Origin of the sequence: Silvibacterium bohemicum, assembly GCF_001006305.1 — a bacterium.
GTDB lineage: Bacteria > Acidobacteriota > Terriglobia > Terriglobales > Acidobacteriaceae > Silvibacterium > Silvibacterium bohemicum.
This window is the reverse complement of sequence record NZ_LBHJ01000001.1, coordinates 519,044-633,022: the sequence shown is the minus strand read 5'-3', so window position 1 is coordinate 633,022 and position 113,979 is coordinate 519,044. Positions and strand designations below refer to the sequence as shown.

General features: G+C 58.3%; 108 protein-coding genes (2 of these 108 only partly in view). 45 read left to right on the top strand and 63 right to left on the bottom strand.

All coding sequences use genetic code 11. The features are described 5' to 3' along the window. On the top strand, positions 1–204 hold the 3' end of the coding sequence (locus XX99_RS02745; protein ID WP_446444259.1) for a methyltransferase. It extends 804 nt beyond the left edge of the window; 204 of the gene's 1,008 nt are visible here — the last part of the coding sequence; its start codon lies beyond the left edge, outside the window; it ends in the stop codon at positions 202–204. Positions 205–252: 48 nt separating this feature from the next. Here XX99_RS02745 and metH read toward each other — a convergent pair whose 3' ends face one another. Continuing rightward, positions 253–3,012, bottom strand: coding sequence for a methionine synthase (metH, locus tag XX99_RS02740; protein ID WP_050057817.1), 2,760 nt, complete (start codon positions 3,010–3,012; stop codon positions 253–255). Beyond that, positions 3,009–4,124: a homocysteine S-methyltransferase family protein gene (locus XX99_RS02735; RefSeq protein ID WP_050058088.1), complete on the bottom strand. Its 1,116-nt coding sequence runs from the start codon at positions 4,122–4,124 to the stop codon at positions 3,009–3,011. Before XX99_RS02735 ends, metH begins: the two co-directional genes overlap by 4 nt. A 302-nt stretch (positions 4,125–4,426) precedes the next feature. Here XX99_RS02735 and XX99_RS02730 point away from each other — a divergent pair, with 302 nt between their 5' ends. The 4 genes from XX99_RS02730 to XX99_RS02715 are packed head-to-tail and all read left to right on the top strand — an operon-like array spanning position 4,427 to position 6,675. After that, positions 4,427–5,638, top strand: a complete 1,212-nt coding sequence (locus XX99_RS02730) for a GTP-binding protein (protein ID WP_231581119.1) — start codon at positions 4,427–4,429, stop codon at positions 5,636–5,638. Positions 5,639–5,648: 10 nt separating this feature from the next. Continuing rightward, positions 5,649–5,879, top strand: coding sequence for a 50S ribosomal protein L28 (gene rpmB / locus XX99_RS02725; RefSeq protein WP_050057815.1), 231 nt, complete (start codon positions 5,649–5,651; stop codon positions 5,877–5,879). After that, positions 5,876–6,028: a 50S ribosomal protein L33 gene (rpmG, locus tag XX99_RS02720; protein WP_050057814.1), complete on the top strand. Its 153-nt coding sequence runs from the start codon at positions 5,876–5,878 to the stop codon at positions 6,026–6,028. Before rpmB ends, rpmG begins: the two co-directional genes overlap by 4 nt. A 44-nt stretch (positions 6,029–6,072) precedes the next feature. Next, the gene (locus XX99_RS02715; RefSeq protein ID WP_050057813.1) at positions 6,073–6,675 is read left to right on the top strand and encodes a hypothetical protein; all 603 of its coding nucleotides are present in this window, start codon (positions 6,073–6,075) and stop codon (positions 6,673–6,675) included. 92 nt (positions 6,676–6,767) lie between these two features. On the opposite strand, the gene XX99_RS02710 is transcribed toward XX99_RS02715, so the two are convergent. Then, entirely contained in the window at positions 6,768–7,145 is a 378-nt protein-coding gene (locus tag XX99_RS02710) for a Fur family transcriptional regulator (RefSeq protein WP_050057812.1), read from the bottom strand. 216 nt (positions 7,146–7,361) lie between these two features. Here XX99_RS02710 and XX99_RS02705 point away from each other — a divergent pair, with 216 nt between their 5' ends. The 5 genes from XX99_RS02705 (at position 7,362) to XX99_RS02685 (ending at position 14,774) form a co-directional block, all read left to right on the top strand. After that, on the top strand, positions 7,362–9,878 hold the full coding sequence (locus XX99_RS02705) for a phosphocholine-specific phospholipase C (protein ID WP_050057811.1): 2,517 nt from the start codon (positions 7,362–7,364) through the stop codon (positions 9,876–9,878). Positions 9,879–10,167: 289 nt separating this feature from the next. Then, positions 10,168–11,463, top strand: a complete 1,296-nt coding sequence (locus XX99_RS02700; protein ID WP_050057810.1) for a selenocysteine synthase — start codon at positions 10,168–10,170, stop codon at positions 11,461–11,463. A 68-nt stretch (positions 11,464–11,531) separates the two neighbouring features. Further along, positions 11,532–12,020 (top strand): RidA family protein, encoded by a 489-nt coding sequence (locus XX99_RS02695; RefSeq protein WP_050057809.1) that lies wholly within the window; start codon positions 11,532–11,534, stop codon positions 12,018–12,020. A 40-nt stretch (positions 12,021–12,060) separates the two neighbouring features. Beyond that, on the top strand, positions 12,061–13,602 hold the full coding sequence (locus XX99_RS02690; protein ID WP_082125191.1) for an FAD-dependent oxidoreductase: 1,542 nt from the start codon (positions 12,061–12,063) through the stop codon (positions 13,600–13,602). Continuing rightward, a complete protein-coding gene (locus tag XX99_RS02685) occupies positions 13,599–14,774 on the top strand; it encodes a lactonase family protein (RefSeq protein WP_050057808.1) in 1,176 nt (391 codons plus the stop codon). The genes XX99_RS02690 and XX99_RS02685 overlap by 4 nt, the downstream gene beginning before the upstream one ends. 26 nt (positions 14,775–14,800) lie before the next feature. Here the strand turns inward: XX99_RS02685 and XX99_RS02680 are convergent, their stop codons facing one another. From XX99_RS02680 to XX99_RS02655, 6 genes are all read right to left on the bottom strand, one after another. After that, positions 14,801–16,222, bottom strand: a complete 1,422-nt coding sequence (locus tag XX99_RS02680) for an amidohydrolase/deacetylase family metallohydrolase (protein ID WP_050057807.1) — start codon at positions 16,220–16,222, stop codon at positions 14,801–14,803. A gap of 40 nt (positions 16,223–16,262) precedes the next feature. Then, positions 16,263–17,855, bottom strand: coding sequence for a PLP-dependent transferase (locus XX99_RS02675; protein WP_050057806.1), 1,593 nt, complete (start codon positions 17,853–17,855; stop codon positions 16,263–16,265). A 174-nt stretch (positions 17,856–18,029) separates the two neighbouring features. Further along, positions 18,030–18,809: an RraA family protein gene (locus tag XX99_RS02670; RefSeq protein ID WP_231581118.1), complete on the bottom strand. Its 780-nt coding sequence runs from the start codon at positions 18,807–18,809 to the stop codon at positions 18,030–18,032. Positions 18,810–18,856: 47 nt separating this feature from the next. After that, entirely contained in the window at positions 18,857–19,486 is a 630-nt protein-coding gene (locus XX99_RS02665) for a response regulator (RefSeq protein ID WP_050058086.1), read from the bottom strand. Between the two features lie 77 nt (positions 19,487–19,563). Continuing rightward, positions 19,564–20,844, bottom strand: coding sequence for an ATP-binding protein (locus XX99_RS02660; RefSeq protein WP_082125189.1), 1,281 nt, complete (start codon positions 20,842–20,844; stop codon positions 19,564–19,566). 63 nt (positions 20,845–20,907) lie between these two features. Next, positions 20,908–22,212 (bottom strand): MFS transporter, encoded by a 1,305-nt coding sequence (locus XX99_RS02655; RefSeq protein WP_050057804.1) that lies wholly within the window; start codon positions 22,210–22,212, stop codon positions 20,908–20,910. 270 nt (positions 22,213–22,482) lie between these two features. Between XX99_RS02655 and XX99_RS02650 the strand changes: the two genes are divergently transcribed. Further along, positions 22,483–23,688: a lactonase family protein gene (locus XX99_RS02650; RefSeq protein WP_197081815.1), complete on the top strand. Its 1,206-nt coding sequence runs from the start codon at positions 22,483–22,485 to the stop codon at positions 23,686–23,688. A 22-nt stretch (positions 23,689–23,710) separates the two neighbouring features. Here the strand turns inward: XX99_RS02650 and XX99_RS02645 are convergent, their stop codons facing one another. Next, positions 23,711–24,988 carry a hypothetical protein gene (locus XX99_RS02645; protein ID WP_156185756.1) on the bottom strand — a complete coding sequence of 426 codons (1,278 nt, stop codon included), beginning with the start codon at positions 24,986–24,988 and terminating at the stop codon, positions 23,711–23,713. A 456-nt stretch (positions 24,989–25,444) separates the two neighbouring features. Here XX99_RS02645 and XX99_RS02640 point away from each other — a divergent pair, with 456 nt between their 5' ends. The 3 genes from XX99_RS02640 (at position 25,445) to XX99_RS02630 (ending at position 30,948) form a co-directional block, all read left to right on the top strand. Continuing rightward, positions 25,445–28,861 (top strand): TonB-dependent receptor, encoded by a 3,417-nt coding sequence (locus tag XX99_RS02640; protein WP_050057801.1) that lies wholly within the window; start codon positions 25,445–25,447, stop codon positions 28,859–28,861. 178 nt (positions 28,862–29,039) lie between these two features. Continuing rightward, the gene (locus XX99_RS02635; protein WP_231581117.1) at positions 29,040–30,299 is read left to right on the top strand and encodes an alkaline phosphatase family protein; all 1,260 of its coding nucleotides are present in this window, start codon (positions 29,040–29,042) and stop codon (positions 30,297–30,299) included. A gap of 283 nt (positions 30,300–30,582) precedes the next feature. Next, positions 30,583–30,948, top strand: coding sequence for a hypothetical protein (locus XX99_RS02630; RefSeq protein ID WP_050057800.1), 366 nt, complete (start codon positions 30,583–30,585; stop codon positions 30,946–30,948). A 66-nt stretch (positions 30,949–31,014) separates the two neighbouring features. Here the strand turns inward: XX99_RS02630 and XX99_RS02625 are convergent, their stop codons facing one another. The 23 genes from XX99_RS02625 to XX99_RS02515 form a co-directional block, all read right to left on the bottom strand. Beyond that, positions 31,015–31,470, bottom strand: a complete 456-nt coding sequence (locus XX99_RS02625) for an FHA domain-containing protein (RefSeq protein WP_050057799.1) — start codon at positions 31,468–31,470, stop codon at positions 31,015–31,017. A gap of 38 nt (positions 31,471–31,508) precedes the next feature. Continuing rightward, positions 31,509–31,898, bottom strand: coding sequence for a tetratricopeptide repeat protein (locus tag XX99_RS02620; protein WP_184084509.1), 390 nt, complete (start codon positions 31,896–31,898; stop codon positions 31,509–31,511). Positions 31,899–31,952: 54 nt separating this feature from the next. Beyond that, positions 31,953–32,540, bottom strand: a complete 588-nt coding sequence (locus XX99_RS02615) for a hypothetical protein (protein WP_050057797.1) — start codon at positions 32,538–32,540, stop codon at positions 31,953–31,955. A gap of 11 nt (positions 32,541–32,551) precedes the next feature. Continuing rightward, on the bottom strand, positions 32,552–32,854 hold the full coding sequence (locus XX99_RS02610; RefSeq protein ID WP_050057796.1) for a hypothetical protein: 303 nt from the start codon (positions 32,852–32,854) through the stop codon (positions 32,552–32,554). A gap of 14 nt (positions 32,855–32,868) precedes the next feature. After that, complete coding sequence (gene sctV / locus XX99_RS02605; RefSeq protein ID WP_050057795.1) at positions 32,869–35,046, bottom strand: type III secretion system export apparatus subunit SctV; 2,178 nt, start codon at positions 35,044–35,046, stop codon at positions 32,869–32,871. Positions 35,047–35,148: 102 nt separating this feature from the next. Beyond that, positions 35,149–35,403 carry a hypothetical protein gene (locus tag XX99_RS02600; protein ID WP_050057794.1) on the bottom strand — a complete coding sequence of 85 codons (255 nt, stop codon included), beginning with the start codon at positions 35,401–35,403 and terminating at the stop codon, positions 35,149–35,151. A 93-nt stretch (positions 35,404–35,496) separates the two neighbouring features. After that, on the bottom strand, positions 35,497–35,889 hold the full coding sequence (locus XX99_RS02595) for a tetratricopeptide repeat protein (RefSeq protein WP_050057793.1): 393 nt from the start codon (positions 35,887–35,889) through the stop codon (positions 35,497–35,499). Continuing rightward, a complete protein-coding gene (locus tag XX99_RS02590; RefSeq protein ID WP_050057792.1) occupies positions 35,889–36,284 on the bottom strand; it encodes a hypothetical protein in 396 nt (131 codons plus the stop codon). The genes XX99_RS02595 and XX99_RS02590 overlap by 1 nt, the downstream gene beginning before the upstream one ends. Next, positions 36,271–37,335 carry an EscU/YscU/HrcU family type III secretion system export apparatus switch protein gene (locus XX99_RS02585; RefSeq protein ID WP_050057791.1) on the bottom strand — a complete coding sequence of 355 codons (1,065 nt, stop codon included), beginning with the start codon at positions 37,333–37,335 and terminating at the stop codon, positions 36,271–36,273. The genes XX99_RS02590 and XX99_RS02585 overlap by 14 nt, the downstream gene beginning before the upstream one ends. Before the next feature lie 41 nt (positions 37,336–37,376). After that, positions 37,377–38,201 carry a flagellar biosynthetic protein FliR gene (locus XX99_RS02580; protein WP_050057790.1) on the bottom strand — a complete coding sequence of 275 codons (825 nt, stop codon included), beginning with the start codon at positions 38,199–38,201 and terminating at the stop codon, positions 37,377–37,379. 5 nt (positions 38,202–38,206) lie between these two features. After that, positions 38,207–38,473 (bottom strand): flagellar biosynthesis protein FliQ, encoded by a 267-nt coding sequence (gene fliQ / locus XX99_RS02575; protein WP_050057789.1) that lies wholly within the window; start codon positions 38,471–38,473, stop codon positions 38,207–38,209. Between the two features lie 21 nt (positions 38,474–38,494). After that, positions 38,495–39,328, bottom strand: coding sequence for a flagellar type III secretion system pore protein FliP (locus tag XX99_RS28280; RefSeq protein WP_269430948.1), 834 nt, complete (start codon positions 39,326–39,328; stop codon positions 38,495–38,497). Between the two features lie 35 nt (positions 39,329–39,363). After that, on the bottom strand, positions 39,364–39,762 hold the full coding sequence (locus XX99_RS02565; protein WP_050057787.1) for a flagellar biosynthetic protein FliO: 399 nt from the start codon (positions 39,760–39,762) through the stop codon (positions 39,364–39,366). Beyond that, positions 39,763–41,064 (bottom strand): FHA domain-containing protein, encoded by a 1,302-nt coding sequence (locus XX99_RS02560; protein ID WP_184084505.1) that lies wholly within the window; start codon positions 41,062–41,064, stop codon positions 39,763–39,765. Positions 41,065–41,200: 136 nt separating this feature from the next. Then, entirely contained in the window at positions 41,201–41,824 is a 624-nt protein-coding gene (locus tag XX99_RS02555) for a flagellar hook-length control protein FliK (RefSeq protein WP_050057785.1), read from the bottom strand. Then, positions 41,821–42,300: a hypothetical protein gene (locus tag XX99_RS02550; protein WP_050057784.1), complete on the bottom strand. Its 480-nt coding sequence runs from the start codon at positions 42,298–42,300 to the stop codon at positions 41,821–41,823. The genes XX99_RS02555 and XX99_RS02550 overlap by 4 nt, the downstream gene beginning before the upstream one ends. Before the next feature lie 2 nt (positions 42,301–42,302). Then, positions 42,303–43,634, bottom strand: a complete 1,332-nt coding sequence (sctN, locus tag XX99_RS02545; RefSeq protein WP_050057783.1) for a type III secretion system ATPase SctN — start codon at positions 43,632–43,634, stop codon at positions 42,303–42,305. Continuing rightward, positions 43,618–44,247, bottom strand: a complete 630-nt coding sequence (locus XX99_RS02540; protein ID WP_082125187.1) for a FliH/SctL family protein — start codon at positions 44,245–44,247, stop codon at positions 43,618–43,620. Before XX99_RS02540 ends, sctN begins: the two co-directional genes overlap by 17 nt. 15 nt (positions 44,248–44,262) lie before the next feature. Further along, positions 44,263–44,535: a hypothetical protein gene (locus tag XX99_RS02535; RefSeq protein WP_050057781.1), complete on the bottom strand. Its 273-nt coding sequence runs from the start codon at positions 44,533–44,535 to the stop codon at positions 44,263–44,265. Between the two features lie 6 nt (positions 44,536–44,541). Next, entirely contained in the window at positions 44,542–45,360 is an 819-nt protein-coding gene (locus XX99_RS02530) for a hypothetical protein (RefSeq protein WP_184084503.1), read from the bottom strand. Between the two features lie 12 nt (positions 45,361–45,372). Then, on the bottom strand, positions 45,373–45,936 hold the full coding sequence (locus tag XX99_RS02525) for a hypothetical protein (protein ID WP_050057779.1): 564 nt from the start codon (positions 45,934–45,936) through the stop codon (positions 45,373–45,375). Positions 45,937–46,006: 70 nt separating this feature from the next. Continuing rightward, positions 46,007–46,918 (bottom strand): serine/threonine-protein kinase, encoded by a 912-nt coding sequence (locus XX99_RS02520; RefSeq protein WP_156185755.1) that lies wholly within the window; start codon positions 46,916–46,918, stop codon positions 46,007–46,009. A 149-nt stretch (positions 46,919–47,067) separates the two neighbouring features. Next, entirely contained in the window at positions 47,068–48,183 is a 1,116-nt protein-coding gene (locus XX99_RS02515) for a hypothetical protein (RefSeq protein WP_050057777.1), read from the bottom strand. Between the two features lie 238 nt (positions 48,184–48,421). On the opposite strand from XX99_RS02515, the gene XX99_RS02510 reads away from it, so the two are divergent. From XX99_RS02510 to XX99_RS02490, 5 genes are all read left to right on the top strand, one after another. After that, positions 48,422–51,247, top strand: coding sequence for a serine/threonine-protein kinase (locus XX99_RS02510; protein WP_050057776.1), 2,826 nt, complete (start codon positions 48,422–48,424; stop codon positions 51,245–51,247). Continuing rightward, positions 51,244–52,521 carry a hypothetical protein gene (locus XX99_RS02505; protein WP_050057775.1) on the top strand — a complete coding sequence of 426 codons (1,278 nt, stop codon included), beginning with the start codon at positions 51,244–51,246 and terminating at the stop codon, positions 52,519–52,521. Before XX99_RS02510 ends, XX99_RS02505 begins: the two co-directional genes overlap by 4 nt. Beyond that, on the top strand, positions 52,518–53,285 hold the full coding sequence (locus XX99_RS02500; RefSeq protein ID WP_050057774.1) for a protein phosphatase 2C domain-containing protein: 768 nt from the start codon (positions 52,518–52,520) through the stop codon (positions 53,283–53,285). The genes XX99_RS02505 and XX99_RS02500 overlap by 4 nt, the downstream gene beginning before the upstream one ends. A gap of 60 nt (positions 53,286–53,345) precedes the next feature. Then, positions 53,346–54,053: a hypothetical protein gene (locus tag XX99_RS02495; protein WP_050057773.1), complete on the top strand. Its 708-nt coding sequence runs from the start codon at positions 53,346–53,348 to the stop codon at positions 54,051–54,053. A gap of 147 nt (positions 54,054–54,200) precedes the next feature. Then, positions 54,201–55,919 (top strand): VWA domain-containing protein, encoded by a 1,719-nt coding sequence (locus XX99_RS02490; protein ID WP_197081814.1) that lies wholly within the window; start codon positions 54,201–54,203, stop codon positions 55,917–55,919. Between the two features lie 26 nt (positions 55,920–55,945). Here the strand turns inward: XX99_RS02490 and XX99_RS02485 are convergent, their stop codons facing one another. Next, entirely contained in the window at positions 55,946–57,067 is a 1,122-nt protein-coding gene (locus XX99_RS02485) for an Ig-like domain repeat protein (RefSeq protein ID WP_050057771.1), read from the bottom strand. A 207-nt stretch (positions 57,068–57,274) separates the two neighbouring features. After that, a complete protein-coding gene (locus XX99_RS02480; RefSeq protein WP_050057770.1) occupies positions 57,275–57,931 on the bottom strand; it encodes a TetR/AcrR family transcriptional regulator in 657 nt (218 codons plus the stop codon). A 142-nt stretch (positions 57,932–58,073) separates the two neighbouring features. Between XX99_RS02480 and XX99_RS02475 the strand changes: the two genes are divergently transcribed. Next, positions 58,074–58,670 (top strand): YceI family protein, encoded by a 597-nt coding sequence (locus XX99_RS02475; RefSeq protein WP_050057769.1) that lies wholly within the window; start codon positions 58,074–58,076, stop codon positions 58,668–58,670. 73 nt (positions 58,671–58,743) lie between these two features. On the opposite strand, the gene XX99_RS02470 is transcribed toward XX99_RS02475, so the two are convergent. Together XX99_RS02470 and XX99_RS02465 are read right to left on the bottom strand one after the other, a co-directional pair. Next, positions 58,744–59,247 carry a hypothetical protein gene (locus XX99_RS02470; protein ID WP_050057768.1) on the bottom strand — a complete coding sequence of 168 codons (504 nt, stop codon included), beginning with the start codon at positions 59,245–59,247 and terminating at the stop codon, positions 58,744–58,746. Between the two features lie 7 nt (positions 59,248–59,254). Continuing rightward, the gene (locus tag XX99_RS02465) at positions 59,255–59,542 is read right to left on the bottom strand and encodes a hypothetical protein (RefSeq protein ID WP_050057767.1); all 288 of its coding nucleotides are present in this window, start codon (positions 59,540–59,542) and stop codon (positions 59,255–59,257) included. Between the two features lie 315 nt (positions 59,543–59,857). On the opposite strand from XX99_RS02465, the gene XX99_RS27055 reads away from it, so the two are divergent. Continuing rightward, positions 59,858–60,154, top strand: coding sequence for a YXWGXW repeat-containing protein (locus XX99_RS27055; RefSeq protein ID WP_156185754.1), 297 nt, complete (start codon positions 59,858–59,860; stop codon positions 60,152–60,154). 267 nt (positions 60,155–60,421) lie between these two features. Next, a complete protein-coding gene (locus tag XX99_RS27050) occupies positions 60,422–61,072 on the top strand; it encodes a hypothetical protein (RefSeq protein ID WP_050057765.1) in 651 nt (216 codons plus the stop codon). A 71-nt stretch (positions 61,073–61,143) separates the two neighbouring features. Here XX99_RS27050 and murG read toward each other — a convergent pair whose 3' ends face one another. Further along, the gene (gene murG, locus XX99_RS02450) at positions 61,144–62,226 is read right to left on the bottom strand and encodes an undecaprenyldiphospho-muramoylpentapeptide beta-N-acetylglucosaminyltransferase (RefSeq protein ID WP_050057764.1); all 1,083 of its coding nucleotides are present in this window, start codon (positions 62,224–62,226) and stop codon (positions 61,144–61,146) included. A 144-nt stretch (positions 62,227–62,370) separates the two neighbouring features. Here murG and XX99_RS02445 point away from each other — a divergent pair, with 144 nt between their 5' ends. Then, on the top strand, positions 62,371–62,865 hold the full coding sequence (locus XX99_RS02445; protein WP_082125184.1) for a nuclear transport factor 2 family protein: 495 nt from the start codon (positions 62,371–62,373) through the stop codon (positions 62,863–62,865). A gap of 107 nt (positions 62,866–62,972) precedes the next feature. Here XX99_RS02445 and XX99_RS02440 read toward each other — a convergent pair whose 3' ends face one another. Further along, positions 62,973–64,028, bottom strand: coding sequence for a class I SAM-dependent methyltransferase (locus tag XX99_RS02440; RefSeq protein WP_050057763.1), 1,056 nt, complete (start codon positions 64,026–64,028; stop codon positions 62,973–62,975). Between the two features lie 303 nt (positions 64,029–64,331). Here XX99_RS02440 and XX99_RS02435 point away from each other — a divergent pair, with 303 nt between their 5' ends. Continuing rightward, positions 64,332–64,778: an SRPBCC family protein gene (locus XX99_RS02435; protein ID WP_082125183.1), complete on the top strand. Its 447-nt coding sequence runs from the start codon at positions 64,332–64,334 to the stop codon at positions 64,776–64,778. A gap of 34 nt (positions 64,779–64,812) precedes the next feature. On the opposite strand, the gene ftsW is transcribed toward XX99_RS02435, so the two are convergent. The 3 genes from ftsW to mraY all read right to left on the bottom strand — a co-directional run bounded on the left by ftsW (position 64,813) and on the right by mraY (position 68,559). Next, the gene (gene ftsW / locus XX99_RS02430) at positions 64,813–65,904 is read right to left on the bottom strand and encodes a putative lipid II flippase FtsW (protein WP_050057761.1); all 1,092 of its coding nucleotides are present in this window, start codon (positions 65,902–65,904) and stop codon (positions 64,813–64,815) included. A 19-nt stretch (positions 65,905–65,923) separates the two neighbouring features. Continuing rightward, positions 65,924–67,303 (bottom strand): UDP-N-acetylmuramoyl-L-alanine--D-glutamate ligase, encoded by a 1,380-nt coding sequence (murD, locus tag XX99_RS02425; protein WP_050057760.1) that lies wholly within the window; start codon positions 67,301–67,303, stop codon positions 65,924–65,926. A 122-nt stretch (positions 67,304–67,425) separates the two neighbouring features. Beyond that, positions 67,426–68,559, bottom strand: coding sequence for a phospho-N-acetylmuramoyl-pentapeptide-transferase (mraY, locus tag XX99_RS02420; protein ID WP_050058083.1), 1,134 nt, complete (start codon positions 68,557–68,559; stop codon positions 67,426–67,428). Positions 68,560–68,777: 218 nt separating this feature from the next. Between mraY and XX99_RS02415 the strand changes: the two genes are divergently transcribed. The 4 genes from XX99_RS02415 (at position 68,778) to XX99_RS02400 (ending at position 71,393) form a co-directional block, all read left to right on the top strand. Next, a complete protein-coding gene (locus XX99_RS02415) occupies positions 68,778–69,110 on the top strand; it encodes an STAS domain-containing protein (protein ID WP_184084501.1) in 333 nt (110 codons plus the stop codon). Positions 69,111–69,254: 144 nt separating this feature from the next. Beyond that, positions 69,255–69,737, top strand: coding sequence for a response regulator transcription factor (locus XX99_RS28275; protein WP_050057758.1), 483 nt, complete (start codon positions 69,255–69,257; stop codon positions 69,735–69,737). A gap of 135 nt (positions 69,738–69,872) precedes the next feature. After that, positions 69,873–70,430, top strand: a complete 558-nt coding sequence (locus XX99_RS02405; RefSeq protein ID WP_050057757.1) for a DUF4199 domain-containing protein — start codon at positions 69,873–69,875, stop codon at positions 70,428–70,430. A gap of 348 nt (positions 70,431–70,778) precedes the next feature. Next, positions 70,779–71,393 (top strand): class I SAM-dependent methyltransferase, encoded by a 615-nt coding sequence (locus tag XX99_RS02400; protein WP_050057756.1) that lies wholly within the window; start codon positions 70,779–70,781, stop codon positions 71,391–71,393. A gap of 187 nt (positions 71,394–71,580) precedes the next feature. Here the strand turns inward: XX99_RS02400 and XX99_RS02395 are convergent, their stop codons facing one another. Then, entirely contained in the window at positions 71,581–73,488 is a 1,908-nt protein-coding gene (locus XX99_RS02395; protein ID WP_050057755.1) for a tetratricopeptide repeat protein, read from the bottom strand. Between the two features lie 136 nt (positions 73,489–73,624). Between XX99_RS02395 and XX99_RS02390 the strand changes: the two genes are divergently transcribed. Next, positions 73,625–73,966 carry an STAS domain-containing protein gene (locus XX99_RS02390; protein ID WP_050057754.1) on the top strand — a complete coding sequence of 114 codons (342 nt, stop codon included), beginning with the start codon at positions 73,625–73,627 and terminating at the stop codon, positions 73,964–73,966. A 163-nt stretch (positions 73,967–74,129) separates the two neighbouring features. Here the strand turns inward: XX99_RS02390 and XX99_RS02385 are convergent, their stop codons facing one another. The 4 genes from XX99_RS02385 to XX99_RS02370 all read right to left on the bottom strand — a co-directional run bounded on the left by XX99_RS02385 (position 74,130) and on the right by XX99_RS02370 (position 78,384). Beyond that, positions 74,130–75,398, bottom strand: a complete 1,269-nt coding sequence (locus tag XX99_RS02385) for an EAL and HDOD domain-containing protein (RefSeq protein ID WP_050057753.1) — start codon at positions 75,396–75,398, stop codon at positions 74,130–74,132. Between the two features lie 112 nt (positions 75,399–75,510). Next, on the bottom strand, positions 75,511–76,839 hold the full coding sequence (locus XX99_RS02380; RefSeq protein ID WP_082125180.1) for an RNA polymerase sigma factor: 1,329 nt from the start codon (positions 76,837–76,839) through the stop codon (positions 75,511–75,513). Positions 76,840–76,894: 55 nt separating this feature from the next. Continuing rightward, positions 76,895–77,242, bottom strand: a complete 348-nt coding sequence (locus tag XX99_RS02375) for a YciI family protein (RefSeq protein WP_050057752.1) — start codon at positions 77,240–77,242, stop codon at positions 76,895–76,897. A 164-nt stretch (positions 77,243–77,406) separates the two neighbouring features. Beyond that, positions 77,407–78,384, bottom strand: a complete 978-nt coding sequence (locus XX99_RS02370) for a KpsF/GutQ family sugar-phosphate isomerase (RefSeq protein ID WP_050057751.1) — start codon at positions 78,382–78,384, stop codon at positions 77,407–77,409. 81 nt (positions 78,385–78,465) lie between these two features. Between XX99_RS02370 and XX99_RS02365 the strand changes: the two genes are divergently transcribed. The 6 genes from XX99_RS02365 to XX99_RS02345 all read left to right on the top strand — a co-directional run bounded on the left by XX99_RS02365 (position 78,466) and on the right by XX99_RS02345 (position 81,899). Then, positions 78,466–79,224, top strand: coding sequence for a TlpA family protein disulfide reductase (locus XX99_RS02365; RefSeq protein ID WP_050057750.1), 759 nt, complete (start codon positions 78,466–78,468; stop codon positions 79,222–79,224). Beyond that, positions 79,221–79,739 (top strand): protein-disulfide reductase DsbD domain-containing protein, encoded by a 519-nt coding sequence (locus tag XX99_RS02360; protein WP_050057749.1) that lies wholly within the window; start codon positions 79,221–79,223, stop codon positions 79,737–79,739. The genes XX99_RS02365 and XX99_RS02360 overlap by 4 nt, the downstream gene beginning before the upstream one ends. Before the next feature lie 159 nt (positions 79,740–79,898). Then, positions 79,899–80,678, top strand: a complete 780-nt coding sequence (locus tag XX99_RS02355; protein ID WP_197081813.1) for an SPFH domain-containing protein — start codon at positions 79,899–79,901, stop codon at positions 80,676–80,678. Further along, the gene (locus XX99_RS27580; protein ID WP_197081812.1) at positions 80,675–80,869 is read left to right on the top strand and encodes an SPFH domain-containing protein; all 195 of its coding nucleotides are present in this window, start codon (positions 80,675–80,677) and stop codon (positions 80,867–80,869) included. The genes XX99_RS02355 and XX99_RS27580 overlap by 4 nt, the downstream gene beginning before the upstream one ends. 9 nt (positions 80,870–80,878) lie before the next feature. Further along, on the top strand, positions 80,879–81,079 hold the full coding sequence (locus tag XX99_RS02350) for a hypothetical protein (protein WP_050057748.1): 201 nt from the start codon (positions 80,879–80,881) through the stop codon (positions 81,077–81,079). 34 nt (positions 81,080–81,113) lie between these two features. Beyond that, positions 81,114–81,899, top strand: coding sequence for a carbohydrate-binding family 9-like protein (locus XX99_RS02345; RefSeq protein ID WP_231581116.1), 786 nt, complete (start codon positions 81,114–81,116; stop codon positions 81,897–81,899). Positions 81,900–82,024: 125 nt separating this feature from the next. Here XX99_RS02345 and gltX read toward each other — a convergent pair whose 3' ends face one another. The 6 genes from gltX to ispD all read right to left on the bottom strand — a co-directional run bounded on the left by gltX (position 82,025) and on the right by ispD (position 87,866). After that, positions 82,025–83,491, bottom strand: a complete 1,467-nt coding sequence (gene gltX / locus XX99_RS02340; RefSeq protein ID WP_050057747.1) for a glutamate--tRNA ligase — start codon at positions 83,489–83,491, stop codon at positions 82,025–82,027. An 83-nt stretch (positions 83,492–83,574) separates the two neighbouring features. After that, positions 83,575–84,003 (bottom strand): type II toxin-antitoxin system VapC family toxin, encoded by a 429-nt coding sequence (locus XX99_RS02335; protein ID WP_050057746.1) that lies wholly within the window; start codon positions 84,001–84,003, stop codon positions 83,575–83,577. Beyond that, positions 84,004–84,291, bottom strand: coding sequence for a type II toxin-antitoxin system Phd/YefM family antitoxin (locus XX99_RS02330; protein ID WP_050057745.1), 288 nt, complete (start codon positions 84,289–84,291; stop codon positions 84,004–84,006). Positions 84,292–84,340: 49 nt separating this feature from the next. Continuing rightward, the gene (locus XX99_RS02325; RefSeq protein WP_050058082.1) at positions 84,341–86,176 is read right to left on the bottom strand and encodes a M14 family metallopeptidase; all 1,836 of its coding nucleotides are present in this window, start codon (positions 86,174–86,176) and stop codon (positions 84,341–84,343) included. 258 nt (positions 86,177–86,434) lie between these two features. Continuing rightward, the gene (ispF, locus tag XX99_RS02320) at positions 86,435–87,052 is read right to left on the bottom strand and encodes a 2-C-methyl-D-erythritol 2,4-cyclodiphosphate synthase (protein ID WP_050057744.1); all 618 of its coding nucleotides are present in this window, start codon (positions 87,050–87,052) and stop codon (positions 86,435–86,437) included. 106 nt (positions 87,053–87,158) lie between these two features. Continuing rightward, positions 87,159–87,866 carry a 2-C-methyl-D-erythritol 4-phosphate cytidylyltransferase gene (gene ispD, locus XX99_RS02315; RefSeq protein ID WP_050057743.1) on the bottom strand — a complete coding sequence of 236 codons (708 nt, stop codon included), beginning with the start codon at positions 87,864–87,866 and terminating at the stop codon, positions 87,159–87,161. Positions 87,867–88,361: 495 nt separating this feature from the next. On the opposite strand from ispD, the gene aceE reads away from it, so the two are divergent. After that, positions 88,362–91,061, top strand: a complete 2,700-nt coding sequence (aceE, locus tag XX99_RS02310) for a pyruvate dehydrogenase (acetyl-transferring), homodimeric type (RefSeq protein ID WP_050057742.1) — start codon at positions 88,362–88,364, stop codon at positions 91,059–91,061. 203 nt (positions 91,062–91,264) lie between these two features. Here aceE and XX99_RS02305 read toward each other — a convergent pair whose 3' ends face one another. The 4 genes from XX99_RS02305 to XX99_RS02290 are packed head-to-tail and all read right to left on the bottom strand — an operon-like array spanning position 91,265 to position 94,247. Continuing rightward, positions 91,265–91,654, bottom strand: coding sequence for a BrnA antitoxin family protein (locus XX99_RS02305; protein ID WP_050057741.1), 390 nt, complete (start codon positions 91,652–91,654; stop codon positions 91,265–91,267). After that, positions 91,638–91,925, bottom strand: a complete 288-nt coding sequence (locus XX99_RS02300) for a BrnT family toxin (RefSeq protein WP_050057740.1) — start codon at positions 91,923–91,925, stop codon at positions 91,638–91,640. The genes XX99_RS02305 and XX99_RS02300 overlap by 17 nt, the downstream gene beginning before the upstream one ends. Before the next feature lie 54 nt (positions 91,926–91,979). Then, the gene (locus tag XX99_RS02295) at positions 91,980–92,525 is read right to left on the bottom strand and encodes a KdsC family phosphatase (protein ID WP_050057739.1); all 546 of its coding nucleotides are present in this window, start codon (positions 92,523–92,525) and stop codon (positions 91,980–91,982) included. 45 nt (positions 92,526–92,570) lie between these two features. Beyond that, positions 92,571–94,247, bottom strand: a complete 1,677-nt coding sequence (locus tag XX99_RS02290; protein WP_184084498.1) for a patatin-like phospholipase family protein — start codon at positions 94,245–94,247, stop codon at positions 92,571–92,573. A gap of 483 nt (positions 94,248–94,730) precedes the next feature. Here XX99_RS02290 and XX99_RS02285 point away from each other — a divergent pair, with 483 nt between their 5' ends. The 5 genes from XX99_RS02285 (at position 94,731) to XX99_RS02265 (ending at position 100,602) form a co-directional block, all read left to right on the top strand. After that, positions 94,731–95,186, top strand: coding sequence for a MerC domain-containing protein (locus XX99_RS02285; RefSeq protein ID WP_231581115.1), 456 nt, complete (start codon positions 94,731–94,733; stop codon positions 95,184–95,186). A gap of 30 nt (positions 95,187–95,216) precedes the next feature. Continuing rightward, positions 95,217–96,566 carry a glycoside hydrolase family 27 protein gene (locus XX99_RS02280; protein WP_050057736.1) on the top strand — a complete coding sequence of 450 codons (1,350 nt, stop codon included), beginning with the start codon at positions 95,217–95,219 and terminating at the stop codon, positions 96,564–96,566. Positions 96,567–96,658: 92 nt separating this feature from the next. Further along, the gene (locus XX99_RS02275) at positions 96,659–98,098 is read left to right on the top strand and encodes a sigma-54 dependent transcriptional regulator (RefSeq protein ID WP_050057735.1); all 1,440 of its coding nucleotides are present in this window, start codon (positions 96,659–96,661) and stop codon (positions 98,096–98,098) included. Between the two features lie 389 nt (positions 98,099–98,487). Next, positions 98,488–99,507 (top strand): peptidoglycan editing factor PgeF, encoded by a 1,020-nt coding sequence (gene pgeF / locus XX99_RS02270; protein WP_082125177.1) that lies wholly within the window; start codon positions 98,488–98,490, stop codon positions 99,505–99,507. 78 nt (positions 99,508–99,585) lie between these two features. Further along, complete coding sequence (locus tag XX99_RS02265) at positions 99,586–100,602, top strand: metallophosphoesterase (RefSeq protein WP_050057734.1); 1,017 nt, start codon at positions 99,586–99,588, stop codon at positions 100,600–100,602. A 153-nt stretch (positions 100,603–100,755) separates the two neighbouring features. Here the strand turns inward: XX99_RS02265 and XX99_RS02260 are convergent, their stop codons facing one another. The 5 genes from XX99_RS02260 to leuS form a co-directional block, all read right to left on the bottom strand. After that, on the bottom strand, positions 100,756–102,036 hold the full coding sequence (locus XX99_RS02260; protein WP_050057733.1) for a ComEC/Rec2 family competence protein: 1,281 nt from the start codon (positions 102,034–102,036) through the stop codon (positions 100,756–100,758). An 88-nt stretch (positions 102,037–102,124) separates the two neighbouring features. Beyond that, on the bottom strand, positions 102,125–105,181 hold the full coding sequence (locus XX99_RS02255) for a M14 family zinc carboxypeptidase (protein ID WP_050057732.1): 3,057 nt from the start codon (positions 105,179–105,181) through the stop codon (positions 102,125–102,127). Between the two features lie 293 nt (positions 105,182–105,474). Beyond that, the gene (guaA, locus tag XX99_RS02250; protein WP_050057731.1) at positions 105,475–107,037 is read right to left on the bottom strand and encodes a glutamine-hydrolyzing GMP synthase; all 1,563 of its coding nucleotides are present in this window, start codon (positions 107,035–107,037) and stop codon (positions 105,475–105,477) included. A gap of 109 nt (positions 107,038–107,146) precedes the next feature. Next, entirely contained in the window at positions 107,147–108,043 is an 897-nt protein-coding gene (locus XX99_RS02245) for a hypothetical protein (protein ID WP_050057730.1), read from the bottom strand. Between the two features lie 10 nt (positions 108,044–108,053). Next, a complete protein-coding gene (leuS, locus tag XX99_RS02240) occupies positions 108,054–110,708 on the bottom strand; it encodes a leucine--tRNA ligase (RefSeq protein ID WP_082125176.1) in 2,655 nt (884 codons plus the stop codon). Positions 110,709–111,028: 320 nt separating this feature from the next. On the opposite strand from leuS, the gene XX99_RS02235 reads away from it, so the two are divergent. The 4 genes from XX99_RS02235 (at position 111,029) to XX99_RS02220 (ending at position 113,556) form a co-directional block, all read left to right on the top strand. Further along, on the top strand, positions 111,029–111,739 hold the full coding sequence (locus XX99_RS02235; RefSeq protein ID WP_050057729.1) for an alpha/beta fold hydrolase: 711 nt from the start codon (positions 111,029–111,031) through the stop codon (positions 111,737–111,739). A 252-nt stretch (positions 111,740–111,991) separates the two neighbouring features. Beyond that, positions 111,992–112,192 carry a hypothetical protein gene (locus tag XX99_RS02230; RefSeq protein WP_050057728.1) on the top strand — a complete coding sequence of 67 codons (201 nt, stop codon included), beginning with the start codon at positions 111,992–111,994 and terminating at the stop codon, positions 112,190–112,192. 315 nt (positions 112,193–112,507) lie between these two features. After that, a complete protein-coding gene (locus tag XX99_RS02225) occupies positions 112,508–112,876 on the top strand; it encodes a BON domain-containing protein (protein ID WP_082125175.1) in 369 nt (122 codons plus the stop codon). Positions 112,877–112,905: 29 nt separating this feature from the next. Next, positions 112,906–113,556, top strand: coding sequence for a DUF3341 domain-containing protein (locus tag XX99_RS02220; protein ID WP_082125174.1), 651 nt, complete (start codon positions 112,906–112,908; stop codon positions 113,554–113,556). A 145-nt stretch (positions 113,557–113,701) separates the two neighbouring features. Here the strand turns inward: XX99_RS02220 and XX99_RS02215 are convergent, their stop codons facing one another. Then, positions 113,702–113,979, bottom strand: partial view of a hypothetical protein gene (locus XX99_RS02215; RefSeq protein ID WP_050057727.1) — the 3' end only. 499 nt of this gene lie beyond the right edge of the window; only the last 278 of its 777 coding nucleotides appear in the window; the start codon falls outside the window, past its right edge; the stop codon is at positions 113,702–113,704.

Below are 113,979 nucleotides of genomic sequence, written 5' to 3'. Positions count from 1 at the left end.
CACGCCGACCCGCAGCTGGAAAGTCACCTGATGAGCGACCTCAACATGCTTGCCGTCACCGGCGGTCGAGAGCGCAGCGAGCGTGAATGGCGAGTGCTTCTTGAGTCAGCCGGATTCGTCCTGACCGAGGTATATCCGGTTGGAACTGACGCTCCAATGGTCCGGAACGTCGGAATACTCGAAGCGAAGCCGGCTAAGGAATAAGTCCCAGCTGATCCAGATGCCGGATCACTCCCCCGCCCATCCGAGCATTCATTTCCCAACTGCTCCTACCGGCACTGCTTCGTCTACGAGCGGAGACTCCGCGGCATCATAGTTCAGGTTTTGGCCGAGCCAGCGCTCCACCTCCGCCACGCTCATGCCCTTGCGCTTGTAATAATCGGCAACCTGATCGCGGTCGATCTTGCCCACGCTGAAGTATCGCGATTCCGGATGGGCAAAGTAGAGTCCGCTTACGCTTGATCCGGGCCACATCGCAAACGACTCCGTAAGCAGCATTCCAGTGTTCTTCTGCACATCGAGCAAGCGCCAGAGCGTGCCCTTCTCCGTGTGATCCGGGCACGCCGGATAACCCGGAGCCGGCCGGATGCCGCGATACTTCTCGTGGATAAAATCCGCGGGATTCAGCTTCTCTTCCAAACCAAAACCCCATTCATCCCGCACACGTTTGTGCAGACATTCTGCAAAAGCTTCGGCAAGGCGATCCGCAACAGCCTCTGCCATGATCGCGTTGTAGTCGTCATTGTCAGCCCTGAAGCGATCGCACAGCTCCTTCAACCCAATCCCGCTGGTGACTGCGAAACCACCGATGGAGTCCGGCAGCCCCGTTTCTTTCGGCGCGATAAAGTCGGCGAGCGACCGGCATGGCTCATTGCCTTCCCTGTTCGCCTGCTGGCGGAGGAAGTGAAACCGCTCGAGCACCTTTCCACGCGCGTCGTTCGTGTACAGCTCGATATCATCGCCCACGGCATTAGCTGGAAAGAAGCCGTAGACACCGCGCGCCGTGATCAGGTTCTTTTCAATGATCCGATCCAGAAGCGCATTGGCATCGGCGAAAATCTTCTTCGCTTCTGCGCCCTGACGCTGGTCCTCAAGAATTCGGGGATAGATGCCCTTCAATCCCCAGGTGTGGAAGAACGGCGACCAGTCGATAAACTCGCGCAACATCGCTAAGGGAAAGTTATCCAGCACGCGCACACCGTTGAAAGCGGGTACGGCCAGATCTTCGGCACGCCAGACAATCGGAGTCCGTCTCGCGCGAGCGGTCTCGAGGGATACGACACTCTGGCGCGGAGCGCTGTGAGCCTTGCGGACCGCTTCATATTCGGCGGCGTGCTTCGCCACGAACTCCGCCTTGCCGTCCTCGCTCAGGAGGCTGGTCGTGACGGGGACTGCGCGGCTGGCATCCAGCACATGGACAACCGGCTGGCTATAGTGCGGCGCGATCTTGACCGCGGTGTGCGCCCGGCTGGTGGTCGCCCCGCCGATCAGCAGCGGCAGCTTGAAACTCTGGCGCTCCATCTCGCGGGCCACATGCACCATCTCGTCGAGCGATGGCGTGATCAAGCCGCTCAGGCCAATCACGTCTGCCTTCTCAACCTTGGCGCGTTCGAGGATCTTTTCGCATGAGACCATCACGCCCATGTCGATGACCTCGTAGTTATTGCAGGCCAGCACCACGCCAACGATGTTCTTGCCAATGTCGTGAACATCGCCTTTGACGGTCGCGAGAACGATCTTTCCTTGGGCCTTCACAACCTGGCCGGATGCCTCCAGCGCCGCCTTCTCTGCCTCCATGAACGGCGTAAGGTGCGCCACAGCCTTCTTCATCACCCGCGCGGACTTCACCACCTGGGGCAGGAACATCTTGCCCGCTCCGAAAAGATCACCGACCACGCTCATGCCCGCCATCAGCGGACCTTCGATAACCAGAAGAGGACGGCCAAGGTTGACGCGGGCCTCCTCGGTATCGATCTCGATGTAGGCATCGATGCCCTTGACCAATGCATGGGAAAGGCGCTCTTCGACCGTGCCGTTGCGCCATTCCTCAGTCTTCTTTTCGCTCGTCGCTGCACCGGCGCCAGCCGCCTTCAGCGTTTCGCCATATTCCACCAGTCGCTCTGTCGCGTCGGGACGGCGATTGAGCAGAACGTCTTCAACTAGCACCTTCAGCTCAGGCTCGATCTCCTCGTACACTTCGAGCATGCCGGCATTCACGATCCCCATATCCATGCCTGCTGCGATGGCGTGATAAAGAAACGCCGAATGCATGGCTTCGCGAACCTTGTTGTTGCCGCGGAAGCTGAACGAGATGTTGGAGACGCCGCCGCTCACCTTCGCATGAGGCAGATTGGCCTTGATCCAGCGCGTGGCGTTGATGAAGTCCACCGCGTAGTTGTTGTGCTCCTCCATGCCGGTGGCAACCGTCAGGATATTCGGATCGAAGATGATGTCTTCGGGAGGAAACCCCACCTCGTCGACCAGGATTCGGTAGGCGCGCTCGCAGATGCGGATCTTCTCCTCATAAGTCGCAGCCTGGCCCTGTTCGTCAAAGGCCATGACCACTACCGCCGCGCCGTACTTGAGCACGGTAGCGGCGTGCTTACGGAATTTCTCTTCGCCTTCCTTGAGCGAAATGGAGTTGACGATGCCCTTGCCCTGCAGGCACTTCAGGCCAGCTTCGATGACCTCCCATTTCGAGGAGTCGATCATGAAGGGCGCCTTCGCGACTTCAGGCTCGCTCGCCAGCAGCTGCAGGAAGCGCGTCATCGCTGCGACGCCATCGATCATGCCCTCGTCCATGCAGATATCGATGACGTTGGCTCCGTTCTCCACCTGCTGCCGGGCCACGCTGACTGCTTCTTCGAACTTGCCTTCCTTCACCAGCTTCGCGAACTTCGGCGAACCGGCCACGTTGGTCCGCTCGCCGATCATGATGTAGACGCCGGACTGTTGTGTGAATGGTTGTGATCCCGAGAGGCGGAGCGGTTTCGTCTCCAACGTTCCGCTCATGCTGAAACCTCGATTCGGCTCAGCGGCCGCGGAGCCTTGCCTTCGAGCGCTTTCGCGATCGCAGCGATATGCTCCGGAGTGTTGCCGCAGCATCCTCCGGCAATATTGATCAGTCCACCACGCGCGAAGTCGCCCAGGTAGCCAGCCATGTCCTGCGGTCCCAGATCGAATCCGGTCTCCGCCAACGGGTTGGGCAGGCCGGCGTTTGGATAGCACGAGATGGCCACGTCCGCCTTATCCGCAAGATCTTCGAGAAACGGATACATCAGGTCGGGACCGAGAGAGCAATTAAGCCCAATTGACAGCGGCTTCACATGCGCGACCGCATTCCAGAATGCCTCCACCGTCTGCGCGGAGATCATAGTCTCGCCGCCACGTCCCACGGCAGCCGAGATCATCACCGGCAGCTCTTTGCCCTGAGCAGCAAGGCCATCCTGATCGAAGACCTCACGGATCGCAACCAGCGCCGCTTTGGCATTCAGCGAATCGAAGATCGTTTCGACCAGAAGCAGATCCGACCCGCCCGCAATGAGGGCGCGCACCTGCTGCGCATACGCGGTCTTCACCTGGTCGAAGGTGACGACCCGAAAACCTGCGTCATCGGCATCGGGCGAATTCGAAAGAGAGACGGTCAGCGGCCCGATAGCCCCCGCCACGAAGCGCTGACGCCCGGTTGCTTTGCCCACCCGGTCGGCCCACTCGCGGCATTGCTGCGCCGATCTCTCGTTGATCTCCCAGGCTAGCCCGCCCAGGAACGGATCGTCGACAATCTTCTGGTAGAACTCAGGATCCTTGCGCCCGCCGTGTTCCCGTGGGTCGTCCACAAAAAATTCGCTCTGCGTGATGCTGGTCGCGCCGAAGGTATTCGTTTCGATGATGTCCGCGCCCGCTTCCAGAAACCGGCGATGGATGTCGCAGATCATGTCTGGCTGCGTCAGAGAGAACAGATCGCCATTGTTCAGCAGATCTTTCGTCGAATCCTTGAAACGCTCTCCGCGAATGTCGGCTTCCTTCATGCCGTAGGTACGGATCGTCGTGCCCATCGCTCCATCGATGATGGCGATACGGCTCTCGAGAATCTTCTGAAGAGGATGCTGGTCGGATGTATTCATCGGTGTGCGCTCACGTTCGCTCTGCCACATTCAGCCATCCTTCCATTATAGCGAGGTGGGGAGCGTCTCCCTAGCACGCACAGTGCGAGAGCGGCAAGGTCTTCTGAAGGAACGGAAAGAGCGTGGCCTGGGACTCTTTCATCTCATCGAAATCAGCCGGCTCATACGGCCGGCCGCTCCGGCCTCGGCCAATCGCCACTCCCAGAATCAGAGAACCCTCTTTTTCGGACCGGAAAGCTTTTCCCTCATTTTTCAGCTTATTATTGCTATGGTATTCTCAATAGCAATAGATGAGGCCCTCCATGAAAAAACTTCCCGTGACCGTTCTCTCCGGCTTCCTCGGCGCAGGCAAAACCACCGTCCTGAACCATGTACTCAACAACCGCCTGGGGATGCGCGTCGCCGTCATCGTGAATGACATGAGCGAAATCAACATTGATTCCCAGCTCATCGCGCAGAACGAAACCAAGTTGAGCCGCACCGAAGAGAAGCTGGTCGAGATGACCAACGGCTGCATCTGTTGCACGCTGCGCGACGACCTGCTGCAGGAGGTCTCGCGGCTTGCTCGCGAGGGCCGGTTCGACTACCTGCTCATCGAGTCGACCGGCATCTCGGAACCCCTCCCCGTCGCTGCAACCTTCACCTTTGTCGATGAGGCGGGAGACACGCTCTCCGAGGTGGCGCAGCTCGACACCATGGTCACCGTCGTAGATGCAGCCAAGTTCTTGGAGGACTTCCAGGCCATCGACGATCTCCGCGACCGTCATCTCGCGCTCAATGACGGGGACGAGCGCACTCTCTCCGATCTACTGATCGACCAGATCGAGTTTGCCAACGTGCTGGTCATCAACAAGACAGACCGGATAAGCCTGGACGAGCTAGCGCGGCTCGAAGCAATTCTGCAGCACCTGAATCCTGGAGCAGAACAGGTTCGAGCTGTTCGTGGCGAAGTCCCGCTTCACGCCATCCTGAATACCAAGCTGTTCAATATGGAAGAGGCCGAGACCTCCGCTGGCTGGATACGTGAGCTGAATAACCTTCATACGCCCGAAACCGAGGAGTATGGCATCGCAAACTTCGTCTACCAGGCGCGACGTCCCTTCCATCCCGCACGTCTTGAGGCACTCACCAATGAAGAGTTCGCCGGCGTTCTGCGCGCCAAGGGCTTCCTCTGGCTGGCCTCCGCGAACGACGATCTCATCCTCTTTTCGATCGCCGGCAAGACCCTCTCTGTCGATCCGCAGGGCCAGTGGCTTGCCGCGGGAGAGCCGGACGAGGTGCACGACGAAGAGACGCGGGACTATATCGGCAGGGTGTGGGAGCCGAAGTACGGCGACCGTCGCCAGGAGATCGTCTTCATCGGGGTGAAGATGGATCGTGCCGCATTGGAAGCGCGCCTGAACGAAGCACTGCTTACTCCGGAAGAGATGGCGGCCGGTCCTGATGGGTGGAAACGATACAACGACCCCTTCGCCGAGATGTTCCGCGATCGACCAATAACCGCTGAGGTATAGAGGAAGCAATATGGCTAAAATTTGTCCAATCACGGGAAAGCGTCCGCTTACCGGCAACCGCGTATCGCACGCCAACAACAAAACACGGCGCCGTTGGGAGCCGAACTTGCAATGGAAGCGAATCTGGATTCCAAGTGAAGACCGCTTTGTGCGTATGCGGGTGACGGCTCGCGGTCTGCGTACCATCCAGAAGCTCGGAATCAATGCCGCTCTCACCAGAGCCTCGAAGAGGAGCAAATGAGAACAATCATCAAGATGATTTCATCCGCGGGGACGGGTCACTTCTACACCACAACCAAGAATCCAAAGCTCCAAAGCGCAAAGCTGCAGCTCAAGAAGTACGATCCGGTGATTCGCCAGCATGTGATGTATCGCGAGGCAAAGATATAAGACGATGGCTGGCAATAACCAGAGCGGCTGCGTGACTCATCGGCATGAACGGAACCGGTAAGAACCACCCGTCCGCATTTCTCCCCACTGCGATTCTGCGCAGAGGCCGGGCGCTCCTGAATCAGCAATGCTGGTTGTGGGGACAGGATGTCAAACGTGAGGAGGGGAATCTCCTCCTCGCCTACGGATTTGACCGCCTTCGACCGCCGGCCGAGGAATCCGGTTCAAGCCAGTACACGTTTTGTCTCAGCGCAGGCCTGCACATCAGGCTGTGGGGCTTTGGCATTTACTTCGGTGGAAGCCATGGCGTCTATCTCAATCGATACGACTTCACGCCGCGACTCGCCTTCTTCGAGGATTGCTGGCAGTCCCAAGCCATGACCGGTCTTCCCAGAACGCAGGATCTAACTCTTCTTCCCATGGCGCTGCGGTGGATTGGAAGCTACGAAAGCTGGGTTGCAGAAATCGTTGGCCTTAGCTACCGGGAAGCATGCCTGTGCGGCTGGAAGCGCCGTGCCGCCACGCCTGCATTCATCGCAAACGCGTGGCGCGAACTGGCGCGTGAAATTGAAGCCTGTCATACAGACGCTGAAATTATTCCCGCGAGACAGGATGAAGCCGCCCCGACGCAGATGCTGACCGGATGAAGAGGTCTTATGCCTCAGCTCGCATAGCCGTCGGCTTGGGTGCGAATGTGTTCAGAGGAGTAGCCGCGCTCGGAAGAGTGAGCCACTAAAACTCAGCGGCAGGCCGCGCATGTTCCGTACAGGAAAAACTCATGGCCGGTCATGCGGAATCCCTTCGGAAGCTTAGTCTTCACAGGAACAGCACATCCTTCGACCTCGTAGACCTTCCCGCAATCATTGCAGTGAAAGTGATGATGATGTTCCTTGCCTGCGACCTCGTAACGGGTCGACTCGCCCGGGATCTCGACGGGAATAAGCCACTGTTCGGCGACCAGCAAGTTGATATTCCGATAGACGGTGGCAATACTCACCGCCTCTACCTCGGTCTGGGCGGTCCCAAGCGCCTCTTCCGGAGACAAAGGCCGGTCGGCCTTGAGGAAAGCATTGCGAATCGCTTCTTTTTGCCGGGTTTGTCTGATCTGAATCGCCATAGTTAAGGAACCAGGACATGATTTTATGCTCTTGAAAGCGCGTTATCAATACTCAATCCCACCACACTGTCGAGCAGCAGCGTCCGATGGGCCAGACATCTCGGTAAGATGTCTGCAAAACGCCCGCAGAGATTCCGTCCGGTCAAATTTTAGCTTTGATATTGCGAGTGCTCTTTCATCAGTTCCTAACCGAATTGTTGTACCAAAGAAATAATCATGCAGACGAGACGGGATTTCCTCAAACTTGCAGCAATGTTGTCGGGTACGGCCGGCGTGTCGGGACTTGTGCCGGAATCTATCAAGCGCGCGTACGCCATCGAGCCAGCTCAAGGCTCAACCTATCTGGATGCCGAGCACATCGTGATCCTGATGCAGGAAAACAGGTCCTTCGACCACTCGCTGGGCACGCTGCAAGGGGTTCGTGGATTTAACGATCCGAGAGCGCTTCGCCTCGCCAACGGCAACTCGGTTTTCGTGCAGACAGACGCAGCCGGAGACTCCTACGCTCCCTGGCGGCTGGATATTCGCGACACCCGCATTACGTGGATGGGTTCCGTTCCACACTCGCGCAACAGCCAGGTGGACGCATGGAATGACGGCCACCATGACGGCTGGCTGGAGGCGAAGCGCTCGTACAACAAGGAGTATGCTAATCTCCCGATGACGATGGGGCACTACACGCGCGAGGATCTGCCCTTTTATTACTCGCTGGCCGACGCCTTTACCGTGTGCGACCAGAACTATTGTTCGGTGATGACCAGCACCACGCCCAACCGCAGTTTTTTCTGGACCGGCACGGTGCGCGATGAACAGCGCGCGGATTCCAAAGTCTACATGCGCAATGACGAAATCGAACGCGGTGGAATGAAGTGGAAGACTTTTCCAGAGCGTCTGCATGAGGCTGGCATCGACTGGAAGTTCTACCAAAATGAATTGACGCACGCGGGCGGTCTCACGCCGGAAGAGAATTCCTGGCTGTCGAATTACGGCTGCAACGTGCTCGAGGATTTCGCAGCCTACAACGTCGACGCATACGCTGGCAGCGTCTCCGGAATACAGGAAAGGCTGGCATCCACGACGCATCAGGTCGAGCGCCTCCAGCATAGCTTGTCGACGGAACAGGACCCGCAGGTAGCGGCAGAGCTCCGTGTCCGGCTCCAACATGCGCAAGACCAGATTCAAAGGCTTCAGGCCTCGCTTCAGAACAGCGGAGAGACGCGCTACAAGCAGATGACCGACCAGCAGCGTGCCTTGCATCACGCCGCGTTCGTCACCAATGCCGGTGATCCTCACTACCGCACTCTGGAGCCGCTCGCCTTCGAAGACCAGGGCAAGCAGCAGGAGATGATGGTTCCCAAGGGAGACATCTTTTATCAGTTCCGCAAGGACGTCAATGAAGGAAAGCTGCCCGCTGTTTCATGGCTGAGCGGCCCTCAGAAATTCTCGGATCATCCGTCTTCTCCGTGGTACGGAGCATGGTACGTCTCCGAGATTATGGACATCCTGACCAAGAACCCCGAGGTCTGGAAGAAGACGATCTTCATTCTCACCTACGACGAAAACGATGGTTACTTCGACCACGCGCCCTCGTTCGTCGCCGCCGACCCCAAACGTCCCGAGACTGGCGGAGCCTCGGAGGGCATCGATACCGCGCTCGAATACACCTATGCTCAGGACGAGCTGGATCAGGGCGTTTCAGCGAAGGAAGCGCGCTCCGGCCCCATCGGCATGGGCTTCCGCGTGCCGATGATCGTCGCTTCTCCATGGACGCGCGGAGGATGGGTCAACTCTCAGCTCTTCGACCACACCTCGACGCTGATGTTCCTCGAGCACTTCGTCCAGAACAAGCACGGCAAAGTGGTGAAGGAAGAAAATATCAGCGCGTGGCGGCGCTCCGTCTCTGGGGATCTGGCCTCTAACTTCCGGCCGTATGACACGAAGGAAAAATCCCTCGACTTTCTGGATCGCGACAAATTTGTCGTCGGTATTCAGCAGGCGCGTTATAAAGAAATTCCCTCCAACTACAAAAAGCTGAGCTCAGCCGAGATAGAAACGATCAATAAGGGTTCGATTCACTCCGAATTCATCTCTCATCAGGAGAAAGGTATCCGGCCCGCCTGCGCGCTTCCCTATGAACTTTATGTGGATGGCCTGCTGACTGAGGATGGAACCACGTTTCAGTTGCGCATGACGGCCGGTGCTCATGTCCACGGCAGCCGCTCGTCCGGAGCGCCCTTCAATGTTTACCTCCGTAAAACATCCTCCGGCGGCGAGATGACGGTTGCGTCCTATGCGGTAAAAGCCGGAGACACGCTTACCCGGGAATACCCTCTGACGTTCTTCGCCGATTCCCGTTACCTCATCGACGTGCATGGGCCAAACGGCTTTTATCGCTCCTTCGCAGGCGATCCGCATACCCAGCCGCTACAGACGCGAGTAACCTACGAGCGGAAGGGCGGACGATTGACGGGAAATGCAGAGGTGCATCTACGCAATCCCGGTACACAGCCCGCAAAAATTGCAGTGGAGGACAATTCGTACAAGGCAGCCTCCATCACAAAAACCGTGGCTGGCGGTCACGATGTCTCGATCGTGATCCCTCTTGAACAGAGCCATGGCTGGTACGATTTCACCATCAAGACCGAAGGCTCCTCCGCGGAGACGCGCTACGCCGGCCGCGTAGAAACTGGCCGCTCCAGCTTCACCGACCCCTTCATGGGAGGAGTTGTCTAGGGCAGAGCTTGTTATCACTGTTTCCTAGAATTCTGGAGCGGGCTCGAATCGAGCTCGCTCCGGCTTTCAACCCAAGATCCCTTCATCCCACCATGGACGCCACGTGCGACCGCTGCGTTGAAATCCAAACCGGCTGCGCTCTTCTGATATCCCCTCGCACAAATTGCGCTAAGCAGGACAAATGCCTTATAAGGCCGCCGCCGAACGGACGTATACTCCATTCGCCGGTTGCGTTCAATGCGCAACCGCAGCATTGAACGTCTTGTCTTGAACATTCGGGGGGTCCTCGATGTTTCGCTCCAGTGGTCCTGGTCTGCTCTCGCGCCGCCGATTCCTCACCTGGTCGCAGGCGGCGCTCGCCGTGCTCGGAGCATCGCCCGCTATTCCCCTCTTTGGAGCTTCGAGAGCCACGGAGTCCGTTCCTGCCGCCGATGATTACTACGCCAAGCTCGGCGTTGAGCCCATCATCAATGCTGCCGGAACCTATACCTATCTCACCGCAGCTGTCATGCCACCGCAGGTGCAGCGCGCTGTCGCGCAAGCGGCGCTCCATCCGGTCGTCCTCAAGGAGCTTCACACGGCAGCCGGCGAATACCTCGCCAAGCGCCTTCGTTGTGATGGCGCGCTCGTCACATCAGGCGCATCCGCGGCGCTTACTCTTGCTACCGCCGCCTGCATCGCCGATGCCAACCACGCCCGCCCTAATCAGATTCCCCAGCAGGTATGGTCTGGAGACGGCACGCTTGGCATGAAGAACGAGGTCATCGTCCAAAAAGCGCATCGCTACGAATATGACCACGCCATGCAGCTATGCGGAGTTCGCATCGTGGAAGTTGTCACCTTCGACGACTACCAGCGGGCATTTACTCCGAAGACAGTGATGACCAATTTCTTCAACTCCGCCGAAGGAGGTCTCATCGATCGCCAGGCATGGCTCGATGTCGCTCACCGGCACAACGTCCCATGCCATCTTGATGCAGCCGCCGACGTGCCGCCCGTCGAAAATCTCTGGAGATATACAGCCATGGGCTTCGATCTGGTCTGTTTCTCGGGAGGTAAAGGTATCCGCGGTCCTCAGAATGCCGGCCTGCTGCTGGGCAAAAAACATCTCATCGATCTTGCCGCCGACAATGACAGCCCCAACTCTGACGCCGTCGGCCGCGGCATGAAAGTCGCCAAGGAACAGATTGTGGGCATGGTCGCCGCCGTCGATTGGCTGCTCGAGCAAAGCGACGAGGCCAATCAGGCCGAATACATGCGGCGCGCCCACGTCATCAGCGAAGCTGTGAAGGACATCCCCACACTCACGAGCGATATCTACATTCCCGAGATCGCGAATCATGTACCGCACCTGATCCTCGCCTACGATCCCCGTATCGTTGGCATCACGCCGCTCGAAGTGCAGAAGCGGCTGAGTGCCCAACGTCCGCGCATCGAGCTCAACCCCGCCACCGGCACCACAGGGCGGCTCGGTCCACACTCGAATGAAAACACGATCGTAGTGGGCGCATGGATGATGCAGCCGGGCGAGGCTGAGATTGTCGGCCGCTCGCTGCATGCCGTGCTCAGCAATCCCCAGGCATAGTTCGAGGCCGTAGCCTCGACTGACTCAAACAACATTGCCCAAAACCAGATTCAACGGAGGAGCCAACCATGGAAAAAATAGAAAAGCTACCATCGCGCAGAGGTCTCATCAAGAACGCAGCCAAAGCAGCAGCAGCCATCACGGGGAGCGCAGTCCTTGCGAGCTCGGCTAAAGCTCAGACCGCCAAGCCGGAGAAGAAGTCCTATCCAACGAAGACCCTAGCACCCGGCGAAGCTCCGCCGCTTTTCTCGAGCGCCGTTTCCTATGGCAATCTGGTCTTTCTCGCCGGAGTTGGCTATCACGAGAATGGAACCATCGAAGAGGCGACCAAGCATGTTCTCGACGAGCTCGAAAAAAATCTCACCAACGCCGGCTCGTCAATGGAAAAGGTCCTCAAGGTCAACGTCTATCTAAATGACATCAAGGATTGGGCGCGCATGAACACTGCTTACGCCGGCCGCTGGGGGACAATTCCTCCTGTGCGGACGACCATCGCACCCGCCGGTGGAATCCCTGGCAACTCCTTGGTTGAGATCGACCTGATCGCTTACATTTGATGTTATAAGCACCGCAAAGATAGCTATCCCCGGAGATCCGATGTCCGCAAGCTTCGCGCCGAAAGGCTACGTTGCCGCTTCGTCTGTACCTGCGTCTGCCATACCTGCGAATTCGATCGTCGATCGGCATGACCCTCGCTTCGAGACGCTCAAGCGCGGACAAAACCTGCGTTTCCCCGCCACCGATGCCGAGGCGGCAGGCCAGATCATCATCTGCTCGAGTGCGGAGGAAACCGCATCTGCACTCGAGCGTGCGGTCTCGGCTGGCCTCCGCCCCACCATCCGCAGCGGCGGCCACTGCTATGAGGATTTCGTCGCCAACAATCCCAACGGAGTCATCCTCGATCTCTCTACCTTGAATTCTGTCGATGCCGATCCAGCGGGCGGATTTCATATCGCTCCGGGTGCAGTGCTCGGTGAAGCCTACCGCACTCTTTACAAACGCTACGGTGTCACCTTGCCCGCAGGCACCTGTTACATGGTCGGCGCCGGAGGCCACATCTCGGGCGGCGGTTACGGCTTGCTCTCGCGCCTCCACGGCCTCACAACGGATTGGTTAACTGGCATCGACATTCTCACCGTCGACTCCAATGGCAAAGTCACTAACCGCCATATTGACGCGCATCATGATCCCGATCTCTTCCGCGCCTGCCGTGGCGCCGGTGGAGGAAACTTCGGAGTCATCACCAACTTTCACTTTGCGAAGCTGCCAGCGGCGCCCAGCGAAGTGGCCCATGCCGGCATCTCCTTCTCCTGGGCATCGATGACAGAAGCCAAGTTCACACAGCTGCTCATCGCATTCGGAGATTACTGGGCGACGCGCGGTCTCGAACCCGACACATGGGGCCTCTTCGCATTTCTGTCTCTCAATCCGGGCGAGGGCTTCAACATCCACACCCAGTTCATCAATCCCGACGGAACAGCGAATGACCTCTCAGTCCTGCACGAGTTCTTCGATCGCTTCGCCAAGTTCGAACCCGATCCGCCTGAAACATCTGCTCATGGCGCTCCAGGAAAGCTTCCTCGTATCAATCTCCGGCCCTGGCTCAACGCCACATTGGCCGAAGGTGGCTCCGGTGGCGGCTATCGCGCAAAGTATAAGTCCGCGTACATGAAGCAGACCTTCACCCCCGCCGAGTGCGCGGCCATCTACAAATACCTGAACTCGCCCGGTATCGATGCTCACGGCTCATTTCTTTCGATCGATTCCTATGGCGGGGCGATCAATCGGCCCGAACGCATTCTCGATACAGCAACCGCGCAGCGCTCTTCGATCATGAAGCTGCAGTGGCAATGCTATTGGCGCGGCCAGGACGAAGACGCCGGACGCATCAAGTTCATGGACGAGTTCTTCACCGCCGTCTACACCGGCCCGCATGTGGGAGCCGAATATCAGGGCACTCCGCTAGGCCCTCAACATGAGGGCTGCTACATGAACTACGCCGACGTCGACATGCTCCGCTATCCCTTTTGGCCGCAGCTCTTCTACGGCACCGGGTCTCTCTATCCTTTTCTCAAGCAAGTGAAGCAACGCTACGACCCCAATAACATCTTTCACAGCTCAATGAGTGTAAGAGCATGAGTCCAGTCTGGAACAGGCGCACGTTTCTTTCGAACCTCGCTTTGAGCGTTCCGCTCTCGCGAGAGTTATTCGCTGCTCCGCGGCCAGCATCTTCTTCCTACTTGGCCTTTGTGGGCTTCGCGTCCATCGACCAGCCACAGCTTCACCGCGTTGAGGTTTTTCGGGTCGAAGGCGCGCGATGGTCTTCGTTGCAGAAGTCAATTCCCGCGGTCAATCCACAGGCTCTCGCGGTGCACCCGCATCTGCCCGTCCTCTACGCAGCTCACAGCACTGACTCGCACATGCATCTGCCCCGCGGCAGCGTCTCGGCATTGGCCTTTGACGCGCACTCGGGCGTTCTCTCACGATTAGGCGAAGAGCCCCTGGCGCTTTCCGCCACCCACCCCAGCCACATGACTGTTTCACCGGACGGCCGCTCTCTGCTGGTCGCCGCTTCCACGGGCGGAGCGTGGAATTTCTTCGCACTCGCGGAGGATGGTGCGATCCTGCGAACGCCTTCGGCATTGAAGCTCACCGGCTCCGGCCCTCATCCGCTGCAAAGCTCGGCGCGTCCGCATAGCATTGTCTGCCATCCCGCTGCGCCTGTCGCATACGCTGCAGACTTCGGCTCCGACCGTATCGATCAGGTGAGCAGCGTTTCAGAAGCTCCCACTCCTCGCCAACGCATCGTTACACCCACGATTGCGAGGCGCATCAGCTTCGAGCCCGGAAGCGGACCATCGCATCTGGTGCTGCATCCGTCCGGCTCTTTGATAGCTATCGTCCAGCAGCTTCGCCCCGCTCTTGCAGTGCTCGGGATCCAGTCGAATGGAGACATCTCGGATGAGCCGCTGCATTTTCTGCCGCTCAAGGCCGAGCTTGCCGGACCTCTCGTCCGCAATCACTCCGGCAACCGGCTCTATCTCGCCATGCAGACTCCAGGAGGCAATCGTGCCGTCGCCGTATACGCATGGTCGTCCTCGACCGGCGATCTCCGCCGCATCCAGCAAGTGGATCTAGGCACGGAACCGCTATCCACGCATCTCATTGCGACGGAAAATGAACTGATCATGCTCGGGCCAGCAGGTTTAGACACGATTGCATTACGTCCCGAAGACGGCTCCTGCATTGGAACTCCCCGCCGCGTGATGAAGAGTGGCCATGCGGCCAGCATCGTCATTCATTCGGTATAAAAAGTTCCCTTCAGTCCGCTGTTTTTCTATTGCGGAGGCGCTTGCGGTTGCGGAGGAGCATGCGACTGCCCCGTCACCGTGGGTTCAGGATATTTGGTGGACGGAATGGGACGTTCGTTGAATGTGGTCCACCGCGATGCCTGTGTCACATCGGCAGAGTGTTGCTTGACGGTCCATGAATCGGAGGAGATGCCATTCAGGTCGTAGACCACCTTGCCATCCCGCAATGTCATCTGACATACCAGCTTCCTGGTTCCGGTCCGCTTCAGGTTGTACATGTCGACGAAGCCGAACGTGCCTGTCTCTATCGACAGCACCGCTACATCCGCCCCAGAACCGACGGAGAGATTTCCCAGCTGATCCTGCTTGATCTCGTGAGCCGGATTCACCGTCATCTGCGTGAGCACCTCGGGGATCGTCTCTCCTAAAACCATCATCTTGTCCGCCACGTTCAGCATGTCCTTCATGCCGCTGTTCATGGCCGCGATGTGCAGATCTGTCGAGATCGAATCCGGCTTGTAGCCACTCTTCACGATAGGGCCTGCCACGGCCCACGCGAACGATCCGCCCCCGTGCCCAACATCGCAGTAGATGCCGCGCTTGCGCATCACCAGCAGCGCTTCGGATGGCCCTCCGGTTTCTGTATTCTGCTCGCCGCGCAGCCCAGAGAAGCAATGCGTGTAAATGTCGCCCGGGCGCAGATGCGTTGAAACAAGCTGCAGCAGCGGCCGCTCCGCACGGTTCGTTCCGTAATCGATCATCACCGGAATATCTGCGACGTTACCGGCGATCACCGCCTGGTCGAATGGCTTCCACTCCGGTCCAATGTAATGAGCGCTCTTGATCCCCACCACCACGCCGGGAAACTGCTTCGCCTTCTCTCCCGTCAGCTTACCGTCCATGTCGTCGAGATTGTATTCATACTTGGGTCCGCGCATGCCCGCGCCTACGATATTCAACTCGGCCAGCACGCGGGTCTTCGAGCGATCGATGACTCGATCCTTGAAATCGTCAAAGCTTTTCCACCCCGAGCTGCCGGCGTCTACCACCGTCGTAACGCCGTTGCGTAAAGTGAAGCCATCCGGATAGACGGAATTATCACCGGCGTAAGACCCGCGCTCACCCGTGCCAGCATAGGCGTGCACGTGAATGTCGATCAGCCCGGGCGACACATAGAAACCATGCACGTCGACCGTTTTGAGCGCATCTTTTTTCAAGAGGTGCGGCTTCACTGCTGCGATCTTGCCGTCCTTGATTCCCACGTCGCGCAGTCCATCGATGTGATTCTTCGCGTCGAACACATGGCCGCCCTGTAGCAGCAAATCGTAGGGCAACGGATTCGGCGGAACGGGTGCAGAAGGCCGTGCAGGCTCCTGTGCCAACGCTGCGCCGCTCACCAGCGAAAGGACCGCGGTACAAACTACTCCAGACCAACTCACCCGCTTCATCCTCATTTCACCTCTCCCTTTGTTGAATCGCTCGACGCCATTAAGCTCTGACTGCCTTGAAGGTGGCCGCACCATACTCGCCGAGCATCACATCGCCGGCAAAGCTGTCGCCGTTCACCACGCCCGTAAAGACATACGGCACCTGATTGCCGCTGACCGCCATCGTGCTGCTGATGGTCGCATGGTCGGCAGTCACCGTTCCCTTCAACTGCGCGGTAAATACCTCGCCCTTCTGCTCACCAGAAAGCGTTGTGCCGCTCTGCTGCAGCACAAATTGCTGCAGGCCCACACCGCGCGAGTAGTTGATAGTCACATGCCAGTTTCCGGCGAGATTTGCAGTAGGTCCCGAATACACTGGCGGATTCTCAAACTTACCGGGATTGCGAAGATGCATGGCGATGGTCTCTGCGACGATCTTGTAGTCTCCCGGTTGCATCATGTACGGCATGATGCCGAGCGACGACTCCATCTGGTCCGGCCTACGTCCCTGCCCGCCATCGACGAGGATGCGCGGTGTGCCCTTATCCAGCTTCTCCACCAGCTCCGTCCCGGTGATGCCCACCTTCGTCGCGTCCCAGCGAATGCGCAGCGTGGGTGCGCGGTTCGAAAGGTCCGCGTCGGGCATGCGAATCTGCGTGGTCACGCCGGAAATGCCTTCTACCGTCTTCGCGATGTGCTGATTCCACTCCAGCCACTGCCTCTGCTCGGCCTCGTGGTCGCGCTTGTACCACTGCTGCACGGCGGCAAGCATGCCCATCGCCTCTTCCTTGCCGACCTTCAGCGCGCGTCCCCAGTTGTGATGGGGCGCCGCGTTCCAGAAGGCGGCGGCACACAGGCCTTTGGGACCAAGCAAGATGCCCGCAGTCTGCGGCCCACGCATGCACTTGCCACCGGAGTAGCCAACAAACGTAGCTCCCGCGGCAAGATGAATATTCGGAACGATGGGTTCCTCTGCCGCCGCATCCACAAACACGGGGATGTTCTTTTCCTTGGCGATTGCGCAGATGGTCTTGATGGACAGCGGTTCAGTGAATGCGCGCGGCCCGGAGAGAATGTAAATCATCGCCGTCTTGTCGTTGATCTTCGCGCGCAGCTCTTCGTCGGTCTCGACCTCGACGATCTCCGGCCCCGACATCCGCACCCCGAAGTCATAAGGGTTGCGCGAATACTTTGGAATGATCACTTCGCTGCGAACCTTGTGATACGGCAGCGACTGCGACAGCTCAGGATCAGTACCGCAGATGCACGCGACTGTCGCCAACGCGATCGCAGCCTCGCATCCCGTAGTCACGATGGCGCTCGGTGCACCCATGTGGCGGGCGATCTCAGCACCCACCGCCGGCATCAGCTCATCGAGGTGAACGTAATACTGCGAAGCCTCGAACATCGCCTGCTTCACTTCAGGCAGAGACTGCGATCCCGTGATGATGGTGAATGTTCCCCGGGCGTTGATGAGCGGCCTCACACCGATGCGCGTATATAAGTTGTCGCGGCCAGTCGCCGGCTGCGGCGCACTCTCCGCCAGCGTAGCCGCCGATGCAGAGAACGGGGCCACCGCTGCCGCTGCCGAAAGTATGCCGGACTGTTTAAGAACATCCCGCCTGGACCAGCGCACCGACTCAAAGAGTGCCATTCATTTCCTCACTATCTTTCCATCTGTCCTTGCAGCCAACCGGACTGCAACTACCAGCCTCGACGCCAAATAACGATTCTGACCGCACAGTAACTGAGCTGTCATGGGTCAGAAGCCCCGTAAGACTCTGGGGCAAATGCCCTAGGTAACTGTTTGCCTTGAGATTCTGAAAAATCAGATCCGTCCGAATTGCTTTACCGCTTCCACGATCGAGTGGAACTTCTCAATATACGGATACATGCTGTGCTCACTCTCATCCAATTTCTGCGCGAGGATCAGGACTTCCGCAGCGCGAGCCCGCGGCACCACCACTACCCCATCCTGATCGGCAGCGATGATGTCGCCCGCATTCACCATCGTTCCCGCAACCTCAATCGGCAGATTTGCTCCGCCGAAGCGATAGTGGGAGACAGACGTCGATGGCACGGGCCCGGTCGCATACACCGGGAAGCCAATCCTCTTCAGCTGAGGCAGATCGCGTACGCCGCCATCGATAACCGCTCCGGCGAAGCCTCGAGCGAACATCGCCGTCCCCATCAGGCCGCCCATGCCGGCGATGTCTTCGCCGTCTTCAACCTTCATCACATATACGGAGCCGGCTGATCCTGTATCGATCGCCTCCAGCATCCCTGAGAGCGCACCGGGGTCCTTATTTTCTTCTTTCTTCAGCAGCACCGTGAGCGCCGTGCCCGCGAACTTGGTAGGAAAGATGGCCTGCACCTTGTGCGACATGTAGTGCTTTTCATGCAGTAGCTGTTCCTCAGCATCGGAAACCGAAGCCGCCTCCACATGCCGGTAAGCTTCAACCATCCGCGCCGGATCGCGCTGATAGTCGGCCGCCGTAAGCGGAGTATCCGCGCGCAGCACGGCGGTAGCGCAGGCCATCACGACGCCAACCCCAAGTCCCCAGGCGATAAACCACCGCGCGTGTCTTCTTACTCGAACTGTCTGCATAACCAACGTCCTCCATTCTTTGAGCACAACGAAAAAACAGCTATAAGTCAGTCGAAGTGAACCAATCCCCGCTGCAGTGCATAGATTGTTGCCTGGGTCCGATCGCGTGCTCCCATCTTATCGAGCACCGACGAAACATGAATCCGCACTGTCTTCTCTGCAATCCCCAGCTGCTCGGCAATCTCGCGATTCGATCGGCCCTGCGTGATGCACACCAGCACTTCGCTCTCGCGCGGCGTGAGTTCGACGACTGGCGTCCGCTCCGCCAGGCGATCCAGCGCGACACGCGGAAGGTAGCGCAGATCCCGCGAGACATTCTGGATCGCGTTAATCAGCTCTTCGCCGCTGGCATCCTTCGTCAAATATGCCATCGCGCCGGAACGCACAGCGCGGTAGATATCCTCCGAACCGTGGTAGTTCGAGAGCACGACAATGCGCGCCGGATTCGCCATCTTGCGCAAGGTCACGATCACATCGAATCCGCTGACTCGCGGAAGACGCAGATCGAGCACCACGACATCCGGCTTCAATGTGCGATAGAGCTCGATGCCCTGCTCACCATCGACTGCTTCGCCCACGACGCGAATCTGCGCATGGCCTGCAAACACCGACTGCAGAGCCATCCGCGCCAAAAAGTGATCCTCGATCAACAACACCCGGATTTGCTTCGCGTTCATGCTCTGCACTCGTTGCCGATGTTCATGGTCGTTGAAAATCTGTCTCGGCCTGAGCTGCATGTATTCCCGGTCATCATTCATACCCCGATCCAGGGAACGACATGCTGCTGTTGCTTCGTGCCCTTATTGATCGTTTGAAAGCCGACTGTAACCATGACCTCGGTGCCCATCTGCGCGGAGCTGTTCAGATAAAGCGTGCCGCCAAGCTTACGCGCGCGCTCCCGCATCACCGGGATACCGAAGTGTCCCGTTCGCGTCGCATTGTCGGAGAGCTGGAAGCCATGTCCATTGTCGCGCACCGTCAGGCTCAATGAGTCGCTGTCATAACGCAGTCCAATGTGGATCTTCGAAGGCTCGGCGTGCCGGATCGCGTTGCTCACGGCCTCTTGTCCGATGCAGACCAGATGGTGGACCGCACCGGGAGCGATAGGTATCTCATCGCCTTCGACGTCGAACGTCGTGGCCACCGATTCCCGCAGGCGCTGCCCTGAGATGGCCCGCGCTAACGCCTGCGAAAGTATGTCGGTCAGGTCCTCCGAGTCGCGCAGGTCCCAGATGATTCGGCGCGCCTCTGCCTGGCAGTGAGCCACCATGCTGCGTGCCAGCTCGCACGAGTTCGCTGCCGGCGTCGTACTCGCGCCAGCATCGCGAAAGAGCTTGGCGGTTGCTTCCAGCTGCCAGGAGATCGCAGCGAAGCCCGCCATCAGCGTGTCATGGCAGTCGCTCGCGATGCGGTTCCTCTCTTCGAGCACAATGCCCATCTGTCCTTTTAGCAATTGATCGTGCTGGTTGAGGAGCTGCGCCGCGAGAAGCACCAGCCCCAGAGCCAGCAGCAGGTAGGCATACCATGTCTGATAGAAAAACGGGCGCTGTTCCACGGGAAGCTGTGCAGCGGCTGTGCTCCACGCCTCGCCCACTCTATGCGCCTGCACTTCAAACCGATAGTGTCCCGGCGTGATCCGCCGGTAGTGCGCGATGCGATTGCTGGAGACAGTCCAATCCGCGTCGTAGCCTGACAGCTGATAGCGGTACTCGATGGCTGCTCCATCAAGCGGTGTAGCTGCGAAGAAAAAAATAACGTCCCGGGAGCCGGCGTCAAGAGATACAGCGTTCCCGCGCTGGAGCGAGGCCTGATCGACTTCGCTCGTCAACGACCAGCCGAGAATTTTAACCTCTGGAGTTGAATTCCCTGATCCGAGAGTATGCGCTCCGTCGGCTGGCTGCGTCGCTGCAGCCGGAGACACCGTTGAAGGAGCGGCCGGCGCATCAGGTCCGGGCGCGATCTGGGCAATTGCACCCACTCCGCACAATGATGAAAATAACAGCAAAAACAAAAGAGGCTTCAGCTTCCCAGGCATTGTCTCCAGGTCACCATTTTTAAGCTCGGATTACAAACAGGTATAACACTCTTTCTCATGCGCTCACGACTCGAGTGCCCGCTCCGGATGCACAACCAGCCAGCAGGCCGCGCCCACGAGAGCCATGGACGCGGCCACGGCGAAGGACGTGGTCCAGCCGAAATGCTTGGCGATCCAAGGAGTAAGCGACGCGGTGAGTGCTCCGCCGAGTTGGCCGGCCATGTTCACCAGGGAAGAGAAAACGCCCGAACTGCGGCCGGCAATGTCCACCGACACCGACCAGAATGTACTCTGCGATAGATAAAGTGCGCCCGCACCGCCGGCAAGAATCACACCAGCCAGCTGTGGGCTGCGGACCTGCGAGCCCACGACCAGGAAGATAGCGGTAAAAAAGAGCGACACCGCAGCCAGATAGCATCGTCCCACACGCAAACCATGCAGGCGCGTCAAGCGGTCGGACAAACTCCCGCCCACAAGACTGAAAATGGTCATGCAAAGAAACGGCAGCATCGTATAGCGGGCACTGAGTTTCAGGTCGAATCCGCGCACCTGCGCGAGATACAGAAAGAACCAGCTGAAGAATACCCACGCGATATATCCAAAGCTGAAGTAGCCGGCCATAAGCGCCGCCAAATCTTTTCGCGCGAAGATCGCCTTCCAGGCAATGCCCTTGCTGTCAGGCCTCGCCCCAATCCCTGCCACTGTTCTTTCAACTGGTTCGAATGTTAGCCCGGCGCGGATTTCCTTAAGCTCGCTCCTCGATACACCTGGATGCTCTTCCGGCGTATCGCGCGAAAAGATCCACCAGACGGCGCCTGCAAAGCATCCCACCGCCGCACTGAACCAGAAAGCCGCGCGCCATCCTTGGCTCAGGATGATCCACGTGAGCAGCGGAGGGGTGAGTCCGCTGCCCGCGCCCACACCCGCAAAGATCAGTCCATTGATAAATCCCCGCTCCTGCTGCGGAATCCAGTTGGCGACAAACTGGTTCGCAGCTGGATAGATCACCGCCTCCCCCGCGCCCAGCAGGAAGCGGACAGCGATGAGCACGAGGATGGCGTGAGGAATCTTTGTCGGCAGGACCGTGGTAAGAGCAGTCGCGAGGCCCCACCAGAAAACGCCCAGCGTAAGCACCCGCCGCGGCCCAAAGCGGGCAGCGAGAATCCCCGCCGGAAGCTGGAAGCCTGCATAACCAATCAGGAATGCGGAGAAGATCCAGCCGAGCGATTGATTGTTGAGGCCATATTCGCGGCTGATGTTCAAACCGGCGATCGAGATATTGGTGCGGTCCAGAAAGGCTACAGCGCTAAGAATGAATAACCAGAAGCCTAAAAAATATCTGACCCGGGTACGTCGTACGACGGCCATCGTCGTCTCCTCATCGGCAAGCAAATGCACGAAGTGCTGTCTTTGCACTCTACTGCATCGGACAATGCATCCGCGTTACGCGCCTAGGCCATATGTCCCAGACTTCGACTATTTTCTGCGAAGCTTGGTCTGGCTTCCATTCAGTGGATTCGCCGTTGTGCGCTTCTGGTAGATTGAACATGCAATTTCACCACGCACAAAAAACGAATAAGGATCCGCCATTTGCCGGGACATCGTAGTTTCTCGGGAGCACACTCCCGCCGCAGTTTCTTGACAGGTATCGGCGCTCTCGCCATCACTCACTCATTAGTTTCCGTCGCCCAGAAACAGGCAGGCAGCGCAGCGGCAAAGAAACTATTCGTTTATGTGGGCACCTATACAGGCGCGGTCGGCAATGGAGGCAGCGGCGACGGGATCTATCTCTACGAAATGAATCGACAGAGCGGAGAACTATCGCTCGTCAAGCTGGCAGCCAAGGCCGAGAGCCCCTCCTGTCTCGCCGTTCATCCTTCACAGAAATTTCTCTACACCACCAACGAAGTCACCGACTTTCCCAGCAGTCATGGCAAGAGTGGTTCCGTCAGTGCATACGCAATCGATCCAGAGAATGGGGATCTGAAACTTCTCAACAAGGTTAGCTCCGAAGGTCCTGGCCCCACACATCTCAGCGTCGATCGCTCTGGCAAATACGTCCTGGTTGCGAACTACGATGGCGGAAGCGTCGCTGTGCTTCCCATCCTGGCCAGCGGCGAGTTGGGAGCAGCAACGGATTTCCAGCAGGATGCCGGCTCCATCGGTTCACGCCAGTCGACAAGCGCGCCACGCCCCAACTTCGCCATCAGCGGCCACGACCGGCCGCATGCCCACATGGTTCAACCATCGCCCGACAATCGATTCGTCCTCTATACCGACCTGGCACAGGATCGAATTGCAATCTTCCGTTTCGGCACGAGCACCGGCAAACTAAGCTCCTCGGAGAAGATGCCTTATGCTCAGCTTCCCTCGGGAGATGGGCCGCGACACTTTGCCTTTCATCCCAATGGGCATTGGCTCTACTCGATCCAGGAAGAAGCCTCGACCGTGGTCTTCTTTCAATATGATTCCGAAACTGGCGAGCTGACCTCACAGCAGACGATCTCGACACTCCCCAAAGGCTTTCAGGGTACAAGCTTCTCTTCGGAGATCCTGGTCTCTCCGGATGGTCGCTTTCTTTTTGCAGCCAACCGGCTGCATGACACCATCGCGGTCTTCGCCATTGGTACGACCGGGCGTCTAACCTCGAGGGGAGAAACCTCGACACTCGGCGACTATCCCACCGGCCTCAGCATCGACCCGAGCGGCCGCTTTCTCTATGCATGTGATCTAAGAAGCGACTGCATCGCCTGCTTCAAGATTGATAGGAAGACCGGAGTACTCAACTTCACCGGCAGTTACACCGGCGTAGGCAGCCCGAACTCAATCGTCTTTGTCTCGTAATTGATATTCGCCAAGCGCGCCGTTATTTCGAATACACGCGCTTGGCAATGATGGTGGAATCGGTGGCGCTGCTCTCCAGGCTCTTCGTCGAAATCAGGAGCTCGAAGGGCGGAATCGATCCATCCGGGCGGGCAATGGACTTCAGCCAATCGGAGAAACGCGCGCTGTCGAGCACGAAGTTTCCCGCCGACTGCGTTCCCGACATCCACAATCCTCCCAGCACCAGGATCATGCCCCTTCCGCTGGGATTGGGAAGATAGACGACGTCGCCATAAACAGCGGGAGCCCCGATACCACCCGATTCTTCCTGCGGTACATATTCCTGCAGCTCGCCGTTTTGCGGATGCCGATTGAGAAAGCGGAATCCCCATTTCTTATCCGAAACCAGGACGAAGTTTATCGATGGCTCAAGGAGCGAGACCCAAGGATTCGCCTCCTTGGAGCCGATAAGAATCAGATTTGAAGCGCTGGCGTCCGAAGGTCTCAGGTCGCGCGCAAAAACCGTGGCCGCGCGTTCCGAATTCCACTGCGGCAAGTGTGACAACTCAGTCGACATATCCAGATCCACAATGCTGGTATATCGCCGCCCGGCTAGGTTCAACACCACCGCTTGCGTGGCCGCCGGAGCGACCGCCTTAATATGGTTCGGATCGCGATAGCCGCCGCCAATGTAATCGGAGAGAGTCACTTCCTGGCCGGTTGAGGTCTCATAAAGGACCAGCCCGCTGTCCCCAGGGACGATTAACGTTCGCCCGTCGTTGGGAAACACCGTACCCCAGAATCTCCGCTCGATCTCTGTCTGCTTGATTCCCGAATGGCTAGATGCAGATGCGATCGCTGCGTCGTGCCGCAGGTGATGCTCAACAGCCATTGCCACGGCAGCAAGAGACAACCCGACCAGAAACGGCTTCAGCCATTTCCAATGAAACCATCTATCCGGAGCAGGCGCGGGGTCAGGCAGCCGTGGAAGCGGAAGCTCCGCGGTCGGCGTCTCGACAGATTTATCGGCGCGGACCGGGACATCCGCGACCTGATTCGCCTCCCGCCCTACCGGATAGAAACGTGGAACATACCCTCCGCGGGGTATCTCGATGCGCAGCGGCTCATGAATGCCTTCACCGTTGAAATATATCTCCAGCCTCTGACGCAAACGAGTCGCGTGCGAACGAACGATTCCGTCCACGGCGGGATCGTAATTGGGCGCCCGTCCGAAAACCTCCACCCCGATGCGCTGCTCATTAATCTCCTCGGCGCGATCGGCAATGGTCATTTTGCAGACATAAAGGAGGAGTTTCGGCATTTGCTCGGACCGGGCGAAGGTCGACGACCCCGCGATTCGGCGTGCCAGCGCCCATCGAGGATCCTGTGCCAGACGCTTCGGTTCGCTTTCAAGATTCGGTGCGGCGGTGGACATGGGGACTGATTTCAGTAAAAGGGATTGGCATGAACAGAGTGTTAATGGCGAAGCTGCAACGGTTGCAACACGCGCCCATGAACATCCAGTAAACGAATCATCCTAAACGTCTTGTCAGCCAGCCGTGGCTTTCACTGTGAAACACCGGAATGGCTGCACGCCTCCCTGCCTACAGTGAGCACATCCGCAAGGAACGTTGGCTTTCACTCGTCGACATAGATCAATCGCTCAGTTTTGGTTGCAAATCTGCCGGGATCGGCCTGCCGTTCCGCGCTCGAATCTTGCAGCCAGCCGTGAACCAACAGCAAAAGTTCCACCTTTCGGGACCGGAGGACGCCTCAGATGCAATCGATCCATAGAAAGTCGTTTCACTACGCAGCCCTGCTCCTGCTGCTCATCGTCGGCCGAATCGGCCTGGCCCAGATCACAGGGTCCAGTCTGGTCGGCATCGTACATGATTCAGCCGGAGCGACAGTCAAGGGAGCGACAATCACCGCTACCGAAGTCGCCACCAACGCGCGAACCGTCGCGACCTCCAATGAAAAGGGAGAGTATTCCCTTCTCGATCTGCAGCCGGGAATCTATCGGCTAAAGGTGGAAGCGCCAGGTTTCGAGATCTACAACCAGACCGGCATCCGGCTCGACCTGGCGCAGCACGCCGGACAGAATGTCGTCCTCAGCCTCGGCCAGGTCCAGCAGTCGGTCACCATCAATGCCGACGTCTCCACATTGGATACCGTTACATCCGTCGTCAGCGACGAGGTAAACGGCACTTCGATCCGCAATCTCCCTCTGAACAGCCGGAATCCGTATGCGCTGCTCGAACTGGCGCCTGGTTTTGCCGGCTCCGTCGGCAACGACTACAACTCGGTCAGCTATTCGGTGAACGGCGGCCGGCAGGGATACACCGACGTCCTGGTGGACGGCACACCTGCCGGATTTCCGACAGTCAATGGCAACTCGGGCATCGGCATCTTCCCCTCCGTGGACGCCATCGGTGAATTTCGGTTGCTCGCGCAGAACTACCCGGCAGAATACGGCCGCAGTCTCGATGGAATCCTGAACGTGGTCTTCAAGTCGGGCACCAATCAATTCCACGGAACGGCCTTCGAATTCAACCGCATCACCAACTTCGACTCCGACGACTATTTCTCCAAGCTTCACGACAAACCGCTTCCCTCGTTTCATCGCAATCAGTTCGGCGGCATCTTCAGCGGTCCCATCATCAAAGACCGCACGTTCTTCCTCGTTTCGACCGAAGAGCTGCGCGAGAGCGATTTCCAGTCTCTGACAGCTACCGTTCCCACTGCGCTGCAGCGGACCGGAGACTTCTCACAGACTTTTGGCGCGAACGGTCAGCCGATCGTCGTCTACAATCCGTTTTCGACGCGCCCCAATCCGAATGGCAGCGGATATATCCGCGATCCATTCCCCGGCAATAAAATTCCCCAGAACCTGCTGAGCTCGGTGGCACAGAAAGCCCTCTCGTTTTATCCGGAGCCGAACACAGTAGGAAATCCCACCACAAACGCCAACAATTACTACGCCAACGGCAGCACAAGCAATGTGATCAATGCCTGGGATATCCGCATCGACCACACCATCAGCCAGAAGCAAAAGCTCTTCGGACGATATTCGGACCGTTACTTCGACAGCGACCCGAAGCCGCTGTTTCCTGCAGCAGATGCGGTTGCGGAAGGCCTCATCAACGGGGAAGACTTTGATCGCGGTCTGACTCTCGGCTACACGGCGACCCCCAATGAACGCACCATCTTCGACGCGCGCCTCGGCTTCGCACGCACTCTCTACAACTACCTGAACACCAGCCTCGGCTTCCAGGCCTCTACGCTCGGATTGCCGAACACTCTCGACGCGGCCAGCGGCACGCCGCTCTTTCCCGTCTTCTCGCCAACGGGTTATCAGGGACTGGGCAATAACGGCAACCGCCACAATGCCTTCATGACCTATAGCCTGCTCTCTTCACTGACCCTGGTGCGTGGGCCTCACGTCTTCAAGTTCGGCTTCGACGGCCGTCTCATCCGCGTCAACGACCACGAGAGTGCCGACAGCTCCGGGAACTTCTCCTTCGGCACCAACTTCACCCAGGGGCCGAATCCGAACGCGGCCAGCGCAAATACCGGCAACGGACTCGCATCGATGTTGCTCGGAACCGGAACCGGCGACCTGATCCAGGCCTACAAGGATGATGCCTCGCAGAGCTACTACCTCGCCGAGTACGCACAGGACGACTGGCGCGTGAATCAGAAACTCACGCTGAACCTCGGCGTGCGCTATGACCTGGATACACCGCGCACCGAACGCTTCAACCGCATGAACTACTTCGATCCGACTGCACCCTCTCCACTGGCTTCTGTAGTAAACGGGCTCGAGGGTGGCCTGGTCTTCGTAGGTGTGGATGGCCGCAGCCGTCATCAGTACCACATCGACGCCAACAACGTAGCTCCACGCGTCGGCTTCGCTTACTCCGCGACCAAGAGCACGGTCGTCCATGGCGGCGGAGCGGTTGTCTATGGTCCTTCCGCGCAGGCTGCGGCAGGAACAGTTGGCCCTTACGGCTTCCGCGTGCAGAATACCTGGGTAAGCACACTGGATGGCATCACGCCCTACAATACCCTCGACAACCCCTTCCCTCAGGGCTTTCAACCGCCGCCCGGCGCGTCGCAAGGCCTGCTGACCGGGGTAGGAGGACAGATCGAAGGCGCCATACAGAACACCCCTACCCCATATACCGTGCAGATGAATCTCGATGTGCAGCAGTCTCTGCCCCACGAGTTCACATTTGACATCGCATACGTCGGCAATCGTGGACGCAAGCAGCAACAGAGCCGCGAGGGCGGCATCGACTTCGACCAGCTGCCCGTTGCGGACCTCGCCCTCGGCTCGCACCTCAACGATTCAGTAGCCAATCCCTACTTCGGATCGATCACCACCGGCACCCTGGCCGCGGCCACTACCTCGCGTGGCCAGCTACTCAAGCAGTATTCGCAGTTCACCAGCGTTCTGCCGCTCTTTCTCGCCGGAGGCAATGATCAATATGACGGACTGCAGCTTCGCCTGGATAAGCGCTTCAATTCAGGTCTGCAACTGCAGGGCTCGTATGTCTGGGCTAAGAACTTCGATAACAGCACCAACCATCAAAACAGTTTCGATCCCATGGCAGATTACGCAGTCAGTTCGCAGGATATGCGCCAGCGCTTCATCATGAGCTACATTTATGAGCTGCCATTCGGCCGCGGACATATGTTCGGCTCACACATCTCCCGGCTCGAAGATGCAATCATCGGTGGCTGGCAGGTCAACGGCATCACCACCATCCAAACCGGCACCCCCTTGCAAATCAGCGCCAGCAACACGCTTTCCAGCTTTAACTTCCAAACGCTCTACGCTGACACCAACTTCAAAAACGCCGCGCTGCACGGAGACATTCACAAGCGGCTCAACAAATATTTCAATACCGGCGACTTCAGTCAGCCTGCGCCATTTACTCTGGGAAATGGACCGGCTTATTACAACGAGCTGCGGGCTCCCGGCCTCAACAGCACCGATCTCTCCTTCTTCAAGGAGTTTCATCCCACGGAGCGAGTTACTGCGCAGTTCCGCACCGAAATGTTCAACGCCTTCAACCACGTTCAGTTCGCTTCACCGGATACCGGCGTGACGGACACCACCTTCGGAGAGATCACGTCCCAGAACAATACGCCCAGGCAGATTCAATTCGGCCTGAAACTAATCTTCTAACCAACTCCAGAGAGGGACTGCCAATAAGCAGTCCCTTGATTGATTTCTATTAAGGACAAGGCTCCGGGAATTGCTTACATCTCTGCGTTTCATCTCTCTCCTGGCCCTGGTATGGGCGCCTGCCGTTTCTCATACTGCATCTCAGCCCGCCAAAACTCGCGGACACAAAAAGCCGGTTGTGATCCTGGTCACACTGGATGGATTTCCAGCGCGTGCCTTGCGCGATCCGCAGTTGCCCATGCCGACATTGCGTGCGCTCGCAGCGGCAGGTGCGGTTGCGGATGCGATGACGCCGATCAATCCCACGGTGACTTGGCCGAACCACACCGCACTGATCACCGGCGTCAACGCCAGCCAGCATCATGTGATGGCCAACGGCCTCATCGAATTCCCCGCCGATGGTGAGGCTCCGGGTGTCGAGCCTTGGACTGATAAAGATAAGTTAGTTCACGCCCGCACTTTGTATGAGGCCGCGGCCGAGAAAGGTCTCACCACCGGCCAGGTTGACTGGGTAGCCATCTATGGTGCCCACGGCGTGCAATGGCAATTTGGAGAGCGCCCCGATATTCACGACGCGATTCCGCAGGAGCTGATTTCACGCGGCCTGATAACTCACGAGCAGGTAGAACGTTTTGGAGAGAACAGCACTCCGGCATGGCGCGACGAAATCTGGACGGACGCAGCCGTCGACATCATCGAGAAGCACACGCCCGACCTGCTGCTCTTTCATCTCCTGGAAACCGACTCCATTCAGCATGAGTATGGTCCACTCACTCCCGCTGCGTATGCTGCATACGCTTATGCCGACCATTGCCTGCAGCGTGTCGTGGACGCCGTGAAACAGGCCGGCATCGCCGATCGAACTACCTTTGTGATTGCTTCCGACCACGGCTTTGCAACCTACACGCATACCATCAGCCCCAATGTCCCGCTGCTGGAGCAGGGATATCTCCACTCGCAAGGCGACAAGTATGTCGGCACGGTATGGGCAAAAGCCGAAGGCGGAATCGCCTCGCTCTACATTCGCGACGTCACCGGCCGCGCGGAATTGACGGAGAAGCTGAAGGCCTATTTCTCCACAGTTCCCGGCATCGAGCACGTTTATACCAACGCAGAAGCACGATCCTTGGGCTTGCCTTCGGACACTGCAACCGATCAAGCTCCGCAGTTATACCTCGCCGCTGCACCGGATTATGCCTTTGGCGATGAGATTACCGGTCCGTTGGTGCGCGCCCATGCCCCCCGCGGCCAGCATGGATATTTAAACTCGATGTCCGACATGCAGGCGCTCTTCATTGCTTCTGGAGCAGCCATCCGCCCCGGCGTTCACCTCGGCACCATCTCTAATCTTCAAGTCGCCCCGACCATAGCTAAAATTCTAGGGCTTCAACTACCGGATGCCACGCAACCGCCGCTTCAGGATTTGCTGCGCAAATAAATCATCCGAAAACGGCTCCCGTTTTCCTTTCCTAACTGAGCACAAAGTTCACGTATGTAGCTCGAGGCGATAGTTTCCCGTTGCGGCCTACATCATGGACTATGTTTTGGAAAAGAGAACGGGGCCGATCCATCGAAACTTTTCGCTAAGTAGAGAAAAAATCTCTTCGTGCCCTATCACGGGGAAACCCGAAGCAGCAAGAGAGATCGCAAATAATCTCTCCCGTTGGGAATTAGTGCTGGCCAAAGACATCCATTAGGCTATTCTCTTGGGTGGAGGGCTCGTGAATACAAAAGACATTATTCTTTCGATTGATGCGGAAATAGAGCGGTTGCAACAGGTGAAGTCGTTATTGACCGGATCGGCAGCCGCAACTAAGCGTAAACCCGGCCGCCCCGCTGGTTCTAAGTCCAGTGCAACTGTGGGAACTACACCGCTCAAGCCAACCGAGAAACCCGCAAAGGGCCGGAGCATGAGTGCAGAAGGCCGGGCCAAGATCGCAGCCGCGCAAAAGGCGCGTTGGGCAAAATCCAGGCGAGCCAGCAAGACAGCTGGACTAAAGTCGGTGCGGCGCCCCGCGAAGAAGATAGCCAAGAAAGTCGCGCGAAAGACCGCTCCTAAAAAGAGAGCGGCGGCTGCAACGAAATAAGTAAAAGCAGTCGCTTCGTAACTCTGGGAATATCAATTCCCTGCCGTTCCTTCTATTCGCTACCGACTACGTAGCGATGTAATAGATAAAGATCCCGATGCAGGCGAGAGAGCAAATCGCAAGTGTGATCTCGAGCGGGTCGAAGAATTTCAGCGCGATCTTGCCGTACGCTTGCCATGCAGGGGACTTTCCCTCCCCTGCAATGGCATCGTGACCAGCCTCCCGTAGTTCAACGCGAATTTGATAACCCGGCAACTCTATAAAGTCGCCTGACTGTACGGGCGATGACTCCTGCAGAGGCAAGGACACTCCGTTAATTCGGGTTCCGTTGCTGCTTAGATTCTCGACTGTGAGTTGGTCGTCGACGACGGACAGCGCGAAATGTTGCCGCGAGAGTGCTTCTCCCTGAAGCATCAATGGGCTGCCCAGCTGCCGCCCCACGACTACTCTCTCTCCTATCTCCAACTCTGCTTCGACTGCTTCCTGCGTGCTCGTGTTTGAGCAAGTCAGCGTTACGTGCATGGGTAATCCTTAAAGTGAACTTTGGCAGTCATAAAATTTCAGCGCGCGACAAGCTTTGGCGTCTCCGCATGCTGTAGCTTCTGCAACAAGTCCACCAATCGTTGCAAAGAGCTGACCAGCGAGACTAATGGCTCTACAGGTCTCAGATCACGAGCTGCCTTCAAAGTATTCTTGGCGCTCCCGATATCGTTGCATCCGATCTGTACTTCAGCAAGCTGCGCGTAGGCTGCAACATTTCGGCTATCCGAATGTAGTACTCGACGGCACAGGCGTTCCGCTTCTTCAAATTTAAGTTCGTCGCAAGCAACCGCCGCCAGACCGAGATCCGCGATATCTCTCGCAGGCAGGAGCGCGCCAACCCCCTGAAAGATTTGCTGAGCCTCGCGGAACCGCCTCGCATATCTGCACAGATGACCGACTTCCATCATCAGAGCCACTTCTTTTGCTGGAACCCGCATCGTTCAATCCTTCGGTTCAGTCGCCTAGTCCTTGATATTTTGAATCGCTGCCATCGCAGCCTCATGCTTTGCTTTGGCAATCGCCGTAGTTGCCTGAAAAATCTCGGACTCGGCATTTGTCTTTTCGGCGAGCGCAAGAAACGATACCGGATCGGGTCCCTTAGGAAGTCCAGCTAGTTCGGTGAGCTCCTTCTGGATCGCGTCCAGATGCTCTGTAGTTCTCTGCTGCATGGCGGCATTGCTCGCGTTCATGGCATTCAGCGCGCTCTGATTGCTGGCGGTAGCGTTTCCGTTCAGTCCCGCATTCGCGCCAAATGTATTCAATGCGTTGAGCGCGACCAGATTATTAACCGAGCTCGACTGATTATTGCCCATAATCATGCCGCCCACGGCACCGCCCAGTCCCGGAGCAAAAACGTTCGCCGCAACTCCAGTAATGGCACCCATAATCTTCCGGAACGCACTCGGCCCTTTACTCTGCTTCATCAGCTGGGCCTGCATCTGGGTATACAACTGCGCCTGCTGAAGGCGTGCCTGTTGCATCTCCCGCTGCAGCGCTTGATCGTTATCCTCCGGAGGAGGAAGCCCGTTGGTGGGAAGAAATGTACCCATGCTTGCAGCTCCTATGTGGTTCGGCCTTTACCTGAAACCGCGTTTTCCTGGCTAGCCTTGAGCTCCTTCAACACGGAGTGAACCTGCGCATAGCTCTGCGCGATTAACCGCGCTTTCGACCTCTCTGCCGGCGCACCTGAGAGTCCTATAACTTCGTAACTGGAAACTCGCTCAGCCATCAGATCAATGACCTCATCGGCGGATTTTATCCAGGCCTCGTTCAATGCCGGGAACATCATCCAGTCCGGGGGAGTATGGCTCTCGTCGGCGGAGTCAGTCGTCTCGTTCGTCTTTTTACTGCTTGTTGCGGTCATAGATATCCGGTGTCTTACGTTGTAGCCAGCTGCTCTTCTTCAGTCGTTTCCTTGGGCGCGAACGTAATCGTTCCCATAGGCTCTAGTTGGATCTCCGGAGCGATCTCGTTATAGCTGATGGCCCGCAATTCGGGAAAATCATCACCTACGGCCGACCTGATGTACCTGCGTACCGATGCATCCACCAACAACACCGGACTTTGAGTTCGCGAAGAGACATCGGCTATCTGCTCGCTCAAGGCCTGCACGAGCTGCCCTCGCTGCTCATAGTCGAGTGCAAGGAACGATCCAGCCGGCCCCTGTCGAATCGCATCCCGCAGCATATCTTCGATACCCGGATCAAGTTGATAGATGAGCAATCGTGGTTTACCGCCGCTCAGGCTGAAACAGATGCGACGGCGCAAAGCCACGCGCACATGCTCGGCAATTTCGAAGGTATCGCCCCCGTCGATTCGATACCATTCCGCAATCGCCTGCAAAATTACCTTGAGATCCCGCACGCTGACCTCTTCGCTGAGCAGCCGCTTAAGGATGTCGGTAAGCTGCTGCATGCCGATAATCTTCGGTACGACCTCCTCTACCAGCGCAGGGTACAGCTTCCGTGTTTCGTTGATCATCCACTGCACTTCCTGAACCGTGATGAAGTCCATGGCGTGCGAACGCAGAAATCTCGAAATCTGCAGCAGGAGTACGTCATCCGTCTCCCATACCTTCATCTGAAGCGACGCTATCCGCCCTTTCTCTGCCCGAGTGATCCATGCCGCCGGCTTAAAGTCTGCGGGATTCATTGTCGCTTCCGCTTGAACTCCGAACTTAGCAAGCTGATCCGCCGATGAGTTAACTAACACGCGATCGCTCAAAATGGTTCCAGTGGCGATAGGCGCTTCATGCAGCCAAAAGCGGTAATTATTATTGTTTTCGAGCGGCAGCATCTCAAGATTGACGCGTAAGGAGGGAAAGACAACACCCAGCTGCCTGTATAACGTGTCTCGCAGTTCAACAAGCTTCCGGAAATACTCTTTCCCCGTCGCTGTTTCATAGGAGACAAAGGGAGCGAACTCCTTGCCCAATTCCATAATGAGTGGAACGGTGCGCGTAATCGCAGGATCAGACGAAGGCGGCGGCACAACCAGCTTGAGCCTTTCCGTTTCCTGCTCCTTCGCTTTCTGCTTGACTCCCATAGCCTGATACAGTGCATAGGAAATTCCGCCGGTGATAGTAGCCAGCAAAAGAAAAGCGAATTTAGGCATTCCCGGCACCACACCGAGAATCAATAGAACGACTGCCGCAATACCAAGAGCCTTTGGCTTCGCAAGAATCTGGCCGGCAATGTCGCTGCCCAAATTCGTATCTTCATCTTCAGAGGCGACGCGGGTAACGACCAAACCGGCAGAGATCGAAATCAACAGAGCAGGTATCTGCGAAACCAGTCCATCGCCGATCGTCAAGATAGAGTAAGTCTGGATAGCTTCGGATGCGGGCATTCCATTCATCGCAACGCCGATGATGAGGCCGCCGACGATATTGACAACCGTAATAATGATGCCGGCTATGGCGTCGCCCTTGACGAACTTCATCGCGCCGTCCATCGCCCCGTAAAACTGCGACTCTTTCGCCAGCGCCTGGCGACGCTTACGTGCAAGCTTGAAATCGATGCTGCCTGAGCGCAAATCGGCGTCGATGCTCATCTGCTTGCCCGGCATGGCATCGAGGGTAAAGCGAGCTGCAACCTCCGCAACGCGCTCGGAGCCTTTGGTGATGACCAAAAACTGAACCAGCGTGATGATAAGGAAAATCACCGCGCCGACCACAAAATTTCCGCCGACCACAAATTCGCCGAAGGCCTTGATAACATCTCCGGCGTTTGCCTGCAGAAGAATCAAGCGTGTGGATGAGATTTCGAGCGCCAGCCGATACAGCGTGGTGAGCAGCAAAATTGTTGGGTACGAGGCTAACTGCGCCCCGTTGGATAGATACAATGCGACCATCAGAATCGTGATTGCAATCGTGATGTTTGCCGTTATGAAGATATCGAGAAGGAAAGTCGGCAGCGGCACGATCATAAGGCCGACGATCAGAACGATGCAGGCGACCAGGATAAGGTCGCTAAACCGGGTCACAACGCTGCTGAAATTGCCGCCCTTGACCTCTGCTTTGATGCTTTCAAGTTGTGCGGTAATGAGCTTTATCATAGAAGCAAGCCTGGACCCGTTACATGTTTTGCGCGTAGGACATGGTGCGGCTGAATATGCATAACGCCGCACCACGAGACATTTCGAAAACAAACGAAAAGATTAGATGATTGCCTGGATCGCGGACTTGTCATTCTGAGCCCGATCCGACTCTTCCTTGCTGGCCTGCTGGAAAGCAAGATCCTCATTGTCCTCTGCCGTCTGATTGGCAAGCGACTGCGAATCGGTGCTCTGAAGATTGCTGAGATTCTGGCTATCGCTGGGAACAGAGCCAGTGGTTGAATCGCTCCCACCGCTGCCCCCACCGCCAAAAATGTCACTCGCTAGACCGCCGACCAGTGATCCGATTTCACCCATGTCTTCCTCCTGTGGAGCAGTTATCTTGCTCTACAGGTAATAACGCGTTACCGCGAAAGTCATTCCACAAAAAGTTCACGAGCTTTCTTGGCATCAATCTGGCCCGCGGGAGGTCACGAGCCTCAAAGCCATCCGTCCGGCCTGGTCTCGCGCTCCGAGCCGCCGAAGTTGTTGGATATCTGCCTCGGCCTCTCGCGACATGCCCAGCGAGATATATGCCTCACTCCGTCGTACGAGTCCCTGTATATGCGATGGATTGCTCCTAAGCAGATCCGTCGCCATTCGCACCGCTGCCTCCGGCCGCTCCAGCGCCAGATAAATCGCCGCGATTGCATCCATGTAGTAGGCGTTGCCCGGATAAAGGCTCAACAGTCCCTTGAATAAGGTCAGCGATTCCTCATAGCGTCCTTCGGTATGCAGAAAATATGCTCGTTCGCTCGCCGCAAACGCCTTATCATCATTCCAGCCTGCAGGAACAGAGCTCATCAACCTGCCTCCCCAGCGCGCTGACGAATTTTTGCGATCGTTTCTTCTCTGCCCGCCAACAAAGTCATCATTTGTCTCACCTCTGGTGAAACATTCACCAGCGCAGACTCCCTCCGCGCCGCGGCATCCTTCACAACTTGAAATGACGCCGTCGCTCCGTGCCTCCACATTCCGGTCATCTGCCGCGTTGGAGGGTCGATGCTGGTCGGGGTAGGCGATAACTGCGTCAAGCCGAGAAGCTGTTGCCATCCGCCGGCAGGCGGCGGAGATGTGATCCCAGGATCGCGGCTGTAGGGCGCCTCGCCGAAATCCTCTTCTTCGCCGGACTCCAACTGCTGTGGGGCGATGTCGAAGCCCGGGATCTCGTACTGTATGGCGACATTATCGACCTTCATTTGTTTCCTCCAGCTTTGCTACGAAGTTCAGAATCTCCGCCACCGCGTTGTAGAGGTCCTCCGGCACTTCCTCGTCCAGATCTAATGTAAAAAGGCTTCGGGCTAGTGGAATATTCCGCACGACCGGGACTTGATGCATTTTCGCGATGTCGATAATTTTTTTCGCCAGCTGCATCTGCCCTTTAGCTACCATGCGCGGAGCATTCATCGTCAGCTCGTCATATTCCAGGGCCACCGCGATATGTGTCGGATTGACAACCACCACTTTCGCCTGCGGAACCCGGTTGGGCGCGGCCTGCTGCAGCATCTTCATCTGAAGATGTTTGCGCTCGTGCTTGACATGAGGATCACCCTCCTGCTCTTTGTACTCCTGCTTGATCTCCTCCTTCGACATCATCAGTTCTTTCATGTAGAGCTTTTTCTGAATCGCGAAATCGGCCGCACCAAATATCAGAAACGCCCCTCCAACTTTGAAGAAAAGAGCGAACAGAAGAATTGGCACGAACGAGGCAACTCGCTCCAGGCTGATCCTGCTCGATACGATCAGATCGCGAAGATCGGGCTTCACCGTGGAATAAGCCAGCCAGAAGATGATGACAAACTTCAGCAGTGTCTTCGCCAGCTCGATATACGTCTTTGGTTTGAGAAACATGCTTTGAAGACTGGCGATTGGGTTAAGCTTCGAAAACTTCGGCGACAGAGCCTCTGGTGAAAAGATGAGTCCTTGTGTCTGCGCGAAGTTTACGGCAATTGCAGCGATCATGATGACCGCTAAAAAAGGCATGATGAGCAGCAAAAATTGCATTCCGGCATTGCCGATTCTATGGGCGAAAAGCAAACCGTCGAGTGGGCCGGAAAGAAGCTTCGCGTCGAACGACTCGATCATAAACTTCTTGAGCTGTTCGACTAGACCCGGCCCCCATCCGGATAGCATGGCTCCGGAAACGAGGAATAACACCGCCTGTGTCAGGTCGGTACTCTTCGAGATCTGCCCCTTGTTGCGAGCCTCCCTGAGTTTCTTCGCTGTCGGCTTTTCTGTCTTATCGGCCATCTATCGCAATATCCATTGCCGCGTCTTCTCTTGATGTGCCTTCACGCGAGACTTCTTACAAACTGATCGATGGCCGGGATCATGGAAGCCAGGTACCGCTGAAGCTGTTCGAAAAAGAAAGGGGCCGAAAGACAAAACACCGCCAAACCAATCCAAGACTTTGCTGTGTTCGTGTCGTTGCTGATCTTCAACGACGAAGCCACCTTCTGCACACTGCCGAAGGAGACATCGATCAGAAAAATTGTGAGCACGACCGGGGCGCAAAGTTGTGCGCCGATACGAAGCGCAGAGGCCGAAATGAGAGTGAATTCCTCTGCAAGCGCTTCCCAGCCGGGAGTCATATGCGGTAACTGAACAAGCGGAATTACCTGAAAACTCAGCCCAAGGCTACGCAGAAAGAGCAGATGGCCTCCCAGCACAAGAAACAAAACAATCGAAGCTTGAATCTGCAAATTACCTGTCGCCGAAACATTGCCCGGCAGCTCCGGTGCCAGGTAGGAGATCTGGTTCAATCCTCGTTGCGTATCCATGATGATTCCCGCAATCTGGACTCCGAAGAAGACCATCTGCGAGATGAAGCCGATCATCATGCCGACGATGTACTCCTTGGCCAGGAGTGCACAGTAGAAGAAGAAATTGCCCGGCATAGGTCCGGAGCTGTTCGATAAAGAAGGATAAAGAAGCATGGCGATCGCCGCCGAAAGGCCGACTTTAACCTGACTAGGCAACGCTTTCCCGCCGAGAAACGGCGTGAGATTCAAGGCCGCGACGATGCGAGCAAAGATCAGAAAAAACAGCATCAAGAAGGACTGCACGTTGGCATGAACGCCGAGCCCCGAGAGAATACTTTGCAGCGCTGGCAGCATTTCCACTAATGCACCAACGGAATGGAATTTAAAATCATCTGGACAAAGTTCACGATCTCTCGCAGCATCCAGGGTCCGAGAATTGCGAGTGAAAGGGAGACCGCAATGATCTTCGGCACGTAGCTCAATGTCTGCTCCTGCACCTGCGTCGTCGCCTGAAGAATACTGATGATGATTCCGGTAACCAGCGCGGCAGCCATAGGCCCAGCCGAGACAATCAGCACGAGAAACAAGCCTTGGCGCAGAATCGAGATGATTGTTTCGGTATCCACTACGGCGTTCTCCTTATCGATTTACACATAGCTGAGAACAAGTCCCCTGACAATGAGGAACCAGCCGTCAACCAGAACAAAGAGAAGAAGCTTGAACGGCAACGAGATTACGCTTGGTGAGAGCATGCTCATGCCCATGGCAAGCAGAATATTGGCCACCACCATGTCGATGATGATGAACGGCAGAAAGATCAGGAAGCCGATCTGAAATGCCTCTTTCAGCTGGCTCGTGACAAATGCCGGGATAATGACCTGAAAATCATCCTTCGAAAGTGGCGACTCCTTTGCGGTGGAGGCCTCAGGTTGCGGCTGTACAGTCGGTGGCGCAGGCGCAGCCTGAGCCGCGGGATTCGCAGCCGTGGCCGCTGCATCGGTCTTTGAAGTGGCAGCTGGCGTAGTGGCGGCGCCACCGGTCCCGACAGAAGCCGGGGTAATTGCGACTGAAGCAGTGGGCTGAGCGGCCTTTGCGCCGTGCGCATCCGGAGATTCGTCCAGGCGTTGAGCCAGCTCCACAAACAGCAGGCGGTCTTCATTGTGTGCGTGCTTGATAAGGAAGCGCCGCAACGGTTCTTTCCCACGCCCGACTGCTTCAAAGACGCTCTTTACGCTCGCTTCGGAGAACATATCCTTGGTGCCTGAGATCGATCCCGCGTCGTTATACATCTGCTTGACGACCGGCGTCATCACGAAGAACGTCAACACGAATGCAAGTCCCGTGATTACCTGGTTAGGCGGAACGTTCTGCGTGCCCAGCGCATTGCGCAGGATGGAGAGAACGACTGACATCTTTACAAACGAGGTCAGCATCACCAGCACAAAAGGCGCCAGGGCCAGGCCGCCGAGGATGATAACCATTACAACTGGATTGGGTAAGGAGTCCGGTGTCATATCTATTGGTTGGCGTAGCGATCTCGAACGAGTTGGGTGACTTTACGAAAGATAGGTTTGTTTTCAGGCATCCTAAGACTATTCGTCTCTTCTTCAGGGAAATCCGCCTGATCGAGTTGCGTCATAAAATGCACCGCGTCTCCGCTCGTTGCAATCAGCATGGTGGTGCTGCCGGAGCGGACAACATATAGGGTCTTACGCGGCTCAAGCGCCTGCGTGGCTAACACGCGAATGCCTCCCTGCGCCGCGTTCGCATTTCCCCGCATCCTGGAAGCAAGCACTTTGAGCGCGCCAACCGCGAGCAGGCAAACCCCGATCAGCATGACTACTGTCTTCACGTAATCCGCCCACAGAGAGCCCAGAGCAAAGGTCTGTTGAGAAAGTAAAATCGCGGCTGTCATCTATCGTTCTCTCCAGTTCGCAATTTTTACGCCCATCCGTCCGTCATCCAGGTTCACCAGCTCGCCGGCTCCAAGCACCTTGCCGCCGCTCACTAACTGAACAGTGCTATTGGTCTCCTCATCCAGTTGAATGATGCTGCCGGCCGCGAGTGTTTCCAGCTCCTGCAAATTCATATCGACCCGGGTGAGGACGACATGGATGGTAATGGGCAGTGTAGAAAGATCGGCGGCACTCACCGCAGCATCCTGATCCTGCGAATCTTCTTGTGGCATCTCGAAACCCCACTCGTGAAAGTTTTGAACTACAAAATCGCTCGGCGCACTCTCGCCCTTAGCCAGCCGCCAACCTCCGCGCTGCGTCGCCGACTTTGGGTCAGAAGGTAAGAGAAGGGAATACTCCGGAAAATAAACAAGCGTGTCTCCCGGCTCTACCTGCAGGATTTCGTCTGCGTCTAAAACCACTGCGCCTATACATAGGCTAAGCTGCCACGACAGAAGCTTCTTGGTGAAAGGCGGCAATTCATTGCGCACCGTCGCCATCTTTTCCAGGACGCTTCCCGGCAGAAACATCCGCATGTATCCATGCTCGCCCCCAAGTCGTACAACAGCTTCGAGCATGAGCCCAAATTCGTTTTCCGACGTCTGCCGCGACAAAGGACGGAGAGAAAACTCGAAAGGAAACTGCAGCTTCCGGTTGAGGCGCTCCAAAACGCAAGCGGCCACGAACTCCAGCAATGTCGCGTCCGCATCGACGGCTCCTGCGTCTCCCCCGCCGCGAAGCATGCGAGAGAGTATCGCTTGGACAAGAGAACGATTGATCGCCAGAACCACATCGCCTGCATTGGAAAACAGACGCGCTTCGAACAAGCATGTGTCCGACTTAAAACTCGAGATAAATTCTTCTGCGCCGAGGTATGCGGGCGGCGAGAAAGCGATGACGCCTATCGCCTCATCTCGGGTCCACATAGATTTGTGGGCCACCCGCAGCACGTAAGGGTACATACGAATTTCATCACCGGCATTGAGAAGGCAAGGATGCGCCGCATCGAGCTTGCGCTTGTTAACGAAGGTGCCGCTCACGCTTTGCATGTCTTCGATATAGAAAGCCTCATCTTGCTCGAAAATGCGAGCGTGCTGGCGGCTGATCGATTGCAATGGTAACGAGATATCGCTTGTTGAGGACCTTCCAATGGAGACCTCTTTTTGAGTAAAGACGAGCGTCTGGGTTTCATCAATGTGCAATTCGTTCGTCAGAATGATCTGAAGTTCATGCCCCGTCGGCGTCGGCAATAGCTCGCGCAAAACCTCCTCTGCCCACGGCGCGCAGTCCGGAAGATCCTTGAAAAGCTTGCGGTAGAGATTGTTCTCTCTCACCTGCGTCGCAGAATATGTCTTCAAGTCCGCGAACAGCTTGAGTTTGCCGGACTGACGCTTCGGTTTATGTCGCGGCATGGCTACTTCCTGGCCCACTCGTCGGGTAGCGGCTTCCGGCCAGTGTGAGACTTGCGACTTTCAACCCCTTGCTTTCAAGTGCTTCCTGCAGACTGGCGGTATGTTTTGAGAGAAGCTGAGTGGTGTTCACCGATTGCGATAAAAAACGGATGGCTAACTGCCCCTTCGTCTGCCGGATTTGAACCTTCAACCCCGGAAGCGTCTTCGAGTGAAACGTAATGTCGACCGCCTGTGTCTTGTCTCCCAACTGATGTAGCTCGATTTGGTGACCAAACTCCTCGGCAAGCTTCTGAATATCCTGGGGGGGCGTTGTTGGAGCAGGTTCCGCAGTCCTGCCTGCCTCGATATGGCTCACAGGTGAAGAACTTGTGCCGTCAGCTACACCGCTCGCAGCGTGGGAGGGCCCTGCGGGCGTTCTCTCTTGCCGTTGCGATGCCTGTTCCTTGTCCGCATTGGCAACGACCTTGTCGGACTGCCGCTCCTGCTTCTTCTGGTCGTCGAGCATGTTCGCAAAACGGTCTGAAGACCTCTGGACATCTTTCTTTTCCTGCCGCTGTTGCGGAGTCTCGGTCTGCTGAGGATTCACCGTATTTTGGTCTGTAATGATCATTTCCGCCTACTTAGGTGCATTACGTTGCCAATCTCGTCCTGCTCGAGTTCCTCTTTATAGCTTTGCTCTTGCACAAACCGGGCTTCCGCTTTTTGCCGGTACTTCTCCAGAACATCTTCATCAAGCCTTCGAGTGGCGAGAACTTTCCTTGCCTCTACTACTAGCTCTAATGCCTGATCCACTAGGATCTGCTGCGAGAGTACGGCCGAACGTGCATCCCGCACGTCCATCTCTAGCCTAAGTAGCAGTTCGTTCTGCACCAGAATCGGCATGTTTCGAAATGCTCCAGGCACAGACCGCTCTGCTCTGCGTCTGCGAAAATGTTCCGCCGCTGCCTCGACTGAAGCTTCCAGCCCTTGAAGTGTTTTCCTCTCGGAGGCTAGCTCGCTCTCGCGCTCTATCAATTGCCTTTCAGCCTCTTTCCGCAGGTCAATTCGCTGCTCGAGGAGCCCTTGTAGTCGAAATACAAAAGCCATAGTTAAGTGGCGAACATGGCGCAGAGCTTTTCCACCGACACGCTCTGCGACATCGATTCATCGGTTGCTTGCTTCAGATAGTCATTGATGGAGTCGATTCTACGAACCGCATCATCGATCCTCGGATCGCTTCCCGACTGATAAGCTCCGAGAGCAATAATGTCTTTATTCTTGTTGTAAGTTGCGAGCACGCTACGCATCGCCGACGCCGCCGCACGATGCTGCTTGGTACTGACCGCATTCATAACGCGGCTCACGCTGCTTAGAACATCGATAGCTGGAAAGTGACCCGCACCCGCCATGTCGCGCGACATCACGATATGTCCATCCAGAATCGATCTCACCTCATCGGCGACGGGCTCGTTCATATCGTCACCAGCCACCAGTACGGTATAGAACGCAGTAATAGAGCCGCGATCTGAGTTACCCGCTCGCTCTAGAAGTCTCGGTAGTTCCGCGAATACCGAAGGGGTATATCCAGCTCTCGCCGGTGGCTCGCCGCAGGCTAGCCCTACCTCGCGCTGTGCGCGCGCGAAACGTGTGACCGAGTCCATCATCAGCATCACCTTCTTCCCCTGGTTGCGGAAGTATTCGGCGATAGCTGTGCCCACATAGGCTGCCTTCAGACGAACGAGAGACGGCTCGTTGGATGTAGCGCAAACAATCACGGAACGCTTCAACCCTTCTGGGCCCAGATCTTGTTCTAGGAAGTCTCGAACTTCTCGACCACGCTCGCCCACTAGAGTAATAACGTTGACTTCGGCCTCAGTATTCCTGGCAATCATGCCAAGAAGCGTACTTTTTCCGACGCCCGCTGCCGCGAACAACCCGATGCGCTGTCCTTCACCGCATGCCAGCAAGCCGTCGATCGCGCGCACGCCAACCGAGATCGGCTGAAGCACTCGATTGCGGTGCATCGGATCAGGAGCTTCCTGATAGACCGCGTATTCCTCTTTGGCCAGCAGCGGACCCTGAAACTCGGTATCCATCGGCTCGCCCAGTCCGTTCAGCACTCTCCCGAGTAACTCATTGCCGACTTTCACAGTGAGATAGTTTCCCGTCGGCGCAACCTCGCTTTGTGGTCCCACATCGACAAGCGGCCCCAAAGGCATCAACAACACATCGCCGTCCTCGAACCCAACGACTTCGGCTTTCAGCGGTGTCGCCGAGCGCTGATTGCGAATGAGGCAAAGCTCACCAATCCAGGCGTCAGGTACGGTTGCCCGTATCAGCAGGCCTACGAGCCCCTTAACTCGCCCCTTGGCGACGAGCGGAGAGCACTTATCAATCGCCGCGAGGTACGGAGCAATGCTGAATTCAGTGGCTTCCGGCATCCGCTCCTCGCAAAAGGGCCTGCTCCAATGAATTCAGCTGTGTGCTGAACTGGGCATCGATCGTACCGAGCGGGCTCTCGACAATGCAGCCACCAAGAGTGATGGACTCGTCAGAGACAACGAAAATTTCGCCAATGTCAGCGTTTGATCCTTTCAATTCGATGGCTCGTTGCCGCACCGTCGATTCATCTTCGGGACGCACTCGCAGCTTGATCTTCTCTTCGCCACGCACAGACCGGATCGCTTCCCGAGCTGAGTGGAGCACGGCATTGGAATCGATGCTCGCCACGTCGCCAACGATCTTGCGTGCTACGGCGATGGCAAGTCGAACCAACATACCCTCGTTCTCTGCAAGATATTTTCTGCGCGTTCTTCCAGCTTCGACGAGCGCATCATTCCATTTGCTCAAGCCATCGGCGAAGCCTCGCTCCCTGCTTTCGGCAAACAGCTTTTCCCGATCAGCCTGCGCCGCACTTACTATCTCCGCGGCTTCAATGCGGGCTTTCGAAACGGTTTCCTTGGCTTCCCCCAAAGCCTCCGTCGCGGCCTTCGGGATGCGGGAAGGGTACGAAGGTTGAGCTCCGGACTTCGCTTTAATAATGTTTTCTGACACCTTCCACTCCTTCCCTTAAAACGATCGAGCCAGCCATGCGGCCAAAACCGGTGAAGCATATTTGAGGGAATAGCCCAACTTTTCTTCCGCCAATTCGCGCTGGCGTGCGGCCTGCGCACTTCGGAGATTCGTTAGACTTTCGCGCAATTTCTCGGGTGAAAAACTCTCCATTCGAGCCAGCTCTGCCTCGACCGCGCCCCGAAGCTCTGCCGGCAATAAGGCGACGATGCTGGCTCGTGAAGTTGTTTCGTTCAGCAGCAGTGCGTGAGCGAATACCGATGCGTCCATCTATCCTTATGCCTTCGCCGGAGCGATCTGCTTCGGCTTCGGAGCGCCGCCTTTCAGATCCGCAATCTGTTTCTCCAAGGCTCGAATCTTATGCTGGCGAACCTTGTTCACCGAAATCACCAGGAGCGACATAAGCGCCGCCATAACTGCAAGAGCTACGGCCGCAATCTCCATCCATGAACTCAAAGAAAGCGGACCAAGTACCTGAACAGGAATCGGCTGCACTGCAATCTTCTTGTAGACCACGGCAACGTTGTCAGGGGAAAGCCCCTCCACACTTCTGGCGACAAGGCTCTTCACCTGAACTACATCGAGCGGAAACTCCGCGCCGCGATACTGGATCAACACCGATGCTGTCGGCTGCGCCTGTTGCGACTTATCCAGCAGCGGAGAGACATCGGGCACCACTACCTGCACCCTTGCATCGGCCACATCCGGAAGCGAGTCGAGGGTGCGAGTGATCTCGCCATCCAGCCCGGAGATGAGACGCGCCTTCTCCTGCGAGGCGGTGGGAATCATGCCCGCATCTTCGAATACGCTATCGAGCCCCTTTACCTTTTCGCGCGGGAGACCGTTCTCTTCCAAAAGCTTCCACGCCCGAATAAGAGTGTCATCGCGCCCGCGCACACTCACAATCCACGTGGCCGCATCCTTTTTCGCCGTAGGGTCGAGCTCAAGTGAAGCGTTGATGTTGTTCTCACGCAGCAGCACGACAATTTGCTGGGCGTCGTATTCGTTAAGACCAGATTCAAGCTGCCGCGAACACCCCGTAAGCCACAAAGCGCCTGCAAGCACGATAGGTAAATAAAAAAGATGTTTTTTCATACGCATGCCTAGTTAGATCTGGGTTTGCAAAATCGTCTTGACGCCGCTGGATGCGGAGTCGACAAGCTTGGAAAGCACGGCGATGTTCTCATTCATACTGCTCGCCATCTGCTGCAGCCGCAGCCAATCCTGCGGTGTCGCATTCGGAGATATCTGCTGCAGAGTCACATCGAGTTGGTTATATTGCGCCTCGATGCTGGTTAACTTCCCTTTAACCTTATCCATCGTGCTCGCCGACGAGTTTGATTTCACCGCCGACTGCACGCGATCGAGATGATAGCGCCCAACCGCCATCGACTGTTGAAGCTTTTCGGGCCCTGGCGGCAAGCTCTGCATGCTGGCCGGCTTTGTAACTCCCGAAGCAGAGTTCGCTGCGGAGCCAGCCGACTGTGCGGGGTTGGTTGCCGGCTGTACTGCCTGCGAGGAAGAAGGATTAACTTGATCCGCGGTCTCTTGAAGCTGTGCCTTAATTTTGTCGAATGGCGACGCGCTTCCTTTCGGAAGTTGCGTCCCCAACCCGCCAGCTGACGGGTCGCTGATACCGGGAGTCACCGCCTTAGTGAGAATGGGATCCATGAATCGTGTCCTTTTTCTTTTGTTCTTCAACTGATCGCTATAGTGTTCGCACTCAAACTAAGATAGGCGGCTATCCATCGACCTTCGGCCCTCTTGCCTGACTCGCGGAGAAGAATGATCCGAGCTTTTTAAGTTTTTCCTCGGCTTCGGAAAACATATGGTCCAACTCCTCGATACTGCCGCGGCGGAGTTGCGGCTCATTGGGAGCAACATGCTTCCAAAGTGACTTCCAGAGCTTTTGCTCTCCGAGCGCCGCAAGCCACGGCCGCAATTTGCTTTCGCGTCTCGCGATGATTGCGCCGGTACTCGGAGTTGGCGACCCCGAAGAGGACGGGTCGCGCACAATTTTGTGAACCATGGTGACATTGCTCACACTGCCGAACGCCCGAGCAATGCCATCGATATCAACCAACCGATTGGCAGGATTCTTTTCGATCATTCGGTCAATCACCCTGCAGACAAAGACTGGATACCGCTTGGTCTCGCTCAGAGGTGCCGCGCGCTGCTTGATATCGGCATGCCAGGCCAGCCATCCCAAGTTTCCAGACTGATTCACTCCGCCAAACTGCACATCGAAGAGTTTGCGGCCAAGGAGAAGCTCGTAGAAAAGAAAGCCCGCAATATAAGCGTTGGATAGCTTAGATTTATTGGGAATTTTTTCGTCCAAATACTCCGGACCTGTGTACTTCGCAGATCCGATATTGAACGTCTTGCCTGCATCGAACGGTTTATGCACGGAAATCTCCACGCCACCGTCGCTTCTAACCATGACCTTATGCGGGTCGAGATCGCAGAGGCGCTCTTCCGTGGCATTTGCCTTTGCAATCGCCTCCAATACGCTCACCATGATCGGCATAAGCTCATTGAGCGGCCTCGGCTCGTCCTCTATCCACTTCGCAAGCGGGCGGGACCTGCGCTGCCGCCGGAGAGAGCCACTCTCGTGTTGATCGCCCTCCGCCCCGGATAGTGTGGCTTCCGACATGCACCGCCCCCTTATAGCCTGCCGGACATCGGATAGCCCGGAATCGCTTCGCATTATTCAAAACACGGAGAAGACGAAAATATTCCGCGCACTGCGAGGTCATCCGTATTCCTGTGCCGCAAGAATTGATGCAGTTGCAGAAAAATGAACTACCGGTGCAAGAGTGAGACAAGCTGCGACATACCACCTAGGACATGGACAAGACGAAATACTGCTCCGAGCAAAAGCGCTGTAAAACAAAGATTGAGGATGGTCAGAACGGGTATTAGCTTCAGCATGGTCGACTTGCCATCTTCGCTCTCAACGCTCGCCGACAATAATCTACTCCGGCCTTTTCCGCCCGACGTTTGCGGTCCCGGCTGGATCTTCCCAACAGCCTCTTCCACATCCTTGCTAGAGCCGAATGCGCTCGACTCCAGAACGGGTCGGTCGGGGACTAAGGGATCGAATTTTGATACTACCCCCTGACCCGCACCGCACAATGTGGGCCAGTCCGAACTCTCCACATCCGCAGAAAGAGTCTTCGCGGCAACATGCTCCTTCTGCGACGCACCCGGCGCCTGAAAGAAACGCGTTGCACCACTTTCATCTGCAACCTGCGGTTCTTCGGCGCGGCTGTTTTCGTCGCCGCTCGGAGCAGCAGTGCTTTCTTCGGAGGATTTAAGATCATGTAGTTTGATTTTTCGAAAAGTTGCCGCAGTCACGCTCTGAGTATTGAGCTCGTCTCGTGAATTTACGCTCGCCGCATCGTCAGCTCTCTCTTCCGCACCTTCCCGATCCTCCGCAATTCTCTGATCGTGCTCGGGCTTCTGATCGAAGATAGTGTTCTTCTCGCCGGCACTTTCCGATCGAGTGGAAACTACGGTCGCAGGGTTCTGAACTTCGAGCAGCTTGGTCGCGTCGGCAGACTCCGCTTCTGCAGCCACATGTCGAACAGGCACACTGTCCGCGACAGGGAGGCTCGATTTACCTGGATTCTTGGAGCCCGCCGAAAACACTGTAGCCAGCTCTTTGACATTCAGCACCTTCGTGACATTCAAGGACTCTTCTTGTCCATCAGCCTCAGCTGCCGGTCGCGCTTCTCCCTGCGGACGCGATGCAACCTCGACCGCTTGCCCCGCATTGACCTTTGCCTCCGGCAGAACAGGCACAGAGCTGGAGCCCTCGCCGTCACGGGATATCGTCCGGAGCGAAGATTGCCTGCTTAGCGATTTCGGACTTTTACGCTCGTGAAGGAATTTGTCGTTTTTCGAATCTTCACTCATGACATGTCTCTTGAGATTGTGAGACGCGGCATCAGGACAATGCCTTCAACCCGCGATTCATCGCGGTATTTAGGCCGCTGTAGATAAAACGCCTGCCGCTCCTGTTTTATTCCTCATCTGGCAAACAATGTCGAGCGCGTCCCAGGAATAAACCCTCGCAGGACGTGTTTTCTTAAAAGGGAACGCCACCGGCTGCTATCGATCTCAGCTCAGCCAGCCTCCCGAGTGGATACACACCATGCCTACGATGAAGACGACGGAAGTACCCGAACAGATCGGACGATACCGCATCACCGGAGAAGTGGGCCGCGGCGGCATGGGTATTGTGTATCGCGGGGAAGACCGCCTGATCGGTCGCGATGTCGCAATCAAAACTTTAACTGAGGTAACGGAGGAGTTGCGCGAGCGTTTCTACATGGAAGCTCGATCCGGCATCCTCAGCCACCCCAACATCGTGACCGTGTATGAGCTGGGCGAACACGAAGGCAGTCCGTTCATCGCAATGGAGTACATCGCCGGCGAATCGCTCGAGGCGATGCTGCGCACCCGCCGGCGGCTGTCTCTGCTCGAGGCCATCTCGATCATTGAGCAGCTATGCGCCGGACTTGGCTACGCTCACGGACACGGAGTACTGCATCGCGACGTGAAGCCGGCAAACGTCCTGGTGCAGCCGGATGGTCGCGTCACGATCGTCGATTTCGGTATCGCCCGGCTTGTCGATCAGACGCATCAGCTTACCAAGACCGATGCATTACTGGGTACGTTCCACTACATCGCACCGGAACGACTGAAAGGTGAGGCCAGCGATGGCCGAGCGGACGTATGGTCGGTCGGCATAATTTTGTACGAAGTGCTGACCGGGGAGCTGCCGTTTAAGGGGAAAGACATCTCCTCGCTCTACCGTGTCATTTACGAGCCGTATGTACCGCTGCAGGATCACATCCCCGATATCCCCGAAGGCATAAGTAAGGTCCTGGATCGAGCGCTCGCGAAGGAAGTCGAGGATCGCTATGCCACGACCGAAGAAATGGCCTTCGACCTGCAAGTAGTGGCCGATACCTTAAAGCACGATCGTGTCGCGACTCTACTTGAATCCGCACGACGACTGGCTGCCGAGCGGCAGTTCGCAAGCGCACGAACGATATTGCTGCAAGCGCAACGAATCGATCCCGGCAACACGGATGCGAAGTTGCTGATTGTCGAAGTACAGGAACAGCTAAGCCAGCTGCAGCGTGGCGAACAGTTACGCCAGATCGTGGAGCAAGCACAAAACGCGCTCGGGGACAGACGCTGGGACGATGCCATTACGTTCTTCCAGCAGGCGCAGAAGCTCGATACAGAGAACGTCTTACAACTCGAAAGCCGCCTGCAAGATGTGCAGGAACAGAAGAAACAACAGCAGGCAGTAATCGCACTGTGGGAGCAAGCTAGCGCGGCGCGCAGCCTCGGCGATTTGGAGCATGCTCAGGAATGCCTGGGGCAGGCTCTGGAGATCGACGGGCGCAATACCGACTTGCGTAATGCTCACGCCGTGCTTCTCCGGGAAATCAAGCGCAAGCGTGAAAGCGAGCAGGTCGAAGCGTTGCTGCGAAGCGCAAGAGAGAGTTATAGCAATCAGGAGTACGCTGCAGCGCTCAGCCAACTACGCCAGGCAGCCGAGATTGATCCCGCGAATGCCGAGGTGCAACAACTGATGCTTGCCGCGGGCACCCAGCAAAGGCGGGAACGCCGGGAGCAGTTACTCGAGAAAATCGCGACAGAGATCCGAGAGTCGTTGGATCGGGAAGATTTTGAACAGGCAGAAAATCGCGTCGCTCGCGCATTGGAGGCCCTTCCCGGCGACTCGCTGATACTCCAACTCAAGATAGAGATGGAATCCAGGAAGCAGGAGTCTGCCAGCCAAAAAGTAGTACGAGAAACCATGCTGCAGGTGCACGACCTGCTTGCGGAAAATCCTGCTCGAGCTCTTGAGATTATCGAGCAAGGTCTGGCCCTCGCTCCGGACAGCGAAACGTTGCAGCAGTCGAAAGCCCACCTGCAAGCCCATCTTCGTCAGCTCAAGAGCACCGCGGCGCGCGAAGACGTACTCGCAAAAGCTCATTCCGCGTTGGCGGAACAAAGATTTACGGAAGCGCGTAGCCTGCTCGAAAGCGCGATAGCAGAGCACGGCACGAACGAAAACTTCGACCAACTACTTAAGACTGCCCAAGCCGGCCAGCAAAGTGAGGAGCGGAAACACGAGCAGCAGCGTCAATCCGCAGAAAAACTCGCAGCCCTGGAGCAAGCCGTCGCTTCCTTCGATAAATGCCTCGCTGATGACGATCTGAAACGCTGCATGCGTTCCCTCGAGGAGCTCGCAAAACGGAGCGGCGAAGATGAAGAGGTCAAACAAGCCCTCGCCGTTTGTTCCTCGCGGCGCAAGCACAAGGCCAGCGCAATTCTGCGTTCAGCCGCGCAGGCAGCCCAATCCGCCCTAACGCGGGGCGCGCCACAAGAAGGAACCACGGCGTTGCGACGCGCTGAATTCGCCCGGCCTTTCGCCGATGGGGGAGACGCGAGCGAATTTGATCTCGCCAAGCAGCAATGCCTGGACGCTTCACGCTCCAACCGCACAACTCGGCGAAAGACCTCGCCCGCGAAACGCATACTTAAGATTGTCGGTGTCGCAGCCTTCACAATTTTGTTACTGGTGCTTGCCGTCGTTGCGATCTTGCGCAGTCGCAGTAAGTCCGCGCCCGAGGCTGCAGGGGTGCCGAGTGTAGCTTCTCTCGGCGCCAACACTCCTCTCATCGTTCAAACCGATATGGAAATCAACGCATCACCATGGGCGAATGTCCTGGGCGTTCAAAACGATAAGGGAGATGAGATAGCGCTTCCCAGCGCAAACGAAGTTACTCCTTTGCGAATTGAAAATGTTCAGACGGGCCACTATAAGGTGACGCTCGCCGGGGCCGATGGCAAGCAAACGATCGTCGACTGCGACATCTCGGCAGAAAATCATTTATGCATGGCTGACCTTACTCCGGTAGATATGCAACAGATATTAAAAGGAGGCCAACAATGAGGATCGCCGCCTATATGTTGTGGTTCGTTCTGCCCGCTTCGATGTTGGCGCAAAGCTCCCAGCCATCTAAGACGTTGGATCAGCTGCGCGATCTAGCCGGTCAGGCGAAGAGCTCCGGCGATCTGCAGGGAGAGGCGAATTATCTTTGTACGGCTGCGGAGCAGGATGCAAAGAAGTATGACAAGAAATGCGAAAAGGCAAAAGCCGACTTATCAAGAGCTGTCGAACAGGCTCACGCGAATCTCAATATGGGCCGGTCCGAGTTACAGCACAAAGATTACCAGGGAGCGCTTCGAGATCTAGGAAAGATCACCGTGGGGCCTGATCATGAGGCTGCGCAGGGGCTGATCCAGCAAGCACGTCTCGAGAGCGGGCAGATGTCTCCCGAACAGTTTAGTGCGGCGGTGCTGCAGCAAGGGAAAGAGGCCTACGCGCGCGGGGACTTTGACAAAGCTGAGTTGCTGCTCACGCAGGTACGAACACCGGACACGCAACACACGGCCAGCCAACTGCTGACGAACATCAATATCTATCGCGACAGCATGAAGCAGGCCGCAGCCATGGCTGGCAGCGATGACTACAAAGGTGCGGCGCAAAAGTACCAGTTTGCAGCGATGATTCAACCGAACGGACCGGGAGACCCGAAGAAGCACCTGCAGGACGCCCAGGATGCAGCCGCTAAGCAGGATCAGGAAAACGCTCGCAACACTCCTGCGCCTGTGCTCGCGACTGCACCTGCGCCGGTGTCGGTGCAGGCCGCCGGCCAGCTTCCTAAGACGAAGGCGGCCTCTGCTGTCAAAATCAAAGCCCTCCTCGCCGATGCGCATCGCAGGGAAGACGGAGGCGACCTGCAAGGGGCGATGCAGGCTTACAACGCCGCACTGCAGATCGATGGTCGTCAGAGCGATGCGCTTGCAGGCAAGAAACGCGTCATGGCCGCGATGGCTACCGACCCGGCAGCTCTCGAAGAAAGTCTGACCCAGGGCATCAAAGAGTTCTATGCGTCGCAATTTGCGCAGGCTAACGATGCCATCAATGTGTATCTGCAAGATGGCGGCCAGCAATTCAAAGGCGCCGCGCACTTCTTTCTAGGAGCATCTCTGTTGTCGCAAGCCATCCTCTCTGATCCCAAAAATCAGGATGCGATCAACTCGCTCGAGCAGCGCGCATCTCAGGAATTTTCGCTCGGAAGGCAGTTGCGCTATGCGCCGCCCGTTGCGGCGGTCTCATCGAAAATCATCACGCAATGGATGCGGACAGGCAATCGGCAATGACAGGATATCCCCCCGGTAGTCCACATCAGCAGCGCACTGCTCATGTGGCGGTGCGCATTGAATCAGCGGGCCTCTCTGACGTAGGTCGCAAACGATCGAACAACGAAGATAGTTTTGGCTTCGATGAAGAGACGAATATCTTTGTAGTCTGCGACGGCATGGGAGGTATGGCAGCTGGAGAAGTGGCGAGCGCTCTGGCTGTCGAGCACACGCTGCGCACTTATAAGGAGCTTTATTCCGTCGACATGGAGCCGGAGAAACGTCTGCAGGCGGCTATCGCCAACGCGAATAGCGCCGTTTGGCAGATGGCGCAAGACAATCAAAAACTTCGCGGCATGGGTACTACGTTAGTAGCCGCCTGCGTGGACAGCAACCACGTTGTTATCGGCAATGTGGGTGACAGCCGCGCCTACTTTCTGCGCGACAACGTCTGCATCCAAATCACTGAGGACCACTCCTATCGGGCAGAGCAGTTACGGCGCGGCGCACAAATCAGCAGCGTCTCTCCGCTCCAGCAGTTCATTACGCGGGCTATCGGCGTGGGCGCAGTCGTGACACCGGATTTCTTTGCCGCCGATCTGCAACCGGGGGATGCCGTATTGCTGGCGACGGATGGGCTGACACGCTATATGGCGCCCGACGAGATCGCCAGCAAGGTGCATCCGGATATCCCACTCGAAGACACTTGCCGCGAATTGATAGCGGTTGCTCATCAGGGAGGCGCGGAAGACAACGTCACCTGTTTCTTCGTACGTGTTCTTTAAGTGATTTCTTCAGCTCAAGAGATTTGATAAGACCACCCGCACAGAATGGAGGCGTGCTATATGGCGAAGCCCACGGAGCCGCGAGGCAAAGTTAACCCGGCGGAGAAAAACTCTTCCCAAGGAGCGACGGCATCAAAGAGCGCCGACCTTACCGGCATCTTCCGGCAGGTAGAAGTTCGCGACCCATCGCCGTCTGCTGAAACTCCTTCTTCTCCGCTACCTCGCACCAGCCAAGCTGTTCAGACCGAGGATCACAAGACCGGCGCCGAGCTTACGCAACCTTTTCGCAAGCTGGATTACTCGCCAGGCAACGGCGCGCAGACGAAAACCGCTCCGCCAAATGACTCTGACGACCTGGATGCCGGTTTTACTGCACTCCTGCGGACGCTGTCGAACGACAGCGACGATGAACTAATTCCTCAACTACCACAAGCGGAGCCAGAATCTCCACTGGATGGACCGGGAGAGTTCACGAGTATCGCTTCGCGGCAGATTTTTCTCAATGGTGCGACCCATGAGATCGTGCAGCCCCGCCGGCCCGAGTACCCACCTGCGTCAATTCCAAAAACAAATGGGAAGACGCAGCCTCCTGCGCCATCGCTTTCATCCGCGAAACCAGCCAAAGATATACCTGTTGCTGAGGATGCAATCCGCCCGCCGCGGAAAGTCCTGATTGCGAGATGGGTTCCCTGGGTTCTGCTTTTGAACCTGCTTTTTTCGTTGATCGCTCTCCTCATCGTCGGTGCTCTTTCTCTTCGCTTCCACTGAGGAACCATCTCCGCCCGAACACGTGTCCCATCTAATCTGCTTCCTTCCTGTTCGAAATGTCATTTAGCATTGCTGGCATTCTTTCGATCGGGGTGCGCAATCTCTTCTTCCTTCTCTCGTCTCCTTGCTGTTTTGCTTTGTCCGGCTGTGGTCTTTGCGCAGACTGGCGCGGTCCCTGCTGACAATACGATTCGCGTCATTACACGCATCGTCTATGTGGACGTAGTCGTCCATGACTCGTCAGGGCGCTTGGTGAAGGGGCTGACGCAGGCCGACTTCAAGGTGCTGGAGGATGGAACTCCCCAGACCATCGACTACTTTGTCGCGCATACCTATGAATTAAGTTCAGCCCACGTGCCGCCTGCCGCTCTTCACGCCAGGAACGAGTTCTCGAACGTTCCTATGAGTGGGCCTGCGGGGTCGGTGAACATGATTCTCTTCGACCTGCTGAACACCGCGCCCGCCGATCAGCAGTATGCGCGGCGGCAAATGCTGGAGTTTCTCAAGGCGCTGCCCCCCGGCCAGCAGGTGGCGTTGTTCGTTCTGTCGGATCAGCTGCATATGTTCCAGAGCTTCACCGGCAGCTCCGACATGCTGACAGCGGCGGCGAAGATGATCAACCCGAAAAATATGCGGCTCATCCAGTCGGACGCTGAGCAGCAGAGGGACATTGACACACTCGGCCGGATGGAAGACGCCATGGGCGGCCGCGATCCGGGAATGATGATCCAGCATCTGGCCAACCAGTTGACTGAGGAGAACACGCAGACATCGGAGATCCGCCAGCGGATCACCCTGGAAGCCTTTGCGGACATCGCGCATGCAGCCGCGGGATATCCGGGGCGGAAGAACCTGTTCTGGGTCTCGGGAAGCTTTCCCTTCAGCATCGCCACCCAGGGACAATACAACCTGACATCGGCGGCGCAGTTCGGCACGCTGAACCTGCCGAACACGCCGATCTCGGATACCAATGCCGTGGCGGATACTGCAAAGCTTGTGGCAAACTCGCAGATCGCGGTGTATCCCATCAGCGCCCTGGGCCTCGAGACAGGCGGCGTGGGTGCAGAGTTGAGCGGGCAATCGACAGCCGCGCTGACCGGCACATCGGGAGTAGCGTCTGGTCCGGATGGCACGGGCAGCGTAAAGCATACGATGGGCGATACCCTCGGCCAACAGTTCTCAAATCGCAGCGCACTGCGGACAACCATGAACGATATCGCCTACCAGACAGGTGGCGAGGCCGTGTTCGGATCGAACGACATTGCCGGAGCTCTGCGGCGGTCACTCGAAAATGGATCGAACTATTACACGCTGGCGTATCGCCCAGCGAATCATGATTGGGATTCGAAGTTCCGCAAGATCAAAGTAGAGCTGGGTAAGTCAGGCTATTCGTTGACCTATCGGCGAGGATACTTTGCCTTCCCGGAAGAGATCACGACCGAAGATACGGCACAGGAGCTGAATACGGCGCTGCAGCCGGAAGCTCCGCAATCCACGCTATTGCTGCTGAAAGGCAATGTCGAGATGCCTGACGCGGGAAGCTCCGATCTGCATGTGATAACCACAGTCGATCCGGCAAACGTGGAGTTCTCGACCGACACCAACGGCGTCCGGCATGCAAAGCTGCTGGTGCTGCTTGTGGCTCTGAACGATGGGCCAACGCAGGAGGACAGCCCTCCGCAGACCTCGGGGACCATCAAGCTCGATCTCGATGCACAGCAATATGCAGCCGTGCTCAAGTCGGGGATCGCCTTCCAGCAGAAACTGGCACTGAAGCCGGGGAAATATCGCCTGCGGTTGGGAGTGAGCGATAGGAACAACCACCGGCTCGGAACTCTGGATATGCCGGTGGTTGTGGGCAATTAAGGAGCCGGTGTCCTGTCCTACCCGCTTCAGTTATTGACGGTGAGCGGTATCGATGCGACTTGCGCGATCGATCCGGACGTGCCCTTCACGATGACCGTATAGCTTCCCGGCGTGGTGCCGCTCGATCCTGTCTGCGGGCTGCTCGCGGCGCTTGTGGACGATGCGGCGGGCGGAGAGGTCAGAGTTCCTTTGTCCGCGCAACCTAGTCCAGCGAGGGAGAACGTCGCGACCAGCAGCATCGCAAGCGGCCATCCTCTGCGCAGCCGGCGCGCGGGTAGTCCCAAAAAGAAGATCAGGGCGAGTCCCGTAGCCGGTGCCAGCGGCCATGAAAACGGCGCAGTCATCGCCGCACTTGGCGCCGCGGTAACGACAGTCAGAGTCGAAACTGCGGCCGACGCTCCTGCGATGCTGGCCACACTCGGAGAGAGGCTGCAGGTAGGAGCAACCGATGCGCTGCTCGTCGTGGAGGTGACAGAGCAGGCAAGATTCACGGTGCCCGTGAATCCTCCGGAGGGGCTGATCGAGATCGTAGCCGTATTGCCGGTGACCGATCCGGAATTCAACGCGATGTTGCCGCCCACGAGGATGGAGAAGGTCGCCGCAGTTTGCCCCGGAGCAGAGACAGGAGCAGAGACGGGCGCAGAGACCGTAACCGGCGCTGTCCCCGATGCGGTCCTATAGACCGGCTGGCTCGCAGCATCCGGCACATAGCTGGCTGTCAACACGTCGGTGCCGGCCGTGAGTACTCCAGCCGGAACGCTGAACGACGCGGCGCCATTGCTCAATGCGGTTGCAGCGGAAGTGTAACCGCCAGCCGTCAGCGTCGCGGATCCGCTGGGCACGCCGTTGCGTCCCGAAGCCGACACCGCGACAGAAAGCGCCTGCGACGAACTCAGAGTCGAGGAAGCCGGAGTAACCACGACCACCGGAGCTTCCTGGATCACAAACCGGGCGCTGGTCACCGCGCTGCTCACCTGGCCGCTGGCCAAAAGCGCGGCCAGGCCACCGGCCATCACACCGCGGTTCTGACTATAAGAGGGAAGCGCGCCCGATATCAGGATGAAAACGAGGATGCACGGTGCGGCTACAGGATCGCCGATCGTTTCCCACGCGAAGATACGCGATATACGTCGAAACAGGGGGTACATGGACGGCCGTGAGCGATACTTTGCCCTTCCTTCGAATTCGACTTCGCCGGACAGTGCAAAGGAATATCGGCAGATCGCCGGCCTTTTTTCAGACCGCTGGATTTGCTTTGAGAGATTCGGTGATTTTCCCCGCGTCCGATAGAGGCATCGCGGCGGAAGAACGCATCATCCGGCTCCGCCCGCCTCGAAAGGACGAGCCCAAAGTGACTACCCGTGGTGGGCGGCGGCAGCGCTGGCGGGAGTGGCTCCGGGAATGAGAAGGGGCAGAAGCAGGCCGTAGACATCTTCCACAAAGCTATCGGCATGGGCAGCCGCCTGCTCCGAATCCGAATCCGGGATAGGAAGGCGCAGAGCGCTGGTAGCGCCCCCATAAATAGCCCAGCTCAGAGTCGCAGCCACCAGCTCGGGACTGCTTCCCAGCTGAAAGGCTCCCTTCTCCAGCCCCGTCAGGAGAACCTTTTCGACCTCGGCCTGCACCACCGATTGCATGAATGGCTCGAAGTGCCGGCGCTGCTCGCGGCAGCCTGTCCCCATCTCGCGCAGGAAGTCGTAAACCGCAAGGATGACCACTTTGAGAGCCGATGGGCAGGTGCCTTCAAAACGAACCTGGCGAGCCGCGAGCAGCTCCTCGAAGCGGCTGCGGATGAGGTCTTCGAGCAGCGCCTCGCGATCGAGGTAGTGGGCATAGAAGGTGGCGCGGTTCACCGTCGCCCGCTCCGCGATCTCCTGAACGGAGATGGCATCGAACGGACGCGTTTCGAGCAGGTCGCTCATCGCGTCGCGAAGCATCTTCCGCGTCCGCAGAACCCGCGGATCGAGTTTCGGGCCGGCGTAATTTGTATTGATTTCGCTGATTTCCGCCACCGCTGCCTCTTTCCGCAATAATTTTAGCGACCTTTCGCGATAATCGACATCTGTTGCTTAGATTGCGAATGTTGCTAACCGGTTTCTTTGGCTATTTTGATGCCCGGGCCGGCCTTAAGGCGCAATTTTCAGGAGAAGAGCAATGAAGAAGATTATTTTGAACAACCTGCTCGCCGCAGTAGTATTTGCGACGGCCGCATCGGCGGCGCAGGCTCAGTCGACGTGGAAGATTGATCCGGCCCACTCGCAAAGCGAGTTCACCGTTCGCCACATGGCCATCTCGAATGTGCGGGGACGTTTCACCAACATCAACGGCATCATCATCTTCGACGAGAAGGATCTGGCCAAATCGAGCGTGAACGCGACCGTCGACACCACCACCGTCGATACCGGCGTGGCGCAGCGCGACGGGCACCTGAAGAGCCCGGATTTCTTCGAGGTCGCGAAGTTTCCGACCATGAGCTTCGTGAGCCGCTCGGTGGCGAAGTCGGGCGACGACTACATCGTGAATGGCGATCTGACGCTGCACGGCATCACCAAGCCGGTTGTCCTGCGTCTGGATGATCCAGGCAAAGAGCAGCTCGGTCCCGACAACAAGCCACATCGCGGATTTTCGGCCACCACCACCATCCATCGCCAGGACTTCGGACTGGTGTGGAATGGCACCCTCAAGTCCGGCGATAACGTCCTGGGAGACGATGTAAAGATCACCCTGGATATCGAGGCCGCACAGGAGTAAGCGCTGCTTTGCAACGAGAGGCCCGCTTCGGCGGGCTTTTCTTTTATACCGGCACGAAATCTCGACGATCGACTCAACCGCGCGCCAGACAATCCGAAATGGACTTTTTCCATTCGCGGCCCATTTGCGGATCGGTGCGCGCCATCTCACCAACCTCTGCTTCTGCTGAAGCATCGAGCGAGGTGCGCTCATACATCACGTGCACACTGGTAGTCTGCGGATCGATTGCCGTGAGTTGCACGTCAACACGCGTGGCGATCTTCTTGTCGATGACGGAGACATAGGCGGCATGACCCGCTTGAATGTCGAAGACGGTATTCACCCAGAGAGCGTCGCGATGCCCGCGTCGGATGCGGAAGACCGCGCCTTCGACATCCCTGGCTGGTATGGGATAGAGAAATTGCGGGTCCCAGTCAGGTCCGGCCCACGGTCGCTCTCCTTCGGGTCCGAAGAGCGGAAAGGCTGCGGCCAATGGCGCATGCACAGTAAAAGTGAACTCACTTCTCGCGTGGATCATAGCCAGATATTCCTTCCGATCCGGTGAAGGCGTCGACGACTTGAAAAAGACGATGGCCATCGCCGTTTTACTTTTTATCGCCCTTAGCCTTCGGCGCAGGCTTTTCCTTGAGCCGATGGCTCGTCTCGGCGGTTAAATCCAGACCGTAAATTTTCTTGAGCGCAGCAACCTGCGCCAACGTCTTCGGACTGAGGGCGCACTTGCCTTCGAGAGCGTGCAGCACGATGCCTTCAAGAAGATCGCCGAGAGTGAGATCGCAATACTCGGCCAGCCCCTTCAAAACTTTCAGCAGACGCTTCTCGATGCGCACTCCGGTCTGGATGCGTTCGACGAGATAGATATCCTGTCCAGGCATAGGTATTAATGTACCAAAGTACACCGATAGCCGAAGAGGTTTTCTCCATGACCGTGGCTATCCTCTTCCACCGGCAGCCGGTCTCTTTGTTTAAGAATTGAGCCGGACGCGAATGGAAAGAACCGGGAGCAAGGCAAAACTGCGATGCAGGTAGAGCAGGAAACGACGCATTCAGAGGCGAAAATAAAGGCCGCAACAATTCTCTCCAGCTGCTGTTCACACACTCAGAGCAATTCGGAAGAGCGAAGAAGCTCAACCGAAGATGAGTTCCGAAGCTTCGAGAGCGGTTCGAAGGCGGACTCGAGAGGAGCTCTTATGAAAGGCATTCTTCGTACCCTCGCACTTGCTGGAACGGTTGCTGCTGCCGGTGCAGCGGCTCAGGCTCAGGTAGCTTTCGCGGTTCGCGTCGCACCGCCGGTCGCCCCCGTTCTTTATGCAAATTATGTTCCCGCCTGCCCCGGCGTCGGCTATGCCTGGACACCCGGATATTACGCAGGCGCGGCCTGGGTGCCGGGACGCTGGATTCATCACGACGAATATTTCGTCGCACATCGCGACTATCGCTTCGACCGGGATCATGGATATCGCGGCTGGGACCATGGGCGTCGTTAAGACCTCATGTGCCGCGAACGGGCGCGTTCCTCAGACGCCGCCTGTCAGTACCCGGACGCTCCCCGCGTCCGGGTACTTTTGTTTTGGTGCAAATGTTACGCCGTTTCCAATAGGCTCAAACCCCGGTGCGAGAACACTGAACCGCGCAACTTTTCGCAGCATCTACTGTTATTAGAAATAGGCTTGGAGGCACCCGATACGGGGCCATAAGAGCCGCGTCCTCCTGGTGGGAAAGATCGATCAAGGAGCGGCGGGGAGGTTGAGATCATGCGCATCCTGCGCTCTTTCGCTTTACTGGCACTACTGGCTCTTCCCCTGGCGTTTATGCCATCGGCTCATGCTCAGGTTGCTGTCGGTATCGGCATCGGACCGGAAGTAGGCTATCCGGCGCCGGTTGACGTTTACGGTCCTCCAGCGTGCAGCTGGGGTTATTACTCTTATTATCCGTACGCGTGCGCTCCTTACGGATATTACGGAGACGACTGGTTCTACGGCGGCGTATTCATCGGCGCCGGCCCGTGGTACCACGGCTGGTATGGACGCGGCTGGGGCTTCGGCTATAACCGCATCGGATTCGGCTTCCGCGGCGGCTACGGCTATGGCGGCTTCGGACGTGGTGGCTACGGTGGATTCGGACGCGGTGGATTTGGCCGCGGCGGATACGGCGGCGGCTATGGACGTGGCGGATTTGGAGCCTACGGACGTGGCGGCTTCGCCGGAAACGGACGTGGCGGAAACTTCGGCGGCGCCTATCGCGGCGGCAGTGCTGGCGGCTCACGCGGATTCAGCGGCGGCGGCGGTTATCGCGGTGGAGGCGGCTTCAGTGGTGGCGGCGGTCATGCCAGCTTCGGCGGTGGTGGTGGCGGATTCCACGGCGGTGGCGGTGGACACGGCGGCGGCGGTGGCGGTCACCGGTAAGTAAGATCGTCCTCACGTAATAAATAGCAAAGGCCTGCTCTCCGGAGCAGGCCTTTTCGCTTCTGAGCCAGCTATTTTGCTATCGTTCGAACCATCGCTGCAATGCGCCGGCTGGCATCGGGATGCGCAAGCGTTCGAGCCTGTTCAGACATGGCTTGGAGCCGGCTCCGATCCGCGAACAGATCTAAAAGCGTCGAAGATAATTTCTCAGCCGTAAGGCCGGCCTCGATCAGCATCGCAGCGGCGTTGGCCTGGACCAGCACTTCCGCATTTTTGCGCTGATGATCATCGGCCGCCTGCGGAAATGGGATGAGCAGCGACGGCTTCCCTGCTGCTGCAAGCTCGGCAACCGTGCTCGCTCCGCCGCGCGCGAGCACCAGATCGGCAGCCTCAAAGCGGCGCGGCATGTCATCGAGAAAGGCATGCACCTGCCAGCGCGCGGGATCGGCTTCGCTGGCCTGATAAGCCGCGAGCGTGGTCTCGGCGTTGCGCGCTCCAGCCTGGTGCAGGATGGTAAGACCGGGGACGGCTTCCAGCAGATGCCGGGCAATCTTGGGCATGAAGGTGTTCAGCGCACGCGCACCCTGGCTGCCTCCGAAGACAAGCAGGTGGGGTGGCGCATCGGCAGGCCGCGGCTGGAGAGCAAAAAAATCCTTGCGCACCGGAATGCCGGTGATCTCGGCGTTGCGAAAGTAGTTTGCAGCAGGAGCGAAGTTCACGGCAGCGGCGCTGACACGCTTACCGACCAGGCGATTCGCAAGTCCGGGAAAAGCATTGGGCTCGAAAGCCAGCATAGGAATTCCAGCCAGAATCGCCGCGCCCATGGCCGGTCCCGACGCATAACCGCCCACTCCGACGACGGCATTCGGTGCGAAGTCGCGCAGCAAAGTACGGCAGCGAAGCAGGCTCAGCGGAAGATCGAGCAGCGTTCGCATCCGCGTAAGCAGCGAGACATGATTCAGCTGGCCGACTTCGATGAGCTTTAGCGGATATCCCGCCTGCGGGACGAGCCGCGACTCCAGGCCGCGGGGCGTGCCGACAAAGAGCATCTCCGCGCCATACGCGGCTTTGAGCTCATCGGCGATGGCCAGAGCTGGAATGATGTGGCCGCCGGTGCCTCCACCGGCGATGATGATCTTTAGCGATTTCTCCATCTCTCTTAGCTTATCGTCCGCGACGGATTTTCCACGTCAGGCTGCGGTTGCATTAGTTATCAGGTAGGTGCGAACGAACTCCGGGAACAACGGATGCGGACAACGCGTACACCTCGATGAACGAATCGTGCGAAAGAGACTCCTATGAAAAGAACTCTTCGATTGCTGCTAGCCCTCCTTGCCGCCGTGGCGTTGCTCCCTCCCCTTTCTCCCCTGCAAGCGCAGACAGCCGCAACCCCCGATCCGCTCTATCAGACCATCGCCGCTCTCGATGCGCAGCTCTTCGACGCCTACAACCATTGCGACCTCGCGAAGTTCGGGTCGCTTCTCGATGACGATCTGGAGTTCTATCACGACAAAGGCGGCTTCAGCCGCGGCCGGCAGGCCGTGGTCGACGGCGTGAAAAACAATATCTGCGGCAAAGTAACCCGCGAGCTCGTTCCGGGAACGCTCGAGGTCTATCCCATCGCTAACTATGGAGCGGTGGAGATCGGCGTTCATCGCTTCCATCATCCAGGCCATGAAGATGTGGACGGAGTCGGCGAGGCCAAGTTTGTTCACCTGTGGCAAAACAAAAATGGAGTATGGAAGGTGACGCGAGTGATCAGCTTCGACCATCACTTAGCGGACGGGAAGTAAGTCTTCCCTGGGATGGAAGCGCACCACAGCAGGCGGACGAGAGATCGCGGACCGCGACCGAACAGGGTTCTGATCGAATAAGTCTCTCGCCCGTCTGCTTCTATCGCTTACGGCCTTGCTTCGTAGACGATATTGAACGGCGTTTCCGCCGCTCTCCGAAAGCGGGTAAAGCCGGCGGCTGAAACCACATCCCGGATGCGCGCCTCTCCCGACTGCGCGCCCAGGCAAAGACCGACCTCTTGTGATCGCGAGCATGGGGTGCACAGCAGGGTCGAAAAGCCGTAATACACGCGGCCGACGGGATTGAGATTATCCTTCAGTTGGTCGTTCGCAAAGGGTTCCACGATCATCCACGTGCCGTCTTGCTTGAGGGATTGGCGAACATGCTTGGCAGCACCCACAGGGTCGCCCATATCATGCAGACAATCGAAGACCGCGACCAGATCATAATCCTTGCCTGGAAACTCTTTGGCTTTGGTCACCTCGAAGGCGACGCGGTCGCTCATCCCCTGCCGGGTTGCCGATTCACGCGCGCCTTGAATCGACCCGTCGTGATAATCGAACCCGGTGAAGCTCGATTTAGGAAATGCGCCGGCCATCAGCATCGTTGACGCGCCTTTTCCGCAGCCCACATCGGCGACGCGCGCCCCGGCCTCGAGCTTCTTCTGCACGCCCTCCAGCGCGGGAATCCAGGAGCTTATGAGGTTCGCGGCATAACCGGGTCGAAAGAACTTTTCGCAGCCATGAAAAACACCCGCGTCGTGTTCGTGCCATCCCATGCCCGCCCCGGACCGAAAGGCCTCGGTGATACGCGGCACCGCGGCCAGAGAGCCCAGCGCCAGCTCGAACGCTCCGGGCAGATAGGCTGGGCTGTCTTCGTTCGCCAGAGTAAAGGCCTGTTCCTCGCTGAGGCTGAACTTATTCGTTTTTTCGTCATAGGTGACATAACCACCGGCGGCCTGCGAAGCCAGCCATTCGCGGACATAGCGCTCGTCCGTTGAAGTTTTAGCAGCCAGTTCGGCGGACGTCATCGGTTGTGCAGCGAGCGCTTTGTAAAGGCCGAGCTTTTCGCCGATAACCACCAGGCCGGCATGCACGGCCGCTCCCAGATCGCCGACGAAGCGTCCGACAAATTCGTTGAGCTTGTTCATATCGAGTGCCATATGTGTTCATAACCTCCTAGAAGGAGCGCTATTCCCATTGCGCTTCAAGATTTTTCTCGAGATGGCGGCATCGACGCGGACATGCCGTCTAAGGCAGAGCCTCAGGAGTTTCGCCCATCGCGCTGGGCTCTGCGGCAACCATCGTATCGCGCAGCCGGAATGTCCGGCAGAAAATTAAAACAAATGGCCGCGTGAATGATCGGGACAAACCAGCAGCAAACCGTTTCTGGATACTGCCGCGCCGCCGCACGCTTATGCTAAATAGCGATGACACATGAGTTTGTTTTGCGGGATGAGATTACGGTGTTCGCACCGATCGAGCGATGTTTTCTCCTGTCAACGAGCGTGGAGATTGTGCAGCACGAGCTAAAGATGCGGCCCGTTCGCGGCCGCACCTCGGGGCTGGTCTCGAAAGGAGGCACCATCCGGTGGCAGGGCCGGCAGCTCGGCCTGCCGCAGTTCCACGAGAGCTTGATCGACGCCTATGAGCCGCCGGTCTTCTTCCGCGATCGCATGATCGCGGGGCGATTCGCCAGCTTCTCGCACGCGCATTCCTTCGAAGATCATGGCCATGACGGAGTGCTGCTGCGCGACGAGTTGCACTTCACGATGCCCTGGGGCTGGGCCGGTCAGATCGCCGGAGCGCTGTTGCTTGTGCCCCACATTCGCAGGTTGCTGCACCGGCGATTCGCGCTCCTGAAGCACATCGCGGAGAGCGACGAGTGGCGCAAGTATCTGCCCGAAAGATGAAAGACGGGAAATAATCCGCGGGATTTCGCCGCGCTCAATCCACTTCGCGAGTGATGTTTAGGAGAACTCCGATGGAAGCCAGCATGATGAAGAGCGAGGTCCCTCCATACGAGATAAAAGGGAGGGTGATTCCCTTCGTGGGCACGAGCGCGAGCACCACGCTGATGTTGAAGAAAGCCTGGATGAGCAGCGTTGCCGTGATGCCGAAGGCCAGAAAGCGGGCGAAAGGATCTTTGCAGAGAATGGCGGCCCGCATTCCCCGATAGCCGAGGACGACGAAGAGAGCGATCACCACGATCGCGCCGATCAGGCCCAGCTCTTCAGCGATGTTGGCAAAGATGTAGTCGGTATGCGGCTCGGGAAGATAGAAGAGCTTCTGGCGGCCGTCGAAGTAGCCGACTCCGCGAATGCCTCCGGTGCCAACGGCAATCAACGACTGAATGATGTGAAACCCCTTGCCCAGCGGATCGGATTCAGGATTCAGGAAGGCGAGGATGCGGTCCCTCCGCCACTTCACGCGGAAGAGCATGAAGTAAAGCACCGGCGCGGCGGCAACCGCAGCGTATCCCAGGTACTTCATATTCATGCCGGCGAGATAGAGCATGAGCGCGGTGACGCCGGCGCAGACCATCGCCGTGCCCAGGTCAGGCTCTTTGAGTAGCAGTGCTATGAAGAGAAGGCTGGGTAATACCGCGGGCAAGACGGTTGCACGCACGTCTTCGATCGAACTCATGCGGTTCTGCAGGAACCATGCAAGAAAGAGAACCATCACCGGCTTGGCAATCTCCGATGGCTGAAAGGAGAGCGGGCCTACGCGAATCCAGCGATGCGCGCCATGCGAATCGTGCATGACGAAGGCCACCAGCAGCAGCAGCGTGGTGATGGCGATGGCCGGGAAGACCGCATTGGGCCGGTTATACAGGCGATAGTCGATCTTCATCAGAAGAGTCATGGCCACCAGGCCGAGCGCGGCCCAGGCCGACTGCAGCAGCACGTAGTGGTAGGGCGAGCCGGTACGCTCCTTGGCCATCACCGCGGAAGCGCTGAAGACCATGAGCAATCCTATGACCACCAGCACCAGGGTCGCGCAGTAAAGCCACTTGTCTACGCCTACTTGTTTCGCCATGCGACCCCTTCTGCCATGCCTATGCGCTCTGCCATTCGCGTACCCCTCGGCGGGCGAGGACCAGGTCTTTAAAGACCTGCCCGCGATGTTCGTAGTTCTGGAATTGATCGAAGCTGGAGCAGGCAGGCGCAAGCAGGATGATCTCGCCCGGCTGCGCCGCCTCAGCGGCTTTAGTCACAGCCGCATCGAGCGTGCCCGCATCCACGATGGGCGCTGCGCCTTCCACGTGCGTAAAGATCTTCTCCGCCGCCGACCCGATGGTGTAAACCGCCTTCACCCGCTCCTGAATCAGCGGCCGCATCAGCCGATAATCGGAGCCCTTGTCCTTGCCGCCGAGGATGAGATGAATCCCCCCCGGAAAGGCGTCGATGGCCTTCATGGCTGCGTCGACATTGGTGGCCTTGGAGTCGTTGTAGTAATCGACCCCGTTGACATTAGCCACGAATTCCAGACGATGGGCGACGGCGTGGAAGGCCATCACCGCGCTGCGAATGGCCTCGGCCTCGACTCCTGCAAGGCGGGCGGCGCAGACGGCAGCAAGAACATTCTCGATGTTGTGCGATCCCTTGAGCGGAATCTCCTCGACCTTGAGAATGAACTCCGGCGATGCCTGCTCCGAGGCGCGGAAGATGATGGCGCCGTCGTGCACGCACGCGCCCTGGCGGACAATGCGCTTGCGGCTGAACCAGTAGATCTTCGACTTGGCCCGAACGGCGACCTTCGAGGCAACATCGTCGTCGGCATTCAGGACCAGAACATCTTCGGCAGTGTGATTGGCGAAGATCTTTTCCTTGGCCGCTGCATAATTCTCGAAAGTTCCATGGCGGTCGAGATGGTCGGGCGTGATGTTGAGAATGACCGCGATCTCGGGACGGAACTGATAGGTCGTCTCCAGCTGGAAGCTGGAGACTTCGAGCACCGACCAGCCATCTTCGCGAGAGTCGTCGACCAGCGCAATGACCGGCAGGCCGATATTGCCTCCCACCGCGACCGGAAGCTTGCCGGCGGCGAGGATTTCGCCGCACAACGAAGTCGTCGTCGTCTTGCCGTTCGAGCCGGTGATGGCCAGAACCTTCCCTTTGAGAAAACGGGCAGCGAGTTCGACCTCGCCGATGATGGGCAGGCCGAAGTTGCGCACCTGCACCAGCTCGGGGGTATCGATGGGCACACCAGGGCTCACCACGATCAGGTCCTGCCGGCGGAAGGTGAGCAGACCGTGGCCTCCGGCCTCCACCATGATGCCCTCATCGAGCAGTGCGGGGATATCTTGCGCGAGCGCCTCTGCGCTGCGAACATCGGAGACGGTGACCTGCGCCCCGCGGCGGCGCAGAAAGAGCGCGGCGGCCAGGCCGGATTTGCCGAGTCCCACGACGAGTACTTTTTTGCCTTTGAGTTCCATTGGTATACGTTCAGGCCTGCAGATGAAGATGGTCAACCCAGTTCAGCTAGTTCAGATGGTTCGAACACACGCCCGCGACGCCTGTTGCCGAACAGGTCATTGTTGCACGCCGGGGACTACATTTAGCGCAGCTTCAGCGTGGTGAGTGCAAAGAGTGCAAACACTAGCGCACCGATCCAGAAGCGGGCAATGACCTTGGATTCCGACCATCCCTGCAGCTCGAAGTGGTGATGGAGCGGGGCCATCTTGAAGATGCGCTTCTTGCGCAGCTTATAGCTGCCCACCTGGAGAATGACCGAAAGCGCCTCCAGAACGAAGATCCCGCCGATCAGCGGCAGCAGCAGTTCCTGGCGGATGACGACGGCAACCGTTCCAATGGCCCCACCCAGCGCCAGGGAGCCGACGTCGCCCATGAAGATTTCGGCTGGATGGGCGTTGTACCAGAGGAATCCAATGCTCGCCCCCACCATGGACCCGCAGAAGACGGTCACCTCCGCCACCAGCGGCATCCGCTGCAATTCCAGGTAATCGGCGAAGACCACGTGGCCGCTCACATACGTGAGGACGGTGAGCGCTCCGGCGGCGACGATGGTGCAGCCGATGGCCAGACCGTCCAATCCATCGGTCAGGTTGACGGCATTACTCGATCCGACCAGAACCAGCGCCACAAAGGCCACGAAGGGCAGGAAGGCGACCAGCCCCCAGTGCGGAATCCGGGTGAGAAAGGGCACGGAAAGGTGGGGATGGAAGCTTTTGATAAAAGGAACAGTAATTTGCGTGGAATAGCTGCCCTGCGACTGCATGAAAATGAGCGCAGCGGCGATGGCGATGGCCACCAGGAACTGGCCGCCGAGCTTGGCGCGTCCGGTAAGACCGAGATTGCGGCGATGGACAACCTTGATGTAGTCATCCGCGAAACCAATGGCGCCGAAGGCCAGCGTCGACCCCATCACCAGCCAAACAAAGGGGTTAGATAAGTCCGACCAGAGCAGCGTGGGAAGCAGGATGGCAATGCAGATCAGGACTCCCCCCATGGTGGGAGTGCCTGCCTTTTTCTGGTGATCCTTCGGCCCTTCTTCGCGGATGTACTGGCCTATCTGAAACTCGCGCAGCTTCTCAATGACGAACGGACCGATGAAGAGAGCGATCAGCAGAGCGGTCAGCGTCGCAAAGGCAGTGCGAAAGGTCACATACCGGAAAATGCGGAATGGGCGGAAATAAAGGAACAGCTTTTGATACAGCAGCCAGTAGAGCAAACTTCCTCCGGCGGGATGATTTCTGTTGATCATCATACGGCCAACCGCGAGCCGCGGTGATGATTCTTGCCGATGTGTCACTCAGCAGTGAAGGGGTGAAATCGGAGGGGCTGGAGATCGATTGTGTTGACCTCATCCATTGGGGTTAAAGGGTCTTTCAAGCCCAAGCTGTATGATGGTTGTTCACCGCCGCATCGTTTCCAGAGGTATCGGATCAAGTGTCATTGTCGATCGAAGTGCTGCCCGGGAAGTCCCCTGCCGTTCGCGTGCTGCGTGTAAGCGGTCCCATTACACTCCAGAATTTCACCACGCTGCAGGCAGAGTTTCTCAAGCTGCAGTCGCCGGTCACCATCCTCGACCTGAGCAAGGTGCCGCACATGGATTCGGCCGGCCTCGGGGTAGTGCTCAAGTATTTCGTAGCCGCCCAGAAGCGCGGACATAAGCTCATCCTGGCGTCGGTGAACGAGCGCGTGCTCGAGCTCTTCAAGCTGACCCGGGTAGATTCACTGATTCCCATCGCGGCCACTCTGGAACAGGCCGAATCGCTTTAGCAGCAACCCCGATTTCCAATTCAATCCACGCCAAGCCGGAAAACCTTAGAGCGGCCCCCGCCGGCTGCAGCTCCGGGATGCTCCAGTTCCCCTCACCGAATGCCGCGCGATATCATAGGCAGCAACTTCCCTGGGATAAGGCGGATGCGCAAACAGGTGCTGATCTTCGGGCTGGTCGGCGGCGTCCTGGTCACGCTGCTCCAGTGGACCGAATTCCGCTTCGTCGTCCTTGAGCACTCGATCGCCATCTACGGCGTCCTGATCGCCATCCTCTTCGCCGGAGCCGGCATCTGGCTCGGCACCCGGCTCCTCGCCCCCCGCGAACGTATCCGGGAACGTGTCGTACACCGTGTCGTGGACCGCATCGTCGAAGTCGCTGTCCCCGCACCCACAACACCCAACCTTACCGCCGACGACACCGTCCGCAAGCGCCTCGGCATCACCCCCCGCGAGCTGGAAATCCTCGAGCTCGTGGCCCGCGGCCTGAGCAACCGCGAGATCGGTGAAACCCTCTTCGTGAGCGAGAACACCGTGAAGACTCACTGCAGCCGCGCTTTCGACAAGCTCGGCGCCCGCCGCCGCACCGAAGCTGTCCAGCGCAGCAAGGAACTCGGCCTCCTCCCCTAGATCCGGCTAACTTTCGCATGAATTTCGCGATTTCCGGCAAAATCATGCGAAAGTATGACGCACAACCATCGCCCGATCGGGCAGGGTGAGGACGTCTCGGCGCTCCGAAGCGCCCCGTACCCAGGAGCAGTGAACATGAAGAAGAGTGTCTGGAAGTATGGCCTGCTGAGCGGTCTCGTTCTGGCGGGCACGATGGCGGTCACGGTGCCCTTCGAGCACCACATCAATGCCAGCTACGGCATGCTGGTCGGCTACACCACCATGGTGCTCAGTTTCCTGATCGTCTTTGTCGGCGTGAAGCATTACCGCGACACCGAATGCGGCGGCTCGATCACCTTCGGCCGGGCCTTCGCCGCCGGCGCCCTCATGATGCTGATCTCCTGCGTCTGTTACGTAGCCATGTGGGAAGCCCTGTCGGCCACGGTGGAGAAGAACTTCGCACACGATTACGCCGCCAGCATGGAGAAACGGGCCCAGAACTCCGGCCTGCAGGGCGCCGCCCTCGAAGCCAGGATCGCGGAGGCCCACAAGTTCGAAGTTATGTACTCGAACCCGCTGTACCGCATGTCCATGACCCTGCTCGAACCATTGCCCGTCGGAATCATCATGGCCTTGGTCACCGCAGGCATCGTGCGCCGTCGACCCGAAGAAGGCATATCAAGAACCGCCAGCCCCGAAGCCCTGGCGAACTAGCGATCGCCGGTGCCTCGCTATCCTAAACAACGTCTCGCCACGACCCCAAGGAGAGAACAGGGGCCGAACAGAAACCTCTAAGCCGGAGGAAGAAGGGACCTTCAAACTGAAGGAAGCAGAAGCCTCCCGGGCGGAGGGAGAAGGGGCCTTCATGCCCCTGTTAAGCCAAACCAAACTCGGGCTTCAGCCCCGGGCCTTCCTACTCACCACCCCCTTTGAAATCCCACTACATCCGAAGGGAACCATGGGCTGAATAAAGCCCGCGAGGCCGTGTTGTCTCTTGCGAAAAGCCATGGATGGCAATCACTCCACCCCGAAAGGACCCTGCTTCGCAGAGACAAACGAGAAATGAATATTTCTGAGGCAGCTGACCTGATTCGAATCGACAAAATCTCCGGCGATCGTCCCCAGACATGGTGCGATCTGGGCTGCGGAACAGGCACGTTTACGCTCGCCCTTGCAACCCTGCTGCCCGCCGGCAGCGTTATCCACGCCATCGATAAAGACGAAAAATCGTTATCGCAGATTCCTGACCGGTATCAGGATGTAACCATCCGCAAGGAAGTCGCGACCCTCACCGGGAGCAACCTCCCCCTGCCTCCACTCGATGGCGTGCTCATAGCCAATCTCCTGCATTACATCGAAGACCAGGCCACTTTAACCGCAAGGCTACGGACGCTTTCCCAACGGTTGCTGGTCGTCGAATATGACGAAAGGGCGCGGAGTCAGTGGATACCATACCCGATCGGCTTCTCTGCCCTGCGCGCCCTGCTTCTGGAACAGGGATTCACTGAAATCGTCAAGATCGGAACGCGCGTCTCCCGCTACGCAGGCGAATTGTATTCAGTCTGGGCCGAATCGCGTCCCAAAGAATCTCAAAATTTCGACGCTCCGGTCCGCACCGTCCCTCGCCTCCTAAACAGGCCTCCAGAACAGCTTGGGAATGCCCTGAGGAATCAATGACTCAGGGGACTAATTCTGGGAAAAAATTCCATCCCGTTCAGACCATGCAACAGCTCCAAGACTCATCTGAACCGTTGCCCAAAGACAATACCGCCCGAAAAGCCGCGCGAGCGAAGCCAACCAGTGCCTTCAGGGCGGAGAGATCAGAAGCCCAGAACGGAGAGAGCAGGGGCTTCATGCCCCGGACTCATTTGCTCAACTCGACCGCCACCACCTGGCCGTCAATGGTTTTATCGCTGCTCTCCGAATACTTCACGCTCGCCTTCATTCCCTGCAAATCCTTGCAGGGATGAATCTCACCCTCCGGAGTGAAGTTCGCGGCAGAGAATTCCACCTTGTAATAGTTATCGCTGTAAAGCTGAACCGTCTTCCCCGCTCCGATCACGGTAATTTCAAAAATTGCGGGATCACTGCACTGGACGTCCCGGATCACTCCCTTGGCCGTATGCCACGGAGCGTGCGGCGTTTCGTCAGGATGCCTGGGCGGCGCGGACTCTACGATGGTCGATCCAGCCGCTCCGAAGTTGCCGACGCTGGAGAGACGGGTCGCCACCTTTCCCGGCGGAGGACCGGGCGCCGTAGACAGATCTTTCGCGTCACGAAGCGCGGTCTGCGTCGATTCCTGAACCGCCTGGAACTGCTCCAACTGGGCCAGACGGACGGAGATCACGCTCAGCTCTTGCGGCGATTTGGCTACGCCCTCTGCTGCCTTGAGAACGCGAATCGCATCTTCGGCACGCCCTGATGTCAGCAAAATATTGGCGGCATTCATGCGATAGTTGACGTTCGCCGGCTCCAGCGCCACGGCCTGCAGGTTCAACCGATGCGCCTCGTCCAATTTTTCCTGGTGCATTCCATAGAGCGATGCCAGCTCGTCGTAAGCCGGCGCAAAACGCGGATTGAGCTTGATGGCCGTCTGCAGGCTAGCCTCGACCTGAGCCTGGGTGGCGTCATCCCGGCTGCCGAACGACATGGAAGCGTAATAATAGTTGGCGATAAAGCTCTGGGAATCCAGCTTGACCGCCTCCTCGTACCACTTGCGCGCCGCGTCACGATTGCCGTCCCGGAATTCGAGATAGCCCATGGTCTCGTGGGCCAAGACATTGTTAGGGTCTTCGCGAAGGACAGTGTCGAGCAGGGTGCGGGCGTCCTTGGTTCGTTGCGCATAGGCAAGAAAATCGGCGCGTACAGCGTCAGCCTGAGCCGGAGACAGCGCCGTCACCTGGTACGACGCCTCATCGAGCGGAGCCGCCGCGCTGTTCAGGGTGAAATAGCTGAAGCTGCCTTGGGCAACGTAATTATTCAAATCCTTTTCCAACTGCTTCAGGTCGCCGAAGGCCTTTTCCGCCGCCGTCACCGAGTCCAGATGCTGGCTCATCAGCTCTGTGTAGTCGTGCAGGCGATGGGTGTTGTTCTTGCGATCGGTGATTTCGAGATAGTGAGTCAGTGCCCAGGCTTCGGCATAAAACACCGAGCCTTTCTGCTCCTCGTGATAGTAGGGCGAGTTCACATCCACCTTGAGCAGGGTAACCAGCGGCATCATCCGGCTCTGCCGCAGATAGTAGATATCGTCCGGGCTGGGCTGGCCGAGCTGCACATTCTTGTCGTGGATGTCGGTGTTCTGAAAGAACTCGGCCAGACCCTCGTTCAGCCAGAGAGGCAGCCATTCCCCCGCCGGACTGAGCTGCAGGTGGGTGTACTCGTGATAAACGGTCGCAAAGGGATGTTCGCCCTCGGCGTCCAAACGCAGGGCGATGTAATTCTTGTCCGGCGCGGTAAGAAAATATCCGGCCAGATTCAAAGCGTTCTTGGAGAGATAAGCCTCGGGCTCGAGCGCTTGAAAGTCTTTCTTGTCCTTCACAGCCAGAATCGTAATGGGAGAAACGGGATCGACATTAGACTTGGGAAACATGGTCTGAAAGACCCAGCGCATGCGCTCGAACTGGTCGAGCAGCTGGCGGCCGCGCTTTTCATTGCTGTCAGTCAGCACTGTGAAGTGAGCGCTGCGAATTTCTACCCACGTGGGGTTGGCGGCGCGAAGACTGGTCGAGAAGCAGAGGCAGAGAATCGGCAGGCAGGCGATCTTCTTCAGCATATTGGACCGCCGATCTTATCAAAGACAGGCCGCTCTCCAATCATTTTTCTGACGGCTACCGGCCAGCTCTCCGGATTCGGGATTTCACGCGAATGTAACACTCCTATCCCGCCCCAATGCATACACTTCAATCGTTATGCAGCAAGATCCTCTTACCATTGAAACTCTTCCCGGCAAGGCTGAAGGCACCCGCATCCTGCGGATCACCGGACCGGTTGTGCTCCAGAACTTCTTCTCCCTGCAGAGTGCGATCGACCATGAGCACCTGCCGGTTACCATCTTCGATCTCTCTGGCGTTCCGTATATGGATTCCGCAGGAATGGGCGCGATCATCAAATCCTACGTCTCGGCGCAGAGGCGGGGACAGAAGGTGATTGCCGCAGGCCCCAACTATCGCGTCCTCGAGCTCTTCAAGCTCACCAAAGTAGACGGACTGATCCCAATTACAGAGACGGTCGAGCAGGCGGAAGCGCTCTAGAGCCAGGGATTTCCTCTCATAAATTGTCATACCGACCGGAGCGAAATCGGGGTCCCCGGCGCGCCTGCTTTTGGCGTGACGGGGTGGTGAAGCGAAGCGGAGAGACCTGCAGTTCCCGACTGCCGGCGTTCTAACAGCGCGATGGAATGGGATGGATATCCAGCTAGCGAGTCGAGGCGATAGCTTCGGTGGTCCAGCGGATCGCTTCCATATAGATACCCGCCAGCCTCTCTTCACTCAGCCCAAGGCTTTGTATCGTTCCCGCGCAGGGCTCCCACGCCCCCGCCTCATAGCAGCGGATCAGGTTAAGCGGCAGAGCGATGGAGTTCTCGGCTCCAAGCAGGGCGGCCTTGGCTTCGGGGCGCAGCGGAAGAGACTTCAGCAGCTTCTCCATAGGGCACTGGAGGATCGCGTCCAGCAGGGAGAGCAGTCCCAGCATGTATTGCTCATGCGGATTTTGCCCCAGGAGCGGAGCCACCAGCTCGCAGAAGCGGGCGCGTTCTAGCGAGAGGCTGATCAGCGCAGGAGGCTGGTCGCGTCCCAGGGCGCTTGAGACCGCCAGGCTGACAAGCCGGCGAAAACGGTCTTCCCCGACCAGAATAAGAGCGCTTTGCACGCTGGTCACTTCCTTGCGCGTACCCAGAAGCGCGGAGTTGGCGAGCCGCAGCAAACGATAGCAGATCGAGGTCTCGGCCATGATGATGCGTATCACCGCGCGCGCATCGAATGGCGACTCCGTCAATTCAGCTAATAGCCTCAGATAATTCGCCCAGCTCGATGGAATTTCGCGGTTCGCGAAGATCTTCGGGCGGCAAAAGAAGTAGCCCTGAAAATATTCATAGCCTTCGGCCAGAGCCGCGGAAAATTCTTCAGGAGTCTCGATCTTTTCGGCCAGCAGTGCCGCCGGGCTGCCGCAAACCATGGCATGAATACGACGGCGCTCGGCGGCATCGGAAAGGCGGAAGTCTACTTTGACGAAGCGGGCCATCTCGACCAGCGGCCGCATCTCTGGACGCGGAACAAAGTCGTCCAAGGCAAAGACGTAGCCCATGGCGCGGAGGGCGCGGCAGGCCTTCAGCAGTTCCTCGTCGGGCTCGACCGTTTCGAGGATTTCCAAAACCGTGTTGCCCGGCGGAAGCTGCGTGACCAGCTGACTCACCAGAGCTTCGCGGGTGCAATTTACGAATGCCAGGCCGCCGCCGGCCAGCGAATCGACACCCCACACCAGACAGTTGTCGAGCATCTGCCGGGTGGCGTCCTCGATGTCGCCCGAGAAGGAGTTCTCCCATCCAGAGCGAAAGAGCAGCTCGTAGCCGTAGACATTTCTCCGCGCATCGAATATCGGCTGCCGCGCCACGAACCGGGTTGGCTGCGCTCTTCCCCGGCTACTTTGCCCCTCCATGTCGAAAGAAACCTGCTCAGCAGCTTTCATGCAGCACTCCAGAATGCGGATATCGGCAGGAACAGATTCGAACTTCAGGGTGCCTAGGAAGAGTCCTTACAAAAAAGAGCCGCCGAACAGGAAGAGAGACCCGACGATTCTTCTATCGGCGTTTCTTCGCCGCATCGTCCTCGTCGGCATTCTCAAGCCCATCGATGCAGCCAGAGAACTCTCGCCCGAGCCTGGTGCGACGGCCTTCGAGGAAGCGGCGCACGGCGGGATCGCGCTCCAGCCCAATGGCGATCTCATAAGCATGAAGCGCCGGCTCGAACGCGCCAGTCCCGGCCAGCAGGGCCGCGCGCGCCGCCCAGTACGGCTGGTATTCCGCCAGGCCGGCGTCGTGGGGCGGAGGCATGGCATCGAGCCCGGCTTGTGCTCCTTCTGACTCGGCAATGGCCAGAGCGCGGTTGATAGCGACGACCGGCGAAGCGGTGAGAGCAAAGAGCGAATCATAAAGCTGCAACACCGCCTCCCAGTTGCCGCGGCCGGTGCGGAGACGATGGACGTGAGCCGACTGCACGGCCGCTTCGAGCTGGTAGCGTCCGATGCGCTCCTCTCTTTGGGCGCGATGCAGAAGCGATTCAGCCTCCGTGATCATGGCGGAATTCCAGAGCAAGGCATCCTGATCGGCGAGCGGAATGTATTCGCCTTGCCCATTGCGGCGGGCTGGACGGCGAGCCTCAGCATGCAGCATCAGAGCGAGAAGCCCCAAAGCCTCGGGCTCAGCAGGCATCAGTTCCACAACCAGACGAGCCAGAAAAAATGCCTCCTCGGTCAGATCGCGACGGGCAGGGTCGGTACCGGCAGCGTCGATCCAGCCTTCGGCAAAAGCCGCGTAGATGGCTTCGAGCACCGTCCCGAGGCGAGCGGGCAGATCGTCGCGTTCGGGAATGCGAAAGGGGATGCCGGCCTCGCGGATCTTGCTCTTGGCGCGGACCAGGCGCTTGCCCATCGTGGCCGGAGAGACGAGAAACGCAGTGGCGATGGTGGCCGCATCGAGCCCGAGGATCACCTGCAGGATTAAAGGAGCACGGACGGTGGCTTCGATGGCGGGGTGCGCGCAGGCGAACATCAAAGCCAGCCGCCGGTCGGGAATATGGGGATCGAGCGGAGTATCTGCGCCGAGCGTGGCTGCGATCCGGTCGATGTCCTCATCGACCACGCCGCTGGCCTGACGGCGTCGAGCGGTATCGATGGATTTTCGGCGAGCCACAGTGAGCAGCCACGCTTCGGGATTCGCCGGGCAGCCGTTCTTCGGCCAGTGGAGCAGCGCCGAAGCAAATGCTTCGGACAGCGCATCTTCGGCAGCGGCTACATCGCGGGTGCTCGCCGCGAGAAAGGCCACCAGCTTTCCATAGCTGCGGCGCGCAACATCCTCCGCGGTATTGCGCGCCTGGGCCTGGATCTCGCTGAACGGCCCCGTTGTCTCCATTGTCGTCGTCTCCATCATCGACTTCCGGGGTTCCATTGGCAGCGTGCGAGGCCGCTTACATGCTCCAGAGCGGACGCACCTCGACGACACCGTGGTTGGCGCCGGGGCAGCGAGCCGCCCACGCCAGCGCCGCATCGAGATCGGGAGCTTCAATCAGGTAATAGCCGCCGAGCTGCTCCTTGGAATCGACATAGGGACCATCGAGCACCTGCGCTTTTCCTTCGACGTTGCGAACAGTGGTGGCGGCGGAGATAGGCTGCAGGCGGTTGGAGCCCCGAAGCGCTCCTGCTGTAGTGAGCGCCTGGGTGTAGGCCATGTACGCGGCCATTCCTTGTTCCTGTTCGGACTTCGACATATTCGTCCAGCCGCTTTCCTGCGCGTAAAGCAATAGCAGATATTGCATGGAAGATCTCCTTTTGATTGGTTCCGGATTAGTTTGGCGGCTATGATAGCCCGTCACTTCCATGACGTTCGAGTCTTCGCTGTTTGGACATCGCCTGCAAGAAATCTTTCGCGCTCGATGGGCCGCCTTGATGTGCCGCTTTGATGGGCCCGGATGAGAGCTTTTTAAATCAGCTCCGTGCCCCACAGATCGTGAAGATGAACCACGCCTTCGATCGCTCCCGCACCATCGACGACGACCAGCGAAGTAATCTTGCGCTCCTCCATCGTGTCGAGTGCCCGAACGGCCAGCTCTTCAGCCGAAATAGTGCGCGGGCTGGGATTCATCGCTTCACCGGCCGTCTTCTTCAGGCCCTCGGGGCCTTCCCGTTCGAGCAGGCGTCGAAGATCGCCGTCGCTGAGCACTCCGGCGAGCTTGCCTCCATCCTCCACCGTGGTCATGCCCAGCTTCTTGCGCGACATCTCGTAGATCACATCGGTCATCGGCGTGTCGATCCGGACCTTGGGGATGGCGTCTCCGGCGTGCATGAGCTGGCGGACACGGGCCAGGCGCTTGCCCAGCTTGCCGCCCGGATGAAGATCGGCGAAATCTTCGGCGCGAAAGCCTTTGCGGAGTGAGACGGCGATGGCCAGCGCGTCGCCGAGAGCCAGCATGGCGGTGGTCGATGCGGTGGGCGCAAGGCCCATGCCGCAGGCTTCAGCCGGCACACTGACGTCGAGGGCAACATCGCTCGACCGCGCGAGCGTGGATTCGAGATTGCAGCAGAAGCTGATCAGGGCGTCGCCGATGCGCTTGATATTGACCAGGAGACGGAGAATCTCCTCAGTTTCCCCGCTGGCGGAGAGCGCAACCACCACATCCCCGCGCGCCAGCATGCCCAGGTCGCCATGAACGGCTTCGGCAGGATGCAGAAAAAGCGCGGGGCTGCCGGTCGAGCTAAGCGTAGCCGCGATCTTCTGCGCGATGATGCCGCTCTTACCCATGCCGGTCACGACCACGCGTCCCCGCGACTGTCCGCATTGGAGAATGCACTCGACGGCGCGCTCGAAATCGGCGGCCATGGGGCCTTCGAGCCGGTCGGCCAGCGCCACCAAAGCCTCGGCCTCGATGCGCACCAGACGGGATGGTGTGTGCGGCGTCAAATAGTTGATGCTATCAGAGCTGCCGCATCCTCTAAAATAGTGGTGAAGCTCGCGGTTTTTGCAGTTGGAAGGAATTTGAAGATGACGACGAATGCGCAGACACCTCCCGGGGCGGGAGCGAAGGAAAAAAAGCCGGCGAACCGGAACGTTCTCGTCATTGTCATAGTGTTGGTCGCTCTCGGGCTGATGGGCTGGGCGGGCCTCAAAAATTACCAGCAGCGCAAGCAGCAAGAAGCCAAGTTGAAAGAGTTTCAGGCCATGGTCGTGAAGTCCGGTCCCGCGGAGCAGACTCCGGGACAGCCTGCGGGAGCAGGCACACCCGCAAATGCGGCCGACGACCCGCAGTTCGCCAATCCGCTGGCAGGGAAAATGGCTCCCAATTTCACGCTGAAAGACACCACGGGCAAGAAGGTGTCGCTCTCCAGCTACCGGGGCAAGGCGGTTATCGTAGATTTCTGGGCGACCTGGTGCGCGCCGTGCAAGGTGGAGATCCCCTGGCTCGAAAAGCTGCATGACCAGTACGCGGCTCAGGGGCTCGAAGTGCTCGGCGTCTCCGAGGACGACCTCGACCTGGACGATCCCGCGAAGCTGCTCAAGGAAAAGCAGGAGATCGCCGACTCAGCAACCAAGCTGCACATCAACTATCCGGTTGTGATCGACGACAGCAATGTCGCCAAGCCTTACGGCGGCATCGACGCGCTGCCGACAACTTTCTTCGTAGGCCGCGATGGAATGGTGGTCGCAGCAACTGTAGGACTGGCCGATCGCGACGAAATCGAAGCCGACATCAAGAAGGCGCTCGGCACCGGCAATCCTTCCACCAAAGGCCAATCCGAATGATGCGGATTGTCGCGGCATCCTCCGCGGCTGCCGCAACCGTTGCAGCCGGACTTCTGGCAGTGAGTTTGGGATTTGCGCAGAAGATGCCCTGGCAGACCGGCGACTCGGCGGACGATTCGCACCAGTCGGTGCACTTTCTCTATCCCGAGCAGGTGACGGTGACAGCGAAGAAGGAAAGCGTCGTCGATCTGCACTTCAAGATCAATCCCGGCATGCACATCAACTCGCATGAACCGCGCGAAAAGAGCTTCATCCCCACCCAGCTGATGGTGATCGAACCTCCCGGCCTGACCATCGGACCGGTCGAATTCCCCGCCGGCACCGACTACGCGCTGGCCGCCATGCCCAACGACAAGCTCAGCGTCTACACCGGCGAATTCGTGATCCACGCACACATCCATGCGGCCGCGGGCGAACATCTGCTCGAAGGCGTGCTCCGCTATCAGGCCTGCGACACGAATTCCTGCTATCCGCCGCGCAAGGCTCCAGTAGCCGTGGATGTAATCGCTAAGTAGTTTCTTCCCGATCTTGCGATAATCCGTACTCTTCCATAAAAAGTCTGTCCCTCGCCCGAGCGAAGCCATCAGCCTCGCCCAGAAAATGGTCTTGCCATCGATGCTATTAAAATGATATCACTTCAATAGCATCGATGATTCGATGCGCGAGGTGCGCCGATGAACGCCAATTCTTCCGTTGCTCATCAGGAGCGCGTTGTTTCTGCCATCAAGGGAGCTCCGATGGTGGCCGCGACGATCATTCTGCTTTTTGTCGCCTTGGGGCTGGTCTTCTTCGGAGCGCAGATTGAAATGCCTCTCCTGATGCTGCCGGCTATCCTCATCGTCCTGACCGACGTGGTTCTGCTGAAGGGCTTCTTTACGCTTCAGCCGAACGAGGCGCGGGTGCTGCTGCTCTTCGGCTCGTACAAAGGAACCGTGCGCAGCGATGGTTTTTTCTGGGCCAATCCGTTCTATAGCAACGGAACGGGACAATTCGGCTTCCAGTTCAACGCGCTGCAGGCCAAACTGTCGGCCGGTACTGAAAAGCGCGGGTTGGGACGGAATAAGATCTCCCTGCGGGCGCGCACACTGAATGGCGGCACGCTGAAGGTGAACGATCTGCGCGGCAATCCCATCGAGATCGCCGCCGTGGTCATCTGGCGCGTCGCGGACACAGCGCAGGCCATGTTCGACGTGGACAACTACGAGAACTATGTGGCGACGCAAAGCGAGTCGGCGCTACGGCATCTCGCCAATCTTTATGCATACGACGATGCGAATCCCGAGGACACGACGCTGCGCCGCAATGTGGACGAGGTCTCAGCGGCGTTGTGTAAGGAACTGACTGACCGCCTGTCGAAAGCCGGCGTAGCCGTCGACGAAGCGCGGCTCACGCATCTGGCATACGCGAGCGAGATCGCGCAGGTGATGCTGCGCAGCAGCAGGCAGACGCCGTGATCGCTGCCCGGCAGAAGATCGTGCAGGGCGCGGTGAGCATGGTCGACATGGCGCTGAAGGAACTGGCCAGCAAAGAGGTAGTGCAGCTCGATGACGAGCGCCGGGCAGCAATGGTGAGCAACTTAATGGTCGTGTTGTGCGCGGAGTCGGAGGTTCATCCCGTGGTCAATGCCGGCACGCTGTACAACTAGGCCGACGGAATGGCAGAACGCAAACCATTTCTGTTGCGCATCGATCCCGCGCTGTGGACCGACCTGGAAGCCTGGGCGCAGGCCGAACTGCGCAGCGTGAACGGACAGATCGAGTACATCCTGCGCCAGGCAGTCAATAAGCGGAAAGGCGAAAAGAGTCGTCGCGGCGACACTGCCGAGAGCGACTCATCAAGAGGGGAGCCCTCTTAGCTGGCGATCATGCGATCGATGATACAAATCGAAAATGATGGTACGTAATTGGGTCATTGGTCTCATAGGAACGTTCGCGGTCTTTGCTCCCGCGCAGCAGCAGGATTTATTCAAGCCGTTACCGCCGATGCGGTGGACTCCCAGGCATTACGAGTGCCTGCGCACGAACCAAAAATTCCATATCGACGGCAAGCTCGATGAAAAAGACTGGCAGAAGGCTCCCTGGACAGACAGCTTTCTCGATATCGAGGGTTCGGACAAGCCTGCGCCCATCTACCGGACGCGCATGAAGATGCTGTGGGACGACGAGTATCTCTACATCGGCGCGGAGATGGAAGAGCCGGATGTGAAAGCAACGCTGACCAAACACGACTCCGTCATCTTCCACGACAACGACTTCGAGGCATTCCTCAAGCCGCGGGCTACTGAGAGCGGATACTTCGAATTCGAGATCAATGCGCTCAACACCGGCTGGGATCTCTATCTGAACAAACCGTATCGAGAAGGCGGCAAAGCGGACAACAGCTGGGATAGTACAGGATTGAAGACGGCAGTGACCGTGCAGGGCACGCTAAATAATTCCGCTGACCGGGACCACGGCTGGACAGTCGAGATCGCGCTTCCCTGGAAGGGATTCGACAGCCGGCAGCCGGTCTCCGCACCAAAACCCGGCGCCATGTGGCGCGCAAACTTCAGCCGCGTCGAGTGGATCGCCGGACATCCCCGCGAAGAAAATTGGGTATGGTCGCCGCAGGGCGTGATCAACATGCACGTCCCCGATCGCTGGGGATATCTCGAGTTTCGCGACAGCAAGGACTAGAGGCAAACGCCGCACTTCAAAAGCTAACCGTCATTCTGACGAGCAACGCGAGGAAGAATCTCAACGATGACCGATCGACAACGTCGCTGAGATTCTCCCCTCTGCGCTCAATAATGACGAGCACTCTACTTCTTCTGCCCAGCCGATTTCTTTTGCGCATCGAGAAAGCGGCGCAACCGGTCCAGCGTGCGAGCTTTGCCAAAGACAACCATGCTCTCCAGCAGCGGGGGGCTCATCGTGCTGCCGGTAAGGATCGCGCGCAGCAGCATGAAATTCTCCTTGACCAGCCAGCCATGGGAGTCGCCAAGCTGCTTGAGCGCGGGTTCAAGAGCCGCAGTCGTCCAGTCGGTGGCTTCGAGCAGAGTGAGCTGCTCGACCACAAAGGCCAGCGTCTCCTCGAGGGTCCGCTTCTTAGGGAGGAAGACCTCTGGAGCTGGAAGAATATCGTCGGCAAAGAAGAAACCGGTAAGGTCGCCGAACTGGCCGAGAGTCTCGATCCGGGTCTGGATGAGCGCGGCAATCTCCTTGAGGTAATCGTCTGCAAGCACAGTCGAGCGCAGCGCCGTATAGAAATCATCGGGAGAAAGCGCGCGGAGATATTCGCCGTTAAGCCACTTGAGCTTGGTGAGATCGAAGACCGGGCCGCCCAGACGGATGTTCTTGATGCTGAAGTGCTGGATCATCTCCTCTAGAGTGAACTTCTCGGTGGAGTTATTGATATCCGCGGGCATCCCGCCGCCCATCAGGCCAAGGAAGTTGAGGACGGTCTGGGGCAGGAAGCCTGCCTGGCGGTAATAGACCAAAGAAACCGGGTTCTTACGCTTGGAAATCTTGCTCTTGTCCGCATTGCGCAGCAGAGGCATATGCCAGAAGCGCGGCAGCTCCCACCCGAAGAACTGGTAGAGCAGGACGTGTTTCGGGGTGGACGAGATCCACTCCTCGGCACGAATCACGTCGGTGATCTGCATGAGGTGATCGTCGACAACGTTGGCCAGGTGATACGTCGGGAAACCATCGGACTTCATCAGCACCTGATCGTCGACATTCGTGTGCTCGAAGGTGATATCCCCGCGCAGCTCGTCGCGAAAGGTCGTCGAGCCTTCCCACGGCACCCTCATGCGAATGACGAACGGCTTTCCTGCGGCGAGATTCGACTCAATCGTCGCTTCAGATAACTTGCGGCAGATGCCGGCATAACGTGGAGCCATCTTGGCAGCGATCTGCTGCTTGCGCGATGCCTCCAGCTCTTCCGGGGTGCAGAAGCAGCGGTACGCGGCGCCATTCGCAAGCAGGATCTCGGCATGCTTCTGATAGATCTCCGTGCGTTCCGATTGGCGATAGGGACCGAATGGGCCGCCGACATCAGGCCCCTCGTCCCAGGACAGCCCGATCCAGCGCAGGGCGTCGAAGATCATCTGCTCGGAGGTGGGAACGAAGCGGGTGCGGTCGGTGTCCTCGATGCGGAGAACGAATTTCCCACCACCCTGCCGGGCGACGAGGAAATTGATGAGACCAATGTAGGCCGTGCCGACGTGAGGATCCCCAGTGGGCGACGGGGCAATGCGGACGCGAGGTGTGCTGGAGAGTGACATTTCGTTGTTGGGAATCAACTTTCGATGCTAGGGAGTGTGAGGGGACGAGTCAAGCGCTGGTGTTTCTCGAATCCACCTGGGGTTCAGGAGAGAATCGCGTGAAAGCCGAGTTGACTTGCCGCGCTGATGAGCTGCTTGTCTCCCGAGATGAAGGGCCGGTGAGTGGGCCGGTCCATGCACCATGCAAGCGCCGCAGCCAGTTGGAGAGCATCCGCGGCCTTGAGAGGAAAACGATCGATAAGCGCTTCTGCCTGCGCGCGGAGAGGCTCGGTGGGTTGAAGCTCGCGCCAGGAGAGACGTAGCTGATCTAAAGCCTGGCGCGCGCCGAGATGTTCTATTTCCGTGAGTTCGCCCATGCGGAGGAGGCGAGCAAAAGCGGCACGCATCTCGGCCGGCGTAGACCACCACACGACCAATCCATATTGCAGAGTGAGCTCACGGACAGTTTTGCTGGGCTGCTGCCGGACGCACAGAGGAACCAGGGAGCTCGAGTCCCAGAAGGCTAACTGCATCTAGCGATCGCCCCGGCTTTCGAGAGCAGCTTTCAAGGACGCCTCGGGCGATACCTTCCCTTTTTGCAAAGACCAGAACGAATCCCAATTCATCTTCCGTTCAGGGAGACGCATCGCACCTGAGGCGACGAGCTGCGTCTCCTCTTCGGCTGCATTTTCCAGATGGAAAGGCAGAATGCGAGCGATGGGCTGGTTGCGGTCACGAATGACGACCTCTTCCCCGTTTCGAACGTATTGCAGATAAGCGCTCAACTGATTCTTGAGGTCGCCAATATTGACCGTGCGCATAATTCAATCCTATCCGATCATGGCCAAGTTAGCTACATTCTAGGGAGGGCTACTTCTGCAACGGAACCCCATCCACCTTCAGCAACCGCCCAACCGGATACTGTCCAACTTCATTGGCTTCGCCCCACGGCGAGCGCTGATAGAAGAAGTCGAGGCGAGCATAAGGATTGGCTGCAAATTCCGGGTCGCTCGTGATTTTGCGCTCGAATTCCTCTTGCAGCTTGGGGTCTTTCGCCATCATCTCGCGAGCCAGCTTCTCGCCCACATACGCTTCGCCATATTCCTTCTGCTCGAAGATGGAATCAAAGAACCCCCAGGCCATCGCCGAGTCGGGTCCAGCGGGTTCCAGCCACTGTAAAACCACCTTCGACAGTCGCTGATTCAACTCGATCACGGCCGAGCCAGCTGGATATGTAACCGTCTCAGTGACAAGATCGCAATGGCCGAATTTCCCTGGCTGCTGCGCGCCTTCACCAGGAAAGAGAGGATGGCGGCCTTCGAAGGGCGCGCGGTTCCATTGCATGCCAGTGCAGTGATAGGTCTCGACCGAGCCGGTCCACGGTACGGCAGTGCGCTCGATCGCGACCTGATGCGCGGCGAGCACGTCGATGACCTGCGTCCACTGGCGGGGAATGATGTAGGCCGCAGGCGGCGCGGTGGAGGCCGTCACCTTAACGCCGGTAGCCATGGGCAGCGAAACATCCCAGGGCTCATGCGAGTACTTGACCCACATCGTGCCTGATATCTCGCTCAGCTGCCGCGTGTACTTGTAGCCGCGAAAGAGGAACGGAGTCGTCTCGCCGCCCCATTCGAGCTTCAGCGGAAACTGCTGGTTACCGAGCGGGTGCGCGCCAAGCCGGCTGGCATCCGCATCGGCATCGGCATTCAGCTTGATCAGCTTGTCGGCATCGCGATTCACCAGCGCCATCAGGCTTTTCAGCAGCTCGTAGTTGCCAGTAACGCGGGTCTTGTAATCCTTGATCATGTGCAGCTCAACCAGCATGCTGGGACGGTTTTCCAGCAGCACGTAGCCGGTGGAGAAGCGCGGCGGATCGTCGTTGAAGCCTAGGCCCTTGGCGGGATCGGTGTCGTCGTTGAGCGTGATGTAGGTGGGAGAAGCAAGATGGCCGGGCGCCGCGTCGACATCCTTCTCCAGCGTGGGCGTAACGACGCTCTCGATCCAGTGCGCGGTGGGCGCGTAAACATTGGGGCCATCGTCAATGGTGAAGGTCACGTCGTACTGGTAATCGGCGCCGTCCGTCACGTGGTCATCGACGAAGAAATCGGGCAGCCATTCATGAAACATCTTCATGAAGGCGCGAGTCTCCGGCGTATCGGCCTTCAGGTAGTCGCGATTGAGGTTGAGGTTCGTGCCGTTGCCGCGCCAGCCCATCACATCAGGTCCGTTCTGGTTGATGCGGTTGTAGGGTGAGCGCCGCTCATGGCCGTCGGCGTTATACATGGGAATGAAGACAAAGACGGCGTTGTCGAGCAGCTTGGCCTGGGTCTTCGCGATCACCATGTCGCGCAGCAGCGCGAGGCAGGAGTCTTTGCCGTCCATCTCACCGGCGTGAATGGAGTTCTGCACCAGCACGATGGGACGGTGCGAGGCATGAATGCGAGCCGGATCGAAGTCACCATTCTTCGAAGCAATGACGATGTCCAGCTCCCTGCCCTCGCCGGTGGTGCCAAAGGGCTCGATCTTGACCTGACCCGGAGCAGCCGCGGCAATGCGGTTGAGATACGCCATCGTGTCGGCGTAGTTGGGAGTGGTCTGATAGTTGGATTTCTCTGCAGGGGTCTGCCAATCGGCGGGAGTTTGAGCAGACGCGAAGGCGAGGCAGGCAGTGGCCAACAAAAGAGAAGCAAGCGGCTTCGAAGTCATACGATCTCCGGAACAGATCTGGTGCAGCGGATGATACAGGAGGCTCCGCAGCAGATGAGAGCCGCACGTTTCTCGAGCTCCGAAGCCCGTACGCCTCTCGAAGCCAAGCCCCTCAAAAGACATTGCTGCGAAAGTGGAACGAAGACCTCTCCGCTCGCCGATAGTGACAAGACCCGCGACCTACCTCAAGTGCCGAGGCCGCCATAAAAAGATGGCGCTAAATAGGCGCGAAGCGCGGATGCCTGGACGGCCAGTCCCCTAGGTGATGTCTTCGGTGTCGTAGACCGGCTTGATCACGGCGCGCGGCTCGACGCCGTGTACCTGGCTCACCAGATCCTTCACCACATCTTCGAGCTGCTTCTGGTTTTCGATGACCGCGGTCATGCTCTGCAACCCGAGCGTGTCTTCGGCCTTCTCCAGCAGAACGACGGCATGCGCCTGGGCGACATGATCGGCGTTAAGACCTTCAGGGGTTTTGGCCTTGATGCCTACGTCGAAAGGTTTGACGCCCAGCAGCTCGGCAACTCGTTCGCGCAGTTCCGCCGCAATCGGACCGATCTTAGGCGCGGCCAAGACCAGCGTGGTGTCGAGATTCAGAATGCGATAGCCGGCATTCCGGATCTCTTCAAGCGCCAGGTTCAGAAAGATAGAGGAGTCGGCATCTTTCCAGCGCGGATCGCCCGGAGGAAAGAAGCTGCCGATGTCTCCTGCGGAGACAGCTCCGAGCAGCGCGTCGGTAATGGCGTGGAGCAGCACGTCGCCGTCGGAGTGGCCGGCCAGGCCCTCGGGATGTTCGATAGCCAGGCCGCCGATCTTGAGCGGCACGCCCGGCTTGAATGCATGCGAATCCCAGCCATATCCAATTCTGATATTCATCTTCTTCCCGTCTGTTCAGGCCTGTCTGTTCAGAATAGTGCAAAAGCCGGTCGGGGAATGCTTCCCCACGCCTCAAAAGCGAGACATCGGACTCCCGTCGATCGAATTATCGGCGCAGATAGAACTCGGCCAGTTCGAGATCGCCCGGCTGCGTGATTTTGAAGTTCGCCGGCGAGCCCTGCACCACAGCCACCTGCGCCCCGGCACGCTCGACCACGCTGGCTTCGTCAGTTCCGATGAAGCCGTCGGCCGCAGCTTCAGCAAAAGCGCGCTTGAGCAGATGATAGCGAAAGCCCTGCGGCGTCTGAGCCTGCACAATGTACTCGCGCGGAATGGTCGAGGTGATGATGGCGCCGTCGGCGGTGCGTTCCACCTGCTTGATCGTGTCCACCGCAGGCAATCCGACGATGGCAGCGTCGTGCTTCTCGACGGCGTGGATCGTCCGCTGAATGGTGGCGGCATCGATCAGGGGACGAACCGCATCATGCACCAGAACGATGTCATCAGCATCGCATTCGAGAGCGGCAAGAGCGTTGGCGACACTCTCCTGGCGATGGTCGCCGCCTTCGACAACACGCACCCGGTCGGAAAAGCCGTACTCCTTCACCTGGGCCGCAAGGCGTTCCATTTCGGCGGGCCGAACGGCGACATACATCGCCGCCACCTCAGGCACGGCAGCAAAAGCCCGCAGGGTATGAATCAAAACGGGAGTGCCCGCCAGCTCAAGGAACTGCTTGGGAGCGGCAGAGGCAGAGTGACCCGCGGCCATGCGGGTGCCGATGCCGGCAGCAGGAAGAATCACATATACGCGCATGAACAGTGGAGTATATCAGCTAAAGCCCGGGTAGCTGAAAAGCGGCTAGCGAAAACACTGGAGGCGTAGACCCGATAAGCAATGGTTCTGTTGAATCTCACGCTCCCACTTGGAAGTTGTCATCCTGAGCGAGCAAAGCGAGTCGAAGGACCTGCAGTTTGCCGGCGCAATCACGAATTTCATGCTCGATACACACATTCTTGAGCCCAAGAGTGTGTACAGTCACTGCCCCATAACCAGTCAAGCTCCCCGCAAATCAAAAAAATGAACTGCCCTCAAACATCAAGAGAACACGAGAAAATGCGAAATGGCCGCGCCTTCTCCAGCGCTTCACCCCAGACCGTATTTCCCCTGGCCGGACTTTCGCTGACCGTTTTTTAGCCAGCCGCCGTTCAGCCACCCGCCTTTTAGCCAACCGCTCCTCAGCTATACTTATCTGTTCGCCACCACAACTAATCCAAGCCCGCCGGCAGGCAGCAAACGAGTCGAATCCTCATGAGCACAAAAGCAGAAATTCCCGTTCAGGCAGACTTTACCGCTGAGGTCCAGGAGTGGATCGAAGCCTTTGACCAGGTTGTCTTCGCCGAAGGCCACGAACAGGGCGCCGAGCTCCTCGACGCGCTGCGCAAGCGGGCCCGCGAGGCGGGCATCACCGCTCCAAGCGAGCTAACCACGCCCTACATGAACACCATCCCCAAGCATGAGGAAGAGCCCTACCCCGGCGACCGCGACCTGGAACGCCGCGTGGAAGCGCTCATCCGCTGGAACGCGATGGCCATGGTGCATGGCCAGAACAAGAAGGATGCCGGCATCGGCGGTCACATCGCGACCTACTCTTCGCTGGCCACGCTGCTCGAAGTGGGCTTCAACCACTTCTTCCACGCCACCTACCCTTCGCAGAACGGCGGCGATCAGCCGGGCGACTTCATCTACTTCCAGGGACACGCCTCGCCGGGCGTGTACGCGCGGGCATATCTGGAAGGCCGCTTCGACGACCAGCGGCTGCAGAACTTCCGCCATGAACTCCGCGGCGAGCCGGGGCTCTCGTCCTATCCGCATCCCTGGCTGATGCCGGATTTCTGGCGCTTCCCCACGGTATCGATGGGCATCGGACCCCTGAATGCGATCTACCAGGCGCGGTTCATGCGCTATCTCGAGAATCGCAACCTGATCGAGAAGACTCCACGCAAGGTGTGGGCCTTCGTCGGCGACGGTGAGACTGGTGAAGTCGACACGCTGGGCGCCATCCCCATCGCGACACGCGAAAAGCTCGACAACCTGATCTTCGTCGTCAACTGCAACCTGCAGCGGCTGGACGGGCCCGTGAGCGGCAACAAGCGCATCATCGACGAGCTCGAAGGCGTCTTCCGCGGCGCGGGCTGGAATGTCATCAAAGTTGTCTGGGGCAGCGACTGGGACAAGCTCTTCGAACGCGACCACACCGGGCTGCTGTTGAAGCGCATGGAAGAGTGCGTGGACGGCGACTACCAGGCGTTCAAGGCCAAGGGCGGCGCGTACCTGCGGCAACACTTCTTCGGGAAGTATCCCGAGCTGCTGAAGCTGGTGGAAGACATGACCGACGATCAACTGGCCGCACTGCACCGCGGCGGCCACGATCCGGCGAAAATCTTCAACGCCTACAAGCGCGCGATTGAGCACACCGGCAGCCCGACCGTCATCCTGGCCAAGACGGTCAAGGGATACGGGCTAGGCTCCACGCAGGCGCGTAACGCCTCGCACCAGGAAAAGAAGCTGACCGATGAGGGTGTGACCGCCTTCATCAAGCAGTTCGACATTCCGATTCCAGAAGAACAGGCGAAGCAGGGCAAGCCATGGCGTCCGGCGCAGGACGCACCCGAGATTGTCTATCTGCAAACACGGCGCAAGGAGCTGGGCGGCTACATGCCGCGACGCGAGGTGCCCGCGCTCAACTTCAAGGCACCCGAGCTGGAGTATTTCGGCGAATGGACGGCCGGATCGAAGGGACGCGAGGTCTCGACCACCATGGGCTTCGTCAGCATCCTGCGGCATCTGCTCAAGGATCCGGAGATCGGCAAGCTGATCGTACCCATTGTCCCCGATGAGGGCCGCACCTTCGGCCTCGAATCGGCCATCCGCCAGGTAGGCATCTACGCCAGCGAGGGACAGAAGTACATTCCCCACGACTCGGACATGCTGCTTTCCTACCGCGAAGAGAAGGACGGCCAGATTCTGGAAGAAGGCATTACCGAGGCCGGATCGATGGCTTCGTTCACGGCTGCCGGCACGGCCTACTCGAACTACCGCCTGCCCACGATTCCCTTCTACATGTATTACTCGATGTTCGGCTTTCAGCGCGTAGGCGACATGATCTGGGCCTTCGCCGACTCGCGCGGCAAGGGCTTCCTGATGGGCGGCACCGCCGGACGCACCACCATGCTCGGCGAAGGACTGCAGCATCAGGACGGCCACAGCCATGTACTGGCCTCGACGGTGCCCACCTGCCTCAGCTACGATCCGGCGTACGTCTACGAGCTGGCGACGATTCTGCAGGACGGCATCCGCCGCATGTACCAGGAGAACGAGCAGATCTTCTACTACATCACCATGTACAACGAAGATTACGCGATGCCCGCCATGCCCGAGGGCGCAAAGGAAGGTATCGTACGCGGCATCTACAAATTCAAGGCTGCGGAGAAGGGCAAGGCCACGGCCAAAGCTCCTGTAGCCCAGCTCTTCGGCTCGGGGCCGATCCTGAATGAAGTGGTGAAAGCTCAGGACATTCTCGCCGAGAAGTATAGTGTGCAGGCCGACGTGTGGAGCGTGACCAGCTACAACGAGCTGCGCCGCGACGCACTCACGGTCGAGCGCTGGAACCGGCTGCATCCCGCCGAACCCGAGAAGACGCCGTACATTCTCACCGCACTCAATGGATCGAAGGGACCGATCATCGCCGCCAGCGACTACATGAAGTCGATACCGGACTCGCTGGCTCCCTGGCTGCTCGACCGCCTCGTAACCCTCGGTACTGACGGCTTCGGACGCAGCGACAACCGCGAGCATCTGCGCCGCCACTTCGAGGTCAACGCGGAATCGATCGTCGCAGCCACGCTCTCGAAGCTAGCCCGCGACGGCAAGTTCGACGCCAAGAAAGCCCAGGCAGCGTTTGCGGAGCTAGGCGTAGATACGGAAAAGATCGACGCAGCGAAAGCGTAAGCCCTCATCCCATACCAACAAAAAGCGCCTGCCTCGGCAGGCGCTTTTTGTTGCTCACAAAGTTTTGGTCTTAGGAAGGTACGGTCTTCAGGCCGTACGTAAATCAAGCAAAACGAATGCGGCTTTAGCCACTGAGGAAATGCACTGCTCGTCGAACAGTGTTCGTAATCAATCTCAACCGACCCATGTCGACAGACGCTTCGTTATTTGCTCCCACCCGCGGAAACAATCTTCTTCGCTGCTGGAGATTTAACCGCAGCGCGAAGTTCGGCAATCATTTTCGCTCGAAGCAACTGGTTTGCCGTGGTCTGATAGCCCTTGCCCTCCGGTCCAGCCTTCGACTTCAGCCACTCGATCACATCCGCATCCAGGCGCATAGTCACGGGCCTCTTTACCGGACGATAGAACATTCTGCGAATGCCTCGTTCGCGCCAGACGGATTCCGGCAACTCTGGAATGTCCGAGGTGTCGATCTGATCGTCGGGCAGCGCATCAAGGGCATCGAGCTGCTGCAACTGATCTTTGGTGAGTCGTGCCGCGGGATTGAATTCTCGCCGCACGATTCTCGTCGCGTTTTTATCCGCCTTCTTCATATCTTCTCCGCTCGCTCGGCGTCGCTTTTCTGGCCGAGATGATGCGTACAAACGTGTCCGCATCATCGTTTCGGATCGTGTGGACAACCAGCAATACACGTCTATGTTCTATTCGTCCGATGATGTGCCATCGCTGCTCACCGTCAATTTCGCGGTCCCAGATCACTAGCGCCATGGGATCGTAGAAGGCGAACTTTGCAGTGTCGAAATCGACCCCGTGCTTCAACAGGTTTTTGCGGTCTTTCGCTTCATCCCATTCGAAGTGGATCATAAATTGATCTTACGTAATCATTGTACACAATTGTACGTACATGAATTGACGGTTTTACGCCAAAGCCTTCGGCACCGCTTCTTCCCATCGCCCTTGCGCTTTCAAAATGAGCTCGATGACTTCCCTCGCCGAGCCATGTCCACCGCCGAGTTTCGTCACGTAGTGGCTGACGTCCTTGAGCTCGGGAACAGCGTTGGCGACGGCGATGGCCAGTCCGGCGCGTTGCGCGAGCGGCATGTCCGGAAGGTCGTCGCCCATGTAGGCGGTCTCTTCCTCGGTCACGCCCGCCTTCTGGATGCACTCTTCCCAGGCCTGGGTCTTGGTCGCCTGGCCTAGATAGACATAGTCAACCGATAGCTCGTTCGCGCGCTGCTGCACCGCAGGCGACTTGCGGCCGGTGATGAATCCGGTCTTGAGGCCCATGATGTGGGCCAGCTTCAGACCCGCGCCGTCGGCTGCGTTAAAGACCTTCATCTCGGCGACGCCGCCGCCATCAGGCAGCGAGATGAGGCAGACACCGCCGTCAGTGAGAGTGCCATCAACGTCCATGAGAAAGAGCTTGATGCGGCGGGCGCGGTCATAGAGTGAAATGTCGGACATGCACTCCATCTTATCGTCCTGCGGCGCGCCCGCCGCTTCCCATCGCTACACCGGGGCCAGCTCCTTCGTCGCGCGGTCAAGGACGCCGTCGAACACAGCATCAGCCACAACGTCAGCGAGGAAAGCCGCCGGAACACCCAGCTCGCGGAGCATCTGGTTGAGCCGCTTCTTTGCTCCGGCCTTGAATTGCTTCAAATCGGCGGCGGGAATCTGCCCCAGCTTGATCCCGTTCAGGCTCTTATTGATAGGACGGATGGCCTTCCCTGTAAAGCGTAGCGGTCCGATCGCGCCGGGCGTGTTCAGCGCGGGATCGTTGAGCACGGCGCGGGCATGGGTGCGGCCCACGTCGTAGTCGTGGTCGCGAAAATCCTGGTCGAAGAAGCCGAGGAAGGCCTGCAGACCCGCTCCCGCCAGTTCGGTATCCATCGCGGTGACTCCGTAGATGGTCATCTCGTCGCGAGCGCCGAGACCGGCAGCAGTTTCAAAGGCAAGCACGGCATCGCGAAAAGCGATGGCCTGTGCCGAGCTGGCGCCGAGCGCGGCGATCTCCGTTTTATATTGCGCAGCAATGCGCGCCTTGGCCTCATCCAGCGTCTCCGGTCCGGTAGCGCCGGGCGGCGTGTGCGTGTTGTTGGGAAAGAAGAGTGTCAGCAGCGCGCTGGCCGTAGTCTGCAGCGCGGGAACATCGATTTCTGCAGCCAGAATGACGTCTTTCAAGCCTGCCGCCCGGGCATCGAGCAGAGCGACGCGCCGGTTCATGTCCTCCGCGGTGATCCAGTCATGAAATCCGGACTGGCCAATAACGACACCAAGCAGCCGCTCGATGAGCTTGAAGTAACTTGCGTCGGCCTGACGGAAGGTGGTGTTCGCCTGCGGGTCCTTGGCGTTGGGCGATACGAACAAATAGTAGCGGCACTGCTGCGCCAGGTGCTTATCGATCAGGTCGACAAGATTCTTCGCGATACCCAGCGGCTGGTTTTGGAGGATGCCGCCGTCGGAGTAGGTGAAGGTCGTGGGATCGGTCTCCCACGGCTCCAAATTCTCATCCGGAAAGTCGTCCGGCTCGTTCTGTACAGAGCGCGCAATATCCTGGGGCCGGAAGGCAACAGGAAAAGCTCCGCATGCGACCGCCGCCTGCCGCATGGGCTCCCAGAAGGCCAGCTTGTCGCTGGTCGAGTCAACCAGACACGTGCGTTGATCGCCATATTCGAGATAAACGAACTTTCCGCCCGGCGTCACGTCACGCCCATAACAAACGCCGTTGAGATTGGTAAGAGCCACGCCCAGGCGGATGGAATCCGCCGCTGCGGGATGCTTCACCGCTGGAGGGATAGGCACACTCCCGTAGCGTGCCGTGAGCGCCTCTTTGGAGATAGCAGTGATCAGGTTCGAGGAGAAGAGCGAATGCAGAGCCGGCTCATCGGGGCCCGTATTTTGCAGGCCATCGAGGCTGATGCGCTTGACCCAGGTGTTATACACCGGGTTGTCGTAAGGGCCTTGGAATTCACCGCCGCCAAAGAGCAGCTTCTGGGCCAGGATGATGGCGGTCATTCCTCCGGCCGAAGCTCCGGTGAGAACGTCGATCTCGATGCGGTTGCCTGCATCAGTCGCAGGATCGGAGTTGTGCTGCTCAATGGCGTCGAGGACCTCATAGAGGACCCCGGCTTCGTAGCTCCCGAGCGAGACCGCTCCGGAGATTGTGATGGCAAGCTTTTTCGGCATATCGATCTTTCCGGCGCGAGGAAGCGCGCGCCTGGGTGCTGCCCGGGGATCGAGGGAGGAGCCGCTTTGGAGAAAGTGCCAACCGAGCGGTGCGCACCATTGAACATGCGCACGGCCCATAGCCGTCAAGGGAAAAGTAGAAAGACCGGGTACCGAAGTTTTCAGTCTCACCGGTCCGCCCGGAAAGGCATCGGCAACTGGCGAAAGCAAAAAATCCGCCCAAAGCATTTTCCCTATAAGCCAAGTCGAAGAGAGTCGCTCTACCAGGTTGCTGGCAAAGTCTCGGCCTTGGTAGGTACGGCCTTCAGGCCGTACGTAAATCTCACAAAATCAGTGCGGCTTTAGCCACTGAGGAATGCCATGCTCGCACAACAGAGGTCTCTCATCAAGTTCGCTCTGTGCAGCCTTCTCATCAAGAAAAGCCGCACTCATCCGATCTCGCAAATGACTTCTTAATAGCAAAATGCTCTAGACTGATACAGCATGAAAGATCAAGGTTCAAGAATGGTGGCTGCGGCCGCCACACGGCGGCTGCTTGCGATCCCCGCCGATCAGCTCGGAGTCTGGACATCGGCGCTGTGCGTGATTCATTGCATGGTCACGCCGGTCGTTCTCTCGCTCTCCGTGGTGTCGGCGCATTTCCTTCCCTCCGAGGAGCGCACACACCGTTCGCTCGCGGTCATCATCGCGACCCTGGGCGCGCTGGCGCTGGTCAAGGGATATCGCAGCCATCGCCGTCTGCGCATCCTCTATCTCATGATGGCGGGCCTGGCCTGCATCTTTGCCGGAGCCTATTGGGGCGACCGCCTTCCTTCGCACTGGATGGAAGTTCTCGTCACATTCATCGGCAGTTGCTTTATGATTACCGCGCACCGCCTGAACCATACCTTCTGCCGCAGTTGTCATACCTGCGTCCATGACGACGCGGAGTGCTCCTAACAAATCTCGTTGTCTTTCGAGGAGGATCGATTGAAACGGTGGCTCGCCTTTCTCGCTGTGGCTTTACTCACCTCACCGCTTTCCCGTGCGCAAAATCCAGACGCCTCGCTCGCTCCCACTCCGCCGATGGGCTGGAATAGCTGGGACTCCTACGGCCTGAGTGTCACAGCGGAAGAATTCAAGGCGAATGTCGATTGGCTGCACCAGCACCTGCAGCCCTCTGGATGGCAATATGTCGTCGTCGACGAAGGATGGTATCTGGACCATCCCGGCGACAAGGGCGATCAGGGATTCAACCTCTCGCCGGATGGGCGTTATGTCCCGGCTGCCAGCCGCTTTCCTTCCGGCACCCAAGATGGCGGGCTGAAGACGCTGGCCGATCACGCCCACTCGCTCGGCCTGAAGTTCGGCATTCACATCATCCGCGGTATCCCCCGCAAAGCAGTCGAGCAGAATCTGCCCATCGCCGATTCCACCTATCGCGCCGCCGATGCCGCAGATACCTCCGACCGCTGCCGCTGGAACTCCGATAACTACGGGCTGAAGGACAATGCGGCATCGCAGGCTTACTACGATTCCATCGCCCGGCTTTATGCCGGGTGGGGAGTGGATTTCCTCAAAGTGGACTGCATCTCGCAGCCATATAAGACAGCTGAAATTCGTATGTTGAGCGCTGCCCTCAAGCGGGCTACGAGGGAAACGGGACGCTCAATCGTTTTGAGCCTCTCGCCGGGGCCGACGCCCGTCGAGCAGGCTGCCGATGTGAGCGAACATGCGCAGCTATGGCGAATCTCGGACGACATGTGGGACTTCTGGTCGAAGCCGGGTTCGGAGACCTTCCCGCAAACCCTGGTCAGCCAACTGCCTGTCCTGGCCAAGTGGGCTGCTTATGCCGGACCGGGCCATTGGCCGGACGCCGATATGCTGCCCATCGGCTACCTGGGTCCGCGGCCCGGCTGGGGCGATGCCCGCCAGTCCCGCCTTACTCCGGATGAAACCCGTAGCCTGCTAACCGCATGGTGCATCGCCCGGTCGCCGCTAATTCTGGGAGCCAATCTCACCCGAATGGACGCAGCAACCGAGGTCCTGCTGACCAATCGCGAGGTGCTGGCCGTCGATCAGCACTCGACCGGCAATCGGCCCGTGATCCAGACGCCGGTGACAGTAGTTTGGAGCGCTCAGCTCGACGGCCACCAGCTTTTCGCCGTCTTCAACCTCTCCAACTCAGCGGCAGCGGTGAAGTATTCATGGAAGGATCTCGGACTACCGCGCCCCCGCTACGCTGTCCGCGATCTCTGGCAGCAAAGTGACCAGGGAGCGCAGTCCGGGATCAGCGTAACCCTCGCGCCCCATGCCAGCGCACTGCTCAGCCTGCGCTGAAGATTCCATCGTTATTTGCACCTATCTTGCCCGGATTGATTAAAATCGACGCCATTCGTCGGTAATTCGGTCTAGAATCATTTCAAAATCCTATGCCCGATCAAAAGCAACATCGGGTACTGCTGGCCGTGCGGGATAAGAAGGCTTGCAGTGCTCTTCGCGGTTATTTCCGCTTACGTGGAAACGTCGCTGAGGTCGGTTCGGGCACCGACCCGGAAGCGGCGGCACGCGCGAGCAGGCCCTGCGCGATTCTTCTGGAGCTGCGCAGCGGAGACGGCACCCTGGAGAAGATGCGCCGCGAGTTCCCCGACGTTCCTGTTGTCGGAATCGTCCCGCCGCTCGCCGAGGCCCGATTCGAAGCCGCCCGCTGGGGCGTCACGACAACGCTCGGGCTTCCTCTCGACGAGGCAGAGATGATTGCGTGCCTCGACGCGGCGTTTCAAGCCCTGGGCTGTAGCTGCCATCCGGCAACGAGCGCACCTGAAAGCACAAACTCTTCCCTCTTCGACCTGCCCGGGCTATTCCATTCACACTCCTCGCAGCACATGATTGCCATCCGCGACCTCATCGATAAGGTTGCAACCACCAGCGCCGCGGTGCTCATCCGGGGAGAGAGCGGGGTAGGCAAAGAGATTGCGGCGCGTATGGTCTTCCGGCTCTCAGAGCGCCGCGACCGGCCCTTCGTCAAAGTGAACTGCGCCGCGATTCCCAACGATCTGCTGGAAAGCGAACTCTTCGGCTTCGAAGCCGGCGCCTTCACCGGAGCGCATCGCTCCAAGCCAGGAAAATTCGAGCTCGCCAACGGCGGAACGCTCTTTCTCGATGAAATCGCGGAGATGCACCCCGGGCTGCAGGCCAAGCTGCTGCACGTCCTGCAGGATGGCGAATTCGCCCGTCTCGGCTCCAAGCGCGACACCTCGGTCGACGTCCGCGTGATTTGCGCCACCAATCGCAATCTCGAGACGCGAGTCTCCGAAGGGCTTTTTCGCGAAGACCTGCTCTACCGCATCAACGTGGTCACCGTCACCATTCCGCCCTTGCGCGAGCGGCGCGAAGAAATCCCCGGCCTCATCCAGTATTTTCTCGATAAGTACTCCGCGTCATACCGGAGAAGCGTAACCCCGTTCGACAGCGCCGCTCGCGAGGCGCTGATTCAGCATCCCTGGCCAGGCAATATTCGGGAACTCGAAAACCTCTGCAAGCGATACGTCATCGTCGGCGACGCCACCTCGATGATGCGCGAATTGCAAACGAAATCGGACAGTCCGGTTTTGGAAAGGCGGGTCCGGGGCCGTCGCAAGAGTAGCGATTCGGTTACCGTGCTGAAGATGCCCACCCCCATCCGGCCCGGGCTATCACTGCTCGAAATCGGACGCCAGGCTGCCCGCCAGGCCGAGCTTCAAGCCATTGAAAATATGCTGGTTGCCACCCGCTGGAACCGCCGGGAAGCAGCCCGCCGCCTGCAGGTGAGCTATAAGGCTTTGCTCAATAAGATGAAGCAGATGCAGGTGCAGTCGGAGCGCCAACATTAGGAATCAGAATTCTCAAAAGTGGTACTTATATTCCGCATTTCTCAAGCGTCGGTCCAGTAACATTTCGCCATGTCTCGCTGGAATCGATCTAAGTCCAATTATTAGAATCTCTTAATAATTGATCTCAGGACCCGACATCGGACGTTTCTGTGTGGTCCGAGAATTGCTAATAAGGTTGGTATCAATAAGAGGCAACTTCAGGCATAGTCTCACATCACCGGTAATAACTCTTGTGTCACCGTTCGCTTCCGCGAACTCTTCTCCGTTAGACCCCATAGGAATTCCCTCCCAATGCCTCTTGAGCGGGCCCGCTGGAAAGCGGGCCCATCAGCTCCTCACCGCCCAATAGGTGAAAGCCCCCACAAAAGATCCCATCCTATAATCACCCCATGGCTACCCGCGCCTCCGGCATCGAATCGATTCACCTGAAGATAGCCGAGGCAGGCTTGAAGCAAGGCGGCCGCAAGCGTTCAGGAGAGGACGGAGCCCACCGGGCCAAGCCGCAAGCACCCCACCCTGCATCCGCCCGCAAAAATCGGCTGGAGGTAGTAAAAGCGCCGGCCTTCGCAGAAATCGACTGGCTATGGCACGGCTTCAGCACCCGCATGGGCGGAACATCGACCGCCTATCGGCCGGAACGAGCCAGCAAGCAGGCCGGGGACCTGAACCTGGGCTTCACGAGTTCCGACGATCCGGAACACGTAACCATCAACCGCCAGCGATTTTTCTCCGCAGTCAGCGGCGATGCCGAAATCCCCGCGGTCACCCTGCATCAGATTCACTCCTCAATGGTGAGAAAAGTGGCCGCGCACGACGCGGGAGTGCGCGCCACACATAAAGCCGACGGCATGATGACGAGCGAGCCGGGATTGCTCATCGCCATTCAGACCGCCGACTGCATCCCGGTTCTGATCGCCGATACCAAAAAGCGAGCCGTTGCCGCCTTCCACGCAGGATGGCGGGGGACGGTGAAGCGCATCGTCGAAAATGGCGTGGGACAGATGCGGCTCGAGTTCGGAAGCCGCCCGGAAGATCTCGTAGCCGCCATCGGTCCGGGGATTGGAAGCTGCTGCTATGCCGTGGGCGAGGAAGTCCGCGACGAGTTCACCTCGCAGTTCTCCTATGCCGCCGGCCTGTTCTCCGAAATCTTCGATTCCGATCCGGTCAAGGAAAAGTATCCGCTGCTCTTCATGACGGCGCGTGCGCCGGGGCACAGCAATCTCGGCCCGAGCCTGCACCTGGACCTGTGGGAAGCAAACCGTCGCCAGCTGCTCGATGCCGGTCTGCGAGCGGAGGCGATTTCCGTGGCCGGCGAATGCACCGGCTGCCGGACAGACCGGTATTTCTCCTATCGCGCGGAGAAGGGCTTTACCGGACGAATGTTTTCCGTGATTGGAATTCGCGCCTGAGAACCCGCTTTTCATTCCTCGAATTCATACCTTCGCTGTGGGAACGAGGCTGGCATCCAGGCAGTGTATAAGTCGAATATGACTCTTACTTCTGCTGTCACTCGCCGCCGCTTTCTTCGGCAGAGCTTCGCTTTTAGCGCTCTTGCTTCGCTTGGCTCATTTTCCAGACTGGCATCCGCCCTTCCCGCGGGACATCCCTCGTCCGAGATCCTGATGATCGGCGACTGGGGCTACGACACCGACCACGCAGGCCAGACGGCGGTGGCAGACGCGATGCGCAAGTACGCCCAGCAGAATGCAATCCGTCCGGAGGCCATGTTTTTCCTGGGCGATAACTGGTATGGCCCGCTCGAGGGGGGAGCGCAGTCGCCGCGTTGGCAGACGCAGTTCGAGGACATGTACCCGGCGAGCGCCTTCAATTGCCCGGCCTACTCGGTGCTCGGCAATCACGATTACCAGGTGTGGCCCATGAGCAAGGTGGATGCGGAGCTGGAGTATGCGCGCAGCGGCAAATCACGCTTCACCATGCCCGATCGCTGGTACACCTTCGAGTTTCCCGCCAAGAACCCCCTCGTCACCTTCATTGCGCTCGACAGCAACGTCCCGCATGGCGATGGCATCACCTCTCACGGCCGCGACTTCACGCTGACCGCGCAGCAGCACGCAGAGCAGCTCGCCTGGCTCGAGTCGGAGCTGAGCAAGCCGCGGAAGACGCCGTATCTGGTCGTGATCGCGCATCACCCCGTCTATTCCGATGGGCCGCACGGCGATCATGCGATTCTGATTCGCGACTGGGATCCGCTCTTCCGCAAGCATGGCGTGCAGCTCTATCTGGCCGGGCACGATCATGATCTTCAGCATCTCGAGTTCGAAGGACATCCGACCAGCTTCTTCCTCTCCGGCGGCGGCGGCGCGGACCTCTACAACCTGAAGATTCAGGAGTCGGCACGCGGACCATTCGCACAGAAGATCTACGGCTTCAGCCAGCTCTCGGTGACCAAAGAGAAGATGACTCTGCGGCATCTCGACAGCGATGGAAAGCTGCTCCACGAGTTCTCAAAGACGCCGGAAGGAAAGATTACGGTAGCGGGCTAGCGCGATGTCCCATGTCTCTCAGAGCGATCGCCAAGCTTGCATAATGCACCTTCGTTCTGACGACCAAAGGGAGGAAGAATCTCAGCGATGCAGAAAGCGTCGCTGAGATTTTTCGCTTTCCGCCCGAACACGCGAACAACACGCGTGCCAGGGTCACGCCGGGTAAGGACCAAAGACCGCCCTAACCCTGTCGCTCTCGTCCGTGTCATCAAGCACGATGACCTGATACTCACTGCCGGACGCAGCCACACGCACCAGCACATGGCCATCGCGGCTCTTCATCGCGTCCGAGAAGCGCGCGGTAGTAAGCGCAGCCTCTTCCTTCATGCCTACGGCGAAGACATCGCGCGAACCGCTATATAAATCTGTACTGTAAAGATTCGCCAGGACTGACATGGCCGGATGCGAGGCATGCCACGCCTGCAGAATCCAGACGCGCGGCTGCAGCGCGCGGACACAATCAGGCCCAGCCGCGTCGAAGTATCCATGATGATCGACGGTGGCAACAGATACCTGGCCGGCCGCACGGCTGGCCGGCGTCTCGATGTCGCGCCACGGATCGCGGCCATAGTTGGTGTCGCACGTAAGGTCGCCGCCGGTGAAGTAGGAGAAGCGTCCGTAATTCAATTTCAACGCAATGGAACAGCTGTTCTCCGAGGGAAAATCCGGCGGCTTCATGCCTGCAATCGCAGGAAAATGCGCAACAGTCTCCTCGCCGTGCCCCGTCCAGACTTCACCATTGGCCGCCATCGTTCGTATCGAGAAAGCTGGAAATCCCGCGGCATTATGTTCAAGACGAATCTGGCCGGAGTGACCCACCTGGACACGCTCAACCTTGCTTCCGCGTGAGGCAAGAGATTTTGCAAACGCAATATAGTTAAGAGCCGAGGGATCGCGCGGCAGCTGCGGGTAACTATATTCGGGATATCCGCGATCAATGAGGCGGCGGATGTGTATCTCCTCTTCCACATCTGCGATGCCCGTCAGTAAGTATTCTCCCGATGACGATTTGGGGCTGGATGGCCCGACTTCGCCGACGTGATCGGGATGAAGATGCGTCGTCAAAGCGCAATCGACCTCGCTCTTCCCCGTCGCGCGAAGCTGCCGCGAAACATAGCGCCCGATCCACTGGCCGGCCCGTTTTGTGTCATTGGGTCGCGCGGGATTTAGCAACTTCAGAGCACTCATCGAAGCACCAGCATCGATCAAAAGGGAAGTCCCGTCGGGACAAATCACAAGCGAAGAGTTTCCGCGCCCGGTATTGATGTGATGGATGTCCAGTGTTCCCGGCTGCCAGGGAGAAAGCTGGTTTCCGACGCCATCATTCGCCGAACCAAGAGACGGGAGAAGAGTTTGTTGCAGTGAGAGACCGGCCGCGAGAGCGGATCGCTGGAGAAATGCACGCCGGCTCTGTCGAAACAGGTCTATGGACATGTTTATCAATCTACAGAGGCAGGATGAAAGTAGTGAAAACGATCTCGTCTACCCTCCTGCGCAAACGCGCAGGAGGGTAGAACGCAATTTACTTCGTCGCCGGAGCCGGCTTGGCAAGGCGGTCGAAGTTTTGGATAGCGTTGAAGACCAGGGCATACGTGCCCAGCGTTTCTCCGCGATAGACAGGGTTAGTGGCAAAGAGCAGCACGTTGCCTTCGCCGAGATGCGCGTCAATGACGATGGGCTTCTCTTCGATGGCGCTGCCGCCGTCGAGCAGTCCCGAGAGCAGGAACTGCTTGCCCGATCCAAAGCGCAGGATGACCTGCGGACGATACTGCTCGGGGATGAGGAAGACGTTGTTGCGGGCCTGCTCCTCATTGAGCGGCATCGCCTCCCATGGCTTGGGATGCGGAGTAGGCTCCGGCGCAACGAAGGCACGATCCTGCGGAGCATCTTCCTCCTCGGGTCCGCCGCGTCCCGTCGGACGCTCGATACCGGGGCCGAGCCTGCGGCGTCCGCCGCCGACCGTCGTATTGGATACGGTGAAGGCCATGCCATCGGCGCTGTAGACTCCCAGATCCTTGTTGACCAGCGTGTCATAGCCGTTAGCGACGGGGCTGCTCTTATCTACAAAGACGGCATTGAGAATGCTTCCCACCACGCGAACACTGCCACGCGGAGCAACGCTTACGCCGGGTGCGAAGCCCATGTCGATGGCGAACTGCGCCGTGTCCTCGGAGGTGATGAACAGGCCGCCCTTGCTGACGAAGTCATGGAGATGTTCGACGCCGGCCCAGGTCAGGCCAGGACGCATGTCGGGAGTGGAATCGATGCGGCCAAGGTTAGGCGTGAGGTCGGTCTTCTCCCACGGAAGCGGGTTGCCATACATCGGCATGCCGTCGATGATCTGCTGGGCGGAGGCGCGGCCCACCGGCGCGAAGATGATCACGTCATACTTGGCGCGCAGGTCGTCAATCTTGGCAACGGTCTGCGTGCTGATGTAGTCGTACGGCACCTTCTCGTGATCGAAGGCCTCGCGCCACCAGCCCTCGGTCTGCGTGCCCAGCCACGTGTGCATGAAGGCGATGCGCGGCGCAGGCGCATCATGATGCGCTACGGACGGCATCGCTGCAAGCGAAACGGCTTCGAGGCCGGCATCGTGCAGCGCGGACTGGAGCTTGGAAGCGTCGGCATTCTCGATCAGCAGCGAGCCGGCGGCGAAGTGATAACCTTCGGCATCGAACGAGGCATCAGCGACGGAAATGGATGCGTCCTTCAGCGTATAGCGGAGTCCGAGCAGTGAAACCTCGGCGCCATTGTTCACAGCGGCAACGCTGCCCGTGCCTGTGCTCTTGCCGAAGTCAGCTTCGAAATCCTTCACCGGCTCGATGGATGCCATGGATGCCTTGAGAATCGCGGGGTCGGTGACGCGCACCACCTTCACATGGAAGAGATCGCCGAACGACCAGCCGGTGTCGTCATACGGCGTCTTCTGCGGATCGTTGGGCGCCCAATATTGGCGATCAAGCAGCGCATCGGCGATGCGGGAGTAAGGCTGATCCATGCGGATGATGTAGCTGCCGGCGGGGAAAGTGATCGGCTTCGACTCCTGCTTCTTTTCGTCCTTCTTGTCTTCTTTCTTTTCTGCCGAGTTGTCATCGCTCTTGTCGGACTTGTCGTCTTTATCGTCCTTGGCCTTCGGAGCGGGCGGCGTGTAAGTTGCCGATGCGGTCAGGCGGCTGATCTCCACATGCTGGCGTTCAAGCGCGCGAAGCAGTTCGGCCTGGCGGCTGGACATGGGTTCATCAAGCACGTAAGCGGCCGGCCCGGCATTCGTCGGCTTCAGAATGGAGCGCTTGCTCTTGGTGTAGTAGTTCTCGAGGAACTGCTGGCCGTTCTGCGCAAAGAAAGAGATGGTGGAAAGCAGCGCAGTCTGCTCGTAGTTGTTGTTGTTGCGCTGCGACCAGGTGACCACAGGCAGCGGCGGATTGGGCTTGTACCAGGTGCGCGCGTATTCCTCCGGGGACAGAATGCGCTTCTCGGTATCCGCGCCGCCGTTGCCGAAGGTTTCGTAGAGGCGGCTGATGCCGTTGTGCATGGCGGCGAGGAACATGAGGTAGCCGGGAGACCAGGTGTCAAAGTCGCCGTGAGTAAACACTCCGGGCATGCCGAAGGCGGTCATCGACTGAATGTTGTTCCAGCCCAGCATCTGCCACTCGCCGTTAAGCAGCGGGTCGACCCACGCGTTGTAGGGGCCATCGCCCACCGTGTTGTCGTAGAGAAACGGCACCGACTCATGCAGGTCATGCAGCACCTGTGCATGAAACTTCAGGTTGGTATTGAGAACATTGTTGGTCAGGTTCAGGGTCATGGCCATGGCGTCGCGATTGTTGTCGTGCGCAACGTAATGCCCCCAATAAGCAAGGTGCGGCCACTGCTGGCCCGGATGCGCAAGGTGCCACTTGTAGATGTCGACCATGCGATCTCGGCCGTCGACTTCAACCACCGGCGTAATGAGCACCACCATGTGCGAGCGGATGTACTGGATGTATGGCGAATTGTCGACGGCCAGCCGGTAGGCCAGCTCCATAAGCGCAGTAGGCGCACCGGTCTCGGTGGAGTGAATGGTGCCGGTTATGTAGTAGACCGGATACGACTGCTTGACCAGCTCGGCGGCCTTGGCGTCGTCCATGTTGATGAGGCGCGGGTCGGCAAGCTTCGCAAGGCGGGCGCTATTTTCATCCAGCTTGGCCAGCAGCGATTCATCCGCTATAGCGGCGGCAATCATCTCGCGGCCTTCTTCCGAATGTCCGATGGAGAAGACCTTCACGCGCGGCGTGCTCTTTTCGAGCAGCCGGAAATACTTGTAGACATCCTCGGCATAAGGCAGGACTCCGGGCGCTCCGGAAACATCGCCCAGCACCTTGTCGGGCGCAGGCACGGTCTTCGACGCGGGCAGGTAATCGGTGAGCGGCGAGTTGAAATACGGCTCTGTCGTGTACTGCTTGATCTTCGCCGTGTAGGACTGATCGATAGGCTGCCGGGTGTCGGGCTTGAGTTCGGAGGCGATGTTCGTTTGCGCGAAGATCGCGCCGGCAAAGGCGAAAGGAAGAACAGCGGGCAGCAGATACCTTAAGCGGGACATCTAGAGCATCCTCATTCTTTAGGGATTTCGTGGGTGGAAACAGGTGATGAGGAAGGATATCAGGAGGACTGGCCGTCCAGGCAATTGCGCTTCGCGCCACCCCACTAGCGGGAGAGTTCAGCTGGTCTATGGGCGTAATCGCAGCTCTTGGTCGCGCTGGTCTTCTCTCGTCCCGTCACCAGGCCGACTACAGCGGAGGAAGTGCTTGGTGCAGCTATAGCTGCCGTTTCAGTAGCAGAGCTGTCGCGCTCGCGGGGTGGCGCGCAACGCGCGCGTACGCCTGTGACGGCGAGTCACTCCCACTCGATCGTGCCTGGCGGCTTCGACGTAATGTCGTAGACCACGCGATTGATGCCCGGGATTTCGTTCACGATGCGGCTCGAGATGGTCTTCAGCACCTCATATGGCAGCGGCACCCAATCGGCGGTCATGCCGTCTTCGGAGTGCACAGCGCGCACCGCGCAGGTGTAAGCGTAGGTGCGCTGGTCGCCCATGACGCCCACGCTCTTGACCGGAAGCAGCACGGCGAAAGACTGCCAGATCTGCTGATACAGTCCGGCATTCTTGATCTCGGTGACCACGATGTCATCGGCTTCCTGCAGCAGCGCCACGCGCTCCGGCGTGATCTCGCCGAGGATGCGCACAGCCAGGCCGGGGCCGGGGAAAGGCTGGCGTTCAAGAATGTCGGCCGGCATCTGCAGGTCGCGGCCGATGCGGCGAACTTCATCCTTGAAGAGATCGCGCAGCGGCTCGATCAACTTCAGCTTCATCGTCTCAGGCAGGCCGCCGACATTGTGGTGGCTCTTGATGGTTTGCGACGGGCCTTTGACCGACGACGACTCGATGACGTCGGGATAAAGCGTGCCCTGCACCAGCCACGCGACTTCGGAGTTAAGGTTGCCGGATTGCTCGAGGATGCGGTGAGCCTCGTCGTCGAAGACCTCGATGAATTCCCTACCGATGATCTTGCGCTTCGTCTCAGGATCGGTCACCCCGGCCAGCTTGCTGAGAAACCGTCCGCTGGCGTCGACGGCAACGAGGTTGAGGCCGAGCTTGGCGCGAAGATTCTCCTGCACCTTGAAGAATTCGTTCTTGCGGAGAACACCGTTGTCGACGAAGACGCAGGTCAGCCGATCGCCGATCGCGCGGTGAACGAGAACAGCCGCCACAGAAGAATCGACCCCACCGGAGAGCGCGCAGATGGCATGGCCATCCCCGACCTTTTCGCGGATGGCTGCAACGGTCGATTCGATGAAGTGCTGCGGCGTCCAGTCCGGCGCGGCCTTGCAGAGCTTAAAGAGGAAGTTGCGCAGCAGCGCGGTTCCCTGCTTGGTGTGATGGACCTCGGGATGAAACTGCACCGCCCAGATTTTCTTCTCAGGATTGGCAATGCCCGCGACCGCGTTCGATGTCTTCGCGGTGAGATGAAAGCCCGGTGGCAGGTCGATCGCCTCATCGCCATGCGACATCCATACGCTCAGGTCCGCGGGAATATCCGCAAAAAGCGGAAGGTCTTTGTCGACCACCGAAACCTCGGCGTGGCCGTACTCACGCTTGGGCGCGGAGCGTACTTTGCCGCCGAGATGATGAGTGATGAACTGTAATCCATAGCAGATGCCAAGCGTAGGCAGACCGAGGTCAAGGATCTTCGCGTCGGCCGGCGGCGCATCCGAGTCATAGACCGAGCATGGGCCTCCGGAGAGAATGAGGCCGATGGGCTTCTGCGCCTGAATTTCGGCGATGGAAGCGGTGCACGGAAGCACGACGGAGAAGACGTTCTGTTCGCGGATGCGACGGGCGATCAGCTGCGTATACTGCGAGCCGAAGTCCAGGATGACGATCGAGGCGGTGTCCACCTAGTAGTTTACTTGAGCTCTGGAAATTGCTGAAGAGAAACCGCAGCCCCTTCGGCCGCATCGTCAATCTGCAAGACTTACATCTCAAAATCGCAATGTCTACGCCAGCTCAAGGTTCACGAAATGCAATGCGAAAGGTTCGCCATAGCTGAATAAACGCGATCAACCGCGCAACCTGAAAGAAGTCCGAAGCAGCAAGATAGAGCACCGTCACCAGCGCCCACCAGAGGTAAAGCGGCGCTCCCTGCATGGCCGATTCGAACGGCAGCGGGCACGCCGAAAAGACCATGGCCAGCACCACCAGCGCCAGCTTAATGATGCCCATGATGAGGTTGATCTCCACCAGCTTGCCCTTCAGTGGACCTAGTTGAAAGCTTCGAGCCAGGCTGGAGCGGACGCCCCGGTTTTCGAGCAGCACCAACAGCGGAGCAATCGAGAAGATCCAGCTGACCAGCGCCCACAGCGTGAAGATCCCCAACGAAAGGCAGATGACAAGCGCGCAGTAGGCAACGATGTTCGGAGAATCCCCGCCCAGCGTCGTGTCGGCCGACCAGTGAATGGCGGCGAACCAGAACCATACGCTTCCGCCCAGGAAGACGACACGCATAAGCTGCAGGATGGAGAGCGATCCCCAGGCGCTGGGCAGCGTGGAGTCGTAGCGGCGAAGAACCGCGTTGCGTCCGATAGCAGAGACGATGGCCCATACGATTGCTGCCGCAGGAGCGAGCCACACGATGAGGTGCGTGATCGGCGGCGCCAGCACCGCATAAATATTGGTCGAGATAACCGCCGCCTGTCCGGGATCGGTAAGCGTGAAGTCATCTATCCCGCTCGCGGCAAGCTGCGCGGAAGTCACTGCATAAATATGCTGCGCCTGGGCGGCGAGAATCAGCAGCAGAGGCACACCAACCACCCATCGCCAGGCCAGCTCAGTGAGCAGTAGCGAGGGCCTGCGCCAGCATTCGGCGATGACGTGGACAAAGGATTGCGTGCCTCGGACCGTCACCGCCCGCTGCCTACTTCACAACCAGGTTGACCAGCTTGCCGGGAACGATGATGGCCTTGGCGATCTGCTTGCCGTCGGTTGCGGCCTTGACCTTTTCGTCGGCCATCGCCGTATCGCGCAACATCTCCTGCGTGGCATCCGCAGCAACGCGAATCACCGAGCGGAGCTTGCCGTTGATCTGCACCGGCACCTCGATCTCGTCCTCGCGCGCGAGAGCTTCGTCGTACTTCGGCCATCGAGCGCGGAGCAGATTTTCCTTCTCGCCAATCTGCTCCCACAGCTCAAAGGCGAGATAAGGTGCGAAAGGCGCGAGCAGCAGAATGAGGCTGCGCAAGGCGTCGGCCAGCACCGCATCGGGGACCTCGCCGGCCGCAATGGCCGCCTCGGAAGCAATGAGGGTGTTCACCAGCTCCATGATGGCCGCGATGCAGGTGTTGAAGTGCCAACGGCCGCCGAAATCATCCGTAAGCTTGCGAATGGTCTGGTGCAGCTTGCGCTGGATAACCTGCGATGCCGCGGTCGGCGCAGAAGCTGCGCTCGTCTTCCTACCCGCGCTCTCCTTGTAGTTCATGACGAAGCGATAGACACGGCTGAGGAAGCGGCTTACGCCAGCCACACCGGCCTCCTGCCACTCCAGGTCGCGGTCCGGAGTAGTCGCGAAGAGAGCGTAGGCGCGGGTCGCATCCGCTCCGTAGCGGGCAATCATGTCATCGGGCGAGACGACATTGCCCTTGGACTTCGACATCTTCGCGCCGTCCTTGATCACCATGCCCTGGGTGAAGAGCCGCTCCACAGGCTCGTCATTCTTGATCAGCCCGAGATCGCGCATCACCTTGGTCCAGAAGCGCGAATAGATGAGGTGCAGGATGGCATGCTCGACTCCGCCGATGTACTGGTCGATGGGGAACCAATATGCAACCGCTGCGGTATCAAATGGAGCCGTCCCATCCTTGGCGCTGGTATAGCGATAGAAATACCAGGACGAATCGACAAAGGTGTCCATGGTGTCGGTCTCGCGGCGTGCCGGGCCTCCGCACTTGGGGCAGATCGCGTTGAGAAACTCAGGCAGCTGAGCGAGCGGCGAGCCGCCCTGCTGTGTAATCGCGATATTTTCCGGCAACAGCACAGGAAGCTGCTCGTCGGGCACCGGAACAATGCCGTCCTTTTCGCAATAAAGCATGGGAATAGGCGTGCCCCAGTAGCGTTGGCGGCTGATACCCCAATCTTTCAGGCGAAATGTAACTTTGGCGGTGCCAAATTTGTGCTCCTCGGCAAAGGCGGCCATCTTATGCTGCGCCTCTTCGTTGCCGAGCGTGTTGAAGTCGCCGGAGTTGATGAGCAGGCTGTCTTCGGCGGTGTAAGGCAGCATCTGGTCGGAATCCTGGCCGCTCTCGGAGTCGACGCCGCGGCGAGGCAGAATCACGATGCGGATTTCAAGGCCGTATTTCTTGGCAAACTCGTAGTCGCGCTCGTCATGCGCGGGCACGGACATGATGGCGCCCGTTCCATAGTCGAGCAGGATGTAGTTCCCGACCCAGATGGGAATGCGCTCATTATTGAAGGGATTGACCGCGTAGTGTCCCGTGAAGACACCATGCTTTTCGATAGCGCCGACGTCGCCCGCCTCGCGCGCCTTGGTCTGCTGCTCTAAAAGAGTCGCAACTTCGCCGGCAAGCTTGGTATTCGACTTGGCAAACTGCTTCACGAGCGTGTGCTCGGGTGCAAGCTGGATGCTCGTAGCTCCGAAGATGGTATCGATCCGCGTTGTAAAAACGGTGACCGTCTCGTCGATCAGCTTTATGCCTTCGTTGGCTGGAAGTACCGCGGTTCCCGCGTGACGAGTGGGATGCTCGTCCTCCGTAGCATGTACGGCATCTTCGATCGTGAACGTGACCTCCGCGCCTTCGCTGCGGCCGATCCAGTTGCGCTGCATGGTGCGCACTTTTTCCGGCCAGCCCCCAAGCTTGCTGAGGTCGTCGACCAGTTCCTGCGCGTAGTTGGTGATGCGAAGAAACCACTGCTCGAGGTCGCGCTGTTCTACAAGTTGATCTTCGTGCCGCCAGCAGTAGCCATTGATGACCTGCTCGTTCGCCAGCACCGTGCAGCACTGCGGACACCAGTTGACCTTGCTCTTCTTGCGATAAGCCAGGCCGCGCTCGAACATGCGGATGAAGAACCACTGGTTCCAGCGGTAGTAATCGGGCAAGCAGGTGGTGACTTCATTGCGCCAGTCGTAGCTAAGGCCGATGCGGCTCATCTGCCGCTTCATCGCCGCAATATTGCTGAGGGTCCACTCGCGCGGCGGCGTGTTGTTCTTGATGGCCGCGTTCTCCGCCGGCAGGCCGAACGCATCCCAGCCCATGGGATGCAGAACGTTGTAGCCGTTCATCCACATGTATCGCGCCAGCGCATCGCCGATGGCGTAGTTGCGCACGTGGCCCATGTGCAGCTGGCCAGAGGGATAGGGCAGCATCTCGAGCACGTAATACTTGGGCTTGCCGCTGGTGGCGGGCTCTGCCCCATAGAGCTCAGGATCTGCAGCCCAGCGCGCCTGCCAGCGCGGTTCGATCTCAGAGGGCGTGTAACGCGTCTCCCACTTGCCAGGAGAGAACTCGTCAGCGGGAGCCGGGGCCGCGGTCTCGATAGTGTTTTTGCTGTCAGACATGTCAGTTTTGATTGTAAATGGCGGCAAAGATCCGCGGCTGGCAGCCGTTTCCGGCTGGAATCACGGGTTTCGAGCCCAGATATCCCGGCCACTTGAAGGAAACTTCAAGGCCTGGCCTCCGTCTCCGCGCGGTGCAGCGTGCGCCTGTATCACCTCATACTAAACTCCACTTCGCGTCCGGATTCCAAGATCGAGCCTCCAAAAGGAAGAAAGCCAACCCGCGACGAGAAGTCTTATTCCACACTTGGGAATAAAGCAGTTGGCGGCGGTTCTTATCATCAACGCCAATAAGTAGCTTGGTAGTACAGAAACGGAAGTGCATGTCTAATTTTGTTTTGGTTCACGGCGGATGGCGTGGAGGATGGATCTGGAAGCGAGTCGCTCAGCTGCTCCGGAAGGATGGGCACGATGTCTACACCCCGACGCTGACTGGTTTGGCCGATCGCAGTCATATCCTCCACGCCGGCATCAATCTTTCCACTCACATCCAGGACATCGTCAATTTGATCAAATTCGAAGAACTCGACGACTTTGTTCTTTGTGGGCATTCTTACGGAGGAATGGTGATCAGCGGCGTCGCCGATCAGATGAGTGAGCGTATTTCGTCGCTTGTCTATCTCGATGCATGGTTCCCCCAAAATGGCGACTCCATCATGACCCTCACTCCCGAGACATATCGACTCATGCACCTGAAGGACGTGGGTCAATATGGAGGTGTTGCCCTTCCCCCTATTCCCGCAGCGATTCTGCACGTGAACGAGCAGGATCGTGCATGGGTAGATTCGATGACCACGCTGCAGCCTTTCGGATCCATGACTGAAGCAATCCGGCTGCAGGGAAATCACCTCCAGATCAAGAAAAAGATATTTACTCTGGCATCTGCCTGGGAACCCAACCCATTCAGGCAGTTCTACGAGCGCTTACAGAGAGACCCCGCGTGGCTTACGCGCACGATCGAATCCGGACACGATGCGATGCTCGATAAGCCCGGGGAAGTTGCTAACCTTCTCCGCGAGGCTGCCGCGGTCTAGCGCAATCAGTAGGGGCAGGAAATATGAGCATCAGCCACGCGGCGGAGTTCGTGGCTCGCCCCTTGGGCGTCTACTTCGATCTCTTGAATAGCCGTTCATATAACAGGCGCGAGCCGGTGTGCGTGAGCTGGCTGGTATAAGACTCCAGCTGTTCCAAAGGAACTGCCGGCTGTTTCCCACCAGCTAAATGTGCGTGGGTCCCAGGTGCGAGTGCGGAATCCAGCCTGCTTCCGCGGAAAGCCCATAATCATCGTGACCGGCGATGCAGATCTCGAGCATCCGCGTCAGGCCGACGAAGACATTGCCGCCTGGTTGGCCGCACAAGGCGCCTCTGCGCAATTCGTCTGGCTGCCCGATCGCGGCATCCATGGCAATGGGCACATGATAATGATGGAACGCAACAGTGATCGGATCGCAGATCTGATTCTGGATTGGTTGGATCAAACGACCTGATTGCTGATTTGAGGGCGCTCCCGTAGGATTCGCATGCAGCGCCTCAATACACCCGGGCCCCCTCATGGGCCATGATCTCCGTCATTCTCCGTCAGCAAAAAACAGGTTTCCCTGGACTGTCGTAGACTCTCTCGCCGTCTCGCGCGAACGGCAATTTCACCCCGGAAATCGAATTTCATGGGGAGCCGGAGAATCGGACAGCGGCACGCAACTCGCCGGTCAACTGATCCATCTCATAGACTGATTGATCGCCCAATGCGGGTTCTCTGCAAGGCGCTTTGGCTCGGCCTTTCGATCTTCTTGCCGAGGTGAAAGATGAAATCGCAAAAACCCACACGCTTGCTGTGCTCTGCGGCGCTGTTCCTGTGTCTGACGGCTGGCCCTATGTTCGCCCAGACTCAAGCTGACAACTCCGCTGCCAACAAGAATCAAACAGCAACTGCGGAGTCGCAGTCCTCCGCTCATTCGGATCGCGCCATTACGCGAAAGGTCCGCCAAGCCATCATCGCCGATAAAAATCTCTCCACCTATGCACATAACGTCAAGATCATCACCGTGAACGGAGCGGTGACGCTGAAGGGACCGGTGCATTCCGACGAGGAGAAGGCCAAGGTCGCAGCGGATGCCGGCAGCGTGGTGAGCGCAGATGCCATCACCAATGAGCTGACCGTAAAAGGTCAATAGTTTTCAACCGTTCTAAAGGAGTAATGATAATGACCAACAAAAACACAGCTGTATTTGGGATTTATGCATCGGCGCCGGTTGCAGAGAGTGCCGTCGATCATCTTTTGAGCAAAGGTTTTGCGAATTCGGCAATCTCGGTATTGCTGCCGGACGATGAAACCACACGGGCTTTCGCGCACGAGAAGCATACAAAAGCGCCGGAAGGCACGGCGACCGGCGTTACGGCCGGCGGAGTCGTGGGCGGCACGTTGGGTCTGCTTGCCGGAATCGGAGCGTTGGCTATTCCAGGCGTGGGACCGCTCATCGCGGCAGGCCCGATCATGGGCGCGTTGGCTGGTCTCGGCATAGGCGGCGCGGTCGGCGGAATCGTCGGAGCGCTGGTCGGAATGGGCATCCCGGAGTTCGAGGCCAAGCGCTACGAGGGCGCAGTCAAGGGTGGAGGAACTCTCCTCTCGGTGCACTGCGACACTTCGGAGCAGGTATCGCTGGCCAAGGAGGCTTTACGCGAGACGGGCGCGAAGGACATCGCGGCAAGCGGCGAGGAAGGTTCGGGAAGCGGTCATGCCGCAGATGAAACCTACGGAACGCGAACCGGCGCGGTCGGAACCGATGTCATGGCGGACCCGAATAGCGCGGTCGTAGATCCAAGGGATGAGCCGGTCGTGCGGCGTGTAAGCTAATCCAACTTGCCGCTAACAAAATCCCCGCCCTTAGAGGCGGGGATTTTTATGTTTGAAATCTATGTTTGAAATCGAGGTCCAGAATCGAGGTCAAGAAGGAACGCTGTCGGTTCCGAACGGCCTCAATCAATGCGCAGAGCGCATCTCACCGCGCCTGTTCGCAGGGGATTTGGTGCACGCCTATGGTTTTGACTTCGTAATCCGCCGGCGGCGCAAACAGCGACGCGTCGGGTTCGTTCAAATCCAGGCTGGTCAGTTCGCGGGTGCCCTTGCCCGATCGCGGATCGTCGGTGATCTCGCGCAGTACAAGGTTAGGATCTTTGCTCGACCAGACCTCCGAAGTGCGCACCAGCGGCACATCGTTGCCGACTTCGCCGACGGGAGTCGTCCAGGTAGTTCGCACGCCATGCGCCTCAACTCCCT

What these genes read in the sequence shown, in the direction of transcription:
- metH (WP_050057817.1), bottom strand. Translation starts at nt 3,012, where the DNA reads ATGAGCGGAACGTTGGAGACGAAACCGCTCCGCCTCTCGGGATCACAA.
- XX99_RS02735 (WP_050058088.1), bottom strand. Translation starts at nt 4,124, where the DNA reads ATGAATACATCCGACCAGCATCCTCTTCAGAAGATTCTCGAGAGCCGT.
- XX99_RS02730 (WP_231581119.1), top strand. Translation starts at nt 4,427, where the DNA reads ATGAAAAAACTTCCCGTGACCGTTCTCTCCGGCTTCCTCGGCGCAGGC.
- rpmB (WP_050057815.1), top strand. Translation starts at nt 5,649, where the DNA reads ATGGCTAAAATTTGTCCAATCACGGGAAAGCGTCCGCTTACCGGCAAC.
- rpmG (WP_050057814.1), top strand. Translation starts at nt 5,876, where the DNA reads ATGAGAACAATCATCAAGATGATTTCATCCGCGGGGACGGGTCACTTC.
- XX99_RS02715 (WP_050057813.1), top strand. Translation starts at nt 6,073, where the DNA reads ATGAACGGAACCGGTAAGAACCACCCGTCCGCATTTCTCCCCACTGCG.
- XX99_RS02710 (WP_050057812.1), bottom strand. Translation starts at nt 7,145, where the DNA reads ATGGCGATTCAGATCAGACAAACCCGGCAAAAAGAAGCGATTCGCAAT.
- XX99_RS02705 (WP_050057811.1), top strand. Translation starts at nt 7,362, where the DNA reads ATGCAGACGAGACGGGATTTCCTCAAACTTGCAGCAATGTTGTCGGGT.
- XX99_RS02700 (WP_050057810.1), top strand. Translation starts at nt 10,168, where the DNA reads ATGTTTCGCTCCAGTGGTCCTGGTCTGCTCTCGCGCCGCCGATTCCTC.
- XX99_RS02695 (WP_050057809.1), top strand. Translation starts at nt 11,532, where the DNA reads ATGGAAAAAATAGAAAAGCTACCATCGCGCAGAGGTCTCATCAAGAAC.
- XX99_RS02690 (WP_082125191.1), top strand. Translation starts at nt 12,061, where the DNA reads ATGTCCGCAAGCTTCGCGCCGAAAGGCTACGTTGCCGCTTCGTCTGTA.
- XX99_RS02685 (WP_050057808.1), top strand. Translation starts at nt 13,599, where the DNA reads ATGAGTCCAGTCTGGAACAGGCGCACGTTTCTTTCGAACCTCGCTTTG.
- XX99_RS02680 (WP_050057807.1), bottom strand. Translation starts at nt 16,222, where the DNA reads ATGAAGCGGGTGAGTTGGTCTGGAGTAGTTTGTACCGCGGTCCTTTCG.
- XX99_RS02675 (WP_050057806.1), bottom strand. Translation starts at nt 17,855, where the DNA reads ATGGCACTCTTTGAGTCGGTGCGCTGGTCCAGGCGGGATGTTCTTAAA.
- XX99_RS02670 (WP_231581118.1), bottom strand. Translation starts at nt 18,809, where the DNA reads ATGCAGACAGTTCGAGTAAGAAGACACGCGCGGTGGTTTATCGCCTGG.
- XX99_RS02665 (WP_050058086.1), bottom strand. Translation starts at nt 19,486, where the DNA reads ATGAACGCGAAGCAAATCCGGGTGTTGTTGATCGAGGATCACTTTTTG.
- XX99_RS02660 (WP_082125189.1), bottom strand. Translation starts at nt 20,844, where the DNA reads ATGCCTGGGAAGCTGAAGCCTCTTTTGTTTTTGCTGTTATTTTCATCA.
- XX99_RS02655 (WP_050057804.1), bottom strand. Translation starts at nt 22,212, where the DNA reads ATGGCCGTCGTACGACGTACCCGGGTCAGATATTTTTTAGGCTTCTGG.
- XX99_RS02645 (WP_156185756.1), bottom strand. Translation starts at nt 24,988, where the DNA reads ATGCCGAAACTCCTCCTTTATGTCTGCAAAATGACCATTGCCGATCGC.
- XX99_RS02640 (WP_050057801.1), top strand. Translation starts at nt 25,445, where the DNA reads ATGCAATCGATCCATAGAAAGTCGTTTCACTACGCAGCCCTGCTCCTG.
- XX99_RS02625 (WP_050057799.1), bottom strand. Translation starts at nt 31,470, where the DNA reads ATGCACGTAACGCTGACTTGCTCAAACACGAGCACGCAGGAAGCAGTC.
- XX99_RS02620 (WP_184084509.1), bottom strand. Translation starts at nt 31,898, where the DNA reads ATGATGGAAGTCGGTCATCTGTGCAGATATGCGAGGCGGTTCCGCGAG.
- XX99_RS02615 (WP_050057797.1), bottom strand. Translation starts at nt 32,540, where the DNA reads ATGGGTACATTTCTTCCCACCAACGGGCTTCCTCCTCCGGAGGATAAC.
- XX99_RS02610 (WP_050057796.1), bottom strand. Translation starts at nt 32,854, where the DNA reads ATGACCGCAACAAGCAGTAAAAAGACGAACGAGACGACTGACTCCGCC.
- sctV (WP_050057795.1), bottom strand. Translation starts at nt 35,046, where the DNA reads ATGATAAAGCTCATTACCGCACAACTTGAAAGCATCAAAGCAGAGGTC.
- XX99_RS02600 (WP_050057794.1), bottom strand. Translation starts at nt 35,403, where the DNA reads ATGGGTGAAATCGGATCACTGGTCGGCGGTCTAGCGAGTGACATTTTT.
- XX99_RS02595 (WP_050057793.1), bottom strand. Translation starts at nt 35,889, where the DNA reads ATGAGCTCTGTTCCTGCAGGCTGGAATGATGATAAGGCGTTTGCGGCG.
- XX99_RS02590 (WP_050057792.1), bottom strand. Translation starts at nt 36,284, where the DNA reads ATGAAGGTCGATAATGTCGCCATACAGTACGAGATCCCGGGCTTCGAC.
- XX99_RS02585 (WP_050057791.1), bottom strand. Translation starts at nt 37,335, where the DNA reads ATGGCCGATAAGACAGAAAAGCCGACAGCGAAGAAACTCAGGGAGGCT.
- XX99_RS02580 (WP_050057790.1), bottom strand. Translation starts at nt 38,201, where the DNA reads ATGCTGCCAGCGCTGCAAAGTATTCTCTCGGGGCTCGGCGTTCATGCC.
- XX99_RS28280 (WP_269430948.1), bottom strand. Translation starts at nt 39,328, where the DNA reads ATGGTTATCATCCTCGGCGGCCTGGCCCTGGCGCCTTTTGTGCTGGTG.
- XX99_RS02565 (WP_050057787.1), bottom strand. Translation starts at nt 39,762, where the DNA reads ATGACAGCCGCGATTTTACTTTCTCAACAGACCTTTGCTCTGGGCTCT.
- XX99_RS02555 (WP_050057785.1), bottom strand. Translation starts at nt 41,824, where the DNA reads ATGATCATTACAGACCAAAATACGGTGAATCCTCAGCAGACCGAGACT.
- XX99_RS02550 (WP_050057784.1), bottom strand. Translation starts at nt 42,300, where the DNA reads ATGGCTTTTGTATTTCGACTACAAGGGCTCCTCGAGCAGCGAATTGAC.
- sctN (WP_050057783.1), bottom strand. Translation starts at nt 43,634, where the DNA reads ATGCCGGAAGCCACTGAATTCAGCATTGCTCCGTACCTCGCGGCGATT.
- XX99_RS02535 (WP_050057781.1), bottom strand. Translation starts at nt 44,535, where the DNA reads ATGGACGCATCGGTATTCGCTCACGCACTGCTGCTGAACGAAACAACT.
- XX99_RS02530 (WP_184084503.1), bottom strand. Translation starts at nt 45,360, where the DNA reads ATGAAAAAACATCTTTTTTATTTACCTATCGTGCTTGCAGGCGCTTTG.
- XX99_RS02525 (WP_050057779.1), bottom strand. Translation starts at nt 45,936, where the DNA reads ATGGATCCCATTCTCACTAAGGCGGTGACTCCCGGTATCAGCGACCCG.
- XX99_RS02520 (WP_156185755.1), bottom strand. Translation starts at nt 46,918, where the DNA reads ATGTCGGAAGCCACACTATCCGGGGCGGAGGGCGATCAACACGAGAGT.
- XX99_RS02515 (WP_050057777.1), bottom strand. Translation starts at nt 48,183, where the DNA reads ATGAGTGAAGATTCGAAAAACGACAAATTCCTTCACGAGCGTAAAAGT.
- XX99_RS02510 (WP_050057776.1), top strand. Translation starts at nt 48,422, where the DNA reads ATGCCTACGATGAAGACGACGGAAGTACCCGAACAGATCGGACGATAC.
- XX99_RS02505 (WP_050057775.1), top strand. Translation starts at nt 51,244, where the DNA reads ATGAGGATCGCCGCCTATATGTTGTGGTTCGTTCTGCCCGCTTCGATG.
- XX99_RS02500 (WP_050057774.1), top strand. Translation starts at nt 52,518, where the DNA reads ATGACAGGATATCCCCCCGGTAGTCCACATCAGCAGCGCACTGCTCAT.
- XX99_RS02495 (WP_050057773.1), top strand. Translation starts at nt 53,346, where the DNA reads ATGGCGAAGCCCACGGAGCCGCGAGGCAAAGTTAACCCGGCGGAGAAA.
- XX99_RS02485 (WP_050057771.1), bottom strand. Translation starts at nt 57,067, where the DNA reads ATGTACCCCCTGTTTCGACGTATATCGCGTATCTTCGCGTGGGAAACG.
- XX99_RS02475 (WP_050057769.1), top strand. Translation starts at nt 58,074, where the DNA reads ATGAAGAAGATTATTTTGAACAACCTGCTCGCCGCAGTAGTATTTGCG.
- XX99_RS02470 (WP_050057768.1), bottom strand. Translation starts at nt 59,247, where the DNA reads ATGGCCATCGTCTTTTTCAAGTCGTCGACGCCTTCACCGGATCGGAAG.
- XX99_RS02465 (WP_050057767.1), bottom strand. Translation starts at nt 59,542, where the DNA reads ATGCCTGGACAGGATATCTATCTCGTCGAACGCATCCAGACCGGAGTG.
- XX99_RS27055 (WP_156185754.1), top strand. Translation starts at nt 59,858, where the DNA reads ATGAAAGGCATTCTTCGTACCCTCGCACTTGCTGGAACGGTTGCTGCT.
- XX99_RS27050 (WP_050057765.1), top strand. Translation starts at nt 60,422, where the DNA reads ATGCGCATCCTGCGCTCTTTCGCTTTACTGGCACTACTGGCTCTTCCC.
- murG (WP_050057764.1), bottom strand. Translation starts at nt 62,226, where the DNA reads ATGGAGAAATCGCTAAAGATCATCATCGCCGGTGGAGGCACCGGCGGC.
- XX99_RS02445 (WP_082125184.1), top strand. Translation starts at nt 62,371, where the DNA reads ATGAAAAGAACTCTTCGATTGCTGCTAGCCCTCCTTGCCGCCGTGGCG.
- XX99_RS02440 (WP_050057763.1), bottom strand. Translation starts at nt 64,028, where the DNA reads ATGGCACTCGATATGAACAAGCTCAACGAATTTGTCGGACGCTTCGTC.
- ftsW (WP_050057761.1), bottom strand. Translation starts at nt 65,904, where the DNA reads ATGGCGAAACAAGTAGGCGTAGACAAGTGGCTTTACTGCGCGACCCTG.
- murD (WP_050057760.1), bottom strand. Translation starts at nt 67,303, where the DNA reads ATGGAACTCAAAGGCAAAAAAGTACTCGTCGTGGGACTCGGCAAATCC.
- XX99_RS28275 (WP_050057758.1), top strand. Translation starts at nt 69,255, where the DNA reads ATGCGCAAACAGGTGCTGATCTTCGGGCTGGTCGGCGGCGTCCTGGTC.
- XX99_RS02405 (WP_050057757.1), top strand. Translation starts at nt 69,873, where the DNA reads ATGAAGAAGAGTGTCTGGAAGTATGGCCTGCTGAGCGGTCTCGTTCTG.
- XX99_RS02400 (WP_050057756.1), top strand. Translation starts at nt 70,779, where the DNA reads ATGAATATTTCTGAGGCAGCTGACCTGATTCGAATCGACAAAATCTCC.
- XX99_RS02395 (WP_050057755.1), bottom strand. Translation starts at nt 73,488, where the DNA reads ATGCTGAAGAAGATCGCCTGCCTGCCGATTCTCTGCCTCTGCTTCTCG.
- XX99_RS02390 (WP_050057754.1), top strand. Translation starts at nt 73,625, where the DNA reads ATGCAGCAAGATCCTCTTACCATTGAAACTCTTCCCGGCAAGGCTGAA.
- XX99_RS02385 (WP_050057753.1), bottom strand. Translation starts at nt 75,398, where the DNA reads ATGAAAGCTGCTGAGCAGGTTTCTTTCGACATGGAGGGGCAAAGTAGC.
- XX99_RS02380 (WP_082125180.1), bottom strand. Translation starts at nt 76,839, where the DNA reads ATGGAGACAACGGGGCCGTTCAGCGAGATCCAGGCCCAGGCGCGCAAT.
- XX99_RS02375 (WP_050057752.1), bottom strand. Translation starts at nt 77,242, where the DNA reads ATGCAATATCTGCTATTGCTTTACGCGCAGGAAAGCGGCTGGACGAAT.
- XX99_RS02365 (WP_050057750.1), top strand. Translation starts at nt 78,466, where the DNA reads ATGACGACGAATGCGCAGACACCTCCCGGGGCGGGAGCGAAGGAAAAA.
- XX99_RS02360 (WP_050057749.1), top strand. Translation starts at nt 79,221, where the DNA reads ATGATGCGGATTGTCGCGGCATCCTCCGCGGCTGCCGCAACCGTTGCA.
- XX99_RS02355 (WP_197081813.1), top strand. Translation starts at nt 79,899, where the DNA reads ATGAACGCCAATTCTTCCGTTGCTCATCAGGAGCGCGTTGTTTCTGCC.
- XX99_RS02350 (WP_050057748.1), top strand. Translation starts at nt 80,879, where the DNA reads ATGGCAGAACGCAAACCATTTCTGTTGCGCATCGATCCCGCGCTGTGG.
- XX99_RS02345 (WP_231581116.1), top strand. Translation starts at nt 81,114, where the DNA reads ATGATGGTACGTAATTGGGTCATTGGTCTCATAGGAACGTTCGCGGTC.
- gltX (WP_050057747.1), bottom strand. Translation starts at nt 83,491, where the DNA reads ATGTCACTCTCCAGCACACCTCGCGTCCGCATTGCCCCGTCGCCCACT.
- XX99_RS02335 (WP_050057746.1), bottom strand. Translation starts at nt 84,003, where the DNA reads ATGCAGTTAGCCTTCTGGGACTCGAGCTCCCTGGTTCCTCTGTGCGTC.
- XX99_RS02330 (WP_050057745.1), bottom strand. Translation starts at nt 84,291, where the DNA reads ATGCGCACGGTCAATATTGGCGACCTCAAGAATCAGTTGAGCGCTTAT.
- XX99_RS02325 (WP_050058082.1), bottom strand. Translation starts at nt 86,176, where the DNA reads ATGACTTCGAAGCCGCTTGCTTCTCTTTTGTTGGCCACTGCCTGCCTC.
- ispF (WP_050057744.1), bottom strand. Translation starts at nt 87,052, where the DNA reads ATGAATATCAGAATTGGATATGGCTGGGATTCGCATGCATTCAAGCCG.
- ispD (WP_050057743.1), bottom strand. Translation starts at nt 87,866, where the DNA reads ATGCGCGTATATGTGATTCTTCCTGCTGCCGGCATCGGCACCCGCATG.
- aceE (WP_050057742.1), top strand. Translation starts at nt 88,362, where the DNA reads ATGAGCACAAAAGCAGAAATTCCCGTTCAGGCAGACTTTACCGCTGAG.
- XX99_RS02305 (WP_050057741.1), bottom strand. Translation starts at nt 91,654, where the DNA reads ATGAAGAAGGCGGATAAAAACGCGACGAGAATCGTGCGGCGAGAATTC.
- XX99_RS02300 (WP_050057740.1), bottom strand. Translation starts at nt 91,925, where the DNA reads ATGATCCACTTCGAATGGGATGAAGCGAAAGACCGCAAAAACCTGTTG.
- XX99_RS02295 (WP_050057739.1), bottom strand. Translation starts at nt 92,525, where the DNA reads ATGTCCGACATTTCACTCTATGACCGCGCCCGCCGCATCAAGCTCTTT.
- XX99_RS02290 (WP_184084498.1), bottom strand. Translation starts at nt 94,247, where the DNA reads ATGCCGAAAAAGCTTGCCATCACAATCTCCGGAGCGGTCTCGCTCGGG.
- XX99_RS02285 (WP_231581115.1), top strand. Translation starts at nt 94,731, where the DNA reads ATGAAAGATCAAGGTTCAAGAATGGTGGCTGCGGCCGCCACACGGCGG.
- XX99_RS02275 (WP_050057735.1), top strand. Translation starts at nt 96,659, where the DNA reads ATGCCCGATCAAAAGCAACATCGGGTACTGCTGGCCGTGCGGGATAAG.
- pgeF (WP_082125177.1), top strand. Translation starts at nt 98,488, where the DNA reads ATGGCTACCCGCGCCTCCGGCATCGAATCGATTCACCTGAAGATAGCC.
- XX99_RS02265 (WP_050057734.1), top strand. Translation starts at nt 99,586, where the DNA reads ATGACTCTTACTTCTGCTGTCACTCGCCGCCGCTTTCTTCGGCAGAGC.
- XX99_RS02260 (WP_050057733.1), bottom strand. Translation starts at nt 102,036, where the DNA reads ATGTCCATAGACCTGTTTCGACAGAGCCGGCGTGCATTTCTCCAGCGA.
- XX99_RS02255 (WP_050057732.1), bottom strand. Translation starts at nt 105,181, where the DNA reads ATGTCCCGCTTAAGGTATCTGCTGCCCGCTGTTCTTCCTTTCGCCTTT.
- leuS (WP_082125176.1), bottom strand. Translation starts at nt 110,708, where the DNA reads ATGTCTGACAGCAAAAACACTATCGAGACCGCGGCCCCGGCTCCCGCT.
- XX99_RS02235 (WP_050057729.1), top strand. Translation starts at nt 111,029, where the DNA reads ATGTCTAATTTTGTTTTGGTTCACGGCGGATGGCGTGGAGGATGGATC.
- XX99_RS02225 (WP_082125175.1), top strand. Translation starts at nt 112,508, where the DNA reads ATGAAATCGCAAAAACCCACACGCTTGCTGTGCTCTGCGGCGCTGTTC.
- XX99_RS02220 (WP_082125174.1), top strand. Translation starts at nt 112,906, where the DNA reads ATGACCAACAAAAACACAGCTGTATTTGGGATTTATGCATCGGCGCCG.